The organism is Desulfurivibrio dismutans (assembly GCF_029210385.1).
GTDB classification, from domain to species: Bacteria; Desulfobacterota; Desulfobulbia; order Desulfobulbales; family Desulfurivibrionaceae; genus Desulfurivibrio; species Desulfurivibrio dismutans.
The window spans coordinates 230,687-343,280 of sequence record NZ_JARGDQ010000002.1; the positions used below are offsets into that span (position 1 = coordinate 230,687).

The window sequence follows — 112,594 nt, forward strand, 5'->3', positions numbered from 1 at the left end:
TGGCCTTGATCAACTGGTAGCGCCCCTGGGACTCCATGCCGCTGATCATCGAGCGGCGGCTCTGCAGGTCGCTCATCACGTCGCCCATCAGATCCTCCGGCACCATTACCTCCATGTCGTACAGGGGCTCCAGCACCAGCGGGTTGGCATTGCGGAAGGCCTCTTTGAAGGCCTGGGCGCCGGCGATCTTAAACGAAATGTCGTTGGAATCCACCTGGTGCATCTTGCCGTCGAACACCATCACCCGCACATCCCGCACGTACGAGCCGGTCATCGGCCCTTCCTGCATCTTTTCCATCACCCCTTTCAGGATCGACGGCAGAAACTTGGCATCAATCACCCCGCCGACAATACAGTTGTAAAAGACCAGCTTGCCGCCCCAGGGCAGATCAATCTCATCTTTGCCCCGCACCGTGAGATCGGTGGGGTCGTCCATTCCTTCCTCGTGGGGCTCGATGCGCAGGTGCACCTCGGCAAACTGGCCGGAGCCGCCGGACTGCTTCTTGTGCCGATAGGTGGCGGTGGCCGCCTTACGGATGGTCTCCCGGTAGGGAATTTTGGGCTCGATAAACTCAACCTTGATACCGTAAATATTTTCCAGCCGCCACTTGACCAGGTTGAGGTGCAGCTCGCCCTGGCCCCACAGAATCAACTGCCGCAACTCCGGTGAGAGCTCGGCCTTGATGGTGGGATCCTCGGCCTGGATCTCCCTTAGGGCCTCGCCCAGCTTGTCGTCGTCCTTCTTGTCGGCGGCCGCCACCGCAGTACGGATGCGGGGCTCGGGGAAGTCGATGGGCTTCAGGCTGATCGGGAAATCCTTGCCGTGCAGGGTGTGGTTGGTTTTGGTGCCCTTCATCTTCAGGGTGGCGCCCAGGTCGCCGGCCACCAGCTTGCTCACCGGCTGGCGGTTTTTGCCGGACATGATGAACAACTGGTTGAGTCGCTCGGTCTCGCCAGTGTCACCGTTAACGAGATCCATCCCCTCGCTGATTTCGCCGGAGCAGACCTTGAAAAAGGTGATCTTGCCGAGAAACTGCTCCATTAAAGTCTTGAAAACGAAAACCACTGGCGGCCCGGCCGGATCGCAGGGCAGTTCCCGGTCATCGGCGGTCTTTTCCGGGGCCATCTCGGTGGCCGAGGGGGCCACGTTGTCGATGAAACCCATCATCCGGCCGCTGCCCATATTGCGCTTGGCCGACAGGCAAAAGATGGGAAAAACCTCGCGGTTCAGCATGCCTATCTTGAGGCCCTGGCGCATCTCGTCCTCATCCAGGCTGCCCTTTTCAAAGTAGAGTTCCATCAACTCTTCGTCGTTTTCCGCCGCCTTCTCCACCAGCTGGTTGTGCCATTCGGCGGCCCGTTCTTTTTCCGCCTCGGGAATGGCCAGCTTTTCCGGCTTGCCGCCCTCGGGGGGGAATTTGTACATGGTCATCTTCAACAGATCGATGATGCAGTCAAAGCCGTCGCCCTCGTTCAAGGGGTACTGCATGAGGATGGCCGCCGGCCCGAAACTCTCCTGGATGGCCTCCACGGCACTGAAAAAGTCGGACTTGGGATGGTCCACCTGGTTGACCGCAAACATGGCCGGAATCCGGTGGCTTTCAGTATAGTTCCAGGTCAACTCGGTGCCCACCTCCACCCCGTACTGGGCGTTGATCAGCATCACCGCGGTGTCGGCCACCCGTAGGGCGGAGAAGGTTTCCCCGACAAAATCATCCAGCCCCGGGGTGTCGATGATGTTAATCTTGTAATCCCGCCAGTCGGTGTGCAGCAGGGTGGCGTAAACCGAGTTGCCCCGCTGATGCTCGATTTCATGAAAATCGGAAATGGTGTTCTTATCCTCCACCGTGCCTCGCCGCTGGGAGAGCCCGGCCTCGAAAACCATGGTTTCGGCCAGGGTGGTTTTGCCGGATTTGACGCTGCCGAGCAGCACAATGTTTTTAATGTACTTGTCGTCATAGAGCTTCATGGGGCACCTCTCTTGCGGTGAAGGTTGATGGCCTCGCAAAAACCCGCCAAGCATGTTGGTCGGTAATGCGCAAACAAGTAGCTGCAAAGTGTGCCCTGTCGGCGCGGCCGCTTTTGCGGCGCCGGCAAGGTTGGTGGACGAAAGCTTGACTTAGGATTGACCGGTACAAACATATCTTATACTCTTTACCCGCAACTACGCCGAGCTGGCAAGACAACTTTCCTTTTTTTGTCGGCTGGCTCAAAACCTCTGCTTTTGGGAGAAGCTGTGCCATGAACCAGAAAAAATTTCGGGCCCTGCTGGTAAGCGAAGAAAACGGCTCTTTCGAGCGCCGGATAGTGACCAGAGAGCTGACAGATCTGCCGGACCATGAGGTACTGGTCCGGGTTTTATATTCGTCCCTCAACTATAAGGATGCTTTGTCGGCCAGCGGCAACCGGGGAGTGACCAGGCGCTATCCCCACACCCCGGGGATTGATGCCGCCGGGGTGGTGGAGGAAAGCCGGAGTGCGGATTTTCAGCTCGGAGACGAGGTGGTGGTTTCCTGCTATGACTTGGGGATGAACACTCCCGGTGGGCTCGGCGAGTATATCCGGGTGCCGGCGGCTTGGGTGATGCCACGGCCGGCGGCATTGAGTCTGCGCCAGTGCATGATTTACGGCACCGCCGGTTTTACCGCCGCCCAGTGTGTGGCCCGGCTGGTTGATTTTCCAGTGCGTCCGGAAGACGGGAAAATCCTGGTGACCGGGGCCACCGGTGGGGTCGGTATTCTGGCTTTGGCCATGCTGGCCAAGCTTGGTTACCGGATTTGTGCGGTCAGTGGTAAAGCGGAGCAGGCGGCCAGGTTGACCAGGCTTGGTGCTGAGCAGGTGCTGGGCCGCGAAGAAGCGGTTGATGAAAGCGGCCGGATGCTGCTCAAGGGGCGTTGGGCTGGGGTGGTGGATACTGTAGGCGGGCCGATTCTGGCCACCGCCATTAAATCCTGCCGCTACAATGGCCTGGTGACTTGCTGCGGCAACGCTGCCTCGCCGGATTTGACCCTAAATGTCTATCCTTTCATTTTGCGTGGCGTTACTTTGGCCGGGATCGACAGTGCCCAATGCCCCATGCCTCGGCGCCGGCAATTATGGCGGCGGCTGGCCGACCAGTGGCAGGTTGATGCGGTGGAAGAGTTGGTTGAAGAGATTACTTTGGCGGAGGTGGATGGAAAAATTGCCGCCATGCTGAAGGGCCGCCACCATGGTCGAATTGTCGTTAATATAAATGGATAGCGGCAGATGAAAATTTTTTGTAAAATGCTTTCTGTTTTTTAGTAGCTGATGTTATAAATTGCACCAAGACCTTGCTTCTTGCCCAAGATTGACTTACTATGAACATAACAGTACCGATTACTATTTGCCTTGCTGCAAGTTAAAACCGGCTGTCGCGTTTTCGTAAAACGCTTTACACATAAATAAACAAAAAAACAGGGAGGAAACCATGTCCCTTGGAACAGCGTTAAGAGTAACCAAGCAACGGCAGGTTCTGCTGGATGAACTTTGCAAGGTCCGCACGCACCCCACGGCTGACGAGCTTTACCAGATGGCCAGAAAGCGCTTGCCGCGGATCAGCCTGGGAACAGTGTATCGCAACCTGGAGTTGATGGCTGAAAACGGCATGATTCAAAAACTGGCCGTCGGCGGCACCCAGAAACGCTTTGACGGCAATGCCGTCCCTCACTATCACGTCCGTTGTCTCAAATGTGATCGGGTGGATGATTTGGATCTGTCGCTGGAGTTGGATGTTGAGCAGCTGGCTCGCGGGCATACCGATTTTACGATACAGCGGTACAGTCTGGAGTTTTCCGGGCTTTGCCCCGAGTGTGCCGGAAAGTAAAAACTCCGGTTACATTCTACCCACCCCCCCCATCAGTCCATCTGCTTGTCGGTTGCGGGCCGCCGGCGGCCACGCGTAGTTGCATCTCGCTTTTGACTGGAATTTCCTGACAGGCTAAGCTAGACTACAACCATTATCAACCCCCCCCCCAAATTTCCGGAGATTGCAAGATGAAATCATTGAAAGGCACGCTAACGGAAAAGAATATTCTCACCGCTTTTGCCGGTGAATCCCAGGCCCGTAACCGTTATACTTATTTTGCCGCACAGGCCAAAAAGGAAGGTTATGTGCAGATTTCCGCCGCTTTTGAGGAAACCGCCAACCACGAAAAAGAACATGCCAAGCGGCTTTTTAAACTGTTGGAAGGCGGTGAGGTGGAGATCAGTGGGTCATTTCCCGCCGGGGTGATTGCCACCACGGTGGAAAATCTGGCTGCGGCGGCCGGCGGCGAAAATCATGAATATAAAGAGATGTACCCCAGCTTTGCCAAGGTCGCCCGGGAAGAGGGTTTTGATGAAATCGCCGATATCTTTTCCAGCATTGCCATGGCCGAGGTCTTCCACGAAAAACGTTTTTTGGCGTTTAAAGCCAATATCGAAGCGGGCCGGGTTTTCAAGCGGGAGCAGGAAACGGCCTGGAAATGTCGCAACTGCGGCTATAACCACCATGGCGCTGCCGCTCCGGACCGTTGCCCGGCCTGTGATCATGCCCAGGCCCACTTCGAACTGTTGAAAGAAAATTGGTAACGGAGGCTAAGGTGGCCAAGCAACTTGAAGTTTACAAATGTGATCTGTGCGGCAATATCGTGGAAGTGTTGCATGCCGGGCAGGGCCAGTTGGTATGTTGTGGCCAGCCCATGCGCTTGATGACTGAAAATACCGTGGATGCGGCCCAGGAAAAGCACGTGCCGGTGATTGAAAAGGTCGAGGCCGGATACCTGGTCAAGGTTGGTTCGGTGGCTCATCCCATGGAGGAAAAGCACTTCATTGAATGGATCGAGCTGTTGGCCGACGACAGGGTTTATCGTCAGTTCCTGCCGCCCGGTCAGGCCCCGGAGGCCTTTTTCCCGGTTGACGCGGCCCAGGTCAGCGCCCGGGAGTATTGCAACCTCCACGGTCTCTGGAAGGTTTAAGCGGCCATTAGCACCGCATCTTCGGGCGATCGGTCCGGCTTGCGTACCGGAGTACGCGGCGCCGGTCCGCTTGCCCGAATCTGCGGCACTACTCGCCGCTTAAACGGTTAGCAAGGAATCGTTCCCCGGGAGCTTGCTGGTAAATTGTCCTTAATTGTCCTTAAACGTTAAGGCAGTGCCGCACTGGCGGGGCCGGTTAGTTTTTTGACCGGGCTCCTGGGAAAACCTTATTGCAGAGGTGGCTTTTTATGAAAGCGGTCGAGATCAAGCCGGATATTTTCTGGGTGGGCGCGGTGGACTGGAACAACCGTGACTTTCATGGTTATTCCATCAAGAAGGGCACCACCTACAACGCCTACCTGGTGCGGGACGAGAAGACGGTTTTGTTTGATACCGTGCGCCAGGGTTTTAAAGGTGATCTGCTGCACCATCTGCGCCAGTTGATCGAACCGGAGAAGATCGACTATATTGTGGTCAACCACGTGGAGCTGGATCATTCCGGCTGTCTGCCGGAACTCATCGAGCTGATCAAGCCGGAGAAGATTTTTTGTTCTCCCATGGGGAAAAAGGTACTGCTGGAGCACTTTCACCGGCCCGACTGGCCCCTCGAAGTGGTCAAGACCGGCGACCAGATCGAGCTTGGCCGGCGCACCGTGCGTTTTATTGAAACCCGGATGCTGCACTGGCCGGACAGCATGTTTTCCTATATTCCGGAGGAAAAGCTGCTGATCTCCAGCGACGCCTTCGGCCAGCACTGGGCCACCTCCCAGCGTTTCGACGACGAGGTGGATCAGGCCGAACTGCTGGCCCATTCCGCCAAGTATTATGCCAATATCCTGCTGCTTTATTCGCCGTTGGTGGAAAAGTTGCTGGCCCAGGTGCAGGCCGATGGTTTGGAGATCGAGATGATCGCCCCGGACCACGGCCTGATCTGGCGGCGCAATCCGTCCGCCATCCTGGAGGCATACCAGCGCTGGAGCAGCCAGCAGGCTCGCTCCAAGGCGGTCATCATTTACGACAGCATGTGGCACAGCACGGAAAAGATGGCCAAGGCGGTGCTCAGCGGCCTGCAGGACGAGGGGATCAAGGAGATCAGCCTGCTGCACGCCCGCAAGAACCACCGCAGCGACATCATGACCGAGGTGCTGGAGGCCGGGGCGGTGATCTTGGGCTCGGCCACCCTCAACAACAACATCATGCCGGCCATGGCCGATGTGCTGACCTACATGAAAGGTCTGCGTCCCAAAAACAAAATTGGAGCCGCTTTTGGTTCTTTTGGCTGGAGCGGCGAGGCGGTCAAACATTTGAACGGCTACCTGGAGGAGATGGGGGTTGAGTTGGTGGGCGAAGGGGTGCGGATCAAAAACGTTCCCACCCACGAAACCCTGGCCGACTGTGTGGAGTTGGGGCACAGCATCGCCCGGGCGCTGAATGGGACTGCGGGCCGTTAAGCAACAGGTGCTGGCGCTGCTGGCTGAGGCTGGACCTCTGCCGGAAGTTGACTATTCCGGCCGGCCCGAGGCGCTGCTGGCGGTCCGGGATGCCGAGGCGGCGGCTGATGTGACCCTGCCGGTGGCGCCGGAGTTGGCCGACAAACTGGCGGCCTTACCTTGGCATCAGGTGTTGAAAGTCCTTCTTTCCTTGTTTTGCCACAATGAACCGGCCTTCCGCTGGCGGGCGGTGAGCCTGCTGGGGCCGTTGGTGGCTGAGCTGGCGGAGCAGGATATGGAAGCGGCTCGGGTGATGATGCGTCGCCTGATGTGGAGCCTTAACGACGAGTCCGGCGGGATCGGCTGGGGGGCCCCCGAGGCCATGGCCGAGTGCCTGGTTTGGCACGCGGGCCTGGCCGAGGAGTATGGCCATATTCTGGTTTCTTTTATGCGCGAAGACGGTTTTTTTCTTGAATATCCGCCCTTGCAGCGGGGACTGATGTGGGGCCTGGGGCGCCTGGCGGCGGTGCGGCCGCAACTGCTGCGGCAAAAAAAGGCGCCGGACTATCTCTTGCCTTATCTCTCCTCCCCCGATGCCGCCGTCCGCGGTTTGGCCGCCCGTGCCCTTGGGCTGCTGCAAACCGTTGCCGCCCGGCAACCTCTGCAGGCGCTGCTAGTTGATCGGGCGCCGGTAATTTATTATCATCGCGAACGTCTGCTGACTGTCACCGTGGCTGACTTGGCCGCTGTCGCTGTACGGCGACTGGCCTGAGGCTCGAATCTGGCCAGCGATAAGGCTGGAAACTCACGCCCTGCCTGTCTTTTGCCAAAATCCCTTGACATTCCGACGGTATCTCCAGTAAACGTCTCTGGTACCAATGGGGCCGCAATTATCGTGGCTCTATCCCGGCGCTTTGGCGTGCCGGTTAATTTTTACTTTCTGGCGGCTTATGAACTTTCAAGACATCATTTTTGCCCTGGGTAACTACTGGGCGGAAAAAGGTTGTGCGATTCAGCAACCCTACGACATGGAAGTGGGGGCCGGTACTTTTCATCCCGCCACCCTGTTGCGGGCCCTGGGGCCGGAGCCCTGGAGTACGGCTTACGTGCAGCCTTCCCGACGGCCCACCGACGGGCGCTACGGTGAGAACCCCAACCGGCTGCAGCATTACTATCAGTATCAGGTGATCATCAAACCCTCACCGCCCGATATTCAGGAGATGTATATCGAAAGCCTGACCCGCTTTGGGCTTGACCCGCTGGGGCATGATATCCGTTTCGTCGAGGATGATTGGGAGTCCCCCACCCTGGGCGCTTCCGGTCTGGGTTGGGAAGTTTGGCTGGATGGTATGGAGATCACCCAGTTTACTTATTTTCAGCAGGCCGGCAGCCTGGAGTTGCATCCGGTTACGGTGGAGGTGACTTATGGCCTTGAACGGATAGCCATGTACCTGCAGGGTGTGGAAAGCGTTTACGATATCTCCTGGAATGGTCGGCTCAGTTACGGCGATATCTTTCTCCAGGCTGAAAAGGAGTTTTCCGCCTTTAATTTTGAACACGCCAGCGTACCCAAGCTGTTGGATTTTTTTGCCGCCTACGAGTCCGAGGCCTTTCGCTTGCTGGATCTTGACTTGATCCTGCCTGCCTACGATTATTGCCTGAAGTGTTCCCACACCTTCAACCTGCTTGATGCCCGCAAAGCGATCAGTGTGGCCGAGCGGACCCGTTATATCGGCCGTATTCGCAATATTGCCCGGCGGGTGGCGGAGCAGTACGTGGCGCGGCGGGAAGCTCTGGGCTTTCCCCTGCTGTCCGGGCAAAAGCAGTGAAGGAGTGTAACTGTCCAGTAGCACCCCATCTTGCGGCGATCAGATCGGCTTGAGTACCTGATGTACGGTACGCCGACTTGGTTTACCGCAACCTGGGGCACTGCTGAACAGTTACATGCCGGAATGAGCTGGATAATTACAAAGGAATAAGGGAATTGAGATATTTTTGAAATGGCGGAAGTGCATGGGAATCGAACCCACCCACCAGGCTGTTAACCCGGTGCACCGGATTTGAAGTCCGGGAGGGCCACCAGTGCCCTTTCCACTTCCGCAATGCCTGACAGGATAGCTTGTTCCGTAACGGGCTACAATGTTTTTCCCGCCAGGTCGAAGAAAAATTACATTTTTGCGGTAACCGTCCAGCCTATTCTGTGGGATGTTGCTGGGAGTTACTTTTACCAAGTCATCAAGGTCAGTAAGGAGCACGTTCCGGTATGGAATGCCAGCGTTTACAGAAACTACTAAAAAACTGGTATCTGCAAGTGCAGAGCGAAGCCATGGCCCCGGGCCGGATGATGGCCTTTATGGACGATCACCTGCTGGAGTGCGAGGTTTGTCTGGGCGACCCCAAAGTGCGGGAGGAGGCTGACCGGATCAGGGCCATGATTATGCCGCCGGTCAAAACCGGCAAGTCGGCCGATGACGAAAGCGCCGATGGACAGGCTGAATCGGACGAACCGGAAGATGCCGACAATGAAGATGATGAGGACTTGGATGAAGATGATGAAGAGGATGAAATCTGAGCAGCACTAAGAAAAAAATCAGCAAAGGAAGGAACGAAATGTCAGTATTACTTTGTGGTTCTTACGCTTATGACACCATCATGGTTTTTCCCGATAAGTTTAAGAATCATATCATTCCGGACAAGGTTCATATCCTGAACGTATCTTTTCTGGTGCCTCAGATGCGCCGGGAGTTTGGCGGTTGCGCCGGCAATATTGCCTACAATCTGCAGTTGTTGGGGGGCAGTCCCCTGCCCATGGCCACTGTGGGGGCGGATTTCGGTCCCTATGCCGAGTGGATGGACCGGCATGGCATCAGCCGGCGGCATATCAAGGTGATTGACGGCACCTATACCGGTCAGGCTTTTATTACCACCGACATGGATGACAACCAGATCACCGCCTTTCACCCTGGAGCCATGGGCGAAGCCCATCAGCAGCTGGTCAGCGAGGCTGAAGGGGTGAGCATCGGTATCGTCTCCCCCGACGGCCGTGATGGGATGATCCAGCACGCCGAGCAGTTTGCCGCCGCTGGTATTCCTTTTATATTTGATCCCGGCCAGGGTATGCCGATGTTTGACGGCAATGATCTCAATCGCTTCATCGACCAGGCCACCTATGCCACCCTTAATGACTACGAAGCCCAGCTGCTTTGTGAACGCACCGGTAAATCCCTGGAAGAGTTGGCCAGCAATCTACAGGCCCTGATCGTTACCCTGGGCGGTGAGGGCTCAAGGATTTACACCGGCGGCAAGTGCATCGAAATTCCACCGGCCCGGATCAGTGAGGCCAATGATCCCACCGGCTGTGGTGACGCATACCGGGCCGGGCTGCTGTACGGGCTGGAAAAAGGGTTGGACTGGGAGACCACCGGACGTATCGCCGCCCTCTGCGGCGCGATTAAAATCGAGCAGTATGGCACCCAGAACCACCATTTCACCATGGACGAGTTCAAGGCCCGTTACCAGGAGAGCTTCGGTTCAGCATTTTAAGTAAGCCCGGTTTGGGGTGCCATAAAAAAGCAATCACAGGTTTTGGCCCTTGACTGCTTATAAAAAAAGCTCCCGCGTCTGGCAAGACGCGGGAGCTTTTTTTATGTCAGCAAGACGCCCAAACGGCGACTTGCAATAATTGATGGTGGCGATGCAGGGACTTGAACCCCGGACGCTGCGGATATGAGCCGCATGCTCTAACCAACTGAGCTACATCGCCGTAGGACTTGGGGAAAAGACGCCTCTATATGGTAAATTTTGCCGCCGTTGTCAACCAATTTATGCCGCTAGAGGAAAGCCACAAAAAAAAGGAAGAAGGAGTGACTCCTTCTTCCTTTTACCCGACAGCCTGAAAAGAGGGTCGGTTCAGCCGGTCTTATACACAGCCGGTGGGCTTGGGCAGGCCGGCCATTTTGCAGGCTCCCTTACCAGGTCCTGAGGGGAACAACTCGTAGATCCGCTTCAGCGGGAAGCCGGTGGTCTTGGACAGGATCCGGACCATCGGGGCGATGCCGTTCTTTTTGAAGTAGTCCTGAAGGATGTCGATGATTTTGCGGTGCTCGTCGGTCAGCTCTTCGATGCCTTCGATGCTCTTCACGTAATCAACCCACTCTTCACTCCACTCCTCCATCCCCTTGGTCAGGAAGCCGTCCTCGTCCACATTGAAGGTCTTTCCCTTATGCTCTACTGTTGCCATTGTGTTCCTCCTTGGCTAAAAATTTAATCTACTATTGAAAACATCTCGTTTGCCTACTATTGAGGGATGACGTTTCTTACTATATGCCATTTCCTTTGTCAAGCATGCCCCTGGTTTTTTTATGGCCTGCCGACCGGGGGGGTGTTGTCTTGCTTAACCCCTATAATAGTGTCTTTTTTCCAGTGTTGATCGTCGGCCTGGGGGTGGTCGCTGAGGTAATGCAGCCCCCTTGATTCTTTGCGGCTTAAGGCACAGCGGACGATCAGCTGGGCTATCAGGGCGATGTTGCGGAGTTCTACCAGATCAGGGGTCAGCAGGTAATCCTGGTAGTGGCTCTCCACTTCGGCCAGAATCGGTCCCAGTTGCTCCTGGATCAGGTGCAATCGTTTCTCGCTGCGGACGATGCCGACATAATTCCACATCAGCCGTCGGATCTGGTCCCAGTTGTGACTGATCAGCACGGCTTCTTCAATGGGTCTGGCCCGGTCGGCCCGCCAGGGCATGATGGCGGGAAAGGTCTGCTTGGCCAGCCAGGGCCAGTCTTTTCGGCACTGTTCCGCCGCCCGGTGGGCAAAAACCACCGCCTCCAGCAGGGAGTTGCTGGCCAGGCGGTTGGCGCCGTGCAGGCCGGTGCAGGCGGTTTCTCCCAGGGCGTAGAGATTTTCCAGATCGGTGCGGCCCATCAGGTCGGTTAGTACCCCACCGCACATGTAGTGGGCTGCCGGTACCACCGGAATCGGCTCCCGGGTGATATCGACTCCCAGACCCAGGCAAGTCTGATAGATGGTGGGGAAACGCTTTTTGAGAAAGTCCGCCGGCTGATGGCTGATATCTAGAAAAACGCAATCCTCACCGCTGGTCTTCATTTCCAGGTCGATGGCACGGGCCACGGCATCGCGGGTGGCCAGATCCCCGCGGGAATCATACTTGGTCATGAAGGCCAGGCCCCGGCGGTTGACCAGACGACCGCCCTCACCCCGCACGGCTTCGGAGATCAGGAAATTTTTTACCCGCGGATGATAGAGACAGGTGGGGTGGAACTGGACAAACTCCAGGTTGGCCACCCTGGCGCCGGCCCGGTAGGCCATGGCAATACCGTCACCGGTGGCGATGTCAGGGTTGGTGGTGTAGAGGTAGACCTTGCCGGTGCCGCCGGTGCAGAGCACCGTGACTCGGGCCAGCCGGGTTTCCACCTTGCCGTTTTGCCGGTTTAAGACGTAGGCGCCAAGGCAGCGGTCATGAAAAGTCGGCCCCGGTGGGTCGGTGACCTTCTTGGGCCGGGCTGGTTCTTTGTTTTCCGCTTTGGAGGCCAGCAATAAATCCACCGCCAGGTGGTTTTCCAGGATGGTGATGTTGGGCTCCTCGGCAGCTTTTTGCAGCAGACTCTCCTCGATGCTGCTGCCGGTGCGGTCCATGGTGTGGGCAATGCGCCGGGCGGAGTGGCCCCCTTCCCGACCCAGGTCGAGTTCTTCTCCGGGCTTGCTGCCCGCCTGAAAGGCCACCCCTATGGCCATCAGCTCCCGGACCCGGGCCGGGCCGGTTTCCACCACCATTTTTACCACCTCCTCATGGCAAAGTCCGGCCCCGGCGGTTAAGGTGTCGGCGATGTGGGCGGCAAAGGAGTCTTCAGGCGAGAACACGGCGGCGATGCCACCCTGAGCCAGGTTGGTGGCGGTGTCCAGCCGTTTTTTCTTGGTCACCAGGGTGACCCGGCCCAGGCGAGCGGCCTTCAGAGCGAAGGAAAGACCGGAGATGCCGCTGCCGATGATCAGAAAATCCGCTTGCTGTTCCACGCCGTTACTTTCCTTTATGGTGACTTTCTGGTAGGTTGAAGCCCCGCGGTGGGTCGGCACTGGGCGTCGTCGGGCGGGGGTCTGATGTTGCCATTTTGGATGTTAATGTTGCCGGCGTCGCAAAAATCCGCGTCGCCGGCTGGGTGCGCACTGTAGCTCATTGTTTTGGTGTTACCGTACAACACGCTTAGCGTTTTTTGCGAGTCTATCAACGTTAAGTTTATCAGTATCAGGGTCATTTTTATGAGTGAAATCAAGCTGGTGGTTTTTGACTGCGATGGGGTTATGTTTGATTCCCGCGGGGCCAATCGAGAGTATTACAACCGTATACGGGCCCATTTCGGGCATCCGCCCATGGACGAAGAGGAGTTGGAGTACGTCCATATGCACCGGGTGGAGGATTCCGTTCGCTATATCTTCCGTAATTTTCCGGATGATCTGCCCGCCGCCGCCAGCTTTCATCGTGAGCTGGATTATACCCCCTTTCTGCGCTACATGTACATGGAGCCTGACCTGATCCAGTTTCTTGATTATCTGCGGCCGCAACGCAAAACCGCAATCAGTACAAATCGTACCACCACCATGCCCATTGTGCTCGAAATGTTTCAGCTGGCCCCCTTTTTCGACCAGGTGGTGACGGCTCATGATGTGGCCAACCCCAAGCCCCACCCCGAGGCTTTGGAGTGGATCATGGAGAACCTGGGCGTTGGCCCGGACCACACGATTTACATCGGTGACTCCCAGGTGGACCGGGAGCATACCGCCGCCGCCGGGATTCCATTGATCGCCTTTAAAAATCCGGCGCTTAATGCCGAGTACCACGTGGCCAGTTTTATGGAGATCGTTAAGCTGCCGCCCTTTTGCGGTGGTCCCTGAGTGTTGGGCGAAAGGTTGAATTATGAAACTGGAAAATCATCATCAAATGCTGGCGCTGGCCCCCGATGCCCCCCGGGCGGAGGCGGCCGTGCGCCGTTTTTTTGCGCGAACCCAGTTGGTTCGTTACGATTTGGTGGAGGTGGCGGAAGCATCTGTGCTGCCCGCTGCCGACCCGGCTTTCTGGCCGGCCATTGACCAGGCGATCAGCCGTAACCGGCAGGTGCTGCAGGAGATCATCGAAGAGCTGAAGAAAGCGGGTATCCGTTCCGTTGATGACCTGGCCGTGCTGCCGCAGGGTTACCAGAGTAAACTGGCCCATACCGCCACCCACCTGCTCGACGGCTTCTTCGGCATCGACAGCGCCTTTTTCAGCCTGGTGGAGGATTCCCACTGGATCTCCGAAGCTTTAGGCCAGGAGATCCGGCGGCACCCCGATGAATATTATCTGCTGCCGGTGCGTGGTGAGTTGCAGATAAACCGGCAACAGCAGCTGGTCAGCACCTTCCGCCGTTTTGAGTCCTGAGCCGTGCTGCTCCAGGGGTGGCGTTCAGTCCTGATGGTGGTGGTGATGGTGCCCCCGGTGGGTCGGTCCTCCCGCCTTGACCAGGGCCTCTCCCAGCAGCCGGTCCGCGTCTTCCAGGAGCTCGGCAGCCCGATCGATGAGTTTGGCTACTTCGTTTAAGTTTTCGTTGCGGGCGGTCGAGCTCCACCGGCGGAACTCGGTGGCGTGCCCCTGGTTGTGCTCGATCCAGTGGGGCAGGAGAACCCGTAGTTTTTCCTCTGCTTGCTTTTCCGTCATGTCAACCGGTCCTTAAAGTTTGTTGGTGAGAATGACCTTGCCGGCCAGAAAGTCGATGCGGCTGATTACCGCCCCATCGATCAACTTGGGTTCCTCAAACAGGGTACTGATTCTGACTCCGTTGCTTTCCACTTCCAGCTGGGAGACGTTTTCCGCTATCAGTTCTTCCTTTTCCTGCTGTTGGTGGACGACGCTTATCTGGCACATGAATTATGGTTCCCCGTGGGTGGTGTGATGATTCTTCAGGCCGGGCTTTGCGGTTAGCCGCACGTTCTACGAAACCGACCATTATAAGCAATACAAAAAAGCGTTCACGAGCGCAACCGCTACCCGCATGAAATGGTGACAAAAAATGCAAAAAATATCTCAACCCTGGGGTGATTTAAGTAAGGCGCGCCGGATGCTGGCGGCGGCTGAAAATATCGCCGTCGTCGGGCTGTCGCCCAAAAAGCAGCGCCCCAGCAACCAGGTGGCTCGTTATCTGCTTACCCAAGGATTCCGGGTGGTGCCGATCAATCCCGGCCAGGAGCAGATTCTTGGCCTGCCATGTTTTCCTGATCTGACCACCGCCGTTAAGCAGTTGGGGATCCGGATGGATCTGGTGGATATTTTTCGTCGTGCCGATCAGGTCGGGCCGGTGGTGCGGGAAGCTATCGCAGTGGGTGCCGGCGGCATCTGGATGCAGGAAGGGGTGGTTAACCACGAAGCGGCTCGGGCGGCGGCGGCGGCGGGCCTGGAGGTGATTATGGACCAGTGCCTCAAAACCATTCACGAACAGCTGTGACCGACGTCTTGAGCTGAGCGTAACATTCTGCAGCGGCGACATTTCTTGACTTTTTCCCCGGCGTGCGCTACTAGTCCATGTTTTTCGTGTTGGTGCCGAATCGATTTTGATCAACCATAGGGACAGGAAAACCTTACTTATGCAGGCCCTGAAAGGATTTAAAGATATTCTGCCCGACGAGGCGCGGCTCTGGCAGCGGGTGGAGGGTACCGCCCGGGATATTTTCCGGCGTTTTGGTTTCGAGGAAATCAAGGTGCCGATTCTCGAGAAAACCGGGCTTTTTGCCCGCTCCATCGGTGAGGCCACCGATATCGTCGAAAAGGAGATGTACACCTTCAGCGACCGCAACGGCGAGTCCATCACCATGCGGCCCGAGGGTACGGCCCCGGTATTGCGGGCCTTCATCGAACACGCCCTGCACCTGCGCCGACCCATCAACCGCCTCTTTACCGTGGGGCCCATGTTTCGCCATGAACGGCCCCAGAAAGGGCGGCTGCGGCAGTTTCACCAGTTGAGCGTCGAGGCCCTGGGGGCCGATCATCCCCGGCTGGATGCCGAGGTGATCGCCATGGCCCGCCAGTTGCTGGTGGAACTGGGTTTAAAGGCCGAACTGCAGCTCAACTCCCTGGGTTGTCCCGACTGCCGGCCGGCCTACCGGGCCAAGCTGGTGGAGTTTCTGAGCGGCCACCGGGAGCAGTTGTGCGAAGACTGCCGCCGCCGGGTGGAGAGCAACCCCCTGCGGGTGCTGGACTGCAAAAGCGCCAACTGTCGACGGCTCAATGCCGAAGCTCCGGCCATCCTGGGCTCCCTGTGCGCCCCCTGCGACCAACACCTGGCCCGGGTGCGCCAAGATCTCGACGCCCTGCAGATCCCCTACACCATGAATCCCTTCATGGTCCGGGGGCTGGATTACTACACCCGCACCACCTTCGAGTTGCTCACCGACGCCCTGGGCGCCCAGAGTGCGGTGGGGGCCGGCGGCCGTTACGACGGCCTGGTCAAGCAGCTGGGCGGGCCGGACCTGCCCGGCATCGGCTTTGCCATGGGTCTGGAACGGCTGGTGCTGCTGCTCCAGGAGCAGGAACAGGCCGCCGCTGCCGGCCCCGATCTCTTCCTGGCCTGCCTGGGTGAGCCCGCCGCCGCCTACGGCTTCACTCTGCTGCAGAAATGCCGGCTGGCGGGCTTAAGCGCCCTGATGGATATTCAGGGCCGGGGCCTGAAGAGCCAGATGAAGCAGGCCGACCGCCTGCATGCCCGCCATGTGCTGATCATCGGCGAGGATGAACTGAACGCCGGCCAGGCGGTGCTGCGCAACCTGGACAGCAAGGAAGAGCGCCAGGTGGCCCTGGATGATGAATTAACGGCACTGCTGCCGCTGCTGCAGAGTTAGCAAGCCGGTGACTGTTCAGTAGCACCCCCGAAAGCGGCGATCAGGTCGGCTTGAGTACCTGGTGTGTGCTCCGCCGACTTGGCTTACCGCAGCCTGGGCACTGCTGAACAGTTGCAACATAACTGAAAACCATTAACACTCGATAACTAATTAACTTATTTCGGATTTTACTTAAATCTTAAGGAGCATCACCATGGAAGCCATGGGCAACCTGCGGCGCAGTCATCACTGTAATATCTTGAACGCCGAGCATATCGGCCGGGAAGTCACTCTCATGGGCTGGGTGCTGCGGCGCCGGGACCACGGCGGGGTGATTTTCATCGACCTGCGGGATCGCCGGGGTATTACCCAGGTGGTCTTCAACCCGGAGACCAACCCGGAGGTCCACGCCAAGGCCCATGCCCTGCGCAGTGAGTGGGTGCTGGCGGTGCAGGGGGTGGTCCGGTCCCGGCCCGAGGGGATGACCAACCCCAAGCTCAAGACCGGCGAGATCGAGGTGATGGTCTCCGAGTTGAAGATCCTCAATCAGAGCCAGACCCCGCCCTTCCCCCTGGATGAGGAGATCGATATTTCCGACAATCTGCGCCTGCAGTACCGTTACCTGGACCTGCGCCGGCCGGCCATGGCCGCCAACCTGATGTTGCGCCACCAGGCCTGCCAGGCCATTCGCCAATACCTCAACGGCGAGGATTTTCTGGAAATCGAAACCCCGGTGCTGACCCGCTCCACCCCCGAAGGTGCCCGCGATTACCTGGTGCCCAGCCGGGTCAACCCGGGCCGCTTTTTCGCCCTGCCCCAGTCGCCGCAGCTCTTCAAGCAGTTGCTGATGGTGGCGGGCATGGACCGCTACTACCAGATCGTCCGCTGCTTCCGCGACGAAGACCTGCGGGCCGACCGCCAGCCGGAGTTCACCCAGGTGGATATGGAGCTCTCCTTTGTCGGCGAGGAAGAGGTGATGGGAGTGGCCGAGGGGATGATGCGGGCCCTGTTCGCCGCCACCCTGGGCCGGGAGCTCTCTCCCCCCTTCCCCCGCATGACCTACGCCGAGGCCATGGCCCGTTACGGCACCGACCGGCCGGACACCCGCTTCGGCCTGGAACTGGTGGAATTGACCGCGGTGGTAAAAAACTGCGGCCTCAAGGTGTTCCGTGAAATCGCCGACAAGGGCGGGATGATCAAGAGCATCAACGCCAAGGGTTGCGCCGATTTTTCCCGCAAGGACCTCGATGACCTCACCGCTTACGCCGGCCAGTTCGGGGCCAAGGGACTGGCCTGGGTCAAGATCAAGGAGGGTGGCGAGTGGCAGTCGCCCATCGCCAAGTTCTTCACCGAGGAAGAACGGCAGGCCATGATGACCACCATGCAGGCGGAAAAGGACGACCTGCTCTTCTTTGTCGCCGACCAGCCGGCCATTGTCCATGGCGCTCTGGCGGAATTGCGGCTGGAGTTGGCCCGACGGCTTAACCTGGTGGCCAAAGACGACTTTTCCTTTGTCTGGGTCACCGATTTCCCCCTGCTGGAATACGACCACGAGGCCAAGCGCCACGTGGCGGTGCATCACCCCTTCACCGCTCCCCACGAGGAAGATCTGCCTCTGCTGGACAGTGATCCGGGCAAGGTGCGCAGCCGGGCCTACGACCTGGTGCTCAACGGCACCGAGATCGGCGGCGGCTCCATCCGTATCCACCACAAGGAGATGCAGGAGCGGGTCTTCACCGCCCTGGGGATCAGCCAGGAGGAGATCAACGACAAGTTCGACTTCCTGGTCCGCGCCCTGGAGCTGGGCGCCCCGCCCCACGGCGGCCTGGCCTTCGGCTTGGACCGGCTGATGATGATCATCGCCGGCCGCGACAGCATCCGCGACGTGATTGCCTTCCCCAAGACCCAGAAGGCCACCTGCCCGCTGACCAACGCCCCGGCCCCGGTGGCCCGGCGGCAACTCACCGAGCTAAGCCTTAAGCCCGACTGGCAGTAAACGTGCAGCAGCACCGCCAAAGGCGGCGATCGGGCCCGGCTTGCTTATTTGCAGGCACTCAGGGAGACCCAAGGATACGCTTTTGGTGGTGGCCAAGGGGTGGGGGCCGCGGCAACCGGTAGCGGCTCATTCTCGGCGGGCATCCATGCCCGCCTCCGAGGCGGCGGCGGCCTCCTGCGCGTCCATGCGCCCGGCCGCCGCCGAACCCGCCGCTACCGGTTGCCGCGGCCCCCGTCCAGGCTGCAAGCGAGTTGCACGTTGCGCTATGGTACCCACCTAGCACCACCAAAGGACGTTACCAGGTTTCAAGATCGCCTCTCTCTTGTTTGTCTGTTGCCGGTTGTGATAAGCTTGGGCCAAGTCTTCAATCATGTGGCCCGCTGCGTTACGCTGTAAACGATTCATGGGGCTGCGGGGTAAGTCGATCACGGCTTTGGGAGGTTATCATGACGGCTACCGCCGGGGAACTGCCGGCTGCGGTGCGTTTTTTGTTGGAACCGCAAGTTTATCCCCATCCGGTGGCGCGGGTGGAGTTGATACAGACCCATATCTCCTATGTGCTGCTGGCCGGTGATTTTGTCTATAAGATGAAAAAACCGGTGGATTTCGGTTTTCTGGATTTTTCCGACCTGGCCCGGCGACGCTACTACTGTGCCGAGGAACTGCGCCTCAACCGGCGTTTATGCCCGGAGATCTACCTGGCGGTGGTCAGCCTCAACCGGGCCGCAGACGGGGCTTTCAGCCTGGACGGGCCGGGGGAGCCGGTGGAGTACCTGGTGAAAATGGCGCGGATGCCGGAAAAGGGCATGATGCCGCGGCTGATTGAGCGGGATGAGCTGACCGCCGGGCATTTGCACCTCATTGTCCACAAGCTGGTTCCCTTCTACCGCCAGGCCGACGACTCGCCGGAGGTGCGTGAGCTGGGCGGGGTAGAGGCGGTGCGGTTCAATGTCGAGGAAAATTTCCAGCAGACCGCCGCTTTTGTCGACACCCCGGCCCTGAGTCGGGAACGCTTTAACCGTATCCGCCAGCGTTCCCGGGCCTTTCTGGCCCGCCCCGAGCTCTTTGCCGCCCGCCAGGCGGCGGGCTGGATCCGCGAGGGGCACGGCGATCTGCATGCCGCCAATATCTGCTTTGCCGATCACCGGGTGCATATTTTCGACTGCATCGAGTTCAACCGCCGCTTTCGCTGCGCCGACGTGGCCGAGGATATCGCCTTTCTCGCCATGGACCTGGATTTTCGCGGCTTAAACGAACTTTCCCGCCATTTCGTGGAGTATTACGCCGACCAGGCTGACGATCCGGAGGTGCTCACCATGCTCCCCTTTTACTGCTGTTACCGGGCCTACGTGCGGGGCAAGATCAGCCTTTTCACCGCCGCCGAACCGGAAGTGGACGCCGCCACCCGCCAACAGGCCCAACAGCAGGCCGGGCGCTATTTCGCCCTGGCCCAGTGCTATGCCGATGAACTCTGCTGATTCTCCTGTAAACGTCCAGCAGCACCGCATCTTTGGGCGATCAGCCAAGCTTGCGTACCTGGGGTACGCGGCACTTGGCTGCTTGCCCAAAACTGCGGCACTGCTGAACGTTTCCATCCCTTTGCAGCAGCAGGAGGGGGTTGATGAACAGTTTTATTCCTCTGACGGGCCGGTTTTGTATGTTTTCTTTGGGCTGATTGCCACCGGTAAGAGTACCCTGGCCCGGGCCTGGGCCCAGCGGCGGGGGCTGGCCCATTACAATTCCGATGTGGTGCGCAAGGAGCTGGCCGGCCTGGCGGTCACCGCCAAAAGCCGGGACGAGGAGGGTCGGGGCATTTACACCCCGGAGTTCACCCTTCGTACCTATGATGAACTGCGCCGCCGGGCCGCCAACGAATTGCGGCAGGGGCGGAGTGTGGTGCTGGATGCCTCCTATCACGACCGGGACCAACGGCAGCGGCTGGTGGAACTGGCCGTATCCCTGGAGGTCGGATTGCACTTTGTCCTCTGCCAATGTTCCGATGAGGTCAAAAAACAGCGCCTGGCGCGGCGGGCCCAAGACCCGGCGGCGGTGTCCGACGGACGCTGGGAGATTTACCTGCGCCAGCGGCAAAAATACCAGCCCCCCACCGAACAGCCCGCCTCCCGGTTGACCACCATCGATACCGACCGGCCAGTGCCGAAGCTGCTTGCGGAACTAAGTAGGCGGTTGCCGTAATCAGGAGGTTAATCATGGACACGACCAGCGTACATTTGTTGATTTCCGGCCGGGTGCAGGGCGTTTTTTACCGCGCTTTTACCGAGGAAACGGCCAAAAAGTTTGGCCTCAAAGGCTGGACCCGCAACTTGCCCGACGGCAGGGTGGAGGCGGTGCTGGAAGGCACCCGGACGGATATTGAGCAGGCCATCGCCCGGCTCCGGCAAGGACCGCCGGCCGCCAGGGTGGACGATATCGCCACCCAGTGGCAGGAAGCGGCCGGGCACCCCGATTTTACTATCCGCTATTCCTGATCCGGAAGCTCGACGGCTGACAACTTATTTACGGGGTCGGTGTCTGCCGCGCTCTGGCGGCCGGGGTCGCTCAACTGCCGCCCTGCAGACGCTTTTTCACCCCGGGGAACAGGTCCAGCTCGGTGTGGGGCAGGAACTGGGAGGCGGTGTACTGCTCCTGGAAGGCGGTGACCTCGGATAGTTCGAAACTGGTGAGCTTGCGGACCACCTCCACCACGTCCCGGCGGATATGGTTGCTCATGGCGCTCATCCAGGCCCCCATCAGGGAGCCGTTACCGACATAAAGGAATTTCTCCGGGGCGATCTCCGGCAGCAGCCCCACGGTCATGGCGGCGTCCAGGTCCAGGTAGCTGCCGAAAGCCCCGGCCAGGATTACCTGCTCCAGGTCGCCGATACTCAACCCCACCTCCTCCACCAGGGTCTTGACCCCGGCAAAGATGGCCGCCTTGGCCCGCATGAAGTTTTCGATATCCACCTCGTTGAGCACGATGTCATGGTCCACTCCGGCCTCGTGCCGCCAGGCCAGCACGTATTCCCAGCCGCTGCGGCCTTCCCGCAGCCGGTCAGTGGCCCGCTGCCGGTTAAAGCGGCCTCCGTGGTCCAGCACCCCGACGGTGAACAGGGATGCCACCAGGTTGAGCAGCCCCGAGCCGCAGATCCCCACCGGTGCTTTGCCGCCCACCGTGGTCAGGCGCGGCTCCAGGGTTTCCGGGTCGATGGCGGCATCCTCGATGGCCCCCTGGGCGGCCCGCATGCCGTGGGTGATGCCGCCGCCCTCGAAGGCCGGGCCCGCCGAACAGGCGGCGCAGACCAGCCACTCCCGGCTGCCGATGACGATTTCGGCGTTGGTGCCGATATCCACATAGAGGGTCAACTTGTCGGTGCGGTACATGCCCGAGCCCATCACCCCGGCCACGATATCGCCGCCCACGTAGCTGGAAACCGCCGGGTAACAGAGCGCCACCGCGTGCTGGTCCAGCTCAAGACCCAGGTCGGCGGCCCGTACCGGCGGCAGGAAGGTGCTGGCCGGTACGTAGGGCGCCCGGCGGATGTGGCTGGGGTCCAGCCCCAGCAGCAGATGGGTCATGGTGGTGTTGGCGGCCAGGGTAATCGAGCTGATCTCCTCCCGCCGCACCGGCCCCCGGGCCGCCTCCTGGGGCGGGTGGGCCTTGGTTAGCAGCTTATCCAGCACCTGGTTGATGGTGTTGACCGCCAATTCCTGCATCAACTCCAGCCCTTTTGGCTTTTCGGCGTAAATGATGCGAGAGATGACATCCTCGCCGTAGCTGAGCTGACCGTTGTAGGCGCCGTCGCGGGCCAGCACCTTGCCGCTTTCCAGGTCCACCAGGATGCCGTAGATGGAGGTGGTGCCCAGGTCGAAGGCCAGGGCGAAGTTGCGCCGGGTCCAGTCGCCCGGCTGGATGTCCATGATGAAGTTTTTGCCGGCATGCACCGGCCGGGCCACGGTGACGGTGACCAGGAAATCGTCGGCCCGCAGGGCGGCGGGGATTTTTTTCAGCACCGGCAGGGTGATCACCATCCGGTGCTCGTCATACTGACTGCTCAGGGCGTTGATGATCCGGCCGGCGTCGGCCATGTTGTCGGCCTGTCCGGGCCGGGGCAGTTCCAGGAAAAATTTCTCCACCGGCGGTAGAAAAAGCCCGTGTTCCCTCAATTCTTCGATGTCGTAGACATGCATCCGGGCCTGGTTGCGGCCCGCCACCTCCCTCCGGTCGCCGGTGATCAGCCCGCCTTTGCCCAGGCCGGATTCCACCGGGATCCGCACCACCGTGTCGCCGGTGATGACGGCGCCGCAGGCCAGGCGATGGCCCTGCTGAAAATCACCCGGCAGGATCTTTTCGCTCTCCCCGCCCTGCACGGTGCCCTGTTCCACGATCACCCGGCAGCGCCCGCAGGCCCCGTCGCCGCCGCAGGAGGCGTTGACATGCAGCCCCAGTCGCCGGGCGGCGCTGATCAGGGTTTCGCCGGTCGCGGCGTTCACTGTCCGGCTGCCCGGCTCAAAGGTGATGCGGTATGACGTTTGTGACTGTTCGCTCATTTGGCTTACCCCAGTTCCATGATTTCCAGTTGCTGCAACTGCGCCAGGGTGTAAACCGGTCCGTCGACGCAGACCAGGTGGTGGTCCAGGTGGCAGTGGCGGCAGAGGCCCAGGCCGCATTTCATCTGGCGCTCCAGGGTGGTGATAATCTGTTCCGGGGCGATGCCCGTCGCTGCGGTCTGGCGACATACGGCCCGGATCATCGGCGGCGGGCCGCAGATCAGGACGCTGGTTTGCTCCGGCGCCGGTTCCAGCTCGGCCAGCAGTTCGGTGACCAGCCCCACGGCGCCGGTCCAGCCCGGCGCGCCCTGGTCCACGGTGAGCCGGCAGTCCACCCGGCCGCTTTGCTGCCAGCGGGCCAGGTCTTCGCCAAAGGCCAGGTCGGCCGGGGTACGGCTGCCGTAGAGCAGGGTGAGGGGGCCGAATTTTTCCGGTTCGGCCAGGCAGCTTTCCAGCACCGAACGCAAAGGGGCCAGGCCGATACCGCCGGCGATGAACAGCAGCCGGCGGCCGTGCAGGTCGGCCAGGGGAAAAGGGCGGCCGTAGGGTCCCCGCAGGCCCACCTCCGCTCCCACCGGCAACCGGTGCAGGGCCTCGGTCAGTAAGCCCACCTTGAGCACGCTGAGCCGCAGCTCCGGCTCATGGGGCGAGGAGGCCAGTGAAATGGGCGCCTCGCCGCAGTGGGGTACGGAAACCATGACAAACTGCCCCGGCTGGTAAGCCGAGGACCGTCCGGCGGTCGATCGTGCCCCGTTGGCTGCCGGCAACTCCTCCAGCGGCTCCAGAACCAGGGTCCGGATCCGTGGGTTTTCTTCGATAATCCGGCTGATCCGCGCCCGCACGGGCAGGTAGGGATCAATCACCCCACCGGGCCGGATCTTATCAATCGTCATTGGCTAAATTCCCCTGATCTCTTTATGTAAGGGTTCAGTCGGAGCACCAATCGTCTGGGCCCGGAGCAAAGTGAAAGTCGCGTGGGGCCTGGACGGGGGCCGTGAAACCCGGTAGCGACGGGTTCGCCCGCTGCCGGGCGCATGGACGCGCAGGAGGCGGCGGGCACCTCGGAGGCCGACAGGATGTCGGCCGAGAATGAGTCGCTACCGGGTGTCACGGCCCCCACCCCGTGGCCAAGGCCAATGACTTTGACGCCACTTTGGGTCGAGTCGTTGCAAGTTTACCTCCCGGCCAGGTTGATAAAATGCAGGATATCGGCGCCGCCGAAGCAGGCCCCGACGCAGCGGCCGCAGCCCATGCAGCTGGGGCGGCCGTGTTTTTTCACATCCAGTTCAAGCTTGTGGCGGAAACGTTGGCGCAACTTGTCTTTGCCCGGCTGCACCGGGTTGTGGCCGCCGGCCATGGCGGTGAAGCCGGTGGCGGTGCAGGCGTCCCAGAGCCGCAGGCGTCGGCCGTGGTGCTGGTCCTGCGGTTGGTCGACGATGGTGAAGCAGGTGCAGGTGGGGCAGAGGTAGGCGCAGCCGTTGCAGTCCTGGCAGCGGGTCGCCAGCTCTTCCCAGACCCCCGACGGCAGGGTGTCGGCGGCCAGCCGCTTGATGGCCTGGTCGGCGTGGACCTGGCGGCTGAAGCCGCCCCGGGCCTCCAGGTAGAGCTGGAAGCGGCGGTTGCGTTCTTCCGCCGGGGCCGAGCGGAAAAAGTGGGGCCAGCGCCGGATGATCTCGGCCCCGCCGGCCCGGCCCACCTCCACCAGGAAATCGCGGCCCAGGTCGGTGAGTTGCAAATCACTGCCCTCTTCCAGGAAGGGGCCGGCATTGACTGCGGCGCAGAAGCAGTCGGCAAAGGGCTGGTTGCAGTTGAGGCCGATCAGCAGGCTGTTTTCCCGCCGTCGCCGGTAGCTCAGCTCCCGGCGGCCGGGCAGAAAGACCACGTCGAGATAAAGCACGGCGTTGAGATCACAGGGCCGGACCCCGAAGAAGAGGGTGGGTGGGGTAGTGGTGGCCGGCGGTTGGAAATGGTAGCCCCCGGCGTCGTCCAGCCGGTAGTCGTAGAGGTGTTCCTGCTGGGGAAAGAGAAAATCTTTCAGGGAGTTCTGTGGCTGGCTCTCAAGGTCCGGGACGGTGGCGACCGGGTTGGCGATCTCCTGGAACATGGTGTCGCCGTGGTCGTTGCGGACCGGGGCCACCAGCCGGTATTCCTTGGCCAGGCGCCGCAGCAGGGGGGCCAGATGGTCGCGGCTGAGCAGGTACTGGTCACTCATGGCCGCCTCCCCTCATCCCCCCCGGCTTTTTCCAGCCTGACGGCGCAGATCTTGTATTCCGGGCAGCGGGCCCGGCGGTCGCTAGCGGTGGTGGTCAGTTGGTTGATGGGGGCCTCGGCGAAGTGAAAATTGCCGTAAACCATGCCCGGCGGCACCTGCTGGCTCAGCTCGGCCTTAAACTCCACCTCTCCCCGGCGGGAGATCAGCCGTACCGCCTCACCGCCGGCGATCTGCCGCGCCCGGGCGTCCGCCGGGTTGATCTGCAACAGCGGGTGGCGGCATTCCCGGTTGAGGATGGCGCTGTGGCGGGTCATGCTGCCGGTGTGGTAGTGGTGGTAAACCCGACCGGTGTTGAGCAGCAGGGGGTAGTCGGCATCGGTGCTTTCCGCCGGCGGCTGGTGCTCGGCCACGGCAAAGCGGCCCCGACCGCGGGTGAAGTAGTACTTGTGCAGATAAGGGGTGCCGGGATGCTGCCGGTCCCAACAGGGCCATTGCAGGCCCCAGCCGCCGGCCAGGCGGTCGTGGTAGATGCCGCCGTAGATGGGGGTCAGCAGGGCGATTTCCTCCATGACCTCGGCCGCCGACTGGTAATCCATGGGGTAGCCCAGTTGTTGGCTTAAGGCGGCGATGATCTCAAGATCGCTTTTGGCCTGGCCGGGCGGCGCCACGGCGCGGCTGATCAGTTGCACCCGGCGTTCGGTGTTGGTGAAACAACCATCCTTTTCGGCAAAACAGGCGGCGGGGAAGACCACGTCGGCTTGGGCGGCGGTTTCGGTGAGGAAAATGTCGCTGACCGCCAGGAAGTCCAAGCGGCGGAAGTTCTCTGCCACCCCGTTGAGATCCGGGTCGCTGAGCAGTGGATTTTCCCCCATGATCAGCAGAGCGCGGATGCCGCTGGCCGGGTCCGGCTGGCCGGGTTGGTCGGCACCGCCTGCGCCGCCGGGTTTCGCGGCCGGGCTGTCGCTTTTACTAACCGGACCATCGCCACTGTCCGGCTCCCGGCCATGGGTCATGGCCAGCAGGGTGCGACCCGGCCAGGCCGGCGGTTCCACCCCCCAGGCGGCGGCAAAGCGTTGCCGCGCCTCGGGGTCGGTCACCGGCTGGTAGCCCGGCAGCATCCCCGGCAGGGCTCCCATGTCGCAGGCCCCCTGGACGTTGTTCTGGCCCCGCAGCGGGTCCACCCCGGCGTCTTCCTTTTCCACGTTGCCGGTGAGCATGGCCAGGTTGGCCAGGACCTCCACGTTGGCCGTGCCGCAGACATGCTGGGTGACCCCCAGGCAGTAGCAGATCACCGCCTTGCCGGCCCGGCCGTAGAGCAGGGCGGCCCGGCGCAGCTCTTCGGGGGCGACCCCGGTCTGCCGGTAAACCTCCGCCAGGTCCAGCCGGTAAAGATAGTCTCGCAGGGCAAAAAAGTTTTCCGTGCGCAGTTCGATGAACAGGTCGTCGGCCAGGTTTTCATCGAGGATAACTTTCATCAGGCCGTTGATCAGCGGGATGTCGCTGCCGGGCTTGAGGGCCAGGTGCAGGTCGGCCAGACGGGCGATGGCGGTGCGGCGGGGGTCGATGACGATCAGCTTGGCGCCGCGGTCCTTGGCGGCATAGATGCGGCGGGCCACCTGGGGATGGGCCTCGGTGGTGTTGGAGCCGGAAACCAGGATAACCTCGGCGGCCTCAATCTCGTTGATGGAGTTGGTCATCGCCCCGCTGCCGAAGGTGGTGGCCAGACCGGCCACCGTGGGGGCGTGTCAGAGGCGGGCGCAGTGGTCGATATTGTTGGTCTTCAGCACCGCCCGGGCGAATTTTTGCAGCAGGTAGTTCTCTTCGCAGGTACACTTGGCCGAGGCCAGCACTCCCAGCGCCTCAGGACCGTGTTCCGCCCCGATGCGGCCCAACTCGGCGGCGCAATAAGCCAGGGCCTCGTCCCAGCTCACCGGCTCCAGCCGGCCGTTTTTGCGGCGCAGGGGGGAGGTGAGGCGGGCCGGGTGCTGGATGACCTCCGGCAACTGCCACCCCTTAACGCACAGGTTGCCTCGGGAAACCGGATGGTGGCGGCTGGGGAGAACACCCACCACCTGGTCGCCCTCACAGCGCAGGTACAGCCCGCAGCCACAGCCGCAATAGGGGCAGATGGTGAAGACATTTTCACGTACACGATCACGGGGCACCGCGTTCACAGACCCGTCCTCCGCCGCCGTCGGCTCATTTTTTCGCCTTGCACCCGCCGCCGCATTTCTTGGCCGGGGCGGCGGCCGCCTCATCTTTCATCATGCAGCCGGTTTCCCCGCACCGCGGGCAAGTTTTGGGTTTGCAGCGTCCTTCCTTCGTAGTTCCGCATTTTTCGCATTTGAACGTTGCCATTTTGTATCGCCTCATGTTTTAGGGTTGTTAACAAAAACCATCGTTACATCCGACAATAATTGCCACTTTCCGTTCCATCATAGCCTTGTCCATGGGGTGTCAGCAAGTAACAAATATTCATGTTTGATCAATGTCTGGGCTTGCCGGCTTGGTTTGCTTTTCTTCCTTTGCGCCGGTTCAACTTCATTGTACTATTGGACGCAAATTTTTTGCTAATCTTTGTGCTTGCTTGGTTTCAAGCCATTGTTATGGTTGCTTAGCGCTGTGAAACCAGCAAAATAATTTACGACTTGTTTGTCGATGTGGCTTTAACTGCGCCGGCTTTTCTGCCGCTGGGGAGTAATTTCAATGCCTATACAACCGGAACGCCTGGCGAAAACTTTTGTGCGCCTTTGTGAAATAGACAGCCCTTCTCGTCGGGAGGGGCCGGTGGCCGCTTTTTTAAAAGGGCTCTTTGCCACCGAATTCAGAGCAGAGATCCTGGAAGATAACTCGGCCCCGTTTACTGGTTCCGATACTGGCAACCTGGTGGTCAGGATTCCTGGCCGCGGGGGAGGTTTGCCTCCTTTTTTCTGTAACTGTCATTTTGATGTTGTTGAGCCGTCCTGCGGGGTTAAGGTGCGGCGGCACGGTGAAACTTTTACCAGTGCCGGCGCCACGGTGCTAGGAGCCGATGATAAGGCCGGGATCGCCATGCTGGTGGAAATGGCCCGTTGCCTGAAAGAGGATGGCCGTTTGCAATCGCCTTTGGAGTTTATTTTTACCACTTGTGAGGAGGTTGGCCTGCTTGGCGCCAAGAATTTTGATTTTTCCCTGGTGCGAGCCGCTTCAGGTTATGCTCTGGACAGTGCCGGCTTGGATCTGGCCGTGGTTGCGGCACCAGCCGCCAACCATTTTACGGTTGATGTGTATGGCTTGGCGGCTCATGCCGGACTTCACCCGGAGACCGGCATAAATGCGATTCAACTGGCCGCCCGGGCGATGGCCGAGCTACCCCTGGGTCGACTTGATGCCGAGAGTACCGCCAACATTGGAGTGATTTCCGGTGGCAAGGCCACCAATATCATTCCTGACCTTGTTACGCTGGAGGGTGAGGTCCGCAGCCATGATCACGATAAGCTGGCTCGCTACACCCAGGCCATTAAAAACTCCTTTCAGCAAGCGGTTGCCGGGTTTGGCCCGCCGCCGCCATCGGCCGGGCCACCTCGTGGCGCGGCCCGGATACGGTTTGCGGCGCAAGAACAGTTTCCGGCCATGAAACTTAACCCTGGTGATCATGTTTTGCAGCTGCTCTCCAAGGCGGCCGAGCAATTACATCGACGGCTTGATTTTACTGTGGCGGGAGGCGGCAGTGACGCCAATATTTTTTCTGCCCATGGTTTGCCCACTGCCATTCTGGGAACTGGGATGACTGATGTTCACACCACTGACGAATCCATTACCCTCACTGCCTTGGTGCGCACGACAGAACTGCTGCTGACCATGTACCATGTTTCTCAAAACTGATTTTTTGCAGTTAATCCGCCTGCGTTCAGTTAACGCATTGAAGTTACGATAGTAATCGGTCTGTTTCACGTGAAACAGAGCAATCAGTCTTGTTGTGCTGGTCGCCAAACCGGGGTATAAAGGCCATATGTTGCGACGGCGAAACCAGGCGCCGTGTTGTTCTGCTTAACTTCATTAAAGGGGGTGCGGAATGGTGCAGGGTGAACAGCGAGCAAGGGTGGTGGCCCTGGCTAATCAGAAAGGCGGGGTTGGCAAAACCACCACCGCCATTAATCTCGCTGCCTCGGTGGCCGCGTTGGGCAAGCGGGTGTTGGTGGTGGACTCTGACCCCCAGGGAAATACTTCCAGCGGGTTGGGTTGGGATATCCAGGCAGCTCCGGGCGGGGAAGAGGAGGCTGTGCATCTTTACCACTGCCTGCTGGATGGAGTGCCGGCCCGGGAAGCGATCGTGCCCGTGGCGGATTTGAAAGGCAAGCTGGGGTTGCTGCCGAGTCGTATTGACCTGATCGGGGTCGAAGTGGAACTGATGGGCGCCAGTCGGCGGGAGCGCTACCTGGAAAATCTGCTGAGTCCGGTGCTGGGAGATTATGATTATGTTTTTGTCGATTGCCCGCCGTCGCTTGGGCTGCTGACCATCAATGCTCTCACCGCCGCCGATGCGGTGGTCATTCCCCTGCAGTGTGAATACTTTGCTTTGGAAGGGTTAAGCCAGCTGGTCAGGACCATTCGCCTGGTTAAAAACTCCTACAACGACCGGCTGGTTATCGAGGGGGTTTTGCTGACCATGTTTGACGGACGCAACCGGTTGACCCATCAGGTGGCATCGGAAGTTAACGAACACTTTAAAGGGCGGTTGTACAAAACGGTAATTCCGCGTAATGTCCGGCTCAGCGAGGCTCCCAGCTATGGCAAGCCCGCCCTGTTGTACGACCGGCGATCCAGCGGCGCTGTCAGTTACCTGCAGTTGGCCAGAGAGTTTTTGCGGCAGCAGAAGAAAATCTGAAAAAGCCGGGCAGGCGTTTCGGGGCTTGGGTGGTGACATGCGCCGGAGCGTGGGGGATTATGGGTTACACCAAGGAAACAAGAGGGTAGAGCAATGGTGAAAAGAAATCCTTTGGGCAAAGGGCTGGGCGCATTGCTGCCATCTCACGACGATGACAAAAAAAGGCCTTATCTGGTTTGTCCGTTGCAAGCCGTTGTGCCCAACCCGCACCAGCCGCGAAAAAAAGTTGATGACACAGCGCTGCAGCAGTTGGCGGAATCGATTCGCGAGAAGGGCGTTTTGCTGCCTTTGGTGGTGCGGCGCTTGGACGACGAGCGCTATGAAATCATCGCTGGCGAGCGCCGCTGGCGGGCAGCCGGTCTGGCCGGTCTGGCAGAAGTTCCGGTGCTGGTCAAAGATGTTTCCCCCCAGGATCAGCTGGAAATGGCTCTGGTGGAAAATATTCAGCGCCAGGATCTTAACCCCCTGGAAGAAGCTGAGGCCTACCTTCGTCTGGTGCAAGAATATGGGTTGACCCAGGAAGAGGTGGCCCGGCGGGTCGGCAAGGAACGTTCCACCGTGGCTAACGCTTTGCGGATCAACCAGCTGCCTGATTTTGCCAAGGATGATCTGGCGGCGGAGCGGCTCAGCATGGGGCATGCTCGGGTTCTGCTGGGGTTGCAGGACGAGCAACAGATGCGGCAGCTACGAGAAGAGATCATCGACAAAGGGTTGAGTGTCCGCCAGGCGGAAGAATTGGCCCGGCGGCGCAAGAACAGTCGCAGCGGAGGTAATGGGAAAGAAAGTGCCCGTAAACCGGCCCGGGGATTACCGGAATCATACTGTCGGGCCCTGGCTTCGGAGTTGGGCCGAAACTATGAAACCAAGGTGAGAATTGTGCAAAACGGTAAGCGGGGCAAGGTGGAAATAGAGTATTACTCCCCAGACGATCTGGAGCGTTTGATTGGGCTGCTGCAACCCGGCGGCAAGTAACTCACCACAACAGCCACATGTTGTGTTTGCCAGGCGTGGCACATGACAGTTATAGCAAAGCGAGGCTTAAGGCAAAAATATGCCCGGACAGTATTTAGCGACCATAGAGAGCAATGAAGATCTCGGTGCGGGAGTGTGCCGCTTGACCATTCTTGCTCCCGAGATAGCAGCGGCGGGGCGACCGGGACAGTTTGTCATGTTGCGCTCCGGGCGGGGGTTGGACCCGCTCCTGAGCCGGCCTTTTTCCTTGCACCAAACCATGGCCGACGGCCGTATGCAGGTACTTTTCAAGGTGCTGGGAGAAGGAACCCGGCGTTTGGCAGCGTTGGCCGCCGGTGCGTCGGTGGCAATAGTGGGCCCCCTGGGAAGAGGGTTTGCGCTGACCCCGCCACCGACCGGCACCCGCCTGGGGTTGATCGGCGGCGGCATCGGCGTGGCGCCGCTTTTGTTTCTGGCCCGGGAAATCCAGCGTCTGCTGCCGGATGGCACGGCCCTGGATGTGCTTCTGGGGGCGCGCAGTAAGGCGGAACTGGCCCCCCTCCTGGCCGATTTTCGTGCCCTGGGGCTGGAACCGGCCGTTGCCACCGACGACGGTTCGTTGGGGCATCATGGCTTGGTTCCTGAGCTTATCGATCAGCAATGGGGCCAGGAAGGAAGCCACTGCCGGGTTTTCTGCTGCGGCCCTTGGCCGATGATGGCTGCAGTAGCCAGCCGTTGCCGGGAGCGGGGCTGGGCCTGCCAGGTGTCGCTTGAAGCCATGATGGCCTGCGGTTTTTCCGCCTGCCTGGGTTGTGCGGTGGCCGGTAGCGGCAAAAGAGAGCGCTACTTTCACGTATGTAAAGATGGACCGGTGTTTCAAGCTGAGGATGTCAACTGGGGTTAAAGGGAAAGCGAGCAGCCGGATGGGTGGAGAACAGGAATGGACAAAGATGAAGGCTGATACGGAAATAGATCTGAAAGTAAAAATTGGCGGGTGTATTCTTCGTAATCCGGTAATGACGGCCTCGGGAACCTTTGGTTATGGCCGCGAATTCGAGGATTTTATTGATCTGACTCGTCTGGGGGCGGTGGTGGTAAAGGGAATATCGCTGTTGCCGCGGGCAGGTAATCCTCCCCCTCGGGTGGTGGAAACGCCTTGCGGTATGCTTAACGCCATCGGCCTGGAAAATGTCGGGGTCGAGGCATTTGTACAGGATAAACTGCCCTGGTTACAGAGAACGGGGGCCACGGTGGTGGTCAACATTCTCGGGAATACCGTGGATGAATATGCCGAACTGGCCCAACGCCTGGATAATGTTGAGGGGGTCGCGGCCGTGGAGGTCAATATCTCCTGCCCCAACGTTAAAGAGGGCGGGGTGGCCTTTGGCACCGATCCGGCGATGGCCGCCGCTGTCACCGGTGCGGTGCGGCGGGCCTGCAAGCTGCCGCTGATCATCAAACTTTCGCCCAATGTTACCGATATTCAGTTGATGGCCAGAAGTGTGGCCGAGGCCGGAGCTGACGCCGTTTCCCTGATTAATACCCTGTTGGGCATGGCCATCGACCTTCAAAGCCGGCGTCCCAAGCTGGCCAATGTGGTGGGTGGCCTTTCCGGTCCGGCCATCAAGCCGGTGGCGTTGCGCATGGTTTGGCAGGCGGCTCAGGCGGTGAAGATTCCAGTAATCGGCATTGGCGGCATCATGACCGCCGAAGATGCCCTGGAGTTTATTATCGCCGGAGCCACCGCAGTACAGGTGGGGACGGCCAATTTCATCAATCCCAGGGCCACTGATGAGATAATCAACGGGATTGTCGAATATCTGGCGCAACACAATATGCGCTCGATAAATGAACTGCGCAATACTTTGCGCACTTAGATTAACTCCCTCACCGCTGCGGGCGCGTAACCGCCGAACGGAGTTTTTATAGTATAAGAGAAGGACGAGCCGACGGCCCGAGGCAGGGAAGCAAAAGATGGAACAGGATGTTCAAATTAAACCACAAATTGACTGGCATCAAATCAGCACCGTGCTACTGGACCTGGACGGCACCCTGTTGGATCGTCATTTTGACGACTACTTTTGGCACTGCTTTGTGCCGGAAAACTACGCACTAATCCATAATCTGGAAATTGATGAGGCCCGCCGCCGGCTGATTGCCAAGTTTGATGAACGGCAGGGAACCCTGGCTTGGGCTGACCTGGATCACTGGTCGCAGGTGCTGGAAATGGATATCCCGGAGCTGAAACGGCAGGTTGATGCACTGATCGACATTCACCCTCATGTGGTTGAATTTTTGATGTTTTGTCGACGGAAAGGCAAGCGGGTTTACCTGGTAACCAATGCTCATCACAAGACTCTGGCCATCAAACTGAAAAAAGCTGCCTTAACTGATTACTGGGAGCAGGTGGTCTGTGCCGAAGAGATCGGTTTGGCCAAGGAAGAAGCAGAATTCTGGCCCAGGTTGGAGCGTTACCTGAGTTATGATAAAGACCGCACCATGTTGGTTGACGACACCGAAAGGGTTCTGGACGCGGCCTGTGCCCATGGCCTGGGCCAATTGGTGCATGTGGCGCGGCCAAGTAGCCGGGCCGCGCAAAGATTTTCAACCCAATATCCTTCCATCGTCTACTTCAGTGAATTGATGCCCCCCTACTAACCGTGTTGCCTGGCAGGACGTAAAAAAGGACGAAAAAATCAGAAGGTCATTCGGATGTGGCTGCCGATATGGAAGATAGAATCGGAGTTCTGGCCGGCGGACTGGGGAGTGGCGTCGCTACCGGTGTGCAGTACGGGAGTTTCGGCGGCAGATGGACTTTCATCAATACTGACGTACCCCAGGTGGGCCTGATAAACCAGATTGTCCAGCAGCCTGTAGGTGGCGGCAATATCAACCCCCCAGCGCCGGCTTTGCTCGTTCAGGAGGTGGTTGGGATCATCGCTGCTGATGCCGCCGGCGGTCTTGGCCAGGCCGACGGAGCCGCGGAGGTTGAGTTGGGGGGTATGGTTATAGCCCAGATAGAAAAAGACGGCATGCCCTTCGGGACCTCGTTGGTCGCGGTGTTGCTCGGATACTGGTCCCAAGGGGGTAAAAATATAGGACGGAAAGGACGGCGAACCGCTTATCGGACCACGTGAGGTGGGATAACCGCTCTGGTAGGCGTACAGCATCCCGGTGTTTAGTTGCTGATGCCTGAGGCCTGCCTCCAGACTCAGGGAAAGATTATCGTCACGGGGCAACTCGTTGGCAGAAAGCTGGTCATCTAGACCGACCATGCCAGGAAGCAGCGAAAGGTTGTTAGTATCCAGTCGGGAGACACCATAGTAAGAGCCATAACCGAAATTTGCCAGGGCCGTAATTTGAGTGGGAGGGGAATCATCCAGGTAAGAAGGGGCGTGAAACTCTTCCTCCGGTGCAGCAACTGGCGCAAGGGGAACACCAGCGGTAAAAAAGCCCAGACTGAAGCGTGAAGGCAACTCTTGGTGGTTCCAGGATTCACCTTGCGGCTCGGAGCTGGGTAAAAAACGACTCAGCATTGACCCGGCAAACTTCCGCTCACCGCTATCGGTATCATTGGCCGACGCCAAAACCGGTAAGGTCAGCAGCAAAGCCGTACTCCCCAGCAGAGCTATGCTGAATTTCAAGGTGTTCATGTCTATCTGCACCAACGTTTCGCCACCGCCGCTTGCCGGACCCGACTCAGTTATATTCGATCACTTTTCTTAATATTAATCTACCACCGATTATATCTGGTTCAGTAGCCTATATCAAGAAAATAGTCGCTCCACCACAGCCCAGGAAAACCTGCATAAATGCATGGGTTAGTTGTAATATGCCAGTATCGCCAGGGTGATCGTGACACAAATAAAAAAGATACCTGCCTTAAAGCAGACCGAGGGGTCTTCCGGTTCGTGATGTTGATGATCTGAGCCAGCCATGGGGGCCTCCTGGTTACTGTAGATAGGTCAAAGATTACCAGACCACCGGCAAAAAATCAAAAATTAGTCCGGCGAATTCAGACGCTCTGTTGTTCAGGGTACAAACGCAAAATATCGCTCTCATCGGCCTTCATGATGCCCCGCTCGCTGATCAGGCCGCTGATCAGCCGGGCCGGGGTGACATCAAAGCCGGGATTGACCGCCGGGCATAGAGGTGGGGCCAGCAACAGCTCCCGCTCAATTCCATCCGAATCGATGCCCGCTAGGAATTTTACCTCATCTCCGGAACGGTATTCAATGGGTATTTCGTTAACTCCGTCGGCAATCTGCCAGTCAAAAGTGGACGAGGGCAGGGCGACGTAAAACGGCACCGAATTATCACTGGCCGCCAGAGCCTTGAGGTAAGTGCCGATCTTGTTGGCCACGTCACCACGGCGAGTGGTGCGGTCGGTGCCCACCAGCACCAGGTCGACCTGGCCATGTTGCATCAGGTGGCCACCGGCATTGTCGGTTATCAGGGTATGGGGTACCGCTTCCCCCGCCAACTCCCAGGCCGTCAGCCGGGCGCCTTGCAACCAGGGGCGGGTTTCATCCACCCAGACATGGACCGGAATCCCGGCCTGATGCGCGGCGTAAATCGGAGCGGTGGCGGAACCATAATCGACAAATGCCAGCCAGCCGGCATTACAATGGGTCAGAATATTAACCGGCAACCCGCCTTTACGTCGGCTGATGGCGGCAATCAGGGGCAGTCCGTGCTCACCGATTTGGCGGCAGGCGGCGGCGTCTTCATCGGCGATGGTCTGGGCCGTAATTTTAGCCGCCTCCTGCTTGGCCGTCAGGCTGTCGAGGGGAAGCAGGGTTGCAAGCTGGCGGTTTACCGCCCAGGCCAGGTTGCTGGCGGTGGGCCGGGTGGCCTGTAGGGAGGTGGCGGCCTGCCGCAAAAAACGGTCACAATCAGCGGCGGGAGCAGCAAGCGCTGCGCTGTACATGGCAAAAGCGGCGGTGGCCCCGATCAAACCGGCGCCCCTCACGTGCATTTCCTTGATCGCCCGGCAACAGTCTTCAACGGTGCGCAACTCCTCAACCACCAAAGTATGGGGCAGGCGCCGTTGGTCAATAATTTTAACGATCCGGGGATCGTCGTTATCAAGCCAAATGGTACGGTAATGTTGGCCGTTAATTTTCATTTTGGTTTTCCTTGTCGGCGTCGCAAAAAACCGCGCCGCTACTGGGTGCGCTTTTTAACTCTTTGTTTATACGTTGACGTCCAGCACTTTTGGCGGGTTTTTGCGAGGCCATCTTCCTTGGTTATTCCCTAACCCGGGCCAGGGTGAAAACATCCACCCCAGCGGCGCCGGCCAGCCGCAGAATTCTGGCGCACTCATTGACCGTTGTCCCGGTGGTGAGCACATCGTCTACCAATAACAGTGACCTTCGGCGTATCTTTTCCGGCTTGAGGACTTCAAAGGCGCCTTTGAGGTTTAGTCGTCGCTGATGGCCGCTCATTCCAGCTTGCGGCCGGGTCATGCGCTGGCGGGCAAGCAGATCGAAGCGAATTTTCTTCTTTTGGCCGGGAAAAAAAGCTCGGGCCAGCAACAGGGCCTGATTAAACCCCCGTTGTCGTAAACGCTCAAGGTGCAGGGGAACCGGCAGAATATAATCATATTCGGCCGCCCGGATGGCAATGGACTGGGCGGCACCAAGATCGAGGGCTGGTGAGCACCGGGCCAGGGAGGCCAGGGAGGCCAATGCGGCAAGGTCGGCCTGATATTTACAGGTCTGAATCGCGGCGGCCACCGGATCCTGGTAGATAACCGCCGCCCGGGCTCGATTATAAAAAGGCGGCTTTTGCCGGCAGGGGCCGCACCAATGATCAACCCCGCTGCCCGCCGGCCAGGGACGGCCGCAACCGGGACACAGAGGCGCCTTCAGCCACTTAAGCTGTTCCCGGCAGGATACACAAAACAACGGTAGCCGGGAAGCGGGCAAAGGGTTCCGGCAGCCAAGGCAACTGGGCGGGAAGATGATATCCTGGCAGGCTTGGAAGATAGCTCCCGGTATGCTGGCCAGGTCCGGCGCCATCATGTAAATTCAAGCGGCTTTTTGCGCCAGTAGCTGTTTAACGAGGTTGCCGTCGGCTTTTTTACCGAAATGTTTCATAATCGGCCCCATGGCCTGCAAAGGGGTTTTAAACTGTGAAAAATCGATATTGGCGGCAATCCAGGCTTCAATTTCTTCAGCGCCGGCGGGTTGCGGCAGGTAAGTGTGCAGCACCTCCAGATAGGGAGAGCTTGCTTTGCCCTGCAGCTCCAAAGTTGTTTTCTCCGACTTAACCAAGCCACTGATGATTCCCAGAATATCATCGTTGGTGATTTCTTCGCCGGTCTTAAGACGAGTGCTTTTCTTTCCTGATTCCAGGGTAATGGGCACGGTGAGCTTGGGAAACTCGCTGATAATCTGGCGAATGGTGTTTTTGCGCAAATCATCGTGATCCCGCATGGCCTGCTTAAGGTCACTTTTCAGTTTGGCCAGCAGGGCAGTTTCCGACTCTTCGCTCCAGCCGTAGGCCTTGGCTTCGGTGTGCATAGGTTATAGTCCTTACGAGGTAAACAAAAAAACGCCGCCGGAAAATTGACGGGAATTGAAACGGCGTTTGGGGGCAACAGTGTTGCTAGTTGACTGTAAACAGAGACTTGCGTCAAGCAAAAAGGGCCTGGCCGGCAGTGACCGGTACCGGCAGCATTCAGGCGCTTAGCAGGATGCTGAGATTAAGCCGCTGGCCGGCAACAATCCGGTCCGGATCACGAAGGTTATTGGCGGCCGCCAGTTGCAAAACCTGCCGGTGCAGATCCTGGGGCGAAGAATCCTTCCCTTGACGGTGCATTTCCCGGGCGGCAATGGTGGACAGGGTATCGCCGGGCCGCACCGTGTACTCGCCGGTATGGGGATCAGGGTCGCCAGGGCGGGTGCCATCGGCCTGCAGCGGGCCCCGTTCAAGGTCAGGGCGGGTCAGCATGGTCAGAGGGTCGATGGGCTGTCGGTCCTGATGAATTTCGAGGTGAAGGTGGGGTCCGTTGGCCAACCCGGTGGCACCGGAACGGGCAATGGTCTGGCCGGCGGTGATCTGCTGACCCGGCTGCACCAGGATCCTTGACAGGTGAGCATAGCGTGAACTCAGGCCGTTACCATGGTCAATATCAACCGTCAGGCCGTAGTTGCCGTTGTCGCCGGCGGCGATCACCGTCCCCGCCGCCACCGGTTTGATGGGGGTGCCTTGGGGCAGCACGATATCAAGGCCGTCATGGTGCTGTTCATGGCCGGCGATGGGGTGCAGCCGGCGGCCGAATTCCGAACTGATCCGGCCCAGGGCCGGCGGTTGTAAAGTGTCGCCGAGGGGGGTGGCTTCGATAGCGGTGGTGCGGTGAGCAACCGGGGACGCAGCGCCGCCGCCGAACCGGGGAAGACCGGCCATGTTGAGTCGCTGTCCGGGGAAAATTCGGTCGGGGTTGGTCAAATTATTGTCGCCGGCCACGGTGTTGACCAGGCGGTAAAGCTCGCTGCGGGAATGGGATACCCCTTTCTGCTGCAGTTTACCGGCGACAATTCCGGACAGGGTGTCACCGGGGCTGACAGTATAGGTAAGTGTGACCGGCCTTTCTTCCCCACCGGAAGTCGTCTGATCAGGAGTGGACAGCCCGGAAACGGTCTTGGGGGGCAGGTGTGCGGCGTCTTTGTGCGCGGCTTTCGGATCGGAAGACGGCGACGATGGTCTGCGGCTGGCTTCCATGATCCGGGCAAAGTCGGAATCGGCGTTAAGGTTGGGGCGGTTTGTCGGGGACTGGGAAGAACCAGTTTTGGGGGCAGTAACGGAATAGATACCGGTGAGATCCATATCCAGGTTCCTTTGGTCATTTTTTTGACTGTTATGCCATGGTCGGCGGTTTTGGGGTATTGTAATGCAGATTGTGTGCCAGTTTTTAGCGATTTGGCGGCGCCCCAGGGTCGACAAAGCATGGTCGAGGATGGAACTGGTGTGAGAAAAACTTGAATTACCACGGCGTTTGGGCATACTGAAAAGCAGTAGCCGATAAATGGCGGCAAGTAGTGATTACGAACCTGATATTGATGGTGGCTGGCGATGCAAAAAAGGGGATTAGGGCTCTGCGCGCTGTGGTTGGCAGCTTTCTGGCTGACGCTGCTCAGCTTTGGGGGGACTCTTGGCGCTGAAAGTAATGCGCCGTCGCTGGTGTATCGGGGCTACGGCGGCCAGGGAACGGTTAGCGGATCTTTGCATGTCCTGGAAGTCGACGACGATTTTTACCTGGTGGACGTGGGATCTTTTTTCGGCCGTGATGGCGCCAATTATCCCTGGCCGGAAGAAGTGGCGGTGACAGCGATCCGGGCCGTATTCATCACCCATGCCCATGCCGATCACCTGGGGCGGCTGCCGCTGTTGCTGCATGAGGGTTACCGCGGCCCCATCTATATGACCAGAATAACCTATGAACTGGCTCTCCTCACCCTGACGGACAACCTCGGTTTGGTGGATTTCGGTCCGGAGCGTTTTTATTATTCCCGCCACCAAGCCGGTCGCCGCCGCATCCCCGTTTACCTGGAAAGTTATGATTTCGGCGATCGCACGGTGCGACCGGACAACCGGATACACTTTACGGCCAGGCGTGGTGAGCTCTCCGCCCAGGGCTATTATCTTGCCCGGCCCCAGCGGGAAAAACTGGCAGCGGAACTGGAGCAACGCTTGGCGCAGCAGGTGGTTATCGTTGAGCCCGGCCGGCCGGTGCCGGTGGATAGTTCCGTACGGCAGGCCGAGTTCCTGCTCACCCCTCATATCCCCGGTTCCGCCATGATCCGGCTGACCCTTGACCACCACCGCCTGCTTTTTGCCGGTGACACCGGGGCTGGTTCCTCCCCTCTGCTGCCCCCTAATCCGCGCCTGCAAACAGCCGTGGACTTCCTGTTTTTGGAGGGCACCATGCGTTATGATCGGAATGATGCCGATCTGTTGCCGTTGCGGCGTCAATTTCGGCGGGAAGTGGCCCAATTGGCCCGCGACGGCAAGCGGGTGGTGATTCCGGCCGTGGTGCTGGACCGCAGCCAGCAGGTGATGTTTGAACTGGGCCGGGCCATCGACCGGGGCAAGTTGCCGGCTGACCAGGTTATCAGGGTTTGCAGTCCTGCCGCCAACCGCTTGCTGCGTCTGTACGATGATTTTGCCCGGCATTACCGTCTCGAGACCAGCAACCTCGAGGCTGACGAGCATATCTATGCCCGCTATTTCACGCCAGCCATGGCCGAGGCCAATTTTTTTCCGGCGGGCTATATCGGCGAGTGCCGCGGCGAGGCACCGGACAACCCCCTGGGCCTGAAACACGGTGAAATCGGGATTATGGCCTCGGGCATGGCCGATTATTCGGCGGCCCGCCAGGCACTGCTCGATTACCTGGAAGATCCGGAGACGGTTTTTTATTTCGTCGGCTATCAGGCCCCCGGCAGCCTCGGCGGGCGCCTGATCGCCGGCAAGACCCCGCCCACCAGTCTAACCATTGGCGGCCAGCAGCGCCGGGTCAGGGCCACCATTCGCCAGACCGGGGCCTTTGCCGGCCATGCCGATCCGGCGACCATGCTGAACATTTTCACCGGCACCGACCCGCACAAAATTTTTCTGGTGCATCTGGCAGGGGAAAATGGTCAAAATCTGGCCCAACGCTATCGCCGGGAAGTGCAAACCGAGGTGGTGGTGCCGGAACCCAACCGGCTTTACCGGCTGGTCCTGCCGGCCGATCAGCAACCGCCGCTGGTCGGCCCGACAGGCAAAGAGGAGTGAAGATGCGACACGGCTTAACCAACTACGGCGGCTGGCTGTTTGACCGGTTGGAAGAAGGCTGGGAGAGTGCCGCCGGGCGGCGGCGCAGCGCCTTTTTTCTAGTGGTCTTTTTTGTCGGCTCGTTACTGCTGATTGAAGCCAATCGCCAGGGCTGGCTGCCGGTCCACATGGCCGCGGTGGTTCCCACCAATCATCTGGTGGCCATTGAGTGGGCTTTTACTCTGCTGCTGATCCTGGAAGTGGTGGGGCTGACCCTGGCCCTCTCCAAGTCGGTCTCCATATCGGTGGGCAAGCAGTTGGAAATTCTTTCCTTGATTCTCTTGCGTAACACCTTCAAGGAAATCAGTCATCTGGATGAACCTCTGCTCTGGGAACAGGTGGAACCGGCCCTGGTTCCCATGGTTTCATCGGCCATGGGCGCGCTGGTGATTTTTGCGGTGCTGGGTTTTTACTATCGGGTGCGCAGCACCTACCCCGCCGGTGGTGACCGCATTGTGGATAAAACCGGGTTTATTCTGACCAAGAAAAATATCGCTTTGGTGCTGCTGGCCGGTTTTGTGGTGATCGTACTGCATGATATCGGGGAATACTTCCTTCACGGCCATCCGGAAAGTATTTTTGAGAAATTCTATACCCTGTTGGTGTTCAGTGATGTGCTGCTGGTGCTGATTTCCCTGCGCTACAGTAGCGGTTACCTGGTGGCCTTCCGGAATTCCGGCTTTGCGGTGGTGACGGTGATGTTGCGGCTGGCCCTGATTGCCCCGCCGCTGATCGGCGCTTTACTGGGGGGCGGCACGGCTCTGTTCGCCCTGGCCATCATTTATGCGTACACGGTCTTCAGTTCCCGGACGCCGGGACCGGAACAGCCCATGATCAAGGTGCCGTGAGGGTGGCCAGCAGGTCGGCCAGGGAGTTGATTTCGTCCCCGGGTTGCCCCAGAAAGCGGGCCGCCTGACGATAAATGTCTCCCGGGGTGGTGCCGGCCCGGCGCATGGCGGCCAGGGAAAGGGCCTGGTCGGACTTGGCCAGTTTTTGGCCCTGGTCGTTGGTCAGCAAGGGGTGGTGGAGAAAGTCGGCGGCCAGAAACGCGCCCCCGGCCCGGCCCAGTTGTTCGGCCAGGAAAGACTGGGCGGCGGTGGAAGGAAGCAGATCCCGGCCACGGACGATGAAATTGATGCCGTCGTCAAGATCATCCACCAGGCTGGCCAGTTGATAGGCCGGCAAATTGTCCCGGCGCCAGAGGATAAAGTCCCCCATTTCGGTTGCCAGCGACACCGGGCACAGGGTGGAACCGGCGAGCGGCCTTCCCGCCCCCGATGTCGCTGCCAGCACCATCTCCCGGGGGGCGGGGTCATGGGTCCACTGATCGGGGACCATGATCCGAGCGGTGTGCGGCCTCCCCGGTGGTTGGCCACAACTCCGGCAGGTGCCGGGATAGAGATGAGAATCGCTGATTTTTTTGATCTGCCGCCGGCTGCAGGTGCAGAAGAAGAGGCCCCCCCGCGCCTGCAGCGTGCTCAGCACTTCCCGGTACCGTTCCAAGCGCCGCCGCTGGGAGTAACGGGAGGTGAACTCATCGGGGCCGCCGGGGCCCAGATCCCAGTCCAGGCCCAGCCAGTCCAGTTGGCGGAAAATATCCTCGATGAACTCAGGCCGGCAGCGGTGGGCGTCGGCATCGTCGATGCGCAGTTTGATCAGGCCCCCGGCGCGGCGAACCAGCAGCCAGGCAAGGATAAGGTTGACGGCATTGCCCAGGTGGAGATAGCCGCTGGGGGTTGGCGCAAAACGGGAACGGATCATGGGCATGGGATGCTGTGGAACATTAACAGATCGCTAAGTCAAAATGTTATTGGCCCTGGTGAACGGTTTATTTTTACAGTAATATGCAAAACATGAACGACGAACTTACCATTCCACCGGAGTTGGCGGCCAGGATCAAAGATCTTTACCACCGCATGGAGGCGGCCTATGACGTGGTGGCTCGCCAGTTGGATTTTTCCTGTACCGGCTGCCCGGACAACTGCTGCAACTCATACTTCCTGCACCATACCCGGTTTGAATGGGCCTGGTTGTGGGTCGGTCTGCGGGAGCTGCCGGCAGCCAGCCTGGCGGTGGTGCGCCAGCGGGCGGTGAATTACAGGCAACAGGCGCAAGAAGAACTGGCCGCCGACCGGCGGCCGGAGATCATGTGCCCCCTCAACGAAGAAGGCCGGTGCCTGCTCTATGAGCATCGCCTGATGATCTGCCGCCTGCACGGGGTGCCTTCCAGCCTGACTTTTCCCGATGGCCGGGTGCAGAAGTTCCCCGGCTGTTTCCGCTGCCAGGAACTGGTGGCCGACCGGGACAAGGTGCCCACCGTGGAGCGGGCCTCACTTTTCAGGGAGCTGGCCCAACTGGAGCAGGAACTTCTGGCCGCCCACGGGTTGTCCGCCCTGGCCCGAGCCAGGGTGAAAAAAAGCATTGCCGAGATGATTGACGAAGGCCCGCCCCGGCGCCCCTGAAGCGCGCAGCGGGTTTGGGGTTAAAGTTTACCGGTATTTTGCCTATTTTTCCCGCAACAGTTCGGCGATCTGGAAGGCCAGTTCCAGACTCTGCTCGGCGTTGAGCCGAGGATCGCACATGGTCTGGTAGTTGCGGCTCAACTGCTGATCCATGATATCCCGGCCGCCGCCTACGCATTCGGTGACATCGGCCCCGGTCATTTCAAAGTGCACCCCGCCGGGGACCGTGCCCTCCTGCCAGTGAATCTCGAAAAAGGCCCGGATCTCTTCCAGAATATTGACGAAGTTACGGGTCTTCAGGCCGGTGGAGGAGGTGTAGGTGTTGCCATGCATGGGGTCGCAACTCCACACCAGGTTGAACCCTTCCTCTTTCAGGGACCGGACCAGCGGGGTTAGGCCTTCGGCGATTTTCTTGATGCCGAAACGGGTGATCAGGGTCAGTTTGCCCGGCTCGTTGTCCGGGTTCAGGGTGCTCACCAGGCGTTTAACGTCGTCGATGTCGTGGTTGGGGCCGATCTTGACGCCGATGGGGTTGTGCACCCCGCGGAAAAATTCCACGTGGGCGCCGTCCACCTGGCGGGTGCGTTCGCCGATCCACAGCATGTGGGCGGAACAGTCGTACCAGTCGCCGGTGGTGGAATCCTGGCGGGTCAGGGACTCTTCGTAGCCCAGCAGCAGGGCTTCATGGGAGGTGAAAAAACTGGCCTGGGTCAGCTGGGGCATGCTGGTGTCCAACCCCACCACCCGCATGAAGTTGATGGCCCGTTCTATCTGGGAGGCCAGCCGTTCGTACATCTGCCCCTGGGGGGAGTTTTTGACAAACTCGTTGTTCCAGGCATGGACCCGGTCCAGGGCGGCGTAGCCCCCCCGGGTGAAGGCCCGCAGGATGTTCATGGTGGCGCAGGCCAGGAAATAGCCTTTGACCATCCGTTGAGGATCGGGGCGCCGGGCCTCGGCCTCGGGTTCGCTGCTGTTGACCATGTCGCCGCGATAGCTGGGCAGCTCCACGCCGTCGACCATTTCGGTATCGGCGGAGCGGGGCTTGGCGTACTGGCCGGCCATCCGGCCGACTTTGACCACCGGCTTGCCGCCCGCATAACCCAGGATCACCGTCATCTGCAGGATCACCTTGAGCAGCTCCCGTACCGTCGGGGCGTTGCAATAGGAAAAGCTTTCAGCACAATCTCCCCCCTGAAGCAAAAAGGCCTCGCCGCGGGCGACCTTGGCCAGTTGCTGCTTGAGATCCCGGATCTCACCGGCAAAAACCAGCGGCGGCAGCCCGGAAATGGTGGCCAGGGCGGTTTCCAGCTCTCGGGCATCGGGCCAGTTGGGCTGCTGCAGTGCCTTGAAATTCCGCCAGCTCTCTTTGCTCCAGTTGGTACGTTCACTCATCGCTAAAACTCCAAATGCTGAATTGATAAATCACTTTGTAGCTGTCCAGCTCATTCTGGCACGTAACTGTTCAGCAGTGCCCCAGGTTGCGGTAAGCCAAGTCGGCGTAGCGTACATCAGGTACTCAAGTCGACCTGATCGCCGCAAGATGGGGTGCTGCTGAACAGTTACAATCACTTTTATCTTGTGTGCCGGCCTAAAGTCAGCCGTAACTTGATCAACGGTTGAACCGCCGTGAACGTGCACGCTCAGCCTTCAGGGGCGCGAGGCAGGGCACAGGGATCCCCGGCACAGCAGGCCTCATAATCAAAGGCGTTTAAAATGCGCAATTCCGGCTCCCGTTGCCCGGCCGGCAGGGGACGGTTTTCCAGTGCTGCCTCCTGTTGTCGCAGCTCCCATCGTGCTGGGATGGCGCCCAGTCCTTGGGCCACCACTTTGCCGCTGTAGCTGTCCATCACTTCCGCGTCTTGGCCGTTACTGACCACGGTCAAGGGAATGACCCCCTGGGGGTCAAGCACCCGGGCGGCGGCCAAGGCCGGCCGCTGACGGGTAACCAGGGAGCCGGGACCGTAACGCAACAGTAATAGCGGCCGGCCAGCCAGCCTGATCAGAAAATCGATTCTGGAAAGCACGAACCGGCCGGCAAAGAGGGTTTCAATTTTCAGCCGGGATTCGATTTCTTCCTTGGCGAACCCCTTCTCTTCCACCAGCAACCGGGCCAGGTGCTGGCGGTAACGCTCATCATCAGTATCCACCAGGGTTTCCCCGGTAAGAAAGTCCTGGAGATAACCGTAAGTCATATGATGGGAGTCGACTTCCGTCATAGCTGAACCAACAGTTGCAAGGGGGCGGCCCTGGTTTAGCGCCAACAAGGAAAGGGGAAGAGCCTGATAGTTGTCTCTTCCCCTTTCCTTGTTGCTGCGGTTATCCCGTCCGGCGACGCTTATTTACAATTCCAGCCAGGACTCGGAGAAGACGTTCTGGCCGGAGAGCACCTTATAGGTTTTGTAGTGCTCCAGCGCGGTCCCGGAAAGACCGTCTGGGCCCGGGTCATTGCCGTCCATCATGCCGTGGACCAGGTCCACCAGATCCTGGCGCTCGCCTTTACAGATGGCCATCAACTCTTCATCGTAAGAGTTAACGATGGCTGTAGTCAGGCCGTATTTCATCAGCATGATCAGGTAGGTGCGGTCCAGGTACTTGCGCAGGTGTTCGGCCACCCCGTTGGAGACGTTGGACAGCCCCACGGTGGAGCCGGAACCAGGTGCAATCTCCTGCAGCATGCTCATGAACTCCAGACCGGAGTTGATCTGGTCGGCCCCAAGGGTGATTGGGGTGCCAATGGGATCAAAAAGGATTTTTTCATTGGGGATCCCAGCTTCGCTGAGGGCCATCATCAGATCGACGGCCATGGCGGCCCGTTCGTTGGAGTCCCGGGGCATGCCGTCGGGGCCCCAGAGCAGGGCGATTACGTTACAGCCGGCTTCGGCGGCCACCGGAATCAGCTTTTCCATCCGCTCGGGCTGGGCGGAAATAGAGTTCATGATAGCTGCTTCCTTGTTCTTCAATGCCTTAAAACCGGCGGCCATGGCATCGGCGTTGGTGGTGTCCAGGCACAGTGGCACGTCGGTGACCGCTTCCATGGTTTCCACCACCCAGGGCATCAACTCGGTACCGTCCTTGCGGGCTGGCCCGATATTGAGATCCAGGTATGAGGCACCGGCGGCGGCTTCCTCTTTAGCCATTTCCTGGATCGGTCCGGGATTGCGTTCTTTCATGGCTGTTCCGCTGCGCTTGCCCATGATGTTGATGCTTTCGGCGATGGCCTGTACCTTCATTGATTCCCTCCTTAGGTAAAACGTTCAAAAAATTAAAATAAATAAAAAATTGCGGTAAACCGTCTGTCTGCGGGGCATTGGCAATCGTTTTCGATACACTTCAGCCCCCACCGGAACCACGGGTTTTTCTACTTAACAATAGGCAGTGACGGCCTGGCAATACCAGCCATACGTGTTGGCCGACGATGGGATCTGGTCTCCCAGGAAAGCCGACAATCGTGCAAAATTAGCCTTAAATGGTGCGGATGTCAATCGAATGTGCCAAAAAGTGTGAGGGCGGCAGCGGGGGCTCAGGCCGAAAAACAACCGCCACCGGCCTTTTGGGCCTCCTCCAGGTGCTTGATGCCGGTGGTGCGCTCCACCGGCAGGACAAAGGCGATTCCCATACCGGGCTCATCCAGGCCGGTTTCCTGGCGGATGGCCTGCAGTACCGCCTCCGTTTTATCGTTGGCGATCAACGTAAGAATCACTTCTTTTTCAGGCTCGATGGGAATTGAAAAAAGGGTCTCTTTTTCGTGAATGCCGGTGCCCCGGCCGTAAAGGATGGTGCCGCCTTCGGCGCCGGCCCGTTTACTGGCGCTGACCACCTTTTCGGAGTTGCCTTTGTTGATCACCGTGACGATCAACTCAAAGCCGCTTGCCTGTTGCATATCGTGCCTCTTTTTAGACTCCAGATCACAGAAATGGGCAATCCCGGCCAGGTTCACGACATCAACGACCATGGCGATGCCCTGGCCGGTTTCCTGCAGCTTACCCGCTTCCATGACCGTGTTGAACAGCATGTCGCTGATTTTCTCCGGGAAAAGGGTCAGAATTATCTCTTTATCCTGGTTGACCGGAATCCCGAAACATTTTTTTTCGTATATTCCGGTGCCTTTGCCCAGGAAGATGGTTCCCCCTTCGGCCCCGGCCTGTTTGGAGGCCTTGACGACCACCTTGGCCCGGCCCTTTTTGACCACGGTAATCAGCAGCTTAAAACATGAAATCGAACTCATGCTCGTTCCTTTTGGCGACGGTTGAACAGCAGGCCCAGGATCAGGACCGCCAGAATAGGGGCCAAGGCCACCAGGGTGATCATGCCGAAGCCGTCCAGCAGCGGGTCACGGCCTTCCATAACCCCGGCAGCGCCGACGGAAACGGCCATGATAAATGTAACGGTCATGGGGCCGGTGGCCACCCCGCCGGAATCAAAGGCGATGGAGGTGAAGGTTTTGCTGGAATGGCGCATCAGCAGCATAGCCAGCAGGTAGCCGGGAATAATGAAATACCATAGGGGGATACCCAGTAGCATCCGGGCCATGGACAGGGCGATGGACAGCCCCACCCCTAGAGACAGGGTATAAAGCATAATGCTTTGCGGTATGGAGCCACTGGAGGTTTTTTCCACCTCCAGGTTTAGTATCCTTACCGCTGGTTCGGCAAAAGTAGCGACAAAGCCCAGCACAAAACCGATGGGGATCAGCAGCCAGTTGTGATGCAGACCCGCTAAAATGGCGCCCATTTGGGTTCCAATCGGGAAAAAACCGACCTTGACCCCTTGCAGGAAAAGGGCCAGACCAAAAAAGGTCGGCACCAGTCCTTTTAAGATGTTAAGCAGTTGCGGCCATGGCAGGCGGAGGATAAAAATCTGGAAAAAGAGGAAAAAAAACAGCAGGGGAACCAGGGCGAACCCCACTTCCAGCATGATATGGCCAAAACCGTCAAAAACTTTAATTTCCATAAATCACGCGGTGCAACCAAGCACATGGTTTGTCCGGTAAGCGGTCACGGAGTGTCGCAAGAGGAGGTGCCCCGTGGTCGCTTACTTCGCGGTTACCCATAAAAAATACCCAACAGCATAACAGCCAGAATGGGCCCGATGGAGGCCAGGGCCACCAGGCCGAAGCCGTCGGAGGAAGCCGTTTTACCCCCCAGCACCGAGGCCACCCCCACGCCCAGGGCGAGGATAAAAGGTACCGTCATGGGGCCGGTGGTCACGCCGCCGGCGTCGAAGGAAACCGGAATGAAATGAGCGGGAGTGAAGGCGGCCAGCAGAAACACCAACGCGTAGCCGACGACCAGCAGGTAAGTGATGGGGATACTGAGAATGATGCGCAGCATGGCCAGCCCGACAAAAAACGCCACCCCGGCGGCCACGGTGTAAATCAGGATATTCTGTGAAATATCACCGCCGGACACCTGATCCACCTGCATGGCCAGGACCCGGACATCGGGTTCCGCCACGGTGGCGGCAAAACCCAGCAGCAGACCGAAAAAAACCACCAGCCAGCTTTTTCCCAACCGGGGCAGGGAAGAGCCGATCATCTCGCCGATGGGCAGCATTGCCACCTGGACCCCCCACAAAAACATGGTCAATCCGGCGCTGACCATAATCAGACCAACCATAAACTGCAGAAAATCGGCCAGCGGAAGCCAGATCAGCGTGAACTGCAGGATTATCACCACCGCCGTGATCGGCAGTACGGCGTAAAAAACTTCCTGCACGGTTTCTTTTATATCCTGCATTGGTCCCCGGGGCCGTTTGGTCTGTTTATGTCAGCCAGGTTAAAAGATATTTGCTAAAACGCGACGTGCCGCAAATGTTGTCGGCACCGACCGGGCACGATCTGTAGCTCTTTGTTTCTGCGTTGCCGATCAACACGGTGGGCCAGTTATTGCTAGTCCACCAATGTTAACGAAAAAAAGAGGTCATAGCCAGATAAAAAATCGACCCGGTCAAGGCCGGTCATTGTCGGCAGGGTACTGCCGATCTAGGCTGTTAGTGGCTGCCGGGTGGGTTGACAATCCGGCGCAGGTAATCTGGCAGAATTTTGTAGGCCGCCAGGGGGGACAAAGGTGGTCGTCGGCGATCGATTTTAAGATCCGGTTCGGCTGTCCCCTTGACCATTTTGATGGGATCCTGCTTCCGGCTTAAGGTTTTGCCCTGAAAGTCGGTGATCGGCAGCAGTACCGGGCCCTTGCTGTCCATGACGTAGCACTGGCGGCCGTCGGTGAGGGCGACCACGCTGCCCGGCGGGTAGATGCCCACCGAGTTAACAAAAGAATGCAGAATGTACTGCAGCAGCGGATCTTTTTTGGCATAGCGGTTGAAGATCTCGGTGACCACGCCCACCGGATTGAGCGCTTCCTTGTAGGCTCTTTTGGAAGTCATGGCGTCGTAGATGTCGGCCAGCTTGCAAACCTTCACATAGGGAGGAATGGCGGTGTGGTTTAGCTCGGGATAGCAGCGTGGCTCATCGCGATAAAGAGGGGCATGATGATAGAGGCAGACGTTGGTGATATAGGGGTTGCCAAGACAGTTTTTTTCCAGCACCGTCATCGCCTTTTCAGCCGTATGGGTTTTTATTTCCTTAAATTCGCTTTCGCTAAGCTTGCCGTTTTTGTTCAGTATTTTGGGATCGATCAAGACCTTGCCGAGATCGTGCATGAAAAAACCGATGGAAATATCCCGCAGTTCTTCGGGCTGGAAGTAGCTAAAAGCATGTTCGTGGTGCGGGCCCTCTTCGAAAGCGTTGGCTGGGGTATTGTTGAGAAAGGCATTGACGGCGCCACTGAAATTTTCGTTGAATTTTTTCATCACCACCGTCCCGATGGTGCAAACGTTGATGGAGTGGTTGTACAGATAGTCGTCGTAGGAAAAAATCTCCCGAGTCATGTAGGAAAAGGAGTTTTCGTTGCGAGAGACGAAGTCCACCAGATCCCCCACCGTATCCGCCACCGGGGAGGCGTCGAACTCGCCGTTGTTTTGTTGAATGGAGTCCAAAACAAGTTTGATGCAGTCTTTGGCCTTTTCGTATTTGGCGGTGGCCACTTCTTTGATTTCCGTGATCTGCTGGAGTTGTTGATCAATTTCGCTCATGGGCCGGCCCCCGCCGACGTCAGTCGGTGCCGGTGCCGACGGCAGCTCCAGCGGCTCTCCTTTGGCATCCCAGATGCCGCCCTGGGCGGCCGGTACAATGGGGACCGAGTCGATGCCCAGACGTTTGACCCGTTCCAGGGTTTCAATATCAGAGACCGGTACATCTTTCTCCAGCAGCAGCTTGCCCTGTTTGCTGACGATATCTATCCCGGTGCGTACCGTGCCTCCCTGCCGGACCACGGCCATCAACCGCTCAATGGAAACTTTGGGCGGGCCGCTATTGGCGGTGGCTGAGGGTTGCTCGAGAGCAATCCGGGAGGCGATATTTTGTGTCATGGCAGGTGCCCTGGTGCCTGTTGGCACCTGTTGAGGTAATTATTTAATTGTCAGTCCGGGCGGTCGAACTCCCGCAGCTTGGCGAGAAACCTATTTTCTCGCTCTTGAAAGCCGAAGAGATTGATCAGCTGGCAGATGGTGTCCAGAATTTCGGTTGATGGCTCCGTCAGCGTGAAGCCGGCCTGAAATTTCCCGCCGCCGCCCGGCTGGCTCCAGCGGGTGACGGCGGTGCAATGCAGTTCCGGGGCGGCAAAATGGTCCTGCGGCAGCTTGATGCGCATCCGAAACCGCCGGGCCGTGATCATGGCCCGCTGGCAGTTGAGTTTTAATCCCCGGTGGCTGATTTGCACCAGGTGGCCGAGCAACTCCCCGCTGTCGTAATCGTAAACCTCAAGGCCGGCAAGCAGCCGGTTACGGTCCGGTCGTGGGAGATGATTCAGGTTTTTTTTAGCCGGTGTTGTGTTAACCTGCATGGCGCCCTCCGTTTTGTTAATTTTCCCATGGGGAAAATATAGCAGAGACCGAGGGGTGCGGAATCACCCAAAAAGGTGATTTTGTCGGGCATAACAAGACCGGCTGCCGCCGAACCTTGTTAATTACCATGGACCTAATGATAACCAATCCTGGACAACAATTAAAGCAATATCATGCTAAGTTGATTTTTAAAAAGCACCCCTGTTGCGTGGGTGTAAGCTGTCAATTTCCTGGAGGAGTTCCTTTGTCGGTAAAAAACAATCCCTACGCGTTGTACAAGCTGTTGCCGGGCGACAACTGCGGCCGTTGTTATCTGCCTTCCTGCATGGCCTTTGCCGCCGCCGTTATCCGGGGTGACAAGCGCCCAGCCGAGTGCCCGGCCCTGGAGCCGGCAACCCTGGCCCGTCTGGACGCGGAGTTGCAGCCCCGGCAGGGGCTGAAGGATGAACAGGAAGCCGCGGCCGCCGAGCTGCAGGCGCAGGTAGCGGCCCTTGACTACGTTGCGGCGGCCGCCAAAGTGGGCGGCTGGCGGCAGGGTGAGCGGCTGGCGATTCCCTGCCTGGGCAAGGATTTTTACCTGGAGCCCGACGGCCGGATGGCTTCCCAGTGTCACGTAAACCCCTGGATTCAACTGCCGTTGCTGCGCTATGTGCTGATTTGCCGGGGGGCGACGGCCACCGACGAGTGGTTGCCGTTTGCCGGCCTACCGGGAGGGCAGGCCGGGGCGGCCCTGTTCGCCAAGCGTTGCGAAGAGCCCCTGCGGCGTTTGGCCGATGACTACGGGGAAGATTTTTTTGCCCTGCTGAACATGTTCGGGGCGGTGGAAGGCAAGGAAAGCAAGGCCGACAGCCGGGTGCTGACTTTTCATCCCCTGCCGTTGGTCCCTTTCCGGCTGGCCTACCAAGCTCCGGAAGAGGGGTTGGACTCGGCGTTGCGGATATCCTTTGACCGTTGTGCCGAACAGAACGCCAACCCCGAGATGCTGCATTTTTTGGGGACCGGAATTGCAGCCATGTTGGAAAAAATTCTCAAGCGGCAGGCCGCCTGCTGATGCCGTCCCGTGTAGCCGTTCATAGAAGGTCACAACCGGCAGGTTTAGCGGTTGCAGTTCAGTCCAGTAGTTTGCCCCGATTGCCCTGTTGCTGTTTTAGCCCTTTATGGATTATCAGTTGCCTGCCCTCGCTTTGTCCGGCCTCATAGCTGGCGGAGTAAAGTCGACGGCCGCGGCCGCGGACGGTGCGCAGATGCGGATAGCGCTCCTGGAGAAAGTACTGGAGTTCCGGATCGCTGTTGCAAACCAGGCTGCTGCAGGTGACCGCCGGGGTCCAGGCATCGGCCGGCAATTCGTCGTCGGCTCTTCGCTGTGGGGGGGCGTCGCTCTCCTGGCGCTGCAGCTTTTCCCTCAGACCGTTTAATACTCCGATACAGTAAGAGTTTTTCTCTTGCCCCGCAGCTCCGGTGTGTTTGCGGTGCTGTTGCCAGAGCCGGGCCAGCCGGTCTTCCAGAAAGTGAAAGACATACTCGGCCACCGCCAGGTTTTCCCGGCGGCCCAGCAGTTCCAGCACCCGGTGCCGTTGGTCGTGGGCCGCACTGTAAAGAGAATAACTGATGGTTTTGACATAAAAAAAATCCTGCAGCAGGGCGGTAAGATGAAGATGATGGGGGGGGCTGCGGCGGCGGCCGGTGCTGATGACCAGGCAGTCGTAACCTTCTTGGGCTTCGGGTCCTGTGGAATCGGGGCGACCCCGCCGCCGGTCCAGGTTGTGCCGGCGCATCAGCTCCCCGGCCTTGGCCATGGCCAGGGCGGCTTCGTGTTCATTGACGCTGCCGGCCAGCGCCAGCAGTTTTTCTATTTTATTTAGCACCGGCCAAGCGCCGGTCGGCCGGCCGGCGGCGGCCAACTGCCCGGGGATGGTACTGGCGGCCCGGCGAAAGAGGGGGTGTACTCCCAAGCGTCGGCAGGCCTCCTGAAAGGCCGGGCCATGGGGGGGCTCGCTGCCGCCCGGCAAGAGCCGGTCCACGTACTGGTGGGCCATCTCATGTTTGAGCACCTCCAGAACCACCTCCCAGCCATGCTCCTGGATCAGCCAGGCGGCAATCTGCAGCACTCCCGGCGAGGGCTGCGGGCGCCAGGTACCGGCCCGGGATCTCCCTTCCCCGATAACCAGCAGCGGTGTCGGCAGGGGCAGCCGATAATATCGGCAAATCCATGTATGCTCCAGCAGCAGTTGCCGCTGCCATTTCAGTTGATCTGCAGCCATTTTTTTAACAGTATGCGGGTGGCGTCGGCCAGGTGGCCCGAAGGGCTGGTGCGCCGGATGAAGTCGGGATAGAAAAATTCCGGTGCCAGCTCGCGGGCCGGCGCGCCGGCCAGGTAATGACAGTGCCAGCCAGCCCTGATGGCACGGCGGCAGTAATCGGCATCATGGTAAAAATGCTTAAAACCCTCGTCAAAAGTGCCGATTTCCTCCAGGGTCTCCCGGCGCAGCAGCATGGCCCGGGCGCTTAAAAAAGCGGCGGCGGCCAATTTGAAAACCGGCGGCTCACCGGCGTGGTAGTGGCGTTTGAGCAGCGGCCCGCCCAGGCCACTGCCGCCCATCCTGGTATGCAGCAGTAAAATGGTCGCCAGCCCAGGCTGGCGGCGGCGGGAAGGAACTAAGCGGTTGGCACCGTCGAGTAGCCGGGGGGCCGCCAGCCCGCTTTCGGGATTTTCATCCATAAAATTCACCAGGTTGAACAGGCAGCCCGCCAGGGGGTAAACCCGGGGCGACCAGGGGGCCAGATAGCGACCGGCGGCCAACCCCATGGCATGGTTCAGGCGCCGGCCGGGGGAGGCCGGTGGATTTTCGTATATGGTCAGTTGGGGGAAGTCGGCCCGCAGACTCCGACCTTCCGGGCTTTGTGGGGTGCAGTCCAGGCCGGCGACAATTACTTCGTAAGCCGCCGGGTCGGCATGCTCTTCCACCGCCACCAGAAACTGCCGCAGCGCAGCCACCGTGACCGGTTCCGTCAGGCAAAAGGAGATATCGACATCAATGGCCAAGGACGTTGTCCCCCTGCGGGATGTTAACCCGTGCCGTATCGGTGGGCGTTAAGCGTTAACCTGCCGGTTGGCTGCTTTTGGTCACCGAAGGGAACAGACTCATGTTGGTATGAGGTAGGAACAGGGCGGCCATGTAATGGTCCATGAACTGGGGGTTTTCCGCCAGCTCCAGGTTGGTGACCAACTCGGATACCACCATTCGCTCTCGGAACCGCTGATTATCGCACAAGCTGACCCGGCAGCCCAGCAGCGAGCCGTTGCCCAGGTAAAAAAAACGTTCCCGGGGGATATCAGGCAGCAGGCCGATGGTGATAGCCCGTTCCAGGTCGATATAGGCCCCGAAATTGCCGGCCAGAATCACCCGGTCCAGGGCGTCGAAATCCATTCCCACCGACTCCAGCAGGGTCTGATAACCCGCGTACATGGCCCCCTTGGCCCGGATCAGATTGTCGAGGTCGACCTCGCTGATCACCACATCCTGGCCCAGCAGGGCGTCCTTGCCCCAGGCCAGGACATACTCCCAGCCGTCTTCCCCATGGCGGATCCGGGGGTGTTCCAGGTTGCGGCTGAACTTGCCCTGGGGGTCGATGACCCCGGCGTTGAGCAGTTCGGCGACGATGGCGATCAGCCCCGAGCCGCAGATCCCGCAGGGCTTGATGCGGTCGATGGTGATGATCATCGGCTCCAGCGTTTCCGGATGGATATGAAAATTTTCGATGGCCCCGGAGTTGGCCCGCATGCCGTGGCGAATGCCGCCGCCTTCAAAAGCAGGTCCGGCCGAACAGGCGGCGCAGACCATCCATTCTTCATTGCCCACCACGATTTCCCCGTTGGTGCCGATGTCGATAAACAGGGTCAGCTCCGGGTTCTTGTACATCCGGCAGGCATGCACCCCGGCGATGATATCGCCGCCGACATAACTGGCCACCGCCGGGTAGAGAAAGAGCCGCACCGAGGGATGGGCCAGCACCCCCAGTTCGGCCGCCGGGGTCAGAGGAAAATGGCTGCAGGTGGGGACATAGGGTGACTCCCGGATATATTTGGGATTCAGCCCCAGCAGCAGGTGGCTCATGATGGTGTTGCCCGCCGCCATGATGTAACTGATGTCGCTGGGGCTGATGATTACCGTTTTACAGACCGTTTCGATAATACCGTTGATGGTCCGTACCACTTTACCCTGCAGGGTGCGCAGGCCGTCTCCCCGCTGGGAATAAACGATGCGGGAAATGACGTCTTCACCGCAGGAGATCTGGTCGTTGTAGGCCGAGGCCTCGGCGATGACTTCCCCGCTGTTGAGATCGATCAGCATGCCGCACACCGTGGTGGTGCCGATATCCACCGCCAGGCCGTACAGGCTGGCGGTGGTGTCGCCCGGTTCCACGGCGATGATCCGGGCCGGTTCTTCGGCCCGGCGCCCCTTTAGCAAAATCACCGTTATCTGCCAGTCGGCTTCCCGCAGAGTAAAGGGCAGGTCCTTGAGCATCTCGGGATGATCGTAGGTGGGCTCCTTGCAGTCGTGGCAATCCTGGCGGATGGCCCGCATCAGCCGCTGGAGATCGGGAATGTTGTTCTCCATGGTGGGCGGGTCGAGCTTGAGAAAACGCTTTTCCACCGGCGGGTCAAGCCGCCAGTCGCCGATGAGCTGCTCCAGGGAGCGGGCTGAAATGGTGCGGGTGGCGGCGGGTTTGTGTTTCAGGGCCTTGCCGTCCTTGCCCATGGCTTCGGGAATCCGCACCACCAGGTCGCTCTTGACCCGGCTCTGGCAGGCCAGCCGCAGGCCGGCGGCGTAATCATCGTTATTCAAACGAGCCTTGCCGGACTCCACCTCGCCGGCTTCCACCGCCACCTTGCACTTGCCGCACACCCCGTCGCCGCCGCAGTAGGCGTTGACATAGACCCCGGCCTGGGCGGCGGCGGCCAGCAGATTTTCCCCTTCCTCCACCTCGATGGAGACATTATCCGGCAGAAATTGTATAGTTTTCATGGTGGTGGCAAAATATCAGGATTGGGCCAACTGTCAAGCACCATTACCGCCGCCGGCCCGACAGGGTTAAACGTAAAGACATACTGGTGAAGTCATGACTGCTGTTGCGCATAATGCCAAATCGGCTGAAAATTTTGCGGTTCCGGCCGATTCTGCCAAAGTAAGTGATCACAGGGGCCACAAGGCCTGGCCGCCACGGGCCGGTTTTCTTCAATTCAGGGTGCGGTTTGGCGATCCGGCCGCCAATCTGGCGGTGGTGCGGGAACAACTGGCCCGGCTGGCGCCCCCGCCGGCCACCCTGGTGGTGCTGCCGGAACTGTGGTCCGGCGGTTTCGCCTATCACGCCATGGCCCGGATGGCGGCTGAAACCCCTGCCCTGCTGACCGCTCTGGCCGCCGAGGCCAGTCGGTACGACATTTTTCTGGCCGGCAGCCTCCCTGAAGCCCCGGTGCCCCCCGCTCAGGCAGCCTCTTCAGCATCCACGGACAGTGATCACGAAGGCCATCAGGTAAGCGAGCCCGGGGCTCGCTTGCACAACACTTTGTATCTGGTGGGGCCGCAGGGGGTGATGGGCCGGTATCACAAGCAGCAGATGTTTGCCCCCATGGGGGAACCGGATTATTTCCAGCCCGGCCGGTTGGCTGGGCCCTTGGCCGGCCCTGCCGGGCCGGTGGGTGGCCTGGTTTGTTTTGACCTGCGCTTTCCCGAACTGGCGGCCGCCCAGGTGCGGCAGGGCGCGACGGTTTTGCTGGTGGCCGCGCAGTGGCCGAAAGCCCGGCGGGAACACTGGCGAATCTTGCTTCGCGCCCGCGCCATTGAAAACCAGATTTTTGTGGTGGCCTGCAACACCTGCGGCCTGGTAGGCGATGCCGACTTTGCCGGCTGTTCGGCCATTATCGCTCCCGATGGCGATATACTGGCGGAGGCCGCCGACCGGGCAGCCGGCTTAATGGCGCCGCTGGACTTTGCCCACCAGTCCGAGGTCCGGCGCCTCTTTCAGACCGCCGGCGGCGCTGCCGCAGCCTGAACGCAATCGGCCGGCGACTTTTTTTTCAAGGAAACCAGGCTGTCGGCCGATGATTGAAGACAGAACAGGTATTGGCCGGCAAGTACAACATAAGGATGGAGATTATGAGTAAAAACCAAACATACGGCATCCAGCGGCGGCCGGGCCGGGTTGTCGGGATACGGCCGGCGGTTGGCTTGCTGTTGATTTTACTGGCCGGCCTTTGGCTGGTGCCGGCTCAAGCTTTGGCGGAATGGCCGGTTCAACCGGCGTCGGCTGTCGCACCGGCGGAGCCAAAAACGGCAGCCCCGGCGGTGTCCGGCCAAGTGGTGGCGGCGCTGCAGATTGATGAGACGAGCCGGCTTTATCATCACGTTGCCAGCCTCAGTGAGCAGCTTTTTGCCAGCCTCGCGGAACCGGATATTGAATTCGGGGAACTGCGGGGAGGGGTCATTGTGTTGTCCTTTGTCGATCAACGAAAGCTGACTCGTACCACCTCTTTTGGCCGTTACCTGGCGGAACAGTTGATGAACAACCTGCAGCAGCGCCGGGTGCCGGTGGTGGAGTTGCGCCAGAGCCGGGAGGTGCGCATCCAGGAACAGCGCGGAGAATACGGTCTTTCCCGTAATCCCGGCGAGATTCGGGAAACGGTACAGGCGGCGGCGATGCTTACCGGCACTTACACCGCCACCGCCGAGCAGGTCATCGTCAATGCCAGGATCATTAATAATCGTAACGGCGTGCTGCTGGCCTCCGCCACCGCCATCATTCGGCGCACCCCGGTGGTGGATGCGATGTTGTCCGATCCGGTCAGTGACGTGGTCATTGACCCCGAGCCCATGTATATGAAACGCCTGGAATTTTGATGGCTTTGCAAAAAACTGCCAAGCAGGTTGGTCGGTAACGTGAAAACAAGTAGCTACAAAGCGTGCCCAGTCGGCGGCGCGGCTTTTGGCGGCGCCGACAATTTTGATGGCGTTATTAAAATTATGGAGACCATGGTAATGACCGAGAAAGTGTCGTCAGTGGCGGGCCGTTGGCTTTGCATTCACGTTCTGGCCCTGCTGCTGTTGCTGCCAGGTCAGGCTGCCTGTGCCGGTCAGCAGCCGGTGGCGGTTGCTGAAAAATCGGCGTTGCACACAGAACAACAGCCCTCCTATTTTGTGCCGCAACTGGAGGCCCGGCCGATTGTTGCGGGAACCGTGGAGAACAGAGAACCGCGGGCTTTGTTTCCTTATCGCCCGACAGGCCCGGGAGGACCGGGACTGGCGACCCTGCTGGGCGAAATAACCCGGGAGGCGGCAGGGAAGGTCTTTTATCAGTTGCGGGAAGATAGCGTGGATCCGTCTGATGTCCGAGTGGCGGTGGTGGGCGCTGTTCCCCTGGCCGATCTGAAAAGGGAGAGTGAATTTGGTCGGGTGCTGGCCGAATTTATGCTCACCGACCTGGCCGACCGGGGCGTTAGCGTCACGGAACTTCGCCTGGGCAAAGACATTCACATTGTGCCCCAGACCGGCGAGTTTGTGCTGTCCCGCAACATTGGTGAACTGGCCAGCCGGCAGCAGGACTTGGACTACGTGGTGCTGAGCACTTACTCAAATACCCGCAGCACGCTGATGTTGCATGGCCGGCTGGTGGGTCTGCAGGATGGCCTGGTACGGACCAGTTGGCGGCATAATTTACCGCTTGATCGCGAGCTGCGATGGTTTTTCGGGGAAAGCGAGCAACCGGTTACGGTTTCGATCCGGGGCATGCTGTAATCGGCCGATGGACTTGATTGCCGGCAGGCGAATGGCGGGAGAAAGATGGTGATGAAAGCAAGATTGGCAATGGTTGGCCATCGGGGATGGTGGAGGGTTCCGGGACTGTTGCTGGTGCTGTTTTTTGTAGTGCTGCCGCCCTCGGTAATGGCCGAAGAAGAGCAGCAAGCGGCGTCGCCGGCCGGTTATGGCTCTCTTGCTGAACTGATCCACCTCATCGGCGAGGATGCGGCCGGTGAATTTGTCGATTTTTTTACCGCCGGACCGGTTCAGGTTACCCCTTTTGCTGTGCTGAGCGAGGGGATGCCCCGGCGTCTTTCGTTTTTGGGAGTAACCCTGGCCGACCAAATGCGGGCGGTGATCAACCGAGTGCCGGAGTCAGCCGCCGCCGGTCAAAGGCCCCCGGCAAGCCAGCAAATGTTATGGGGGTGGCTGCAGGAAATCGACGGTTGCCTGCGGGTTCACATAAGTGGTCGTAACAGTCACGGCCAGTGGCGTTCTTACGTGGCCAACGTGGAGATGTCGGCCGCGGTTTACCGGGCGATGCATACCTACGTGGCATACGGGCAGTGATTAACACAGACGGATGGATGGATCATGGCCAATGACAAGGATGTAAATGATTTTGGCGATATCGACGACTGGCTGGCCGATCTGGATGACGATGAACAGGGCCAGACCGCTTCGGTAGCCACCGCCGAATTGGATAGCGACGAACTGGATCAGTCGGATATCGATCAGCTTTTGAGCGGTGGCGGGACCGAAGATGGCGGCGCCCAGGCGGATTCGGTGGAACTGGACCAGAATGATATCGATTCGCTGTTTGGTGATGCCCCCCAGGAGGTGCCCGAACCGACGCCCGTAGCCGAGCAGGAAGCGGGGGCCGGAGAGGGCGGCGATGATTTTGAGGATCTGTTTGCCGGGGACTCCGGGGAGGATTCGGCCGAGCAACCGGAGGCCGGTTCACCCGAACTCGCCGAGTCTCCCGAAGCCTCCGAATCGTTGGAAGCCCCGCCGGCCACCGAGGAAGAAGCCAGTGTCGAGGTGGGCACCGAAGAGGTGGCGGGTGACGATGAGTTGCCGGTGGCGGAGGAGCAACCTGCCGTTGCCGAGCGTGAAGCGTCGACCGGTGGAGGCGGGGAGGAGGAAAAGGATCCCTTTGCCTTCGATGACGGCGAATTTGATATCGAGGGTTTTGACTTCGATGATGACATCCCCGATATCCCCGACGAAAATATGCTGGAGTCATCCCGGGAAGGCAAGCAGGAGACGGCGGATGAAGATATTTTCGCCGATACTCCCAGTGCCGCCGAACCGGCGAGTGAAGACGAAGAAGAGGCAACGGTTGGAGAGAACTGGAAAAAAGGTTTTGTCGCCTGGTTGCCTGCCTCTTTCGATAAAAGCGCCATCAACAAAAGCACCATCGGCGCCTCGCTGTTCTCTCTTTTGGTGTTGATTGGTGCCGCCTACTTCCTGCTGGGACGGGACGGTGAACCGGAGTTGGCGATTCCGCCTCAGGTGCGGGAAGAACTGGTGGAGGCCTTGGAGCCGGAGCCCACGGACTTGGCGGAACCCCCGGCGCCGATAATGCCGCCGGTGGCCAGGGATGAGCGCTTTCGGATGGATCAACCCGGCGCCGCCGTTTCCATGCAACTGCGGGCGGAGGCCCCCGATGGCGGTCCGCTGGCCTACGAGATTGTCACGCCTCCCCGCTATGGCCGTCTTTCCGGGGAGCCGCCCCGGGTGACCTATCTGCCCAACCCGGACTTCCCCGGGGAAGACCGTTTTGTATTCCGGGCCACCGATGGCCGCCAGGCCAGTGAGCCGGCTCGGGTGGCCATTGTCGGCCCCAGCCTGCGGGCGGCCGACAAGGAGGCGCCGCTGGAGGAAGTGGAGGAGGTCTTGACCATGACGCCGGAGCAACCTCTGATCAGAGTGCGGGATCTGGTGATGACCTCGCGCAGTACCGAGCCGCTGAAGATCGACTGGGCCGCTGTCTGGCGCCGGGATAATACGACCCCCTTTACCGGCGTGCGGGTGGAGATTATGCAACAGGATCTCCAGGAGGGGCGTCTGCGCCGGCTGGATCCGGCCACCCATATTTATGAGCCCGACCCCTACTTCCAGGGGGAAGAAAGTCTGGTCTACCGCTTCCACTACGCCGGTCAGCGCTCCAAGCCCCGCCGCCTGACTCTACGGGTAGAGTCGGGCCATCCGCCGCCCAGTGTCAGGCTCGGCCCGTTGGCAGCAACTTATCCGCCGGGGGAGACAGTGCTCCTCGATGCCAGGGAAACCCTGGCCGTGCGGCCGCAGGAGTTGCGTTTTGAGTGGCGTCAGTTGAGCGGTTCGGCGGTACACCTGGAGTCATTGGCGGATAACGACGCGTTGGTGCGCTTTGTGGCGCCCTCGCCTTTTGCCCACGTCGCCTCACCCAAGGTCGTTCTGCAGGTGACGGCCATGGACCCCGCCGGGCGGCGGGACACGAAAACGGTGGAGATCAACACCCCGTCGCGGCGGCAGAGCGCCCTGTGGCGGGGGGAAGAGGATGCCGGTCAGCAGCGCAACAGCCCATTGTGGGGTTTTTAAGCCAACAGGCGGGGTGGTGGCCTACGGAATGGTCTGATTCCCCCGTCAATACTCGCGGAGACTGAAGCCGGTGGTCGGTTCCCTGGCAACAGCCGGTGGGCACCGGCTCTGGGCGCTTGGTTCAGCGGGTGATGATTCCTTTCATTTCCCCGATGACGGCGGCATAGTCCGGCTGGCCGAAGATCGCCGAGCCGGCGACGAAGATGTTGGCGCCGGCCTCGCGGATGGCGCCGATGCTCTTGGGGCTGACACCGCCGTCGATCTCAATCCCGGTTTGCAATCCCCGTTGGTCGATCATCTTTTTCAGGGCCCGGGTTTTCTCCAGGGCCGAAGGGATGAAGCTTTGGCCGCCAAATCCCGGGTTGACGCTCATCAGCATCACCAGGTCCACTTCCGCCAGCAGATAATCCAGAGCACTAAGCGGCGTGGCCGGATTCAGTACCACTCCGGCCTTTTTCCCCAGGTCCTTGATCTGGTGCACGGTGCGGTGCAGGTGATAACCGGTTTCCACGTGCACCGTGATCCAGTCGGCGCCGGCGGCGGCAAAAGCCTCCACGTGGCGTTCCGGTTCCTCAATCATCAGATGAACATCCAGCGGCAGATCGGTGATCCGGCGCACCGCCGCCACCACCAGCGGCCCGATGGTGATATTGGGCACAAAACGGCCGTCCATCACATCCACATGGATGACATCGGCCCCGGCCGCCGCCGCCGCCGTCACCTCGTCGCCCAGGCGGGCGAAATCGGCGGAAAGGATGGAGGGAGCTATCAGGGGGGAGGCAAGATCGACGTTGCGCATAGTTTTGGTTCCTCTGTTTTTTTGCAAACGTCCTGCTTAATTGATCACGGGGCTCCGGCGTAATCGTTCACGGGGTGACGCTATTCGCCGCCGATGGTCACCATGATGTAACGCTCAGGCAGCAGGTAGCGGCGGGCCGCCGCCAGCACCTCCTCGGCACTGGTGGCTTCCAGCCGCCGGGGATAGTGGGTGGCAAAGTCCAGCCCCAGTTCGTAGGTTTCGTTCAGGGCCATCTCCATGGCCTGGGCGCCGTTGGTTTGCAGCCCCAGGCGGTAGTTGCCAATCAGCACGTTGCGGGCCCGCTCCAGCTCGATATCACTGATGGGTTCACTGAGCACCCGGTAAAGTTGGGCCCAGAGTTCTTTGATCGCCTCTTCCCGGTGCTCGGGACTGGTGCCGATATAAACCCCGAAGGAGCCGGTGTCGGTTCCCAGCAAAGAGAACGAAGAGAGGCTGTAGGCCAGGCTCCGGCGGTCCCGCAGCTCGGTGAACAGCCGGCCGCTCTGGCCGGACAGCACCTGATCCAGAATTTCCAGGGCATAGCGGTCCCGGTCGGTGATAGTGGTGCCCAGGAAACCGATAATGATATGCACTTGTTCCCGGTCCCGGGTCAGATTGACGATTTCCGGCCGAACCGGCGGTTCCGGTGGCAGTAAGGTTTCCACCACGGCTGCGGCGCCCTGGTCTGCCGCAGCCGTGGCCGCCCAGTCGCCGAAAAGTTCCTCCACCTGGTTTTTAACTCCGTCCGCGTCGACATCGCCCACCACCGACAGCACAAGCTGGTTCGGACGGGCATGCTGCCGGTAAATCTTGCGCAGGTCATCTGCGGTCAGGGATTGGATGGTACCGGTGGAACCCAGCGTGTTGAGAGCGTAAGGGTGGCCGTGAAAGAGAGAGCGGTTGAACTCCCGGAAGGCCACCGAAGAAAGTGAGTCTTCCTGGCGACGCAGGTTGGCCAGCAGTTCGGCTCGGACCTTTTCCGCCTCATCCGGGGCAAAGGCCGGTGTCAGCAGGATGTCGCGCATGATGATCAGGCCCTGATCAAAAAAGCGGGCCAGGAAATCACCCTTGAGGCCGAATGTGTTGCGACCGCTGAAACCGTCGATCTCCGCCGCCATGTCGGCCACCGTCCGGGCCAGCCGGCGAAAATCGAGGTCGCCGGCGCCCCGGGGCAGCAGTTCGCTGATAAAGGTGAACGCCCCGTTGGTCAGCGGGGTTTCGCCGCGCAGGCCGCCGGGAAACACGGCCCGTACCGCCACCGTGGGCACATCCCGCTGCTCCCGGATCAGCAGGGTAATACCGTTGTCCAGCCGGAAACGATGGGTGTGCGGCGGCAGGGTCGAGTCTCCGGCCGTTGCCGGGTGGCGATCTTTGGCCAGGGTGCCGGCCTGACCCAGCATGGCCGCCAGTTCCCGGGGCTCCAGATTGATATCCGAACCTTCCGGGGCCAGGATGCCGGCGGTGAGCCGGGGGGGCTTAAAATAGGTGGCGGCCACCCGCATGATGTCTTCGGCCTCCACCCCCCGCAGGCGTTCCAGGTACTCGTGTTCGCGCGGATCACCGGTGAGCAGTTCAAAAGAGCCCAGCACCCGGGCCATCCCCTCGGCCCGTTCCAGGTTGAAAACAAAATCCGCTTCCAAGTTGCGGCGGGCCCGGTCCAACTCTTCGTCGCTGACCGGAGAGTGCTGCAGAGCCAGAATTTCGGCCATTGCTTCCTTGATCACCTCGCGGCTGTTATCGGCATCCAGCACCGCCCCGATCCGGAAGATGCCGGGATCGCGGGAGCTGAACATGGAGGTGTCGATCTGGTAAACCAGGCCCAGTTCATGGCGTAACCGTTCGTTGAGGCGCGAGGCCTCGCCCGGGCCCAAAATCTGGCTCAGCACGTTCAGGGCGGCGGTGTCCGGATGCTTGAAGGCGGGAATGGGAAAGGCCAGGGCCAGGTGGGTCTGGTTGATACTCTGCTCTTCCTGGAAAAAACGGAATTCCGTCGGCGGCGGTTCCTGGGGCAGATCCCGTTCGTCGGTTGCTTCCCGGCGGGGCAGATTACCGAACAGTCGGCGGCTTTTCTCCAGTACCTGGGCGGCCCGCACATCCCCCACCACGACAACAGTGAAATTATCCGGGTGATAATGGCGTTCCAGGTAGGCCAGAATATCATCCCGGCTGATGGCGGCCACGCTTTCTTCGGTGCCGCTGATGGGCAGCCGGTAGGGGTGTACCTGGTAGGCGTGGGCCATCATTTCCTGGAAGAGGTGGAGCTCCGGGCGATCCCGGCGCATCCGGATCTCCTCGTGGATCACCGGTTTTTCCCGTTCCAGTTCTTCAGGATCAAAGAGCGAGTTCAAGACCGCGTCGGCCAGCACCTCCATGGCGGCACCCCAGTGGCGGGCGTCCAGAGTGGCATGGTAGACCGTGTGTTCAAAACTGGTATAGGCGTTAATCCGGCCGCCCACAGCCTCAATGGCGCCGGCTACTTCACCAGGGCCGCGGCTGGGGGTGCCTTTGAAAATCATGTGCTCGATGAAGTGGGTGATTCCGGCTTCATGGGACCGTTCGTAAACGCTGCCGGCTTCAACCCAGATCTGCACGGTGGCCACACCGGTGCCCGGGGTTTCCCGGGTGATCACGGTGAGGCCGTTGTCGAGCTGGCTTTTGTACAACCGGGGGGAAATTTGTTCGGCGTGGATATCGGTGGATGTAGTCATGAGAGCCAAAATACCAGTTAGCAGAAAAAGGGCAAGGTGCATACCCCGGGAAAAACTTGTCATGTCTCACCTCGCTGGGGTGCAGATTGCCGGCAGTGAGAGGTACGGCCGGGTAAGGCTGAAGCTGTAAGCGGTTACCTGAAGCTTACCGAGCGACCGGCCGCCGGTAGAAGAGCAGCAGGGCGGCGATGATCATCAGCCCACTCAGCAGCTGGCCCCGGCTGAAAAGGCCCCAGGTCAGTCCCAGGTGCGCGTCGGGCTCCCGAAAAAATTCAACCATAAAACGAAAAATGCCGTAACCCCCCAGGAAAATGGCCACCAGCCGGCCGGCGGGCCATTTTCTTTGCCAGTAGAGGCGCAGGGCATACCACATGATGATGAACAGAACCAGTCCTTCGAGAAAACTTTCGTACAGTTGCGAAGGATGCCGGGGCAAGGGCCCGCCGTTGGGGAAAACCATGCCCCAAGGCATCTCGGTAACCCGGCCGTAAAGCTCACCGTTGATGAAGTTACCCAGTCGTCCCAGCCCCAGGCCGATGGGTACCGCCACGGCATAGGCGTCGGCGGTGCGAAAAAAATCCAGGCCGGTGCGGCGACAGAACAGCCAGCCACCGATTAACAGCCCCAGCATCCCCCCGTGGAAAGACATACCTCCTTGCCAGGTGGCGAAAATTTCCAGAGGGTGCTGCAAGTAATAGGAAAAATTATAAAAAACCACATAACCCAGCCGGCTACCGACGATCAGGCTGATGATCAGCACCAGGTTGAGGTTGTCGAAATGTTCGGCCAGCCCGGGATGGGGATAGCGCCGGATCTGGTAACGAACCAGAAAATAGGCGGCGATAAAGGCCAGGACGTACATCAGGCCGTACCAGCGCACGGCCAGGGGGCCCAATTGAAAAATTACCGGATCTATTTGGGGGTAAGGCAGCATTAAAATTTTCCAGAGAGAGATGTCCGCACCGGACGGGAAAACACGGAAACGTGGGCCCGGCGGCGGGCGAATCCGTCGCGGCTGGGGTTAACGGCCCCCGTCCAGGCGCGATACGACTTTGATGTTGCCTTGGACGGCAAAGATAGGTGCTTGCCAAGTGCCGGCGGGGTCGCTATCTTTGACAAGTACCCTGCAAGCCACATAATTTAACCGGTTCCTTTCATTATCACAATGCTAATTCGTCTGGTTGCCCTCAACGCCCGTTTTGTTCATTCCGCCCCGGCCCTGTTTTACCTGCGCCAGCAACTGGCTGCCCATCTGCCGGCCGCCCGGCTGGAGAGCAGGCAGCTGACCATCAACGACCCTTACTATGAAACCCTGCTGGGGTTGCTGGAGCAAGAGCCGGCGGTGCTGTGCTTTTCCGTTTATGTCTGGAATGCCGCCTATACCCGCCGTCTGCTGCACGACCTGGGGCAGGTGAGACCTGAGTTGCCGGTGGTCATCGGTGGTCCCCAGGCGCCGCACCTGGAGTTGCCCCGGACGGCGGTCGGGCCCAGGGTAACTGTGGTGCGGGGACCGGTGGAGGGGCTGGGACCGGAGTTCTACGCCGATCTGGCCGCCGGCCGTCTGCAGCCAGTCTACTGGGCTGATCCCGCCGCCCCTTTCCAGATGCCCTACCGGCCGGAAGATTTGGCCGGGGAACTGCGGAACCGTCATGTCTATTATGAATCTTCGCGGGGGTGTCCTTTTGCCTGCTCCTATTGTCTCTCTTCCGCCCGGCGGGGGATGGTGTACCGGGATCTGGAGGCGGTTCTGGCCGAACTGGAGAGCCTGCTGGCCGCCGGGCCGGCGACCATCCGCTTCGTTGACCGAACTTTCAATGCGCCGCCGGAACGGGCCTTGGCTATTTGGCGCTTTTTGGCCGATCGCAGCGGGGAAATTGATCCGCGGCCGGTTTTTCACTTTGAGATCGCCCCGGACCTTTTTACCGACGAGGTTCTGGAGTTCCTGGCTACTGTGCCGCCGGGGCTGTTTCGCTTTGAGATCGGCCTGCAGTCATTTAACCGGGCCAGTTTGGCGGCGGTCAACCGTGACCCCGACCTGGAAAAGGCCCAGGTGGCGGTCCGCCGCCTGCTGGCCGGCGGCAATATCCATCTCCATCTCGATCTGATTCTGGGGCTGCCCTTTGAGACCCGCGCCAGTTATCTGGACTCGTTGAACCGTGTGATGGCTCTCCGGCCCCATCAACTGCAGCTGGGGTTGCTGAAAGTGTTGCCGGAAACACCCCTGGCCGCCCGGCGCCGGGAGTTCGCCTTGTGTTGTTGCCAGGAGCCCCCCTACCCGGTGCTGGCTACCCGCTGGCTGGCCCAGGAGGAACTGGCAGAGTTGTACTGTTTGGGGGAGCTGATCGAATCCTATTACAATCCGCGCTTTTTTCTCGCCACGATGGATTATTTGTTGCGCCGGGAACCTGATCCGGCTGTTTTTTTTCAAGACCTGGCCGCTACCTGCGCTGAATTGGATTTTTTCGGCCGGGCCCGGACCCAGGAGTTGCTCAGCGGCGCTCTGGCCGCCCATTTCCGTAAACGGGCCGATGGCTCCCTGGGCCTTGAACTGTTACGTTTCGACTGGCTGGCCTGCGGTCACCGCCGGCTGCCGGAGCACCTGCAGTGCGCCGCCGGAGTCGGCCGGGACCAGTTGAAAGAGGCAAGGGATCGGCTCTGGCACCAGCTGCCAAACAACTTACCACCCTATTTCACCGCCACCGGACGCAGCGTTTTTTTCAAGCGCAGTGTTTTTGCCCCGTTCAGTGCCGCTGCTATTGAAGAGTTGGGTCTGGGCGACGGTTGCCGGAATGGGGTAGTTGTCTTTTTGCCCGAACAAAACAGCGGGTTACAGGCGCGGCAGGCAACGACGGTTTTGTCGTGATAAGCCGAGGGCATGGTTGTGTCGCGGCTTCGGGTAAAAAAATATGGACAAAACGAGAAAGCATACTAGGATGGTGTGGCAAGGCCCTTTTGTGAGCTAGGTGCGTGGCCGGTTAACTGGCGAATGGTTGGTAAATAACCGTATGACAAAAAAAGGTAAATTACGGGTGGCACTGCTGGCTGGCGGCAAGTCAGGTGAGCGCGAGGTTTCCCTGGCCGGCGCCCGAGAGGTTGAAAAGGCCATGGATCTCGAGCGTTACGAAGTGATTCGCTATGATCCGGCCATTGATCTTGCCCGGTTGGCGGCTGATGCCCCACGACTTGATGTCGCTTTCATTCTCCTGCACGGTCCTCTGGGTGAAGATGGCAGTATTCAGGGGTTGCTGGATTTACTGGGACTCCCCTATCAAGGAAGCGGTGTGCTTGGCAGCGCGCTGGCCATGGATAAGGATCTGGCCAAACAACTCTATCGTCAGGCCGGCTTGTTGGTTCCGGCTTGGAAGATGGCCCGGGCGGCCGATCTTGATGATCCCTCCCGCCTGCTGCAAAGTTTGAACCTGCCGCTGGTGGTCAAACCGGTGCGCCAGGGTTCCAGCCTGGGAATGAGTCTGGTTGAGCAGCCGGTCGAACTGGTGCCGGCCCTTCAGCAGGCCTTTGCTTTTGACGATCAGGTCATGGTGGAGGAATTCATCGCTGGCCGGGAACTGACCGGCGGGGTGCTGGGCAATGACGAACTGACCCCCCTGCCGGTGGTGGAGATTATTCCCGGCGAGGAATATCGTTTCTTCGACTATCAGGCCAAATATCAGGTCGGGGCCACCCGGGAGATCTGCCCCGCCGAACTTTCCCCCACCGTAACCGCCGAGGTCCAGCGCTGCGCCTGTCTGGCCCATCAGATCCTGCGACTGCGCGGCTACAGTCGGACCGATATGATTCTGGCTGATCAGGGGCTTTATGTCCTTGAAACCAATACCATTCCGGGGATGACGCCGACCAGCCTGCTGCCCCAGGCCGCGGCGGCCCATGGCCTGAGTTTCGGAGCGTTGCTGGACCGCTTGCTTGCACTGGCACTGGAAGACAGGGGGAGATAAATGGCGCAACCGGCAAAGGAACCATTGCTGATCGTGGAGGACGATGCGGTTACCCGGCGGTTGTTCGAAACAGTGGCTGCGGGTGAGGGCTACCAGGTTCACGCTTGTGAGGGCGCGGAGAACGGCTGGGAGGTCTTCCAGCAACACAACCCCCGGATTGTGGTCCTGGACTGGCTGCTGCGCGGCCTGGACGGCCTGGCTTTGGCCCGCCGGATCAGGCAGCACCCCGACGGCCCTTATGTCACCATCCTGATGGTCACCACCCAGGAGAGGCCGGAGGAGATGGAGGAGGCCCTCAAGGCCGGGGTAACCTATTACCTGACCAAACCGGTAAAACGAGATTTTTTTCAGGCCTGGCTGGCGGCGGCCCGCAAGAACAGCGAAGATATGCGCCTGCTTCAGCAGCACCAGGAGGCCCGGGAGAAACACCGCCGAGAACTGGAGTCGCTCAACGCCCAATTGGAGAACGCCATCACCCGGGCCAACGAAATGGCCGCCGAGGCCTCCCGCTCCTATATCGAGGTCAACCAGATCTTCAAGACCGTGGCCGGCGGCATCCTGCTCGTCGATACCCAGTACCGGATTCTGCGTTTTAACGAAGCCTTTTTGCGTATGGCCGGGGTTTCTTCGATCAAAGCCAAGGCCGCCAAATGTTACGAAGTCTTCCCCTCCTCCATGTGCAACACTCCGGGTTGCCCGATCCGGAGAATCAAAGCCGGGGAAGAGGCGGTGGAGAACGATATCGAACGCCCCGCTCCCGATGGAGGCACGGCCCATTATCATGTGCTGGCCACCCCTTTCCGTGGCCCGGCTGGCGATCTGGTGGGTATTGTTGAGCATATCTCCGATGTCACCAGCCGGGTGCAGGCGGAAAAGGCCCTGCAGGAAAGCGAGCAGCGCTATAAGGAGCTGAGTATCCTCGATGAACTCACTGGGCTGTACAATAAGCGTTATTTCAATAAACACCTGACCCCGGAGGTGGAGCGGGCCCGGCGCTATGGTAACCCCTTAAGCCTGCTGGTGGTGGATATCGATAACTTCAAGCACTTCAACGACACTTATGGTCATCCGCCCGGTGACCGGGTGCTGGCGGCCATGGGTAAGCTGCTGCGGGAGACGGTGCGCTTGAATGATCTGGCCTGCCGGATCGGCGGTGAGGAGTTTGCCGTCATTCTGCCGGAAACCAGCGGTGAAAACGCCTTGAAGCTGGCTGAGCGGTTGCGGCGGAAATTTGCCGCCCTGGAATTTCAACCCCAGGAAGGGGTGACGGTGCAGAAAACCATGAGTGTCGGGGTAGCGGAGCTTGAAACCGATGAAAGCACCGAAGAGCTGCTGGCTCGGGCCGACGGCAATCTCTACGCGGCCAAGGAGGCGGGCCGCAACCGCAGTATCCTCCGTTAAAAGCGCGTCAGTGCCGCACCTTACGGCGATCGGCCCGACTTGCGTACTGATGTACGCGGCGCCGGGCCGCTTGCCGCAAGGTGCGGCACTGACGCGCTTTTAACTATCCACCTATGCCATCCTTGTCCACCAATCCACTTACCTACCCATCTACCTACCTGCCTGCCTGGCAAGCAGACACCTGCCGGGGTGATCTTTCTTGCTTAACCATCATATTCTGGGGTTGAAATAAGGTTTGATGGCCTCGGGCAGGCGGATGGTGCCGTCGGGTTGCTGGTGGTTTTCGTAGATGGCCGCCAAGGTGCGGCCCACGGCCAGGCCGCTGCCGTTTAAGGTGTGGACCAGCGCGCTTTTGTTGCGGTCTTTGGGGCGGTAGCGGATGCCGCCGCGGCGGGCCTGGAAATCGCCGAAGTTGCTGCAGGAAGAAATTTCCCGGTAGCAGTTCTGGGCTGGCATCCAGACCTCGATGTCGTAAGTTTTACGGGCGGAAAATCCCAGGTCGCCGCGGCACAGGGTGACCACCCGGTAGGGCAGCTCCAGCATTTGCAGCACCGTTTCGGCGTTGTTCAGCAGCATCTCCAGCTCATCGTCAGATGTTTCGGGAGTGGTGAACTTGACCAACTCCACCTTGTCGAACTGATGTTGGCGGATCAGGCCCTTGGTGTCGCGCCCGTAAGAACCGGCTTCGGAGCGGAAGCACGGGGTGTAGGCGCAGTAGCGGATGGGCAGCTCCTGTTCGGCCAGGGTTTCCTCCCGGTGGATGTTGGTAACCGGCACCTCAGCGGTGGGGATCAGCCAGAGATCGGTGTCGGCGATTTTGAACAGATCCTCGGCGAACTTGGGCAACTGGCCGGTGGCGGTCATGCTGGCGGTGTTGACCAGAAAGGGGGGCAGCACTTCGGTATAGCCGTGGCGCTCGGTGTGCAGATCCAGCATGAAGCTGACCAGGGCCCGTTCCAGGCGGGCGGCAAAACCCCTCAGCAGGACAAAGCGGGCGCCGGACAGTTTGGCGGCCCGGGCGAAATCCAGGCTTCCGTCCAACTCCCCCAGCTCCCAGTGGGCCTTGGGGGTGAAGTCAAATTCGGAGGGGGTGCCCCAGCGGCGGTATTCAACGTTGTCGGCCTCGTCGGTGCCCAAGGGGACCGAATCGTCGCAGAGGTTGGGTACCCCCATGACAATATCTTCCAGCCGGCGGTCGATGCCGGCCAGCTGCTCCTCGAGTTCCTTGAGCCGCTGCCCCAACTCCTTGGTGGCCGCCATTTTGGCCGCTGCCTCCTCTTCCCGGCCCGCCTTTTTTAGAGCCCCGATCTCCTGGGACACCCGTTTGCGGCGGTTGCGGCCACTTTCCAGTTCCTGCAGGATGTCGCGGCGCTGCTGGTCCAGTGCGTTGAAGTTTTGTAAAGGGGCGGTATCCAAACCGCGGGTGGCGGTTTTCTCCTTGACCAGTTCCAGGTTTTCCCGGATGAAACGTAGTTCCAGCATTATTTTTCCTTATCAAATTCAGCAGTGTTGGCCGGCGCCAGTCAGCGGCAGCACCCGCACCAGTTCGTCCTTTTTTAACTCCCGGCGGTTGGCTGGGGCCAGAATAATGGCGTTCATGGTGGCGCCGGGGGGCAGCGGGCGGACCAGCAGCCGGCCTTTATCAGCCTGTAGATGGGCGTCTTTAAGTTGAATGACACCGCCCCGGCGAATTTTTACCGCTTGCTGCAGATGAGCTTTGACCACCTGCGGCCGGGGGCGGTGGTACCCCTGGGCCCGGCGCAGGGCCGGGGCTACCAGCAGGTAGAACAGCAAATGTACCGCCGGCGGCGGCCCCGGCAGGCCGAAAAAGAGGGTGCGACCCAGCATGGCGGCCATGGTGGCCTTGCCCGGCCGCAGATGCAACTCCCGATAAAGCAGCCCGGCCTGCAGGCGGGCCAGCACGCCGTCCACCAGATCGTACTTGCCCGGCCCCATGCCGCCGGTGGAAATGATCATTTCCAGACCGCTTTCCGCCTGGCACGTGAGAATGGCGGCAATGGCCCCGGGGTCATCCTTGACCGTGCCCAGGTCCACCGGCACGCCGCCACAGTGCCGGATCAGCCCGGCCAGTAGAAAGCGGTTGCCGCTGATCAGGTGGCCGGCCACCGGGGTTTCCCCGGTGTCGTCCAGCAGTTCGCTGCCGGTGCAGAGCAGGCCCACCCGGGGGCGGGGGTAAGCCGCCAGTTCTCCCACCCCGGCGGTGGCCAGCCGTGGCAAGTGCTCCGGCATCACCGGCCGACCGGCGGGGACAATGATCTGCCGGCGGCGCAGGTCGGCCCCCACCGGCCTGATATAATCACCAGCCCGGCAGGCCCTTTGCAGGCTGATACAGCCTTCATCTTCCCGGTGTACCCCTTCAAAAGGGATCACACAGTCGGCGCCGGGAGGCAGCAGGCCGCCGGTCATAATCCGGTAAGCCTGGCCGGACTGCAGCCGTTTGGCGGGCCTGGTCCGGCCGGCGGCAATTTCACCGACCACCGTCAGGCGGAGACTGCCCGGATCGCCGCCGATCTCTTCGCTGTCGTTGGCCCGCAGGGCATAGCCGTCCCGGGTGGACTGGGGAAAAGAGGGCACCGCCAGCCGGGCCCGGATCGCCGCCGCCGGAATCCGGCCCAGGGCCCGGTCCAATGGGATCATTTCCGGCAGGCCCGGCCGGCTGTGGGCCAGGATTTCCCGCTGCGCCTGTTGCAGAGTGAGGATGGTCATGAAGGCTGTCGATCCAGGTCTTCCCGGAAATTGATATTGGTAAAGGCCGGGTCGGCGGCGGTGGTCAGGCCCAGTTCCGCCGCGTTCATCTCGCGCACCCGCAGTTCCTGCAACAGTTGGCCGAGCTTGCCCTCGCCCCGGGCCAGTGCCTCCTGCACCGCCGGCAGGATCCGACGATGGTAGACGGCATGCAGCGGCTCGGGACCGGTGGCGGTGGCCGGCAGGACCACATCCCAGTCGCCGGGGCAACGGCACAGCCGGCGGATGATTTCGCCGTTCAGCCGTGGCATGTCGCAGGCAACTACAAAGGCCCGGGGGGCGGCGATATGGTGCAGCGCCGCCTGGATGCCCGCCAGTGGCCCGGCGTTAAGCACTATATCGCCGGTCATGGGCCAGCCGAGAAAGGCGTATTCTGCCGGAGTATTGGTTACCAGCAGCCGTTCGGAAAAAAGTTCTTCCAGCACCATTGCCACGTGGGCCACCAGGGGGCGGCCACGGTGGCGGGCCAGGGCCTTGTTGCTGCCGAAACGGCTGCTTTTACCCCCGGCCAGAATCACTCCCGCCGTGGCGAGGGCGAAGTCGCGGGCCGCCGGCTCAGTCGGCATGGCCGAAATCGTCGCCGTTTTGGGACGAGTTGCCGTCGCCTTCGGTGATACTCAAGGCAATTTTGCGGGGACGGCCACAGCCCCGCAGGCTGGCGATCATCCCCTTGATGCCGCGCCGCAGCAGGGAAGCGGCGAAGCGGTTTAAAGGCACCGGCTGGCCGTCCACCTCCAAATGGATGTAAGATCGGCCGGTGGGACTGGTTTGGGCCAGCATTTTTTGCTGGTGTTGTACCAGGAAATCGGCCAATTCCCTGGTCTGGTCCGGGGCAAAGCAGGGAATCTCCAGGTTATCCGGCGGTTCGGCGCTGACCATGGCCAGCCAGGTGGTGTTGCGGCCGGGCAGGGGGGTGGGGTGCAACTCCCGGCGGTATACCTCGATTTTTGGCAGGCGAGTATGTTTGTAGCCTTCGGTAATCACCAGGTCGGCGTCATTAAGATAACGGGTGACCAGCTCGTCCACCCCCAGATCGCGATCGGTGTCACGGACCAAACCGATACCGGTTGGCGAGGCCAGCACCACGGCATCGGCGCCGGCCTGCTTGTGCCGCCAGGTATCCTTGCCCGGGGTGTCCATGGCAAACTCATGGACATGGTGCTTGATGGTGCCGATCCTCAGCCCCCGCCCTTTCAGTTCGGGCAGCAGTTGTTCCAGCAGGGTGGTCTTGCCGCAGTCGGGCAAGCCCACCACCGCCACCACGGGAATCCGAGCCATGCGTTTAGCCTGCATCAGCCCGGGGGCCAGGTAAGAGTTCGTCCGCCAAGCACATGCATGTGCAGGTGGAAAACGGTTTGGCCCGCCGCCGCACCGTTGTTCATCACCAGACGGCAGTCGGTAATCCCCTGTTCAGCCCCCAGTTCGGCCCCTCTGCGTACCAGGGCGCCGATGATCCCGTCATCGGCGGCGCTGAGATCGCCTGGCCCGTTGACATGCTTTTTGGGGATTACCAGGAAATGCTTAGGAGCCTGAGGAGAGATGTCCCAAAAGGCCAGCAGCTGGTCATCTTCGTAAATTTTCTGGGCGGTAATCTCACCCTTGATGATTTTGCAGAACAGGCAATCTTCCGACATGGCTTGGTCCTCCTTAACAGTCCGTTGAAAAAGCCATCCCTGGCTTTTTTAACTAACGGTTGGCCAAAGATGGATTTGGTCAACCTTACGAATTAATTGCCACTTTCAGTGCGAATGAATTCGGCGGCCCATCCATGGGCCGCTAACAGCCCGTTTTTCAACGGGCTGTTAAGGGGGCATCCCGTGAATGTGTAGCCCCATAATCAGTTGGCTTCAAGTTCGCAGTTCAGGGAACTTAACGGTACATGGCGATAAATGTCAAGCCGTAAACCGAAGTTGCGGGCCGGTTATCGGCCCGGAAAAGATATCGTTTTTTTGCTGGTTTTCGAGTAATGTCAGCATAACTATGCTGATTCATGGAGTTTTGGATGTTTTTAAAGGGAGTTTGTTATGCGTCAACTGGTAATCGATCAGCTGAGCCGGGAAGAGCGGCAGAACATTGAAAGTTACCTGAAACGTCACCTGCGGCCCGGCCCGATGAGTGATCTGTACTGGCTGGAGTTGCCCCGGGAGTTATGGGGGGTGGGCCAGCAGGGGCACGAAGAATGCGCCCCCTTTTTCTTCGCCGTTGAGCTGACGGAAAATCAGGTGGTTTTTGAGCTGCTGGTACGCAGTTCCAGTAACTTGCACTGTACCTGCATCGGTTATCCGGAAACACCCCAGCGCGCTTTCTTGCTCGACTTTTTTGATGGCCTGCTGGCCAGCGAAAAGATTCGCTCCTGAGTGTTTTGTAGCGCCGGGGTTGATTCCCCCCCGCGTTGCCTGGCGCGAAGGGCTTGACTTTTGGCCATCCGGCCCCCTAGCATGATTTAACTTGCCCGGACTTGGTGCGGCGATCTTGCGCGGCCACCGGGGCGTTGCCGATTTACTTACTGGTGTTTTGTTATGGCGGGTTCGACTTTAGCCGGAGTTCCACAACATATCTCCCTGGCCCCGGAACAGTTGCTCCAAGGCGGGGAGGTGGTGGTCATTGTCGACGACGATGCCGCCATCCGGGAACCCCTTCGACGCTACTTCTCCAACCAGGGGCTGGCGGTGGAGGAAAGCGCCACCGGTGCCGGACTGCTCGACCTGCTGAAGCACCGGAAAGTGGCCCTGGTCCTGCTGGACATCGGCCTGCCCGATATCGACGGGGTTACCCTGCTGCCCCAGGTGGTGGAAAAAGACCACGATATAGCGGTGGTGATGCTAACCGGGGTGGCTGATCTGCAGGTAGCTATGGAGTGCATACGCCAGGGAGCTACCGACTACATCTCCAAGCCGGCCAATTTCGATCAGATTTTCCATGTTTCCCGCAAGGCCCTGGAAAAGCGGCGGCTGGTGTTGGAAAACCGCAAATACCAGGAAGAGCTGGAAGAGGCCCACTTCCGGCTGCGGCTGCTCCATCAGCTTTCCCTGAAGATGAACAACGTATATCTCAGCACCGTGGAACTCGATGAGATCCTGCAGGCGGTGCTGGTGGGGATTACCGCCCAGGAAGGGCTGGGCTTCAATCGTGCTTTCCTGGCCATGTTCACCGAGGATGAAAAAGAGCTGCGCGGGCATATGGCCATCGGCCCGGGGTGCCGCGAGGAGGCCGGCCGAATATGGGGGGAGATGCGGGAAAAGGGCATGGACTTTGGTCAGATCGTGCAGGATATCCGGCAACGCTGCAACGATGACGACTCGCAAGTTAACCGTATTGTCCGGCATCTTACCGTGTCGGCCGAAGAAAAGGACAACCTGCTGATCAGGGCGGTGAACAGTCGCCGCAGTGTCCTGGTTTCCCGGGACTACGGCGGGATATCCCTGCTGCTGAATCGTGATTGGGGTAACGGTGAGGAGGATGGCGATGGGGGACACCTGCCCGCCGGCGAGTCGGTGCCGATACCCCACGATCTTATCGGTACTCTGGGTGAAGGCAGCTTCGTGGTGGTCCCTCTCTATTCGCCCGGACGGGCCTTTGGGGTGATCATTGCCGACAACTACGTCACCGGCCGGAGCATCACCGGTGTCCATGTCAGCGCCCTGGAGCTTTTTGCCAGCCAGGCCAGCTTGGCCATCGAGCAGAGTCATCTGTACCAGGAGATGCAGCAGCGGTTGGCGGAACTTGAAGCCCTGTACGACGAACTCAACCGCAGCAAGGATCTGCTGGTGGAAGCCGAGCGTTATTCGGCCATCGGCCAGATGGCGGCTCAGCTGGTGCATACCATCCGTAATCCCATTACCTCCATCGGCGGGGTTTCCCGGATTCTGCAGAAAAAAACCGACGATGAAAGCTGGGGCAAGTATATCAAGGTGATTACCCGGGAAACCGCCCGTCTGGAGTCCACCTTAAATGAGCTGTTTGACTTTGTCAGTCAGGTCAAGCTGGAAAAACATCCCCTGCAGCTTTGTGATCTGGTGAACAAGACCTTGTTGCTGCTCCAACAGGAGATTAAACGTCAACAGATCAAGTGGCATATCCAGTGTCCGCCCGATGGAATGACCGCCCGGGCCGATGAACGCCAGATGCGGCAGGTCTTTTTGCAACTGCTGAAAAACAGTGTGGAGGCCATGCCCGACGGCGGTGTTTTGACCATAACCATCAACGAGGAAGAGGGGCAGGCGGTAATCCGGATCTGCGACACCGGTACCGGGCTGCTCAGTTCCCAGGTGGAACGGGCCCGGGATCCGTTCTTCACCACCAAAACCTATGGCACCGGCATGGGTCTGACCTTGGTGGAAAAAGCCGTGGAGGCCCACGGGGGCACTTTTACCCTGAAGACGGCCAAAACCGGCGGAATGGAGGCAACCGTCCGGATTCCCCTATGAAGATCGGTGAACAGACTTTTCCCGCCCGGCCGCCTGAAGGTCGAGGTGATGCCCAGCCGGCCAGCCGCAGTGCCGGTCCGGCTGCAGCCTGGGAGCCTGGGCGTCTGGTCCAGGGCCGGGTGGTCAGTGCCGGTGCCGATGGCCGGGTGGTGTTGGAACTGGGCGGGGAGCGGGTCAGTGCCCGCAGTTCGGTTCCTTTGACCCCGGGCCGGGAATTCTGGTTTGAGGTTCGCCAGGGGGGCAGTGAGCCCCGGCTGGCTTTGGCGGATAATAAAGGGGCCATGTACCGCTTTCTGCAGCAAGCCGCCGGTGGCCTTGGCGACTTGAGCCGGCTGGGGCAACTTGCCCCCCTGGTCAAGACCGCCGGCTTGTCGGCTGAACCGGCGGATCTGCTGGCTCGGCTTGCCCTGGGGGCGCAACCGGCTCCGGAAAAGCTTATTCAACTGGCTTCCTGGCTGCGACCGGGAGGAGGGGTAGGGGCCGGCGGCGGCTGGTCCTGGCCCACCAACGTTACCGGTAGCGCACACTCCCCCGCCACCCTCTCCGGGCAACTGCAAGCGATGCTGGCGCTGTTGCGGCAACAGCCGCCGGCCGGAGTCGACCGGGAGATGATGGCCGCTTTAGGCAGGGTCAGCGGTATGCTGGAGGCCATGGCCGGGATGAATGAGCAGCCGCCGTCTCTCCAGCAGTCGCCCCTGTGGCTGTTGCCCTGTTTTTTTGCCCTTGATGCCGGGGCCGGCAGCTGGCTGTTAAGCCAGGAAGAAACAGGCCAAGAGGAGGGGGAAGAGACCACGATCCTGGCCTTTTTTCTGGAGATGAGCCGGCTGGGTGAACTGCAGTTGCAGGCCCGGCTGCAGGGTGAGCGGCTGGAGGGGGATTTTTTTCTGGCCCGGCCCGAGGCTGTCGCCTTTATGCGGGGACGGCTGGGGGATTTGCGAGAGCGCCTGGCAGCACTGGGTTATCAGGCCGATTTCCGCTGTCGGCTAAGCGCGGGACCACTACTGCCGGCCCTGAAAGAGACCCTGGAAAAAGCTGCCGGCGGCGGTGAGCAGCGGTTGATTGATCTTAAAGCTTAAAGCGTTGGCGTTGTGGCCCCGGTCGGCGACCTGATGCCGGTTAAGGGCAACGCAAAAGTGAAGGTGCTGCCCCGGCCCGGGCCCTCGGAACCGGCCCGGATCCAGCCGCCGTGGTGGGCCACTATTTTCCGGCACAAAGCCAACCCCACCCCGCTGCCCGGATATTGCTCCCGGCTTTGCAGGCGGGAGAATACCTGAAACAGGCGGTCCTTTTGCGCCGGGTCGATGCCGATACCCCGATCGCTGACCGCTACCTGCCAGTACCCGTCGCGGATCAGGCTGTTTACCTCAACCTTGGGCTGCTCTTCCGGTCGGTGGTACTTAAGGGCGTTATCAAGCAGGTTCTGAAGCAGCCGGGTGAGTTCGTCGCGGCTGGCGAAAACCTCCGGCCAGTGACCGCTGATTTTAATCTCCGCCTGTTTTTCTTTGATCACCGGATCTAAAAAGAGGACTGCTTCGTCCAAGGCCCGGCGGCTGGCTACAGGCTGCATGGGTTCGGTTTTGCGGCCCACCCGGGAGTAGTCCAGGAGGGCCACAATCATGTTGTCCAGCCGTTGGGCGCCGGCCACCGCGTAATGCAGTGATTCGGCTTCGGCGGCACTTAAGCGCGGACCCAGCTGTTTGGCCAGCAGTTGCAGGTGACCGGTGATCATCCGCAGCGGCTGGCGCATGTCGTGGGAGATGGCGTAAGCGAACTGGAACAGTTCGGCGTTGGAGCGCTTGATTTCACCTTCCGCAGCTTTACGGGCGCTGATGTCCACCAGGATGCCTTCGGCGAACAGCGGCTTACCCGGTTTTTCGCTTACCAGGCGCGCGCTTATGGCTACCCAGATGGCCGTTCCGTCCCGGCGGCGCATGGCAACCTCGAAATCCTGCACCTCCCCCCGTTCTTGCAGGGTCTGCCACAGTTGCTGCCGGTCTTTGCCGTGCAGATACAGCTGTTTTGCCACGTTGGCAATGTCCTGCAGCATCTCACCAGGCGAATCATAGCCAAAAATTTTAGCCATGGCGGAATTAATCAGGTAAAAACGCCCTTCCGGGCTGCTCTGGAAAATACCTTGCAGAGATTGCTCAAAAATATTGCGGTAACCTTCCTCGGCCTCTTTGAGGCGTCGGGTCTGCTCCTCCAGGCTGGCGGCCATGCGGTCGAAAGCCTGGGCCAGTTGACCCAACTCGTCGGGGCTGTGGGGCAAGTCGCTGCGAGCGGCCAGGTCGCCTTCATTGAGACGCCGGGTGGCGGTGACCAGCTTGCCCAGCGGAGTCAGCAACAGGTGACCGCTGAACATCCAGATCAGTATCAGGGCGGCCAGAATGGCGCCGCCCAAAAGTCCAAGATTGCGCCACAAAGCCCAGCGGCTGGCCTGCAGGGCTTCTTCTTTCAAGATGGCAATATGGATGACCATGTAGGGCTCGGTGGTATGGGGGAGAAAAAATTGCCGGTAGGCGAACAGGCGCGGGCGTTTATCTCCACCGGGATAAACCACGGCGCCCTGTGGTTCGGGGCCGCTGAAAAAAGACCAGGCATGGTCCGGCACCTCTTCGCCGCTGGGGAAATGGTCGGCGGGTGGAAAGCGAAACAGCCGCCGGCCCTGGTGGTCCAGAATCCCCAGCACTGTTTGCGGGGGCAGTTCGGCTTTCAGGAAAGTGTCGACGAACAGTTCAAAGCTGTAGCCGGCCTGGATTACCCCTGCCAAGTGTTGTCGGTCATCGTAAATCGGTAAGGCGAAGCGGAAGCTTGGGGTGCCGGTGATTCTGCCCATACTGTATTCTCCGGCCGCCAGCCGGCCGGTGGCCACCGCTTGGCGAAACTGTCGGCTGGCGGCGATATTGAACGGCTCCACCGGCCTCCCGGCGGCCACCAGGTCCCCACGGGAATCGAAAAGCCCGATATTGATCAGGTGAGGCAGAGGTTCCAGCAGTTCGGCAAAAAAGTAACCGCAGGCCTCAGCGTCCAGATCTTCCACCATGGGTAACCGGGAGATGGTTGCGAGCATGGTGCCGATGGATTCCGTCAGCAGTTTTTGCTGCTCGGCCAGAGTGTCCACCAGCAGGATCGCTTCCCGGTGGCCTTCTGCAATGGCCTCCTGGTGGCGCTCATGGCCGGTGTAGTAAATGATTGCCAGGGCTGGGGTCAGGGCGGCTGCCAGTAACAGCAGCAGCTTGTTGCGAATGGAGGGGCGAAAAAGTAGCTTCACGTTTTCTCCAGATTAAAGCGGCAGGACAGCCCTGAAAACGAAAAAATTTTTCACAGGTAAAAAGTGCAAGATACTTTCTTGTAATGGAAAAAGGCCAAGCAAACAAGCGGGAAAACAGGGAAAAGAGATAATGGGCGGTCAGGGAGAGGCCCCGGAATAAATAACGGCATAAAAAAAGGGGCTAACCTTCGCAGATTAACCCCTTGCTTTACCTGGCGTCCCCAACCGGATTTGAACCGGTGTTGCCGGCGTGAAAGGCCGGTGTCCTGGACCTGACTAGACGATGGGGACCAAGATGTAATACCTGGTCGGCGCAAGGGTTGGCGGAAAAGTTTCAACCGGCCGGCTGCCTTCCGCCTTGTCGATGGTGGGTCGTGTTGGACTCGAACCAACGACTCTCTGCTTAAAAGGCAGGTACTCTACCAACTGAGTTAACGACCCCCCTTGCTGAGACGCACTTTTTTACAACAGCCCGCAGCCGATGTCAAGTGAAAGCTGGAGTATTCCCAAAGGTCCGCCAAGGTGGCGCCCATCCCGGTGCCAAGACCAATGACTTTGGTGGATCTCCGGGGGTATTCCGGTCGCCCTGGTGAAAGTGCTTGTCGGCGGCTCCGGCGTCTGCTATTTTGCACTTTTTTTGTATATAGAGTCCCAGTTTATCAACCTGTACGCGGAGAAACATATGGGAATCATGTCCCGGGCGGGCGGTTTTGTCCGTTACGCGGTGGAAGGCGAGATGCCGGAGAACTTCTGGGATTTTGCCGCCGAGCGGATCGCCGCCCACGCCTTTCGCGATATCGACGACGCCTTCGACGAACAGTCGGTGGGCTGGGTTTCCCTGGCCAGCATGTTTGACCACGATTTCAGCCAGGGGCCCTTTGCCGTGGGTGATTACCTGGCCATGAGCATGCGGGTGGACGAGCGCAAGGTGGCGGCCCGGATCTTGAAAAAATTCTGCCTCAAGGAAGAGGATCGGCTGAAAAAAATGCACCAGGTGCCCAAACTCAGCCGGGCCCAGAAGATCGAGATCAAGGACAACATGCACCTGATGCTGCTGAAAAAGTCCTTTCCGGCTCCGGCGGTCTACGACCTGTGCTGGAACCTGGCGGCGGGCACCATCCTCTTTTTCTCCGGCAACCAAAAGGCCCAGGAAACCTTCGAGGAGCTGTTTCGCAACACCTTCGAGCTGGGCATTATTTTGCAGCCGCCCTATCTGGCCGCCGAACACCTGCTGCCGCCGGAACGGCATGACCGCCTGGCGGACCTGAGCCCGGCGGTTTTTGTCTAAATTATCTAAAAGCGCCGGCCTGCCGGTTGACACATAGGAGTAAAAGCGTGGATCTGGTCGACCTGATCGAAGAAAAGCATTTCCTGGGCCAGGAGTTTCTGCTCTGGCTCTGGTACAAGAGCGAAGAGCGGGGCGGGGCGGTGATGGTGCCGGAGCTGGGCCGGGAGATCCTGGTGGTGTTTGAAAAACACATGCTGCTGGAGTACGGCGAGGGCGAGGCCCACGAAAAGCTGGTCTGCCGCGGCCTGATGACCGAGCTCAAGGAGGCCCGGGCCGGCCTGGCCCTGGGCAAGAAGCCGGAGCAGGCCCGGATTCGTTTTGAAATCGACAACCATGAGTGGAGCCTGACCTTGAAGGCCCGCCTGTTTGAATTCCAGAACGTCCGCCTGCCCAAGACCGAAACCGGCAGCGGCGACAGCGACGACCCCATGGAAGTGGAAGGTCGGCTGCTGGACCAGATCGGTCTTTATGAAACGGCCCAGCGCACCATCGACCAGCTTTTCCGCGCCTTTCTGGAGCTGCGCTGCGGCGAACAGTGGCCGGCGGAATTGGAGCGGGTGCAGCAATGGGTGCGCAAAGGAGTTAACTAAAACCATGGAACTGGAAACCGTCATCGGGCTGGAGGTGCATGCCCAGCTGAAAACCAAGAGCAAAATTTTCTGCGGCTGCAGTACCGAGTTCGGCCGCCCGCCCAACAGCAACACCTGCCCGGTCTGCTTAGGGATGCCCGGCGTGCTGCCGGTACTCAACCGCCGGGTGGTGGAGTTTGCCATCAAGCTGGCCCTGGCCACCGACTGCACCGTCAACCGGCGCAACATCTTCGCCCGCAAGAACTATTTTTACCCGGACCTGCCCAAGGGCTACCAGATCTCCCAGTTCGACCTGCCCATCGCCGAGCACGGAAGGCTGACCATCGAGCCGGAAGGGGCTCCCAGCCGCCGCATCGGCATTACCCGCATCCACATGGAAGAGGATGCCGGCAAGCTGATCCACGACGAGCGCGAACCCCAAAGCTATGTCGATCTCAACCGCACCGGGGTGCCGCTGCTGGAGATCGTCAGCGAACCGGATCTGCGCACGCCGGCCGAGGCCGCCGCCTATCTGCGCAAGCTGCACGCCATCGTGCGCTATCTCGATATCTGTGACGGCAACATGCAGGAGGGCAGCTTCCGCTGCGACGCCAACATCTCTCTGCGCCCCAAGGGGCAGCAGGAGTTCGGCACCCGCACCGAACTCAAGAACATGAACTCCTTCCGCAACGTGCAAAAGGCCCTGGAATACGAGGAGCGCCGCCAGCGCGACCTGCTGCTGGACGGCCGGGAGGTGGTCCAGGTCACCCTGCTCTGGGATGCCGACAAGGGGGTCAGCCAGGCCATGCGCTCGAAGGAAGAGGCTCACGATTACCGCTACTTTCCCGACCCCGACCTGGTGCCGGTGGAGATCAGCGAGGCCTGGCTGGAAGAGGTCCGCGCCGGCCTGCCGGAGCTGCCTTTGGCCCGCAAGACCCGCTTTATTGAGCAGTTGGGGCTGCCGGACTATGACGCCGAGGTGCTGACCTCCAGCCGCGAACTGGCCGACTATTTTGAACAGGCCCTGGCCGCCTATCCGGCGGCCAAGAAGCTCAGCAACTGGATCATGACCGAGCTGATGCGGGTGCTGAAGGGCGATGAGGGTATCGACATCGCCGCCTGCCCGGTCAGCCCGCCGCACCTGGCCCGCCTGCTGACCATGGTGGACGAGGGGATGATCAGCGGCAAGATCGCCAAGACGGTGTTTGAAGAGATGATGAACACCGGGGCTGCCCCCGATGCCGTGGTCAAGGAAAAGAACCTGGTGCAGGTCAGCGACGAGGGCGAGCTGCTGACCGTGGTCCGTGAGATCATCGCCGCCAACCCGGCGCAGGTGGAGCAGTTCCGGGGCGGCAAGAGCAAGGTCATGGGCTTTTTCGTCGGCCAGTTGATGAAGCAGACCAAGGGCAAGGCCAACCCGCAACTGGCCAACGAGCTTTTCAGCCGGGAACTCCAGGGAGAATAACCCCAGCCAAAAGTCATCCTATGACCAGTAAGAGCAAGGGCAAGAGCAAGGCTCATCTTGTCGGCGATAACGGTGGGTTGCAGGCGGCGGCGCCGGTCGATCCTGCACCCGGCGTCGGCCGGCAGCACAAGGGAGAAGGGCACCGCCAGCGGCTGCGGGACCGCTTTCTGGCCCATGGCGCCGACGGCCTGACCGACAGCGACATGCTGGAGCTGCTGCTCACCATGGGCACCCCGCGCCGGGACTGCAAGGAGCCGGCCCGGCAGTTGCTGGCCCGCTTCGACAACTCGCTCAGTCGGGTGCTGGACGCCTCCCAGGCGGAACTGGAGCAGGTCAAGGGGGTGGGGGCCAAGAACGCCTTTGCCGTCCACTTCGTGCAGGCGGTGGCCCGGCGCTATTTGCGGGAGCGCCTCATCGGCAAGGAGTACCTGCGCTCCAGCCGGGAAGTGGGGGATTACCTGCTGCACGCCATGCGCGGCCTGAGCCGGGAGACCCTGGTGGCCATCCTGCTGGACGCCTCCTACGGCATCCTGGCGCTGGAAGAGATCGCCACCGGCACCCTCACCGCCGCCTCGGTACACCCCCGGGAACTGGTCAAGGCCGCCATCAAGCACAACGCCGCAGCGGTGATCCTGGCCCACAACCACCCCTCCGGCAACACCAGCCCCTCCGAACAGGACCGCCGCCTGACCCGGCACCTCTTCCTGGCCCTGGCCCTGTGTGAAATTCAACTGCTGGATCACTGCATCGTCGGCGCCGACCAGCGCCCCTACAGCTTTGCCGACCACGGCCTGATGGAGGAAATCCGTCGCAACTGCCAGCCAATAATCCAGGAAACCCCCGGCGGGTAAACGTTTACCTTTTGCGCTCCCTTTTAATTGGCGATGTTATACTACCGCCGTGAAGCCGCCCATGGAACAAAATATCGGGCCCGTTGCCGGCCCGGCCGGGCTGTATGTGCATATCCCGTTCTGCCTTGGCAAGTGCTCCTATTGCGCCTTTGTCTCCTGGCCCTGCCGGCGGCCCCCCGCCGGCTATCCGGCGGCGCTGCTGAGCCAGGCCCGGCAGTTGGCGGCCCTGCCCTGGAGCCGGCAGCGGTGCTTTACCACCATCTTTATTGGCGGCGGCACCCCCACCATGTACCCGGCCGCAGTGCTCAACGAGTTGCTGGCCGAACTGCGGCAACTCTTTGCCATCAGCCCGGCGGCGGAAATCAGCCTCGAGGCCAACCCCGACACCCTGCGCCCGGAACTGCTGGCCGAGCTGCGACGAGGTGGCTTCAACCGAATCAGCCTCGGGGTGCAGAGCTTTACTGACGAGTTACTGCAAAAAATCGGCCGCCGCCATGATGCCGTCGGTGCCCGCCAGGCGGTGGCCTGGGCCCGGCAAGCCGGCTTTGCCAACCTCAATCTGGATCTGATCTACGGCCTGCCGGGGCAAAGCCGGCGTCAGTGGGCCGCCGACCTGGCTGTTGCCCTGGAACTGGCCCCGGAACACCTGGCCATCTACCAGTTGACCCCGGAAGAGGAGACCCCCTTGGGCCGGGCCGTGGCCGCCGGCGAGCTTGTACTGCCGGATCAGGATCTCTGCGCCGAGTTTGAGCAGGATGCCCGCCGGTCCCTGCTGACGGCTGGTTACGAGCATTACGAGGTGGCCAATTATTGCCGTCCGGGTTACGCCTGCCGTCACAACCTCAATTACTGGCACAACGGCTCCTACCTGGGTTTGGGGGCGGCGGCAGTCTCTTGTCTCGCCGGGCTGCGACTGATGAATGTGGCCTCGCCGGGCCGGTACCGGCGCCTGCTGGCCGCCGGCCGGGCGCCCTATGCCGAGGCCGAGGCTTTAGGGCTAGCGGCCAGCTTTCGGGAAACGGTGATCATGGGCCTGCGTCTGCGTCGGGGGCTGCGCCTGGCCGAACTTGAACAACGCTTTGCTTTGACGCCGCGGCACTATTATGGAACTATCCTCGATGAACTGATAGCCCAGGGTCTGCTGGTGATGGACCACGAAAGAATAGCCCTGAGCGAACGGGGCTTTGCCCTGGCCAACCAGGTTCTCCATCGCCTGGTGTAACTGTCCAGCTCATTCTGGCACGTAATTGAACAGCCGTGCCCCAGGTTGCGGTAAGCCAAGTCGGCGTAGCGTACATCAGGTACTCAAGCCGACCTGATCGCCGCAAGATGGGGTGCTGCTGGACAGTTACCGCCTGGTTTAGATTAACACTCAGCCGTGTCGCAACAATATGGCCAAAAATAAAACCGTATACGTCTGCAGCGCCTGTGATGCCGAGGTGGGCAAGTGGGCCGGCCAGTGCGCCGACTGCGGCCAGTGGAACACCCTGGAGGAGCGCCGGCCCGAGCCGGCCCTGCTGCCAGGTCGTCGGGACGGCTACAGCGGGGTGGTGACCCCGGTGCAGGCCATCGACGAGGTGGAGCTGGCGGAAACCCCCCGCATCAGTACCGGCTTGGCGGAATTCGACCGGGTACTGGGCGGCGGCCTGGTGCCGGGGTCGGTGGTGCTGGTGGGTGGTGATCCCGGGGTGGGCAAAAGCACCGGTTTGCTGCAGGTAAGTTGCGCCCTGGGCGGCGGCCGCCGGGTGTTGTATGTCTCCGGCGAGGAATCTCCCCGCCAGATCGCCATGCGCGCCCGCCGCTTGGGGCTGCCCCAGGAAGGGGTAATGCTGCAGGCGGAAACGGTGGTGGAAAACATTCTGGCCACCGCCGCCGAGCTTAAACCAGGGGTGCTGGTCATCGACTCGATCCAGACCATGCAGGTGGGGGCCCTGAACTCGGCTCCGGGCAGTGTCACCCAGGTGCGGGAGGCCGCCGCCCTGCTCACCCGTTTCGCCAAGCAGAGCGGCACCGCCGTCTTCCTGGTGGGCCATGTCACCAAGTCCGGTGATCTGGCCGGGCCCCGGGTGCTGGAGCACATTATCGACGTGGTCTGCTATTTCGAAGGCAACCTGGACAGTCGTTACCGCCTGCTGCGGGCGGCCAAGAACCGCTACGGGGCGGTCAACGAACTGGGGGTCTTTGCCATGACCGACAAGGGGTTGCGGGAGATCAGCAACCCTTCGGCCATCTTCCTCTCCCGCCAGGAGGAGATCACCCCCGGCAGCCTGGTGACCGCCCTGTGGGAGGGCAGCCGGCCGCTGCTGGTGGAGCTGCAGGCCCTGGTGGACCAGTCCCGGGCCGAGATCCCCCGCCGCCTGGCCGTAGGCCTGGAACACAACCGGCTGGCCATGCTGCTGGCCGTACTCCATCGCCACGGCCGGCTGGCCACCTACGACCAGGACGTCTTTATCAACGTGGTGGGCGGGGTGCGGGTCAGCGAAACCAGTGCCGATCTGCCCCTGCTGCTGGCGGTGGCCTCCAGCCTGCGCAACCGGACCCTGCCGGCGGACCTGGTGGTCTTTGGTGAGGTGGGCCTGGCCGGCGAGATCCGGCCGGTGCTCAACGGCCAGGAACGCCTGCGGGAGGCGGCCAAGCACGGCTTCAAGCAGGCGCTGATTCCCAAGGCCAACCAGCCGCCGGAGAAAATCCCCGGCATGGAGGTAATCGCCGTCGGCAAACTGGCCCAGGCGCTGGAAATCCTGCCCGCAACCCCTCCCGTCGGCTGAAGCGGCGAGAGTGGCATTGACATCGGGCCGGGGTAATGGTAAATATCTCCCTTCTGCCCGAGCTTCTGCCAGGAGGAGTGGCCGAGTGGTTTAAGGCGGCGGTCTTGAAAACCGTTGTACGAAAGTACCGTGGGTTCGAATCCTACCTCCTCCGCCACCCCACCGCTGTAGCCGGTAAGCCAGCGGGCATAAAAAAGATCATGATTGCTGCGGAGAGATGACCGAGCTGGCCGATGGTGCTCGCCTGCTAAGCGAGTGTAGGGTTTAAACCCCTACCGAGGGTTCGAATCCCTCTCTCTCCGCCACCCCACATAATCCGGCAAGCTCCGGACCCTTCCTATTTTGTGTTTTGATCCAATGGGTTTCCGCTTTGGTAGCTTACCAAAGCTTTTTGTGAAAGTCTGTTGGGGCGCAAGTAAAAAGCTCCCAAGATGGGAGCCTTTTACTTGCGGTGTCATTCATTACCGGTATTTTTTACAGATTACGCAATTCGCCTTCGCTAACGGTGATCTTGGCTTCCTGGAGCAGGTGTTGGATCCAGGTGTCGATCATGGCTTCCTGTTTGGCCATCAACAGGTCGTTTTCAACAGGCTCGGCCCAGCGCTGGAAGAGGTCTTCGTCGGCCGGTCGGCGCTGTTGCAGTTTGAGGACGTAGAAGCTGTCGTTGGCCGATTGAACCGAGGCCGGGACCGGGTTTTCCGCCGTCAGGGTCAGGCTGGTACGGGCCACCCGGGCGGGCAGGTCGGTGGCGGCGGCGGTGGCCTGGGAAAACCAGGCGGACTCCCTTACCCGGTAGCCTTTTGCCGTGGCCAGGTTTTGTAAATCTTTCCCTTCCCGCAATTCGGCCAGCAACTCTTCCGCCGCCCGGCGGGCGGCTTGGGCCGACTGTTCCTCAATGAGATCTGCCCGGACCCGGTCGACGACGTCTGATAGCGGCGGCGTCTGCGGCTCTTCCCGCTCCTGGACGTAGATGATGGCGTAGCCGTCCCGGGTGGTGATGATGGAACTTAGCTCGCCCCGGTTCAAATCAAAGGCGGCGGTCACCGCCTCCGGGTGGCGGCGCAGATCGGCCGGGGGCTGTCCCTCGGTGAACATCCCGGTGCTTTGCAGGCTGACTCCGCCTTCTTCCGCACCCCGCGCCAGACTGCCGGTGGTCAGGATGCTTTCATAGACTTCGTTGGCTCGGTTGAAGGCCATCTGCCGGCCACGGCTGCGCAAAATTTCCCGGCGGATTTCCGCTTCCGCCTCGGCCAGGCTGATGTTCTGCGGGGCTTGAATTTCCTCCAGCCTGATGATATGGAAACCCAGCGAGGTTTCCACGATGCCGCTGATCTCGCCGGGTTCCATGGCAAAAACCGCCTCTTCCAGGGGCTCGAGCATTTCGCCTCGGCGGAAAAAACCCAGGTCGCCGCCGCCCTCGGCGCTGCGGTCCTCGGAGTAAAGCAGGGCCAGCTCACGGAAGTCCTGGCCGTCCCGGGCCAGTTCCAGCACCGTTGCCGCCTGCTGCCGCTGGCGGGTCCGGGTTTCTTCGGGGGCGTCGTCGCGGCTGCGGATCAGGATATGACTGGCCCGCCGCTGCTCGGGGGTGTCGAAGCGGTCGCGGTTTTGCTCGTAGTAGGCGATCAGATCTTCTTCATCAAGGCTCATCTCCACGTCGTCGGCGGGGAACAGCAGGTAATCGAGGCGCACCCGGGGCGAAGTGAGATAGCGGCCGGTGTTCTCTTCAAAATAGGCTTCAATTTCTTCCCTGGTGGGGTCCTGGGCGGTGCGGAAATCGTCGGCCTGCAGGCGCAGGTAGCTTATGCGCACCTGGTCGTGATCGCGGTGGAAACGCTCTCGCACCTCCTCTTCGCTGACCCGGGCAAAGCCCATCAGGTGCTCCAGGATTTTGCGGCGCAGCAGGTCGGTGCGCAGCCCGGCTTCAAACTCATGGACGCTGAGCCGGCTGGCGGCCAGAATATCGCGGTAAAGCTGCATGCTGAAACGGCCGTTTTCGGTGAACTCGCCCATGCTCTGAACCGCCTGCTGCAACTCCTCACTGCTCACCGGCAGGCCGGTGTCGCGGGCGCTCTGCAACAGTAAAGTTTCCTGCACCAGTTGCGTGAGAACCTGCTCCCGGAGGCCCAAAGCCTCGATCAGCTCGCTGGGGATGGCCCCTTCAAACTGATCCCGGTACTGGCTCAGGGTATCATCGTAACGGCGCTGGAATTCACGGGAGGAGATGGGCTGGTCGTTGACCGTGGCCACCGTGCCCGGCTCGCCGTTGCCCCCCATCTGGGGGACCCAGAGGATGAAGACCAGAATGATGATGACCACGGCGGCCTGGATGATGGGCGAACGGGCTTTACGGCGCAGTAAGGAAAGCATGGGTGATCCTTGCAATGTTTTTTGGAAATAGTGAGCATTCAGGCCTTTTACAGCTTGTGCCGGCTTCTGCTAAGCAGCCGGATAATCTAATTTTTTTCCGTCGATGTGTCAAGGTTATTGGTCTTGCCAAAGGGTGAGTGCCGCCAAGCCCGGCAGTGGCACACGCTCGGCGGTTTTTCTGCGCCCCTGGGTTGCCCGCTGCTACCGGGCTTGGCGGCACCCGTCCAGCGGCAAGACGCTTGACGTTGCCTACTCGGTGGAGGCCAGGTTGGAACCGGTTTTCAGGTTGACCCGCAGGGGTACCGCCAGTTCCATGACGTTTTCCATGGCCTGCTTGACCAGTTGGCCCACCGGCACAAGTTCCTCTTCCGGCACCTCGAAGATCAGTTCGTCGTGGATCTGCAGCAGGGCCTCGGCCTTGAAGCCGCCCCGGCGCAGTTCCCGGTCGCAGACGATGGCCGCCAGTTTGATAATGTCGGCGGCAGTACCCTGGATGGGGGTGTTGATGGCGGTGCGTTCGGCAAATTCCCGGCGCATCTTGTTGCTGCTGGCGATCTCCGGCAACTGCCGGCGCCGTTTGAGCAGGGTGCGGACAAAGCCGTCGCGCCGGGCCTGTTCGACGATTTCGCCCATGAAGCGGCGCACTCCCTGGTAGAGCTCGAAATAGCGGTCGATGAAGACCTGGGCCTCCTTGCGGCTGCAGTGCAACTGTTCGGCCAGGCCGAAGGCGCTCATGCCGTAGATGATGCCGAAGTTGATGGTCTTGGCCACCCGGCGCATGTCGGCGGTGACCATGGCCGGGTTGACCCGAAAGATCTCGGCGGCGGTGCGGTTGTGGATATCCTGGTCCTTTTGAAAGGCCGCAAGCAGCATGGGGTCAGCGGAGTAATGGGCCAGCACCCGCAGGTCGATCTGGGAGTAGTCGGCGGCCAGGAAACGGTGCCCGGCGGCGGCGATGAAGGCCCCTCGCAGGCGGCGACCCTCCGGGGTACGGACGGGGATGTTTTGCAGATTGGGGTTGCTGCTGCTCAGTCGGCCGGTGGCGGTGACCGTCTGGTTGAAAGAGGTATGAATGCGGCCGTCGGCCGGGTTGATCAGGGTGCTCAGCTTATCGACGTAGGTGGACTTGAGCTTGCTCAGGTTGCGTTGGGCGATGATCGCCGCCGGCAGGTCGTGGTAGGCGGCCAGCCGCTCCAGCTCCCGGATGTCGGTGGAGTAGCCGGTCTTGCCCTTGGTTTTGCGGCCGTGGGGCAGCTTGAGGCGCTCAAAGAGCACCTCGCCCAGTTGGCGGGGGGAGTTGATGTTGAACTCGGTGCCGGCCAACTGGTGGATTTTCTCGCTCAGTCGTTCCAGCTCCCGGCTGAACTCGGCGGCCAGCTCATTGAGCAAGCCGGCGTCCACCATGATACCCACCCGTTCCATGCACGCCAGGATGGGCAGCAGGGTCATCTCCACTTCATAGAAGAGTTCTTCCAGTTCCAGTTCGGCCAGCCGAGGTTGAAAAATATCCCAGAGCAGGCGGGTGGCGGCGACGTCCTCGCAGGAGTATGCGGCGGCGGCCTCGGGGGCCACGTGGGCGAAGGCCTCCGGTCGGCGGTCGCGGTCGGTGACCTCGGCAAAGGAGGTCAGTCGCCGCTGCAGCAGCTCTTCGCTGAGCACATCCAGGCCGTGGGAGCGGCGGGAGGGGTCGATGAGGTAGGAGGCCAGCATGGTGTCCGCTAAAGGCGCGGCCAGGGGCATGCCGTGGCGGTGCAGCACCTGCAGGTCGTACTTGAGATTGTGGCCCAGTTTGAGGCGCTTGGTATCGGCCAGCAGGGGAGCCAGGGCCCGGCGTACCTCGGCCAGGGGCAACTGGTCGGGGGCCGGGGTGCCGTCCGCCCGGCGGTGGGCGATGGGCAGGTACCAGCATAATAAATTGCTGTCCGACCCCGATTTTTCCCACGATTTTGCTTGTTCGTCGGCGGCAGGGGTGGTTCCGTTTACCCGGCCGGCGGCCAGGGTTAGGGAAATGCCCACCAATTCGGCCTGCATGGGGTCCAGGGAGGTGGTTTCGGTATCGATCACCAGTACCGCGGGGTCGGCGGCCAGTTGCTCAATAAGTTCCTTGAGCCGGGCCGGATCGTTGATCAGCTGAAAATCATCGCTGGCGAGTTTTTCCGCCGGCAGTTCGCTTTTGAGCAGGCGGGTGAATTCCAGTTCGGTGAAGAGCTGCCGCAGCTTTTCCTGGTTTGGCGGCGGCAGGGTGTAGTCGTCGAGGTTGGTGGGTAGTTCAAGGTCGTCCTTAAGCCGGATCAGCTCCCTCGCCAGCCGGGCGTCGTCCCGGTGGGCAACCATTTTTTCCCGCAGCTTGGCGGCGCTGATCTGGTCCAGGTTGGCAAACAGGTTATCCAGGCTGCCGAACTGGCCGATCAGCTTGGCCGCCGTTTTCGGGCCCACCCCGGGCACTCCCGGTACGTTGTCGGAGGTGTCGCCGATCAGGGCGAAGTAATCCAGCAGGTGCTCCGGTGGCACCTGGTATTTTTTGGCCACCGCCGCCGGGTCCATGAGCGTGTCCTGCATGGGGTCCCACAGGGTCACCCAGTCGTTGACCAGTTGCAGCAGGTCCTTGTCGCCGGAGACGATGATCAGCGGCTGGTCGGGGCCGGCCAGCCGGCGGGCGGCGGCGGCGATCAGGTCGTCGGCCTCCACCCCGCGCTGTTCAAGGGTGGTGATGTGATAGGCGCTGACTACTTCCTTAATATAGGGAATCTGGCAGGCCAGGTCGGCCGGCATCTCCGGTCGGTTGGCTTTATATTGCGGGTAAATTTGGTGGCGGAAGTTGGGCCCCTTGGCGTCGTAGGCGATGGCCAGATAGCGGGGGTTTTTTTCGCGGATCACCCGCAGCAGGGTGGTGGTGAAGCCGTAAACGGCGTGGGTGGGCTGGCCGGCGGCGTTGCTCAGCGGCCGGATGGCGTGATAGGCCCGGTAGATGTAGGCACTGCCGTCGATAAGATAAAGGGGCTCCCGGCTGCTCATGGCTGGCGATCATACCAGGGCCGGGCGGTCTTGTAAACTTTACGCTGACTCGTTAAAATAGTTTAAAGTTTGCCCCAGCCGATCCGATATGTTAGTACACGGACTTAATAAGGGTATGGTGTTGCGCCTTGGGAACGCTTTCAGCGTTGGGGCGAAAACGACGGACAATTTAAGTGTAGACAGTCGGCGGCGCCGACTGAAAAGATGGCGGCACGGAGGCTGCCATATTGCGCGGAAATTCACGAGGCGGCGGATGTCGTCGCGGCGGGGTGACCGGGAGCAGGGACCATGAAGCTGACAAATATCTTTCCCCAGTTAAAGACCGACAAGGTGGATCAGGTCAAGCGCCAAGAGCCGGCTTCGGCCGCTAAAGAGCCCGCCGGAACCGCGCAAGGGGTCGACAAGGTCAACCTGTCCGCCGGGACCCAGGATATTCAGCGGGTCAAGGAGGTACTGGCCCAGACGCCGGAGGTCCGTGTGGAAAAGATTCAGGAACTGAAAGGCCAGATCGAGCGTGGCGAGTATCAGGTGGACGCTGATGCCGTGGCCGAGCGCATGCTGCAGACCCTGATTTCCGACCAGTCACTGTCGTAACATAACGATAATAACTTCACGCCCGGCGACCTCGCCGGGCCCGGGATTTTTTCTTTTGCTGCCGGGCCCGAGTCGGTTTTTCGGGTTTGCCGGAACCGCCTTCGTCGGCGGTTCTTTTGATTAAGCGCTTGCCGGGCACCGCATTTTGCGCCGCCTGGTAAGCGCTTATTTTTTTGCTGGCCTCAGACGGTTGTGACCGAGCCAGCAACCGGCGCGCGCCGGCATACAGCAGGGCGTAAAAGAGCAGGGCCAGGGCAGTCCAGAGGGCGGCGATGGCGGCAAAGATTTGGGGGGCCTTCATGGTGGTGGTCATCAGTGAGTCCTGGTAGTAAAAAAACCAGGGATAATCGGGCGGAAAAACCCACTCGTGCAACCGGTCGAAAATCTCCTGGGGCCCCTGCCACCACAAAAGCAGCCCGCCGGCGCCCAGCAAGAGCAGCCAGGCCAGAGCAACACCGCCCGGCGGAGGCAAAGACAACCGCCGCCACCACAGCAGCAGGCCCAGCAGCAGGGCCGCTGCGGTAAACCACCAGCCGGCGGCGGTCAGCGCCGCCACCAGCCTTTCCACGTCTTTGAGATGGCCGACCTCCTCGGCCCGCAGGAATTTTCCCAACTCCTGGCCCGTAGCGTCATGGTACACCGCTTCGGCCAGCGGCTCATCCTGGCCCTGAATGGCCCGGGCAATCAGGCCGAAAAGCCGGCGGTGTTCCGCCGGCGTGGTAACCGCGAAATCCGCCCGCCCCTGCCGGTTTTGCGGGGCATAATGGGCGATATGGTCCTCAATGGCCAGTATCCGGTACCAGACGGGATAAAGAAAATCCACCCGCGCCAGCAAAAGCCAGCCCAGCAGCAAAGCCACCGGCAGCAGACACCCGGCCAGCAGCCAGCCGGGCAGGGTCCGCCATCGCTCAAAGTTAAGGGTAAAGAAAGCCATAATCCTTGAATAACCTACACAAACCAAAAATTAACAAAAGCGCCCGCAAAAGGTAAAACTTGCCGCAGTGCCGCAGATTGCGGCAAGCGGGACGGCGCCGCGTACCCCAGGTACGCAAGTCGTCCCGATCGCCGCAAGCTGCGGTGCTGCGGCAAGTTTTCAGGTGCGGAGCGTGGCGGAGCGGGCGTGCCCCGTCAGTCCTTCCAGCCGAGCCAGGCGGTCGATGGCCTTCTGGTCGGCCAGCAGGGCCTGCTTGCTGTAGCTGATCAGGCTGGATTTCTTGACAAAGGTCTCCACCCCCAGGGCCGAGGAGAACCGGGCCGTGCCCATGGTGGGCAGCACGTGGTTGGGGCCGGCCAGGTAGTCGCCGACCGACTCCGGGGTGTATTTGCCCAGGAAAATGGCCCCGGCATGGCGTACCTTGGGCAGCCAGGCAAAGGGGTCGGCGATCATCAGTTCCAGGTGCTCGGGGGCCAGCCGGTTGGCCAGTTCCATGGCCTCGTCGAGATCGGCCGCCACCAGCAGGGCACCCCGCTCGGCCAGGGAGCGGGCGGCGATTTCCCGGCGTTCCAGTTGCGGCAGCTGTTCGGCCACGGCGGCGGCAATTTGGCCCGCCATCGCCTGGTCGGTGCAGATGCACAGGGCCAGGGCCTGGGGGTCGTGTTCGGCCTGGGCCAGCAGGTCGGCGGCCACGTAAGCGGGTTCGGCGGTGTGGTCGGCCACCACCAGCACCTCGCTGGGGCCGGCGATCATGTCGATGCGCACCCGGCCGGAAACCTGGCGCTTGGCCTCGGTGACATACTGGTTGCCCGGGCCCACAATCACATCCACCGGGGCGATGCTCTCGGTGCCGTAGGCCAGGGCGGCGATGGCCCAGGCGCTGCCCGCCTTGTAAATCTCGGTGATGCCGATTTCCCGGGCGGCGGCCAGCAGGGCGGGGTTGACCTTGCCTTCGGCATTCGGTGGGGTCAGCATCACCCGGCGCTTGACCCCGGCAATCCCGGCGGGAATGCCGTTCATCAGCACCGAGGAGACCAACGGCGTGCTGCCGCCCTGGCCGCCGGGCACATAGAGGCCGGCGCTATCCACCGGGATCACCAGGCGGCCGGTAATCACCCCGTCTTCCCGGGTTTCGATCCAGGACTGCTCCCGTTCCCGTTCGTGAAACTGGCGGATGCGTTTTTCCGCCCGCCGCAGATGCCCCAGCAGTTCCCGGTCTACCTGGCGGCAGGCCTCATCAATCTCCGCCTCGCTGACCCGCAGTTGGCCAAGTTCGAAAGCGGGCGAGTCGAAGCGGCGGGTGTATTCCACTAGGGCGGCATCGCCCTGGTCCCGGATTTGTTGGATAATTTCGTTAACCTGGCCGCGGCATTTATCATCGGCCAGCTGAAAGCGGTCGTAAAGGGCGGCCAGGCGGGCCTGCCCGGCCTTGGAAGCGGTGCTTACGGGGGTTAAGGCCATGGTATTGTCCTCTTAAAAAGTTTGTGTTTCCAGCTCATTCAAAATTATTGGTTACGGCCCCCGTCCAGTCTCCATGCGATTTTGACGTTGCCCGGTGTTTCATTAACGGTTGCGGGCCAGATGGTCATAGCGGGCGGTCAGGGGGTAGCGACGGCCGGTCCCGAAGGCCTTGGCGCTTACCTTTAGGCCAGGTGGCGCCTGGTGCCGCTTGTGTTCGTTGCGGTGGATGCGCTGGATCACATCGCTGACCACCGGTTCGGGAAAGCCCAGGGCGATGATCTGGGCCGCGCTGCGCTGCTCCTCCAGGTAGGCCTGGAGGATGGGGTCCAGCACTTCGTAGGGCGGCAGGTCGTCGTCGTCCCGCTGGTCGGGGGCCAGTTCGGCGCTGGGGGGGCGCTCGATGGTGCGTCGGGGGATGATTTCCTGTTCCCGGTTGACCAGGGCCGCCAGGCGGTAGACCATGGTCTTGGGCACGTCGGCCAGCACCGCCAGGGCGCCGCACATGTCGCCATACAGGGTGCAGTAGCCCACCGCCAGCTCCGACTTATTGCCGGTGCTCAGCAGCAGTCGGCCGCTGCGGTTGCTCTCCGCCATCAGCAGGTTGCCCCGGATGCGGGCCTGCAGGTTTTGCTCCACCAGGCCGGGTAGCGGCTCGTTGCCGGTCAGCGGGGCCAGGGCCGGACGGTAGGCGGCCAGCACCTGGTCGATGGGCAGCACCGCATACCCCAGGCCCAGGTTGGCGGCCAGGGCCCGGGCATCTTCCTGGCTGGCGGCCGCCGAGTAAGCTGACGGCAGGGCCAGCCCCAGCACCTTGGCCCCCCCCAGGGCCCGGGCGGCGATCACCGCCGTCAGGGCCGAGTCCAGCCCCCCGGAAAGGCCGAGAATTACCTTGGAAAAGCCGCACTTGCGGACAAAATCGCCGGTGCCCAGGACCAGGGCGGCCATGATTTCGGCGGCTTCCGGGTCATGGTCGGCGCCGGGCAGCGCGGCGCCGGCATCTCCCGGCTCGATGATGGTTGTCGTTTGTCCGCCGGCAATGTTTTCCCGCCGGTCACCGCTGTCAGTTGCTGCCGTTTCTTGGCAAGCGCCATGGTTAGGCGCCATGGTGTTTGCGGTTGCCGGAGCGGCGACCGGGGTGGTGGCACCATCACCGTTTTCGCCCCCCGGGCCCGTTTGGGGCAGCGAAAAAATCTGCAAATCTTCTCGGAACCGGGTCGCCCGGCAGGCCACTTGGCCGTCGGCGCCCACTACCAGGCTGTCACCGGCAAAGATCAGGGAATCCTGCCCCCCCACCTGGTTGACAAAAACCAGCGGGATTCGGTAGCGGCGGCAGATAGCCTGGAAAATTTGTTCCCGCCGGGCCGTTTTACCGCTTTCAAAAGGAGAGGCGGCAATATTGAGCAGCAGGTCCGCCGGGGGGCTGGTGGTGCCGGTGGCCTCTTCCGACGGCCCCAGCAATTCGGCCACCGGGTCATGGTGATAGGGCCGGCGTGATTGTTCAGCCGGCCCGGCCGTCTGCCGGGTTAACGGGTCATCAACGGCAACGGGCCGGCTGGGGGGGAGGGCAAGGTGGTTCCAGACATCCTCGCAGATGGTAATGGCCAGGCGCCGCCCCCGGAAGGTATGGATTTCCCCCGGTGGCCCGGGCTCGAAATAGCGGCTTTCATCGAAGACGTCGTAGTTGGGCAGCAACCGCTTGCCGGCGGTGGCCAGGATCTCGCCGTCGGCAAAGAGCAACGCCGCGTTGTGCAGCGGCTTGCCGGCGGCGGGATTGGGCAGCAGGGTGCCACAAAGCACCCCGATGCCCCTGATTTCCGCCAGCAGCCGCGCCATGGCCCGCTCATGGGCGGCCAGGAAGGGCGGTCTTTCCAGCAGGTCTTCCGGGGGGTAGCCGCAGGCCGCCAGCTCCGGCAGTACGGCCAGCTCGCAGCCCAGTTCGGCGGCCTGGCGGCAGCGCTTGATGATGAGGTCGGTGTTGTGCCGGAAGTCACCGATCCGCGGGTTGATTTGTATCAGGGCCAGCTTCATGTCCGGCAACATAGCATAATTTGTTGCCCCAGACCAGTATCTTGCCGGGTCTTGTTGGCATCTCGCGCTCTGTTGCCACAACCATTAGCATTGGCAACCCTTATCAAAATTGTCATTTTTCGTAACTGTCCAACAGCACCCCATTTTGCGGCGATCAGGTCGGCTTTAGTGCCTGATGTACGCCACGTCGACTTGGCTTACCGTAACCCGGGGCATTGCTGAACAGTTACGTGCCAGAATGATCTGGATAGTTACCATTTTTCTTGCAAAATCCTGGTGAACGGCTAAATTTGCAGTCTTGCGGTCACCTGTGTCTGATCAAAGAATTTTGAACCAAGGAACACCATGGAATTCACACCCAAATGGTTGGCCTGGGAAATCACCCGGCGTTGCAACCTGAAATGCGTTCACTGTCGCTCCTCCTCCGAGCTTGAGGCCAAGGAGCATCCCGACTTCAGCTTTAACGAAGCCAAGCGCATCCTGGATGATATCGCCTCCTATGCCTCCCCGGTGGTGGTGCTTTCCGGCGGCGAGCCGCTGCTGCGCGACGACGTCTTCGAGATAGCCGCCTACGGCACCGGCAAGGGGCTGCGGATGTGCCTGGCCACCAACGGCACCCTGGTTACCGACGAGGTCTGCCGTCGTCTGAAAGAGGCGGGCATCCGCATGGTCTCCCTGAGCCTGGACGGGGCCGACGCCAAGGTGCATGACAACTTTCGCAACCAGCCCGGGGCCTTCGACGGCACCATTAACGCCGCCCGGCTTTTCAGGGAGTACGATATTCCTTTTCTGATCAACTCCTCTTTCACCAAGCGCAACCAGACCGAGATTCCCAAGGTTTACCGGCTGGCCAAGGAGATGGGGGCCAAGGCCTGGTACATGTTCATGATCGTACCCACCGGTCGGGGCGAGGATATCATGGCCGAGCTGATCAGCCCGGAGGAGTACGAGGAACTGCTGGAATGGCACTACCAGATGGAGAAGCAGGAAGACGAACTGCTGGTCCGCCCCACCTGCGCCCCCCACTATTACCGGGTGGTGCGGCAGAAGGCCAAGGAAGAGGGCGAGAAGTTCCAACAGCGCACCCTGCAGTTTTCCACCGGCGGCTCCAAGGGCTGCCTGGCCGGTCAGCTTATCGCCCTGATCGACGTGGATGGCAATGTTTTGCCCTGCAGTTATTTTCCCCTGGCCGCCGGCAACCTACGGCAGCAGTCGTTTCAGGATGTCTGGGAGAACTCGAAGCTGTTCAAGGATATGCGTGATTTTAAAGGCTACAAGGGGCGCTGCGGCAGTTGCGAGTACGTCAACGTCTGCGGCGGCTGCCGGGCTCGGGCCTATGCGGTCAGCGGCGACTACCTGGCCGAGGAGCCCTTTTGCAGTCATCAGCCCCTGAAGATGGCGTAAACGCCGTAAATGAACAGCCGCACCCCACCTTGTCGGCGGCTATCGCCGACTGGCCAAGCGCTGGTACTCTTTGCTGCCAAATACCGTCGCGAAAGCAAGTGGTGCTGGCAAGCTTTATCCCGCGCGGGCGATCAGCCAAGCCTACGTATACAGGTACGCGGCGCTTGGCTGCAAGACCTCATCTGGGGCACTGCTGAACGTTTACAGCCCGTTAAATCAACACCTTGTTGGCCCTGGTGAACAGTTACAAACGCTCCGCAGAACGATCAATCGCCAACCCAAAAAACAGGAACCACTTATGAACACTACTTTCTTGAAGGCCTGCCGCGGTGAACCCGTTGATTACACCCCGGTGTGGATGATGCGCCAGGCCGGCCGTTATCTGCCGGAATACCATACGGTACGCCGCCAATACACCTTCCTGGAGATGTGCAAAACCCCCGAGGCCGCCGCCGAGGTGACCATTCAGCCGGTGGACCTGATCGGGGTGGATGCCGCCATTTTATTTTCCGACATCCTGGTGATCCCCGAGGCCATGGGGGCGCCCCTGGAGTTCCAGGAACAGCGCGGCCCGGTTTTCCCCGAGCCGGTGCGGGACCAGGCGGCGGTGGATCGCCTGATTGTCCCCGACCCCGAGGACAAGCTGGGCTATGTCATGGCCACCATCCGCCTGCTGCGCCGGGAACTGGCCACCAAGGTGCCGCTGATCGGCTTTGCCGGCGCGCCCTTCACCAACGCCACCTACATGATCGAAGGCGGTTCCAGCAAGAATTTCTTTCTCACCAAAAAGATGATGTACACGGCGCCTGAGCTGTACGGCCAGCTGCTGGACAAGATCACCGAAAGTACCATCCTTTACCTTAAGGCCCAGGCGGCGGCCGGGGCCCAGGCCCTGCAGATCTTCGATTCCTGGGCCGGGGTGCTGGCGCCCCGGGATTTTGCCGAGTTCGCCCTGCCGTACGTCAAGCGAATCATCACCGCTCTCAAGGAAGGGGGGGTTGAGGTGCCGTTGATCTACTTTGCCAACAACGGCGCCACCCTGCTCGAACAGAGCAAGACCGTGGGGGCCGACGTGCTGGGGCTGGACTGGCGGATCAACCTGGATGAGGCGGCTAAAATCGTCGGCCCCGGCATTGCCCTCCAGGGCAACCTGGACCCCTGCGCCCTGCTGTTGCCCCACGACAAGCTGGAAGAGCGAGTGGCCCGGATTCTGGAGCAGGGTAAGGCGGCCCACGGCCATATCTTCAACCTGGGCCATGGCATTCTCCCCGAGATTCCGCCGGCCCAGGCCAAGTTCATGGTGGACGCGGTTCACCGCTTGAGCCGCAGGGCCTGAGACCCGGAAGGTTATGATTCCCGATCAGGCCGCCTGTTTACGGCTGATGGATCAGTACCGGATGCCACCCCATATCCGTGCCCATTCGCTGTTGGTGGCCCGGGTGGCTGAATGCCTCGCCCGGGCTCTGGTGGCGCGTGGTGAGCCGATCCGGGTGGAGTTGGTGGTGGCCGGAGCTTTACTGCACGACCTTGCCAAGGTTTTGTGCCTGGATGGCGACTGTTCCCACGCCGAACTGGGCGCCGAGCTTTGCCGGGAGCATGGTTACGAGGAACTGGTGCCCCTGGTAATGGAACATGTGCATCTGCGGGACGGGTTTACCGGGAGGTGCGGGGAGCGGGAAATCGTTTTTTACGCCGATAAGCGGGTCAACCATGATCGGCTGGTGAGCCTGGAAGAACGGCGTAACGACGTGATTCGCCGTTACGCTCCCCGGGATAAGGAACGGCAGGCACAGATCTGGCAGAACTTTGACCTTTGCCGCCGGCTGGAAGAGCATCTCTTTGCCCGGTTGGCGATGGCGCCGGATGAACTGGGTGATTGCCTGGCCGTTGACGGGGTTTTGGAAATTGCGGCTGTTCAGGCTTGAGGGGACCGGTCGGCTGAAAGTTATCGCCCGTTAATCGTGGTCGCATTGCGCCCTAGGATGACGGCGGTGGCAATTAAACCAGGCCTTGGTGAGGGGAGTGGCGTGCAATGATCAGTAACCGGGAAAACACCCAAGCTCCGTCAGGGAGCGGTGAGTCGCCTCAGGCTGCGGCGGGGACGGGGACGTTGGGGGTGGTGCTGCTCAATATGGGCGGGCCGGAGGCCCTGGATGAGGTCGAGCCATTTTTGCTCAACCTCTTTGCCGATCGGGAGATCATCCGGCTGGGACCCTGGGCCTGGCTGCAAAAAATAATTGCCCGCCGGATCGTCCACAAAAGGGCCCCCAAAAGCCGTGAGGCCTACCGTCTGATCGGCGGCAGCTCCCCGTTGGCGCGTATCTCCGCCGATCAAGGGCGGGCCCTCGCCTCTCGACTGGCCGGCGAGGGCGACTATATGGTACGCTGCGCCATGCGCTACTGGCATCCGCTGGCCGCCGAAACCCTGGCGGAATTTGCCCGGGCCGGGGTTTCCCGGCTGCTGGCCCTGCCCCTTTACCCCCATTTTTCCCGGGCCACCACCGGCTCTTCCTTTAACGACCTTAAACGCAGTGCCGCCGAATTTGATTTCCCCTTCACCATCCAACTGGTTGAGTCCTGGCCCGACCAGCCCGACTACCTCCGGGCCTTGGCCGCCACCATAGCCGAGGGGGCGGACGGCTTCAACGGGGAGGCGTTCACCGTCCTCTACAGCGCCCACAGTCTGCCGGTGAGCTTCATCGAAGCGGGCGACCCTTACCTGGGACACGTCAAACGGACCATTGCCGCCCTCAGGCAGCTCACCGGCCACGGCGGTCGACTCAGTTTCCAGAGCCGCAGCGGTCCGGTGCGCTGGCTGGAGCCCTCCACTCCGGACATGCTCAAGCAACTGGCGGCCGAGAAGGTCAAAAACGTCCTCATGGTTCCCATCAGCTTCATCTCCGATCACGTGGAAACCCTCTATGAAATCGACATCCAGTACCGGGAATTGGCCCGGAGTCTGGGCATCCGCCTGGTTCGCCCCCCGGCCCTGAACACCCACCCCGACCTTATCGAAGCCCTCGCCCAACTTGTTCTGAGCGCCCAACCAAAGCAAGCACCCAAGGCGTAGGCGCCTACGGGACAAACCCGGTGGTTGGTTCCCGCTGAGAAGTTGATTGGCATATATGCGCCAGCGAAAAAGCTGAAAGGGCAGCAGTGCCGCAAAATGCGGCACTGCTGCCCCTTCAGCCGCTGGTCATAAACCTTCGCATTCTGATATTCATTAAAATGCCGATGGCAGCCAAAGTGGTGAGCAGCGATGAGCCGCCATAGCTGAACAGCGGCAGCGGCATCCCCACCACCGGCAGCAGTCCCAGTACCATCCCCAAATTGACAAAGGCCTGCCAGAAAAGCAGTGAGACGATGCCGAAGGCCAGCAATACCCCGAACTTGTCCCGGGCGGTGAGGGCGATGTTCAGCCCCCAGAGAATGATGAAAAAGTAGCAGGCCAGAAAAAAGAGCGAACCGACAAAGCCCCACTCTTCGGCCCAGACCGAAAAGGCGAAATCGGTATGGCGTTCAGGCAGAAAGTCCAACTGGGCCTGGGTGCCCTGCATGTAGCCTTTGCCGAAAGTGGCGCCGCTGCCCACGGCGATTTTCGACTGGGCGATATGGTAGCCGCTGCCCAGGGGGTCGCTTTCCGGGTTGATAAAAGTAAGAATGCGCTGCCGCTGGTAGGGTTTAAGATAAAAGAGCCAGACCAGGGGAACGAAGGAGAGAGCAACGCCGGCCAGGGTAACCAGGGTGGACCACTTGAGCTTCACAAAAAGGGTCATGGAAACAAAAACGATGATCATCATCATGGCGGTGCCCAGGTCGGGCTGCTTGACGATCAGGGCAAAGGGCAGGATGGTCAGCCCCATGGGAATAATAAGCTCCTTGAAGGCGAAGCCGGCGCCGGTATCTTTGCGGTAGTAGTAACTGGCCAGGGTGATCACCAGCATTAGCTTGGCCGGCTCCGAGGGCTGCAGGCGAAAAAAACCGAGGTTGATCCAGCGCTGGGTGCCGGCCACTTCGGTGCCGAAAAAGAGGGCCGCCAGCAGCAAAAAAATGGTCATGATATAAAAGGGATAGCTCCATTTGGTGAGTACCTTGTAATCCACCATCAGGATCGTCAAAATGACGCAGAAACCCAGCAGATAATAGTAAATCTGTTTGACAAAAACCGAGGTGCCGAACCCTTTGTGCAGGGAAGCTGCACTGTACAGGTTCAGCAGGCCCAGCAGGGCGATGATGATTACTGCGACCAGCATTACCCAGTCGAAGCTTTGCAGCAGACGTCGGTCAAAACGAAACATGTTTTATTACTCCTCGCCCTGGCTTAGCTGGTCGGGCGGCTCCGGAAGATCCAGCTTTTTCTGCTGGCGGAAGTAAGCTTCCAGCACTGCTTTGGCCAGAGGGGCGGCCACCGCGCCACCGCTTCCACCGTGCTCCACCAGCACCGTAACCGCCACCTCCGGCTTTTCCGCCGGGGCATAAGCCGTAAACCAGGCATGATCTCTCAAATGGTAGGGGATTTCATCCTCTTCGTAATGCTCAATCTGGGACAGTCGTACCACCTGGGAGGTCCCGGTTTTGCCGGCCACGGTGATATCTTGGATCCGAGCGGAACGGCCGGTGGCCCGCTGGTCCATGACCGCAGCCACCATGGTTTCCCGCAGCAGCCCCCAGGAGCTGTCTGGGATTTCCGTTATTTCTTTTTCCGGTTCCGGCTGGAATTCTCGTACCACTTCGCCTTCGGGGTCGATGATGGCAGCCACCAACTTGGGCTGGTAAAACCGACCGCCATTGGCGATGGCGGCAGTCATGCGGGTTATCTGCAGAGGGGTGGCCAAATTAAAACCCTGGCCGATGGCCACCGACAGGGTTTCGCCGTCCTGCCATGGCTCCCGGTGTCGCTGTCGTTTCCATTCGGCGGTTGGCACCAGCCCTTCCTTCTCATGTTCCAGCACGATCCCGGTTTTGCGGCCCAGGCCCAACAGCCTGGCGTACTTGGCCAGGGTGTCGATCCCCAGGCGCTGTCCCAGCTGGTAAAAATAAACATCGCAGGATTCGGCCATGGCCTGGCGCAGTTTGACTTGCCCATGGCCGCGTCGTTGCCAGCAATGATAGCGCCGGCCCTGGAAAATAATGCTGCCATTGCATTGAAAAGAAGTGTCCGGGGTGATTACTCCCTCTTCCAGGGCGGCCAGGGCAGTGATGGCCTTGTAGGTTGAGCCCGGCGCGTACTGTCCCTGCACCGGCTTGTTGAGCAGTGGTGCCCGGCGGTCGTCCAGCAAATCCTGCCAGACCGTGCGCGGGATTCCGCCAACAAAGTTTTCCAGCGGCAGATGTGGGGCGCTGGCCATTACCAGTAATCGGCCGGTGTTTACCTCCATGGCCACCACTCCGCCGGACTGATCCCGCAGACCCTCTTCCGCCGCCTGTTGCATCTGCAGATCCAGTGTCAACTGCAGGTCGTTGCCGGGCAGCGGTTCCTGGATCTGCAGTTGTTTCTGGGTAAAGCCGCGGACATCAACTTCAACGTAGCTGCGTCCCTTCTCGCCACGCAGGAAGGGTTCAAAGAGCTTTTCCAGTCCCATTTTGCCGATGGGGTCACCGGCGCGGTAATCCTCGGCCCGGTGCAGTTCCAGTTCGCGGCGGTTGATTTCCCCCAGATATCCCACCAGGTGTGAGGCCATGTTGCCGTACAGATAGTTCCGGCTGGGCTGTACCTCGATCTGCACCCCGGGCAAGTTGAAACTGTTGTTTTCAATCTGTACCAGGGTGCGCCAGTCGATGTCCTCCTTCAGGCGGGTAGGGATAAACCGCGGCTGGTCGGCCCCGGCCCGGATGCGGTCCAGCAGTTCGCTGATATCCAGTTCCAGAATCCTGGCCAGTTGCCTGATAACCTCATCGGGATGGGGGGCGTCCTCACGAATCCAGATGACGTTGAAACGGGGACGGTTGGTAACCAGGGTTACGCCGTGGCGATCCAGCAAGTTGCCGCGGGGGGCGGCCAACTGCTGCACCCGGATGCGGTTGCTTTCCGAACGCTGCAGGTATTCACTACCCTGCTGGATCTGCAGATGCCATAGCCGCAGAACGAGAATAGCCACCACCAAAAAGATAATGGCGGTGGCGGCATCGGTCCGTTTCTTGAGCATCTTGAGCTCGGCCGGATCCATTTTAGTGATGTTGCCAACGGGTCTAAGCATGAGAGTTGGTTAGACCTTGAAACGATTGGGTGGGTGGCGGCGGAAGGGCATCCAGATCATGGGAGGTCGCTTGTCCAGCAGGGTCATCAGACCCTGGCAAAGTTGAAAAAAAGGCAGACAGACAATGCCCAGAATAATGATATTCTGCAGCAATAGAGGCCAGTTCCAAAGAACCGGGTTTTCCGGAGCAAGCAGGGTGGCCAGCAGGTGCACAAAGCTGGTGGTGGCCAAAAAGCCGGCAATTACCAGGGGGATCTGGTGCAGGCTGCCCTGGATCGCCAGATTGCGGACCATGGTGCGCAGAACCAAAAAGAGCAGCAGGTAGGCCAGCGAGTGCAGTCCCAGGTGAACGCCGGAAAAAACATCCACCAGCATGCCAAGCAGAAGGGTGAGAATCAGGCCGGGACCGGTTTCAAAATAAATGATGATGAAGCAGAGCAGCAAAAAGAGCAGGTCGGGGCGCCCCAGCCACGATGGCAACAGATGAAAAGTCGTGGTCTGCAAAACCAGCAGCAGTATGCCGAAGCCGAAAAAAACGGGGCCCATTAAAAAAAATTATTCCGCCAGTGATGATTTTTTCATGATGATAATAAGGTGTTCCAGCCGGGAAAAGTTGGCGGCCGGTTCCACCTGGATGCTCTGAAACATGCCCCGCCGGGCCCTTACCACCTCCGATACCTGTCCCACCGGCAGTCCCTTGGGGAAAACTCCGCCCAGGCCGGAGGTGATGACATGGTCGCCCTCGGCCACGTCGGAAGTGCGCAGAACGTAATGCAGGGTGAAGCCGTCGCTGTCGCCCCTGACTATACCCTGAACCCGGTTTTTTTGCACGATCACATCGATGGCGCTGTTGGGGTCGTTGGCCAGCAGGACCTTGGCGTAGTTGGGTGAGGTGTTGATTACCTGGCCCACCACACCCTCGACAGTGACCACCGGCATGCCGCGTTCAACGCCGTCGCTGCTGCCCCGGTCTATGGTGATGGTTTTGAACCATAAGGACGAGTCCCGGCCGATGACCCGGGCGGTGATGGTGGGGTCCGGCAGGGACTCCCGCAGTTCCAGCAGCTTCTTGAGGCGGACATTGGTGGCCACCGCCTCGCGGTACTGGCTGGTGGCGGCCTTGTGCTGGCGCAGTTCTTCCCGCAGGCGCCGGTTTTCTTCCCGGACATTGATCAGCTCACGGTAGTCGGTCCAGATGCCGCCGAAGTAGCCGCCGATGCCGGTGCTGACTGCCTGGGCCACCCCTACCACTTCCAGGCCGAGCTTGTGGAAGACGTTGAACTCTTTGCGCCCCAGCGAGGTAAAAATGATAATCACCAGCAGGGCGGCGACAAAACCAAAAACCAGCAGGTTACGTGCCTGACGGGCGCGTTTGCCTCTTTTTTTCATAATAAATCGTTCACCAGGCTCAGCGTGCGCCGGGGTGGCGACCGTCCGGACTCAACTGGTCAGGACCTCCTTGAGAACATCAAGATTTTCCAGCGCCTTGCCGGACCCCAGAACCACCGAGGAAAGGGGGTCTTCGGCGATGATCACGGGAACCCCCGTTTCATCCCGTAACCGCTTATCGAGGTTGCGCAACAGTGCCCCGCCACCGGTCAGAACCACGCCCTGGTCAACGATGTCGGCGGCCAGTTCGGGGGGGGTCAGTTCCAGGGCCATCTTCACCGCCTCGATGATGGCGTCCACCTGTTCGGTAATGGCCTGGCGAATCTCCTCCGATGAAATAACCAGAGTTTTGGGCACCCCGGAAACCAGATCCCGGCCTTTGATTTCCATGGTTTGAAACGGCTCTTCCGGCAGAACATCGGCCACCGTGGTTTTGATTACCTCCGAGGTATGCTCACCGATGGCCAGATTGTGCCGCCGCTTGATGTAGTGCATGATGGATTCGTCCATCTTGTCGCCGGCCACCCGCACCGAACTGGCGTAGACCACCCCGGCCAGGGAGATAACCGCCACCTCGGTGGTGCCGCCGCCGATGTCCACCACCATGTTGGCCGTGGGCTCGGTGATCGGCAGGCCGGCCCCGATGGCCGCCGCCATTGGTTCTTCGATGAGGTAAACTTCGCGGGCGCCGGCGGATTCCGCCGACTCCTTGACCGCCCGTTTTTCCACCTGGGTAATCCCGGAGGGTACGCTTATGATAATGCGGGGATGGACCAAAGTGCGTCGGTTGTGCACCTTGTTGATGAAATACCGCAACATGGCTTCGGTTACTTCAAAGTCAGCGATAACCCCGTCCTTGATGGGCCGGATGGCGGTAATGTTGCCGGGGGTTCGGCCAAGCATCATTTTGGCTTCCTTGCCCACGGCCAGTACCTTGTTGGCGCGGGCGTCCTTGCGTACCGCTACCACTGAGGGTTCGCGCAGAACAATACCCTTGCCCTTGACAAAAACCAAGGTGTTGGCGGTGCCCAGGTCGATTGCCAGGTCGTTGGAAAGGAAGCCGAAGACAGAATCAAGGAACATTGTGATCCTCACGTTGTGCGGTGAAATATTATCGGGAGATGCAGTCAAGCAAATTAAGACGGTTATGTAAAACACTAAAACATGGGAACTGTAGCAGAGTCTTGCCCCCCTGGCAACAATTAATACGGGGGAATTAAAGATATTTTCCCCTTCTCCGGGTTGTGTGTTTGGAAGAAGTTGAGGAGGGAGCTGGTCCGGGAAAAAACTTGACAGTCGCCGGCGGTGCATGGTAAACGAGGAGCCGCCCCTGACGGAGGAAACTCACCGGGGCCCATATCTCTGCTGTATCCGATTTTGACGTGGGGCTATAGCTCAGCTGGGAGAGCGCTTGAATGGCATTCAAGAGGTCAGCGGTTCGATCCCGCTTAGCTCCACCACTTCTTTTTTTGGCTTACTTTTTTTTAAAAGTTGAATAACATGTTGCCGCTGGTTAAAGCGGGGAGGGCCTGGCCGGTTTTTCTCGAAACCAGGGGCCTCTGCCGTTGCCTGTTGAATTGGCCTTCTTCTCAACGGCAGGGGCTTTCTTTTCTGTAAAAACGTCTGCAAACGCTTGTCGGCGATATTTACATCAGCGAGGTGTCTGGTTATGGGTACTGGTTCCGGGGAAAATACTGGTCAGGCGGTAGGGCGGCCGGTAAGCGATGAAGCCGTGCTTAAGGTGGCCAAGGAGATTGTGGTGAAATTTATTGAAGTCGGTCGGCTCTCTCCGACCAATTTTAGTGAGACCTTTCGCGAGATCCACGGAACCGTTCGCGACACCGTGCGCTCCTGAGGCCGGCTGCCTGCTTATGTCGTCCGTCGCCCATGCCGCTGCCGGCCCGTCGCTGGACCCGGCCCTCAATTGTCCCCCGCCCGGGGTAAGGCATGTCCACCTGATGGGCATCGGCGGTACCGGCATGGCGGCACTGGCCGGGATGCTGCAGGAGGCGGGCTGGCAGGTCAGCGGTTCCGACCGGAAAGTCTATCCCCCCATGAGCGACTACCTGGTCCGGCTGGGGATTCCGGTCATGGAGGGTTACGGGCCGCAGAATCTGGCCGCCGGCCCTGATCTGGTGATCGTCGGCAATGTTATCCGGGCGGATAATCCCGAGGCCCGGGAGTTGGCCCGCCGGCGCCTGCCCTATCTTTCCTTTCCCCAGGCCCTGCGCCATTATTTTCTGGCCAACCGGCGATCCCTGGTGGTGGCCGGTACCCACGGCAAAACCACCACATCTTCTTTGCTGGCCACTCTGCTCGATCATGCCGGGTTGGATCCCGGCTTCATGGTCGGCGGTATTGTCCAGGCCTTCGGGCGCAGTTCCCGTGCCGGCAGCGGCCATTTTTTCGTCAGTGAAGGCGATGAGTACGATACCGCCTTTTTCGACAAGGGCCCCAAGTTCCTCCACTACTGCCCTGAGGTCTGTATTCTCACCGGGGTGGAGTTTGATCATGCTGACATCTATCCCGATCTGGCGGCGGTCAAGGCCTCCTTTGCTCGGCTGGTGGCCCTGATGCCGCCGGCCGGCCGGCTGGTGGCCTGGGTCGATGACCCGGTGGTGCGCGAGCTGGTGGCTGCCGCGCCCTGTCCGGTGCTGGGTTACGGGGAAAGCCAGACCGCCGGCTGGCGGATGCGCGACCTGGCGATAAGCCCCGAGGGCACCCGGTTCACGGTGGAGCGGGACGGGGCGCATTTTGGCGACTTTTTCAGCCGGATGCCGGGACGACATAATGCTTTGAATGCGCTGGCGGTAATCGCCGTCCTGGACCACCTCGGGGTGGCGTCGGCGACCATGGCCGCCGGGTTGGCGGCTTTCGTCGGGGTGCGGCGGCGGCAGGAGGTGCGCGGGGTTGCGGCCGGAGTCACGGTGATTGATGATTTTGCCCATCATCCCACGGCGGTGCGGGAAACATTAAGCGCCCTCAAGGCCGCTTATCCCGGCCGCCGACTGGTGGCGGTGTTTGAGCCCCGGACCAACTCCAGCCGTCGGTCGGTGTTCCAGGAAGCCTATGTGCCGGTGTTTGCTGCCGCCGACCGGGTCTTGCTCCGTGAGCCCGAAGGGTTGGAAGCTATTCCCGTCGGCGAGCGTTTTTCGGTGACCCGTCTGGCGGCCGATCTTGCCGCCACCGGCCGCCAGGCTCAGGCCTTTGGCGATGTTCAGGCGATCATCGACGAACTGGCAACCAGTGTCCGACCCGGTGATGTGGTGGCGATTCTGTCCAACGGCGGCTTTGATAATATTCACCAGCGCTTGCTGGATCAATTGCGTCAACTTCCGGGCTCGGCGGTTTTTTCTGAATAACTATTCATTTTTTTCTTGACCTTGCGGTTTAGCCCGGCTAAAAGCAGGGGCAGATTCTGTTTTCCGGAGGGGTTCGGGGGAAAGTTTCTGGGGAAAGGAGAGGAAGAGTGGAACAGGAATACCTGATTGATCTCTTGTACGTGGTCGCGTTCTTCCTCGGAGGTGTGGGCTTTGCCCTGGGGCCCATCATCATCTCGCTGCTGCTGGCCCCCCGTACCCGTCAGCCGCAAACCGACACCCTCTACGAGTGCGGCATGCAGCCCATCGGCGAAGCCTGGGTTCGCTTCGGTATCGTCTACTATCTTTACGCCCTGGTTTTTCTCGCCTTCGCCGTCGACGTCCTGTTTCTTTTCCCAGTCGCCCTGATCTACGCCCAAGAAGTCATCCTCGGTTCCGCCCTGCTCGACTTTATCGTCATTTTTCTTTTCATTGATACCCTGGCGCTGGCCGTGGTCTACGCCTGGAAAAAGGGAGTTTTTCAGTGGGAACGGAGAGTATGATCAAAATGCCCAACAACCCTCTTGCGCGGCAATCGGATGAGCATCCGCCGGTGGTGCAGTTTGCCGCGCTGGACAAGCTGCTGAACCTGGGGCGGGCCAATTCGCTGTGGCCCCTGACCTTCGGCCTGGCCTGCTGCGCCATCGAAATGATGGCCACCGGCGCCTCCCGGTTTGACCTCGATCGTTTCGGAGCCGGAGTCTTCCGGCCCGCCCCCAAGCAGTCCGACGTGATGATCGTGGCCGGCACCATCAGCAAAAAGATGGCCCCGGCCATCGTTACCCTTTACGAACAGATGCCTCATCCCAAATGGGTGATCGCCATGGGTAACTGTGCCATTTCCGGCGGCCCTTTCGTTTTTGAAGGCCAGTATGGAATTGTCGAAGGGGCGGACAAGATCCTGCCGGTGGACGTCTATATCCCCGGTTGCCCGCCGCGGCCCGAAGCCCTGATCGAGGGTCTGCTGCAACTGGAAGAAAAACTCACCGGCCACCGCCGTTTTCCCAGGGTTGAGCCGGAGGTGGCGTCATGAAGGCCGCCGACGTGCAAAAGAGCCTGGCGGCCGTAGCTGGGGTCCAGGTTGGCGCCGTCGATTATGCCGCCCGGGGTTTTCATGTTGACGTGACCCTGCCTTCCCAAGAGATCACGGCGGTGGTGCAGGTGCTCGACCAGGAAGGATTTTTCATCGAGTCCATCACCGGGGTCGACTGGCTGGGCGAACAGGAGGCCCTGGCCAAGGAAGCAGCCAAACAGGCCGCCGCCGCGAAAAAAGCCGCGGAAAAAGCCGCCGCCGAGGCCGCTGAACAGGCAGCAGGGGAGGCGCCCGGTGATGCCGGGGCTGTCGCAGCCCCGGCGGCCGAGCCTCCGCCCGCGCCGGCCCCGGAAGAATCACCCGAACCCGAGGAAGACAGTTTCGAGGTGGTTTACGATTTTAATCATTTCCGGGAGCTTTGCCGGGTCACCATCCGCGTTCGGGTGCCCCGCAGCCTGCCGGAATTGCCCTCCATCTCCGACATATACCCCGGCGCCAATTGGCACGAGAGGGAAGCCCACGATTTTTTCGGGCTGGTGTTTACCGGGCATCCCGATCTTTCGCCGCTGCTGCTGCCGGAAGACGCCGATTTTCACCCCTTGCGCAAGGATTATAAGCCATGAGCGTATTGGCCGCTGATCCAACCTACGAGACTTTCGTCCTCAACATGGGGCCACAGCATCCGGCCACCCACGGCGCCCTGCGGGTCAAGCTGGTGATGGACGGCGAATATATCGTCGAGGCCGAGCCGGTGCTGGGATACATCCATCGCATGCACGAAAAGATGGGGGAAAACCGCACCTATCACCAGTATCTTCCCAATCCCAGCCGGCTGGATTACCTGTCGGCCATGGCCTGCACCCATGGTCATGTGGCGACGGTGGAGCGGGCCGCCGGCATTGCGGTGCCGGAGCGGGCCGAATATCTGCGGGTAATTACTGTTGAGCTGAATCGGGTTTCCAGCCATCTGTTGTGGTTGGGGGCCTTTGTCCTCGACCTGGGTGGCTTTACCCCGTTGCTGTACGCCATGGATGATCGTGAGCAAATTCTCGATCTGCTGGAGAGGGTCACCGGTTCTCGCCTCACTTACTGTTATTTCCGCTTCGGCGGCCTCTATAACGATGTCGATGATGATTTCGTGGAC

101 protein-coding genes and 7 tRNA genes (2 of these 108 cut by a window edge) are annotated in these 112,594 nt (G+C 60.3%); 58 read left to right on the top strand and 50 right to left on the bottom strand.

From position 1 onward, the window contains the following. Positions 1–1,969, bottom strand: the 5' portion of a protein-coding gene (locus tag P0N66_RS03000) for an elongation factor G (protein WP_275802513.1). It extends 140 nt beyond the left edge of the window; 1,969 of the gene's 2,109 nt are visible here — the first part of the coding sequence; it begins with the start codon at positions 1,967–1,969; the stop codon falls past the left edge of the window. 272 nt (positions 1,970–2,241) lie between these two features. Between P0N66_RS03000 and P0N66_RS03005 the strand changes: the two genes are divergently transcribed. The 7 genes from P0N66_RS03005 (at position 2,242) to glyQ (ending at position 8,235) form a co-directional block, all read left to right on the top strand. Continuing rightward, a complete protein-coding gene (locus P0N66_RS03005) occupies positions 2,242–3,240 on the top strand; it encodes a YhdH/YhfP family quinone oxidoreductase (RefSeq protein WP_275802514.1) in 999 nt (332 codons plus the stop codon). A gap of 208 nt (positions 3,241–3,448) precedes the next feature. Next, the gene (locus tag P0N66_RS03010; RefSeq protein WP_275802515.1) at positions 3,449–3,844 is read left to right on the top strand and encodes a Fur family transcriptional regulator; all 396 of its coding nucleotides are present in this window, start codon (positions 3,449–3,451) and stop codon (positions 3,842–3,844) included. A 170-nt stretch (positions 3,845–4,014) separates the two neighbouring features. After that, positions 4,015–4,590, top strand: a complete 576-nt coding sequence (gene rbr, locus P0N66_RS03015; protein ID WP_275802516.1) for a rubrerythrin — start codon at positions 4,015–4,017, stop codon at positions 4,588–4,590. An 11-nt stretch (positions 4,591–4,601) separates the two neighbouring features. Next, positions 4,602–4,976, top strand: coding sequence for a desulfoferrodoxin (locus P0N66_RS03020; RefSeq protein ID WP_275802517.1), 375 nt, complete (start codon positions 4,602–4,604; stop codon positions 4,974–4,976). A 248-nt stretch (positions 4,977–5,224) separates the two neighbouring features. After that, complete coding sequence (locus tag P0N66_RS03025) at positions 5,225–6,427, top strand: FprA family A-type flavoprotein (protein WP_275802518.1); 1,203 nt, start codon at positions 5,225–5,227, stop codon at positions 6,425–6,427. After that, positions 6,408–7,178 (top strand): DVU0298 family protein, encoded by a 771-nt coding sequence (locus tag P0N66_RS03030; RefSeq protein WP_275802519.1) that lies wholly within the window; start codon positions 6,408–6,410, stop codon positions 7,176–7,178. The genes P0N66_RS03025 and P0N66_RS03030 overlap by 20 nt, the downstream gene beginning before the upstream one ends. Positions 7,179–7,356: 178 nt before the next feature. Next, on the top strand, positions 7,357–8,235 hold the full coding sequence (gene glyQ, locus P0N66_RS03035; RefSeq protein ID WP_275802520.1) for a glycine--tRNA ligase subunit alpha: 879 nt from the start codon (positions 7,357–7,359) through the stop codon (positions 8,233–8,235). A gap of 172 nt (positions 8,236–8,407) precedes the next feature. Here glyQ and P0N66_RS03040 read toward each other — a convergent pair. After that, positions 8,408–8,505: transfer RNA gene (locus P0N66_RS03040), tRNA-Sec, on the bottom strand. A gap of 164 nt (positions 8,506–8,669) precedes the next feature. Here P0N66_RS03040 and P0N66_RS03045 point away from each other — a divergent pair. Together P0N66_RS03045 and P0N66_RS03050 are read left to right on the top strand one after the other, a co-directional pair. Continuing rightward, positions 8,670–8,978, top strand: coding sequence for a hypothetical protein (locus P0N66_RS03045; protein WP_275802521.1), 309 nt, complete (start codon positions 8,670–8,672; stop codon positions 8,976–8,978). 38 nt (positions 8,979–9,016) lie between these two features. Next, positions 9,017–9,949, top strand: a complete 933-nt coding sequence (locus P0N66_RS03050) for a carbohydrate kinase family protein (protein ID WP_275802522.1) — start codon at positions 9,017–9,019, stop codon at positions 9,947–9,949. A gap of 143 nt (positions 9,950–10,092) precedes the next feature. On the opposite strand, the gene P0N66_RS03055 is transcribed toward P0N66_RS03050, so the two are convergent. The 3 genes from P0N66_RS03055 to nadB all read right to left on the bottom strand — a co-directional run bounded on the left by P0N66_RS03055 (position 10,093) and on the right by nadB (position 12,439). Next, a tRNA-Met gene (locus P0N66_RS03055) sits at positions 10,093–10,169 on the bottom strand. A gap of 156 nt (positions 10,170–10,325) precedes the next feature. After that, entirely contained in the window at positions 10,326–10,646 is a 321-nt protein-coding gene (locus P0N66_RS03060) for a TusE/DsrC/DsvC family sulfur relay protein (RefSeq protein ID WP_013164234.1), read from the bottom strand. A gap of 119 nt (positions 10,647–10,765) precedes the next feature. Beyond that, positions 10,766–12,439 carry an L-aspartate oxidase gene (gene nadB, locus P0N66_RS03065; protein ID WP_275802523.1) on the bottom strand — a complete coding sequence of 558 codons (1,674 nt, stop codon included), beginning with the start codon at positions 12,437–12,439 and terminating at the stop codon, positions 10,766–10,768. Between the two features lie 243 nt (positions 12,440–12,682). On the opposite strand from nadB, the gene P0N66_RS03070 reads away from it, so the two are divergent. Further along, positions 12,683–13,315, top strand: coding sequence for an HAD family hydrolase (locus tag P0N66_RS03070; protein WP_275802524.1), 633 nt, complete (start codon positions 12,683–12,685; stop codon positions 13,313–13,315). Positions 13,316–13,337: 22 nt separating this feature from the next. After that, complete coding sequence (locus P0N66_RS03075; RefSeq protein WP_275802525.1) at positions 13,338–13,838, top strand: hypothetical protein; 501 nt, start codon at positions 13,338–13,340, stop codon at positions 13,836–13,838. A gap of 24 nt (positions 13,839–13,862) precedes the next feature. Here P0N66_RS03075 and P0N66_RS03080 read toward each other — a convergent pair whose 3' ends face one another. Together P0N66_RS03080 and P0N66_RS03085 are read right to left on the bottom strand one after the other, a co-directional pair. Beyond that, positions 13,863–14,114, bottom strand: a complete 252-nt coding sequence (locus tag P0N66_RS03080) for a DUF8180 domain-containing protein (protein ID WP_275802526.1) — start codon at positions 14,112–14,114, stop codon at positions 13,863–13,865. Between the two features lie 12 nt (positions 14,115–14,126). Then, positions 14,127–14,321, bottom strand: coding sequence for a CooT family nickel-binding protein (locus tag P0N66_RS03085; protein WP_275802527.1), 195 nt, complete (start codon positions 14,319–14,321; stop codon positions 14,127–14,129). A gap of 145 nt (positions 14,322–14,466) precedes the next feature. On the opposite strand from P0N66_RS03085, the gene P0N66_RS03090 reads away from it, so the two are divergent. The 6 genes from P0N66_RS03090 (at position 14,467) to P0N66_RS03115 (ending at position 20,752) form a co-directional block, all read left to right on the top strand. Continuing rightward, complete coding sequence (locus P0N66_RS03090; RefSeq protein ID WP_275802528.1) at positions 14,467–14,898, top strand: CoA-binding protein; 432 nt, start codon at positions 14,467–14,469, stop codon at positions 14,896–14,898. Positions 14,899–15,037: 139 nt separating this feature from the next. Then, positions 15,038–16,288 carry a histidine--tRNA ligase gene (hisS, locus tag P0N66_RS03095; protein ID WP_275802529.1) on the top strand — a complete coding sequence of 417 codons (1,251 nt, stop codon included), beginning with the start codon at positions 15,038–15,040 and terminating at the stop codon, positions 16,286–16,288. Between the two features lie 193 nt (positions 16,289–16,481). Further along, complete coding sequence (gene aspS, locus P0N66_RS03100; RefSeq protein ID WP_275802530.1) at positions 16,482–18,263, top strand: aspartate--tRNA ligase; 1,782 nt, start codon at positions 16,482–16,484, stop codon at positions 18,261–18,263. A 446-nt stretch (positions 18,264–18,709) separates the two neighbouring features. Then, entirely contained in the window at positions 18,710–19,741 is a 1,032-nt protein-coding gene (locus P0N66_RS03105; protein ID WP_275802531.1) for a hypothetical protein, read from the top strand. A gap of 82 nt (positions 19,742–19,823) precedes the next feature. After that, positions 19,824–20,459, top strand: a complete 636-nt coding sequence (locus tag P0N66_RS03110) for a P-loop nucleotide/nucleoside kinase family protein (RefSeq protein ID WP_275802532.1) — start codon at positions 19,824–19,826, stop codon at positions 20,457–20,459. A gap of 14 nt (positions 20,460–20,473) precedes the next feature. Then, the gene (locus P0N66_RS03115) at positions 20,474–20,752 is read left to right on the top strand and encodes an acylphosphatase (protein ID WP_275802533.1); all 279 of its coding nucleotides are present in this window, start codon (positions 20,474–20,476) and stop codon (positions 20,750–20,752) included. Positions 20,753–20,822: 70 nt separating this feature from the next. Here P0N66_RS03115 and P0N66_RS03120 read toward each other — a convergent pair whose 3' ends face one another. From P0N66_RS03120 to P0N66_RS12850, 5 genes are all read right to left on the bottom strand, one after another. Further along, positions 20,823–22,811 (bottom strand): ASKHA domain-containing protein, encoded by a 1,989-nt coding sequence (locus P0N66_RS03120; RefSeq protein ID WP_275802534.1) that lies wholly within the window; start codon positions 22,809–22,811, stop codon positions 20,823–20,825. A 5-nt stretch (positions 22,812–22,816) separates the two neighbouring features. Continuing rightward, positions 22,817–23,704 (bottom strand): FAD/NAD(P)-binding protein, encoded by an 888-nt coding sequence (locus P0N66_RS03125; RefSeq protein WP_275802535.1) that lies wholly within the window; start codon positions 23,702–23,704, stop codon positions 22,817–22,819. A 281-nt stretch (positions 23,705–23,985) separates the two neighbouring features. After that, positions 23,986–25,023 (bottom strand): 4Fe-4S dicluster domain-containing protein, encoded by a 1,038-nt coding sequence (locus P0N66_RS03130; RefSeq protein WP_275802536.1) that lies wholly within the window; start codon positions 25,021–25,023, stop codon positions 23,986–23,988. Continuing rightward, the gene (locus P0N66_RS03135) at positions 25,020–27,281 is read right to left on the bottom strand and encodes a molybdopterin oxidoreductase family protein (protein WP_275802537.1); all 2,262 of its coding nucleotides are present in this window, start codon (positions 27,279–27,281) and stop codon (positions 25,020–25,022) included. Before P0N66_RS03135 ends, P0N66_RS03130 begins: the two co-directional genes overlap by 4 nt. Beyond that, positions 27,223–27,396, bottom strand: a complete 174-nt coding sequence (locus tag P0N66_RS12850) for an RCKP-type rubredoxin-like domain-containing protein (protein WP_431189995.1) — start codon at positions 27,394–27,396, stop codon at positions 27,223–27,225. Before P0N66_RS12850 ends, P0N66_RS03135 begins: the two co-directional genes overlap by 59 nt. Before the next feature lie 333 nt (positions 27,397–27,729). On the opposite strand from P0N66_RS12850, the gene P0N66_RS03140 reads away from it, so the two are divergent. From P0N66_RS03140 to P0N66_RS03165, 6 genes are all read left to right on the top strand, one after another. Continuing rightward, positions 27,730–28,887, top strand: a complete 1,158-nt coding sequence (locus P0N66_RS03140; RefSeq protein ID WP_275802538.1) for a M20/M25/M40 family metallo-hydrolase — start codon at positions 27,730–27,732, stop codon at positions 28,885–28,887. A gap of 190 nt (positions 28,888–29,077) precedes the next feature. Then, complete coding sequence (locus P0N66_RS03145) at positions 29,078–29,890, top strand: ParA family protein (RefSeq protein WP_275802539.1); 813 nt, start codon at positions 29,078–29,080, stop codon at positions 29,888–29,890. A gap of 93 nt (positions 29,891–29,983) precedes the next feature. Beyond that, positions 29,984–30,862 (top strand): ParB/RepB/Spo0J family partition protein, encoded by an 879-nt coding sequence (locus P0N66_RS03150; RefSeq protein ID WP_275802540.1) that lies wholly within the window; start codon positions 29,984–29,986, stop codon positions 30,860–30,862. Between the two features lie 133 nt (positions 30,863–30,995). Beyond that, complete coding sequence (locus P0N66_RS03155) at positions 30,996–31,745, top strand: dihydroorotate dehydrogenase electron transfer subunit (protein ID WP_275802632.1); 750 nt, start codon at positions 30,996–30,998, stop codon at positions 31,743–31,745. A 46-nt stretch (positions 31,746–31,791) separates the two neighbouring features. Continuing rightward, positions 31,792–32,718 carry a dihydroorotate dehydrogenase gene (locus tag P0N66_RS03160; protein ID WP_275802541.1) on the top strand — a complete coding sequence of 309 codons (927 nt, stop codon included), beginning with the start codon at positions 31,792–31,794 and terminating at the stop codon, positions 32,716–32,718. A gap of 97 nt (positions 32,719–32,815) precedes the next feature. Beyond that, on the top strand, positions 32,816–33,499 hold the full coding sequence (locus P0N66_RS03165) for an HAD family hydrolase (RefSeq protein WP_275802542.1): 684 nt from the start codon (positions 32,816–32,818) through the stop codon (positions 33,497–33,499). Between the two features lie 38 nt (positions 33,500–33,537). On the opposite strand, the gene P0N66_RS03170 is transcribed toward P0N66_RS03165, so the two are convergent. The 5 genes from P0N66_RS03170 to P0N66_RS03190 form a co-directional block, all read right to left on the bottom strand. Then, positions 33,538–34,494, bottom strand: a complete 957-nt coding sequence (locus tag P0N66_RS03170) for a hypothetical protein (RefSeq protein ID WP_275802543.1) — start codon at positions 34,492–34,494, stop codon at positions 33,538–33,540. Between the two features lie 362 nt (positions 34,495–34,856). Beyond that, positions 34,857–35,969, bottom strand: a complete 1,113-nt coding sequence (gene mtnA, locus P0N66_RS03175) for an S-methyl-5-thioribose-1-phosphate isomerase (protein WP_275802544.1) — start codon at positions 35,967–35,969, stop codon at positions 34,857–34,859. 121 nt (positions 35,970–36,090) lie between these two features. Continuing rightward, positions 36,091–36,867: a ComFC family protein gene (locus tag P0N66_RS03180; protein ID WP_275802545.1), complete on the bottom strand. Its 777-nt coding sequence runs from the start codon at positions 36,865–36,867 to the stop codon at positions 36,091–36,093. Between the two features lie 6 nt (positions 36,868–36,873). Further along, positions 36,874–37,368, bottom strand: a complete 495-nt coding sequence (locus tag P0N66_RS03185) for a GatB/YqeY domain-containing protein (protein ID WP_275802546.1) — start codon at positions 37,366–37,368, stop codon at positions 36,874–36,876. Between the two features lie 157 nt (positions 37,369–37,525). Then, entirely contained in the window at positions 37,526–38,674 is a 1,149-nt protein-coding gene (locus P0N66_RS03190; protein ID WP_275802547.1) for a peptidoglycan DD-metalloendopeptidase family protein, read from the bottom strand. Positions 38,675–38,920: 246 nt separating this feature from the next. Between P0N66_RS03190 and P0N66_RS03195 the strand changes: the two genes are divergently transcribed. Continuing rightward, the gene (locus tag P0N66_RS03195) at positions 38,921–40,624 is read left to right on the top strand and encodes an MBL fold metallo-hydrolase (RefSeq protein ID WP_275802548.1); all 1,704 of its coding nucleotides are present in this window, start codon (positions 38,921–38,923) and stop codon (positions 40,622–40,624) included. Positions 40,625–40,626: 2 nt separating this feature from the next. Continuing rightward, positions 40,627–41,511: a hypothetical protein gene (locus P0N66_RS03200; RefSeq protein ID WP_275802549.1), complete on the top strand. Its 885-nt coding sequence runs from the start codon at positions 40,627–40,629 to the stop codon at positions 41,509–41,511. On the opposite strand, the gene P0N66_RS03205 is transcribed toward P0N66_RS03200, so the two are convergent. After that, positions 41,498–42,424, bottom strand: a complete 927-nt coding sequence (locus P0N66_RS03205) for a glutamate--tRNA ligase family protein (protein ID WP_275802550.1) — start codon at positions 42,422–42,424, stop codon at positions 41,498–41,500. The genes P0N66_RS03200 and P0N66_RS03205 overlap by 14 nt on opposite strands. A 92-nt stretch (positions 42,425–42,516) precedes the next feature. On the opposite strand from P0N66_RS03205, the gene P0N66_RS03210 reads away from it, so the two are divergent. Next, positions 42,517–43,125, top strand: a complete 609-nt coding sequence (locus tag P0N66_RS03210; RefSeq protein WP_275802551.1) for a hypothetical protein — start codon at positions 42,517–42,519, stop codon at positions 43,123–43,125. A gap of 42 nt (positions 43,126–43,167) precedes the next feature. Here P0N66_RS03210 and P0N66_RS03215 read toward each other — a convergent pair whose 3' ends face one another. From P0N66_RS03215 to P0N66_RS03250, 8 genes are all read right to left on the bottom strand, one after another. Next, complete coding sequence (locus P0N66_RS03215; RefSeq protein ID WP_275802552.1) at positions 43,168–44,517, bottom strand: class II 3-deoxy-7-phosphoheptulonate synthase; 1,350 nt, start codon at positions 44,515–44,517, stop codon at positions 43,168–43,170. A gap of 248 nt (positions 44,518–44,765) precedes the next feature. Beyond that, on the bottom strand, positions 44,766–45,341 hold the full coding sequence (locus tag P0N66_RS03220) for a type I restriction enzyme HsdR N-terminal domain-containing protein (RefSeq protein ID WP_275802553.1): 576 nt from the start codon (positions 45,339–45,341) through the stop codon (positions 44,766–44,768). 123 nt (positions 45,342–45,464) lie between these two features. Further along, a complete protein-coding gene (locus P0N66_RS03225) occupies positions 45,465–46,355 on the bottom strand; it encodes a dihydropteroate synthase (protein ID WP_275802554.1) in 891 nt (296 codons plus the stop codon). 290 nt (positions 46,356–46,645) lie between these two features. Beyond that, the gene (locus tag P0N66_RS03230) at positions 46,646–47,350 is read right to left on the bottom strand and encodes a P-II family nitrogen regulator (RefSeq protein WP_275802555.1); all 705 of its coding nucleotides are present in this window, start codon (positions 47,348–47,350) and stop codon (positions 46,646–46,648) included. Then, positions 47,347–48,075: a DUF1538 domain-containing protein gene (locus tag P0N66_RS03235; RefSeq protein ID WP_275802556.1), complete on the bottom strand. Its 729-nt coding sequence runs from the start codon at positions 48,073–48,075 to the stop codon at positions 47,347–47,349. Before P0N66_RS03235 ends, P0N66_RS03230 begins: the two co-directional genes overlap by 4 nt. Before the next feature lie 92 nt (positions 48,076–48,167). After that, complete coding sequence (locus P0N66_RS03240; RefSeq protein WP_275802557.1) at positions 48,168–48,860, bottom strand: DUF1538 domain-containing protein; 693 nt, start codon at positions 48,858–48,860, stop codon at positions 48,168–48,170. A gap of 253 nt (positions 48,861–49,113) precedes the next feature. Then, complete coding sequence (locus tag P0N66_RS03245) at positions 49,114–50,550, bottom strand: HD-GYP domain-containing protein (protein WP_275802558.1); 1,437 nt, start codon at positions 50,548–50,550, stop codon at positions 49,114–49,116. Between the two features lie 50 nt (positions 50,551–50,600). Then, complete coding sequence (locus tag P0N66_RS03250) at positions 50,601–51,023, bottom strand: hypothetical protein (RefSeq protein WP_275802559.1); 423 nt, start codon at positions 51,021–51,023, stop codon at positions 50,601–50,603. A 245-nt stretch (positions 51,024–51,268) separates the two neighbouring features. Here P0N66_RS03250 and P0N66_RS03255 point away from each other — a divergent pair, with 245 nt between their 5' ends. Beyond that, complete coding sequence (locus tag P0N66_RS03255) at positions 51,269–52,075, top strand: DUF3786 domain-containing protein (RefSeq protein ID WP_275802560.1); 807 nt, start codon at positions 51,269–51,271, stop codon at positions 52,073–52,075. Between the two features lie 58 nt (positions 52,076–52,133). Here P0N66_RS03255 and P0N66_RS03260 read toward each other — a convergent pair whose 3' ends face one another. From P0N66_RS03260 to P0N66_RS03270, 3 genes are read right to left on the bottom strand one after another with little or no spacing between them, the layout of a single operon-like run. After that, the gene (locus P0N66_RS03260) at positions 52,134–53,285 is read right to left on the bottom strand and encodes a DUF2786 domain-containing protein (RefSeq protein WP_275802561.1); all 1,152 of its coding nucleotides are present in this window, start codon (positions 53,283–53,285) and stop codon (positions 52,134–52,136) included. Beyond that, complete coding sequence (locus P0N66_RS03265; RefSeq protein WP_275802562.1) at positions 53,267–54,067, bottom strand: glycosyltransferase; 801 nt, start codon at positions 54,065–54,067, stop codon at positions 53,267–53,269. The genes P0N66_RS03260 and P0N66_RS03265 overlap by 19 nt, the downstream gene beginning before the upstream one ends. A gap of 55 nt (positions 54,068–54,122) precedes the next feature. Continuing rightward, the gene (locus P0N66_RS03270) at positions 54,123–56,051 is read right to left on the bottom strand and encodes an ASKHA domain-containing protein (protein ID WP_275802563.1); all 1,929 of its coding nucleotides are present in this window, start codon (positions 56,049–56,051) and stop codon (positions 54,123–54,125) included. 94 nt (positions 56,052–56,145) lie between these two features. On the opposite strand from P0N66_RS03270, the gene P0N66_RS03275 reads away from it, so the two are divergent. The 5 genes from P0N66_RS03275 to P0N66_RS03295 all read left to right on the top strand — a co-directional run bounded on the left by P0N66_RS03275 (position 56,146) and on the right by P0N66_RS03295 (position 61,403). Then, positions 56,146–57,078 (top strand): nitrilase-related carbon-nitrogen hydrolase, encoded by a 933-nt coding sequence (locus P0N66_RS03275; protein WP_275802564.1) that lies wholly within the window; start codon positions 56,146–56,148, stop codon positions 57,076–57,078. A 104-nt stretch (positions 57,079–57,182) separates the two neighbouring features. Continuing rightward, complete coding sequence (locus P0N66_RS03280; RefSeq protein ID WP_275802565.1) at positions 57,183–57,923, top strand: FlgO family outer membrane protein; 741 nt, start codon at positions 57,183–57,185, stop codon at positions 57,921–57,923. A gap of 138 nt (positions 57,924–58,061) precedes the next feature. After that, on the top strand, positions 58,062–58,817 hold the full coding sequence (locus P0N66_RS03285) for a FlgO family outer membrane protein (protein WP_275802566.1): 756 nt from the start codon (positions 58,062–58,064) through the stop codon (positions 58,815–58,817). 51 nt (positions 58,818–58,868) lie between these two features. Further along, positions 58,869–59,390, top strand: coding sequence for a hypothetical protein (locus P0N66_RS03290; RefSeq protein ID WP_275802567.1), 522 nt, complete (start codon positions 58,869–58,871; stop codon positions 59,388–59,390). Positions 59,391–59,414: 24 nt separating this feature from the next. Next, positions 59,415–61,403, top strand: coding sequence for an Ig-like domain-containing protein (locus P0N66_RS03295; RefSeq protein ID WP_275802568.1), 1,989 nt, complete (start codon positions 59,415–59,417; stop codon positions 61,401–61,403). Positions 61,404–61,524: 121 nt separating this feature from the next. Here P0N66_RS03295 and rpe read toward each other — a convergent pair whose 3' ends face one another. From rpe to lgt, 3 genes are all read right to left on the bottom strand, one after another. Beyond that, the gene (gene rpe, locus P0N66_RS03300) at positions 61,525–62,202 is read right to left on the bottom strand and encodes a ribulose-phosphate 3-epimerase (protein WP_275802569.1); all 678 of its coding nucleotides are present in this window, start codon (positions 62,200–62,202) and stop codon (positions 61,525–61,527) included. A gap of 80 nt (positions 62,203–62,282) precedes the next feature. Then, positions 62,283–64,910 (bottom strand): M16 family metallopeptidase, encoded by a 2,628-nt coding sequence (locus tag P0N66_RS03305; RefSeq protein WP_275802570.1) that lies wholly within the window; start codon positions 64,908–64,910, stop codon positions 62,283–62,285. 145 nt (positions 64,911–65,055) lie between these two features. Further along, positions 65,056–65,844: a prolipoprotein diacylglyceryl transferase gene (gene lgt / locus P0N66_RS03310; RefSeq protein WP_275802571.1), complete on the bottom strand. Its 789-nt coding sequence runs from the start codon at positions 65,842–65,844 to the stop codon at positions 65,056–65,058. A gap of 231 nt (positions 65,845–66,075) precedes the next feature. Between lgt and P0N66_RS03315 the strand changes: the two genes are divergently transcribed. From P0N66_RS03315 to P0N66_RS03325, 3 genes are all read left to right on the top strand, one after another. Then, positions 66,076–67,773 carry a B12-binding domain-containing radical SAM protein gene (locus P0N66_RS03315; protein WP_275802572.1) on the top strand — a complete coding sequence of 566 codons (1,698 nt, stop codon included), beginning with the start codon at positions 66,076–66,078 and terminating at the stop codon, positions 67,771–67,773. A 142-nt stretch (positions 67,774–67,915) separates the two neighbouring features. Continuing rightward, positions 67,916–68,863: a D-alanine--D-alanine ligase family protein gene (locus P0N66_RS03320; protein ID WP_275802573.1), complete on the top strand. Its 948-nt coding sequence runs from the start codon at positions 67,916–67,918 to the stop codon at positions 68,861–68,863. Then, entirely contained in the window at positions 68,864–70,264 is a 1,401-nt protein-coding gene (locus tag P0N66_RS03325) for a GGDEF domain-containing response regulator (RefSeq protein ID WP_275802574.1), read from the top strand. A gap of 210 nt (positions 70,265–70,474) precedes the next feature. Here the strand turns inward: P0N66_RS03325 and serS are convergent, their stop codons facing one another. Genes serS through P0N66_RS03350 form a run of 5 tightly spaced genes read right to left on the bottom strand, consistent with a single transcriptional unit; the run spans position 70,475 to position 74,664 of the window. After that, positions 70,475–71,746: a serine--tRNA ligase gene (gene serS, locus P0N66_RS03330; RefSeq protein ID WP_275802575.1), complete on the bottom strand. Its 1,272-nt coding sequence runs from the start codon at positions 71,744–71,746 to the stop codon at positions 70,475–70,477. Between the two features lie 18 nt (positions 71,747–71,764). Next, positions 71,765–72,991: a molybdopterin molybdotransferase MoeA gene (locus P0N66_RS03335; protein WP_275802576.1), complete on the bottom strand. Its 1,227-nt coding sequence runs from the start codon at positions 72,989–72,991 to the stop codon at positions 71,765–71,767. Next, a complete protein-coding gene (gene mobA / locus P0N66_RS03340) occupies positions 72,988–73,596 on the bottom strand; it encodes a molybdenum cofactor guanylyltransferase (protein ID WP_275802577.1) in 609 nt (202 codons plus the stop codon). Before mobA ends, P0N66_RS03335 begins: the two co-directional genes overlap by 4 nt. Then, complete coding sequence (mobB, locus tag P0N66_RS03345) at positions 73,586–74,308, bottom strand: molybdopterin-guanine dinucleotide biosynthesis protein B (RefSeq protein WP_275802578.1); 723 nt, start codon at positions 74,306–74,308, stop codon at positions 73,586–73,588. Before mobB ends, mobA begins: the two co-directional genes overlap by 11 nt. Before the next feature lie 14 nt (positions 74,309–74,322). Then, the gene (locus tag P0N66_RS03350) at positions 74,323–74,664 is read right to left on the bottom strand and encodes a histidine triad nucleotide-binding protein (protein ID WP_275802579.1); all 342 of its coding nucleotides are present in this window, start codon (positions 74,662–74,664) and stop codon (positions 74,323–74,325) included. 390 nt (positions 74,665–75,054) lie between these two features. Between P0N66_RS03350 and P0N66_RS03355 the strand changes: the two genes are divergently transcribed. The 3 genes from P0N66_RS03355 to fliK all read left to right on the top strand — a co-directional run bounded on the left by P0N66_RS03355 (position 75,055) and on the right by fliK (position 78,533). Continuing rightward, on the top strand, positions 75,055–75,387 hold the full coding sequence (locus P0N66_RS03355; protein WP_275802580.1) for a hypothetical protein: 333 nt from the start codon (positions 75,055–75,057) through the stop codon (positions 75,385–75,387). Positions 75,388–75,549: 162 nt separating this feature from the next. Beyond that, positions 75,550–77,457, top strand: a complete 1,908-nt coding sequence (locus P0N66_RS03360) for a response regulator (RefSeq protein WP_275802581.1) — start codon at positions 75,550–75,552, stop codon at positions 77,455–77,457. Next, the gene (gene fliK / locus P0N66_RS03365) at positions 77,454–78,533 is read left to right on the top strand and encodes a flagellar hook-length control protein FliK (protein WP_275802582.1); all 1,080 of its coding nucleotides are present in this window, start codon (positions 77,454–77,456) and stop codon (positions 78,531–78,533) included. Before P0N66_RS03360 ends, fliK begins: the two co-directional genes overlap by 4 nt. On the opposite strand, the gene P0N66_RS03370 is transcribed toward fliK, so the two are convergent. From P0N66_RS03370 to P0N66_RS03380, 3 genes are all read right to left on the bottom strand, one after another. Beyond that, positions 78,530–80,728, bottom strand: a complete 2,199-nt coding sequence (locus P0N66_RS03370) for an ATP-binding protein (protein WP_275802583.1) — start codon at positions 80,726–80,728, stop codon at positions 78,530–78,532. The genes fliK and P0N66_RS03370 overlap by 4 nt on opposite strands. Positions 80,729–80,941: 213 nt before the next feature. Beyond that, positions 80,942–81,019: transfer RNA gene (locus tag P0N66_RS03375), tRNA-Glu, on the bottom strand. Positions 81,020–81,093: 74 nt separating this feature from the next. Then, positions 81,094–81,169 (bottom strand) — tRNA-Lys (locus P0N66_RS03380). A gap of 241 nt (positions 81,170–81,410) precedes the next feature. On the opposite strand from P0N66_RS03380, the gene rdgC reads away from it, so the two are divergent. From rdgC to P0N66_RS03420, 8 genes are all read left to right on the top strand, one after another. After that, positions 81,411–82,016, top strand: a complete 606-nt coding sequence (rdgC, locus tag P0N66_RS03385; RefSeq protein WP_275802584.1) for a recombination-associated protein RdgC — start codon at positions 81,411–81,413, stop codon at positions 82,014–82,016. Positions 82,017–82,063: 47 nt separating this feature from the next. Next, positions 82,064–82,606: a hypothetical protein gene (locus tag P0N66_RS03390; RefSeq protein WP_275802585.1), complete on the top strand. Its 543-nt coding sequence runs from the start codon at positions 82,064–82,066 to the stop codon at positions 82,604–82,606. Positions 82,607–82,610: 4 nt separating this feature from the next. Further along, complete coding sequence (gene gatB / locus P0N66_RS03395) at positions 82,611–84,050, top strand: Asp-tRNA(Asn)/Glu-tRNA(Gln) amidotransferase subunit GatB (RefSeq protein WP_275802586.1); 1,440 nt, start codon at positions 82,611–82,613, stop codon at positions 84,048–84,050. A 20-nt stretch (positions 84,051–84,070) separates the two neighbouring features. Beyond that, on the top strand, positions 84,071–84,901 hold the full coding sequence (gene radC / locus P0N66_RS03400) for a RadC family protein (RefSeq protein ID WP_275802587.1): 831 nt from the start codon (positions 84,071–84,073) through the stop codon (positions 84,899–84,901). A 61-nt stretch (positions 84,902–84,962) separates the two neighbouring features. Further along, positions 84,963–86,123 (top strand): radical SAM family heme chaperone HemW, encoded by a 1,161-nt coding sequence (hemW, locus tag P0N66_RS03405; protein ID WP_275802588.1) that lies wholly within the window; start codon positions 84,963–84,965, stop codon positions 86,121–86,123. Between the two features lie 169 nt (positions 86,124–86,292). Continuing rightward, complete coding sequence (radA, locus tag P0N66_RS03410) at positions 86,293–87,669, top strand: DNA repair protein RadA (RefSeq protein ID WP_275802589.1); 1,377 nt, start codon at positions 86,293–86,295, stop codon at positions 87,667–87,669. 71 nt (positions 87,670–87,740) lie between these two features. Next, positions 87,741–87,826 (top strand) — tRNA-Ser (locus P0N66_RS03415). A 54-nt stretch (positions 87,827–87,880) separates the two neighbouring features. Next, a tRNA-Ser gene (locus tag P0N66_RS03420) sits at positions 87,881–87,974 on the top strand. Positions 87,975–88,143: 169 nt separating this feature from the next. On the opposite strand, the gene P0N66_RS03425 is transcribed toward P0N66_RS03420, so the two are convergent. Further along, positions 88,144–90,036: a SurA N-terminal domain-containing protein gene (locus tag P0N66_RS03425; RefSeq protein ID WP_275802590.1), complete on the bottom strand. Its 1,893-nt coding sequence runs from the start codon at positions 90,034–90,036 to the stop codon at positions 88,144–88,146. 249 nt (positions 90,037–90,285) lie between these two features. Further along, positions 90,286–93,051, bottom strand: a complete 2,766-nt coding sequence (polA, locus tag P0N66_RS03430; RefSeq protein WP_275802591.1) for a DNA polymerase I — start codon at positions 93,049–93,051, stop codon at positions 90,286–90,288. A 288-nt stretch (positions 93,052–93,339) separates the two neighbouring features. Here polA and flgM point away from each other — a divergent pair, with 288 nt between their 5' ends. Next, positions 93,340–93,645 (top strand): flagellar biosynthesis anti-sigma factor FlgM, encoded by a 306-nt coding sequence (gene flgM / locus P0N66_RS03435; protein WP_275802592.1) that lies wholly within the window; start codon positions 93,340–93,342, stop codon positions 93,643–93,645. Positions 93,646–93,661: 16 nt separating this feature from the next. Here the strand turns inward: flgM and P0N66_RS03440 are convergent, their stop codons facing one another. The 3 genes from P0N66_RS03440 to P0N66_RS03450 all read right to left on the bottom strand — a co-directional run bounded on the left by P0N66_RS03440 (position 93,662) and on the right by P0N66_RS03450 (position 98,068). After that, a complete protein-coding gene (locus tag P0N66_RS03440) occupies positions 93,662–94,579 on the bottom strand; it encodes a hypothetical protein (RefSeq protein WP_275802593.1) in 918 nt (305 codons plus the stop codon). Between the two features lie 159 nt (positions 94,580–94,738). Further along, the gene (gene hisD, locus P0N66_RS03445) at positions 94,739–96,040 is read right to left on the bottom strand and encodes a histidinol dehydrogenase (RefSeq protein WP_275802594.1); all 1,302 of its coding nucleotides are present in this window, start codon (positions 96,038–96,040) and stop codon (positions 94,739–94,741) included. A gap of 102 nt (positions 96,041–96,142) precedes the next feature. After that, the gene (locus P0N66_RS03450; protein WP_275802595.1) at positions 96,143–98,068 is read right to left on the bottom strand and encodes an NAD+ synthase; all 1,926 of its coding nucleotides are present in this window, start codon (positions 98,066–98,068) and stop codon (positions 96,143–96,145) included. Between the two features lie 345 nt (positions 98,069–98,413). Between P0N66_RS03450 and P0N66_RS03455 the strand changes: the two genes are divergently transcribed. The 4 genes from P0N66_RS03455 to hemH all read left to right on the top strand — a co-directional run bounded on the left by P0N66_RS03455 (position 98,414) and on the right by hemH (position 102,542). Then, entirely contained in the window at positions 98,414–99,472 is a 1,059-nt protein-coding gene (locus P0N66_RS03455) for a radical SAM/SPASM domain-containing protein (protein ID WP_275802596.1), read from the top strand. Between the two features lie 298 nt (positions 99,473–99,770). Further along, the gene (hemE, locus tag P0N66_RS03460) at positions 99,771–100,808 is read left to right on the top strand and encodes a uroporphyrinogen decarboxylase (RefSeq protein ID WP_275802597.1); all 1,038 of its coding nucleotides are present in this window, start codon (positions 99,771–99,773) and stop codon (positions 100,806–100,808) included. A 13-nt stretch (positions 100,809–100,821) separates the two neighbouring features. Further along, on the top strand, positions 100,822–101,397 hold the full coding sequence (locus tag P0N66_RS03465) for an HD domain-containing protein (RefSeq protein ID WP_275802598.1): 576 nt from the start codon (positions 100,822–100,824) through the stop codon (positions 101,395–101,397). 107 nt (positions 101,398–101,504) lie between these two features. After that, positions 101,505–102,542, top strand: coding sequence for a ferrochelatase (gene hemH, locus P0N66_RS03470; protein ID WP_275802599.1), 1,038 nt, complete (start codon positions 101,505–101,507; stop codon positions 102,540–102,542). 115 nt (positions 102,543–102,657) lie between these two features. On the opposite strand, the gene rodA is transcribed toward hemH, so the two are convergent. From rodA to P0N66_RS03495, 5 genes are read right to left on the bottom strand one after another with little or no spacing between them, the layout of a single operon-like run. After that, positions 102,658–103,770 carry a rod shape-determining protein RodA gene (gene rodA, locus P0N66_RS03475; protein ID WP_275802600.1) on the bottom strand — a complete coding sequence of 371 codons (1,113 nt, stop codon included), beginning with the start codon at positions 103,768–103,770 and terminating at the stop codon, positions 102,658–102,660. 6 nt (positions 103,771–103,776) lie between these two features. Then, positions 103,777–105,639 carry a penicillin-binding protein 2 gene (gene mrdA, locus P0N66_RS03480; RefSeq protein ID WP_275802601.1) on the bottom strand — a complete coding sequence of 621 codons (1,863 nt, stop codon included), beginning with the start codon at positions 105,637–105,639 and terminating at the stop codon, positions 103,777–103,779. 39 nt (positions 105,640–105,678) lie between these two features. Beyond that, positions 105,679–106,215, bottom strand: a complete 537-nt coding sequence (mreD, locus tag P0N66_RS03485) for a rod shape-determining protein MreD (protein WP_275802602.1) — start codon at positions 106,213–106,215, stop codon at positions 105,679–105,681. Between the two features lie 9 nt (positions 106,216–106,224). Continuing rightward, the gene (gene mreC, locus P0N66_RS03490; RefSeq protein WP_275802603.1) at positions 106,225–107,058 is read right to left on the bottom strand and encodes a rod shape-determining protein MreC; all 834 of its coding nucleotides are present in this window, start codon (positions 107,056–107,058) and stop codon (positions 106,225–106,227) included. A gap of 51 nt (positions 107,059–107,109) precedes the next feature. Next, positions 107,110–108,141, bottom strand: a complete 1,032-nt coding sequence (locus P0N66_RS03495) for a rod shape-determining protein (RefSeq protein ID WP_275802604.1) — start codon at positions 108,139–108,141, stop codon at positions 107,110–107,112. Between the two features lie 301 nt (positions 108,142–108,442). On the opposite strand from P0N66_RS03495, the gene P0N66_RS03500 reads away from it, so the two are divergent. From P0N66_RS03500 to P0N66_RS03530, 7 genes are all read left to right on the top strand, one after another. Beyond that, positions 108,443–108,518: transfer RNA gene (locus P0N66_RS03500), tRNA-Ala, on the top strand. Between the two features lie 209 nt (positions 108,519–108,727). Beyond that, positions 108,728–108,913, top strand: a complete 186-nt coding sequence (locus tag P0N66_RS03505; RefSeq protein WP_275802605.1) for a P-loop NTPase family protein — start codon at positions 108,728–108,730, stop codon at positions 108,911–108,913. A gap of 16 nt (positions 108,914–108,929) precedes the next feature. Further along, positions 108,930–110,420 (top strand): UDP-N-acetylmuramate:L-alanyl-gamma-D-glutamyl-meso-diaminopimelate ligase, encoded by a 1,491-nt coding sequence (gene mpl / locus P0N66_RS03510; RefSeq protein WP_275802606.1) that lies wholly within the window; start codon positions 108,930–108,932, stop codon positions 110,418–110,420. 107 nt (positions 110,421–110,527) lie between these two features. Beyond that, on the top strand, positions 110,528–110,920 hold the full coding sequence (locus P0N66_RS03515) for an NADH-quinone oxidoreductase subunit A (RefSeq protein WP_275802607.1): 393 nt from the start codon (positions 110,528–110,530) through the stop codon (positions 110,918–110,920). Between the two features lie 5 nt (positions 110,921–110,925). Beyond that, positions 110,926–111,450, top strand: a complete 525-nt coding sequence (locus P0N66_RS03520; protein ID WP_431190002.1) for an NADH-quinone oxidoreductase subunit B — start codon at positions 110,926–110,928, stop codon at positions 111,448–111,450. After that, a complete protein-coding gene (locus tag P0N66_RS03525; RefSeq protein ID WP_275802609.1) occupies positions 111,447–112,073 on the top strand; it encodes an NADH-quinone oxidoreductase subunit C in 627 nt (208 codons plus the stop codon). The genes P0N66_RS03520 and P0N66_RS03525 overlap by 4 nt, the downstream gene beginning before the upstream one ends. Next, on the top strand, positions 112,070–112,594 hold the 5' portion of the coding sequence (locus P0N66_RS03530; RefSeq protein WP_275802610.1) for an NADH-quinone oxidoreductase subunit D. 594 nt of this gene lie beyond the right edge of the window; the window shows 525 of its 1,119 coding nt (coding positions 1–525); its start codon is at positions 112,070–112,072; the stop codon falls past the right edge of the window. The genes P0N66_RS03525 and P0N66_RS03530 overlap by 4 nt, the downstream gene beginning before the upstream one ends.

What these genes read in the sequence shown, in the direction of transcription:
- P0N66_RS03225 (WP_275802554.1), bottom strand. Translation starts at nt 46,355, where the DNA reads ATGAAGGTACAGGCCATCGCCGAAAGCATCAACATCATGGGCAAGCGC.
- hemH (WP_275802599.1), top strand. Translation starts at nt 101,505, where the DNA reads ATGATCAGTAACCGGGAAAACACCCAAGCTCCGTCAGGGAGCGGTGAG.
- fliK (WP_275802582.1), top strand. Translation starts at nt 77,454, where the DNA reads ATGAAGATCGGTGAACAGACTTTTCCCGCCCGGCCGCCTGAAGGTCGA.
- P0N66_RS03220 (WP_275802553.1), bottom strand. Translation starts at nt 45,341, where the DNA reads ATGACGGAAGTCGACTCCCATCATATGACTTACGGTTATCTCCAGGAC.
- mpl (WP_275802606.1), top strand. Translation starts at nt 108,930, where the DNA reads ATGTCGTCCGTCGCCCATGCCGCTGCCGGCCCGTCGCTGGACCCGGCC.
- P0N66_RS03285 (WP_275802566.1), top strand. Translation starts at nt 58,062, where the DNA reads ATGACCGAGAAAGTGTCGTCAGTGGCGGGCCGTTGGCTTTGCATTCAC.
- P0N66_RS03505 (WP_275802605.1), top strand. Translation starts at nt 108,728, where the DNA reads ATGGGTACTGGTTCCGGGGAAAATACTGGTCAGGCGGTAGGGCGGCCG.
- radA (WP_275802589.1), top strand. Translation starts at nt 86,293, where the DNA reads ATGGCCAAAAATAAAACCGTATACGTCTGCAGCGCCTGTGATGCCGAG.
- P0N66_RS03080 (WP_275802526.1), bottom strand. Translation starts at nt 14,114, where the DNA reads ATGACGGAAAAGCAAGCAGAGGAAAAACTACGGGTTCTCCTGCCCCAC.
- hisD (WP_275802594.1), bottom strand. Translation starts at nt 96,040, where the DNA reads ATGGCCTTAACCCCCGTAAGCACCGCTTCCAAGGCCGGGCAGGCCCGC.
- P0N66_RS03520 (WP_431190002.1), top strand. Translation starts at nt 110,926, where the DNA reads ATGCCCAACAACCCTCTTGCGCGGCAATCGGATGAGCATCCGCCGGTG.
- P0N66_RS03350 (WP_275802579.1), bottom strand. Translation starts at nt 74,664, where the DNA reads ATGTCGGAAGATTGCCTGTTCTGCAAAATCATCAAGGGTGAGATTACC.
- P0N66_RS03275 (WP_275802564.1), top strand. Translation starts at nt 56,146, where the DNA reads ATGACTGCTGTTGCGCATAATGCCAAATCGGCTGAAAATTTTGCGGTT.
- P0N66_RS03295 (WP_275802568.1), top strand. Translation starts at nt 59,415, where the DNA reads ATGGCCAATGACAAGGATGTAAATGATTTTGGCGATATCGACGACTGG.
- P0N66_RS03145 (WP_275802539.1), top strand. Translation starts at nt 29,078, where the DNA reads ATGGTGCAGGGTGAACAGCGAGCAAGGGTGGTGGCCCTGGCTAATCAG.
- P0N66_RS03150 (WP_275802540.1), top strand. Translation starts at nt 29,984, where the DNA reads ATGGTGAAAAGAAATCCTTTGGGCAAAGGGCTGGGCGCATTGCTGCCA.
- flgM (WP_275802592.1), top strand. Translation starts at nt 93,340, where the DNA reads ATGAAGCTGACAAATATCTTTCCCCAGTTAAAGACCGACAAGGTGGAT.
- P0N66_RS03160 (WP_275802541.1), top strand. Translation starts at nt 31,792, where the DNA reads ATGAAGGCTGATACGGAAATAGATCTGAAAGTAAAAATTGGCGGGTGT.
- P0N66_RS03210 (WP_275802551.1), top strand. Translation starts at nt 42,517, where the DNA reads ATGAACGACGAACTTACCATTCCACCGGAGTTGGCGGCCAGGATCAAA.
- P0N66_RS03165 (WP_275802542.1), top strand. Translation starts at nt 32,816, where the DNA reads ATGGAACAGGATGTTCAAATTAAACCACAAATTGACTGGCATCAAATC.
- P0N66_RS03305 (WP_275802570.1), bottom strand. Translation starts at nt 64,910, where the DNA reads ATGACTACATCCACCGATATCCACGCCGAACAAATTTCCCCCCGGTTG.
- P0N66_RS03140 (WP_275802538.1), top strand. Translation starts at nt 27,730, where the DNA reads ATGCCTATACAACCGGAACGCCTGGCGAAAACTTTTGTGCGCCTTTGT.
- P0N66_RS03315 (WP_275802572.1), top strand. Translation starts at nt 66,076, where the DNA reads ATGCTAATTCGTCTGGTTGCCCTCAACGCCCGTTTTGTTCATTCCGCC.
- P0N66_RS03195 (WP_275802548.1), top strand. Translation starts at nt 38,921, where the DNA reads ATGCAAAAAAGGGGATTAGGGCTCTGCGCGCTGTGGTTGGCAGCTTTC.
- P0N66_RS03235 (WP_275802556.1), bottom strand. Translation starts at nt 48,075, where the DNA reads ATGGAAATTAAAGTTTTTGACGGTTTTGGCCATATCATGCTGGAAGTG.
- hemE (WP_275802597.1), top strand. Translation starts at nt 99,771, where the DNA reads ATGAACACTACTTTCTTGAAGGCCTGCCGCGGTGAACCCGTTGATTAC.
- P0N66_RS03290 (WP_275802567.1), top strand. Translation starts at nt 58,869, where the DNA reads ATGAAAGCAAGATTGGCAATGGTTGGCCATCGGGGATGGTGGAGGGTT.
- P0N66_RS03455 (WP_275802596.1), top strand. Translation starts at nt 98,414, where the DNA reads ATGGAATTCACACCCAAATGGTTGGCCTGGGAAATCACCCGGCGTTGC.
- glyQ (WP_275802520.1), top strand. Translation starts at nt 7,357, where the DNA reads ATGAACTTTCAAGACATCATTTTTGCCCTGGGTAACTACTGGGCGGAA.
- gatB (WP_275802586.1), top strand. Translation starts at nt 82,611, where the DNA reads ATGGAACTGGAAACCGTCATCGGGCTGGAGGTGCATGCCCAGCTGAAA.
- P0N66_RS12850 (WP_431189995.1), bottom strand. Translation starts at nt 27,396, where the DNA reads ATGAGGCGATACAAAATGGCAACGTTCAAATGCGAAAAATGCGGAACT.
- P0N66_RS03270 (WP_275802563.1), bottom strand. Translation starts at nt 56,051, where the DNA reads ATGAAAACTATACAATTTCTGCCGGATAATGTCTCCATCGAGGTGGAG.
- P0N66_RS03075 (WP_275802525.1), top strand. Translation starts at nt 13,338, where the DNA reads ATGAAACTGGAAAATCATCATCAAATGCTGGCGCTGGCCCCCGATGCC.
- P0N66_RS03025 (WP_275802518.1), top strand. Translation starts at nt 5,225, where the DNA reads ATGAAAGCGGTCGAGATCAAGCCGGATATTTTCTGGGTGGGCGCGGTG.
- rbr (WP_275802516.1), top strand. Translation starts at nt 4,015, where the DNA reads ATGAAATCATTGAAAGGCACGCTAACGGAAAAGAATATTCTCACCGCT.
- P0N66_RS03170 (WP_275802543.1), bottom strand. Translation starts at nt 34,494, where the DNA reads ATGAACACCTTGAAATTCAGCATAGCTCTGCTGGGGAGTACGGCTTTG.
- P0N66_RS03060 (WP_013164234.1), bottom strand. Translation starts at nt 10,646, where the DNA reads ATGGCAACAGTAGAGCATAAGGGAAAGACCTTCAATGTGGACGAGGAC.
- mreC (WP_275802603.1), bottom strand. Translation starts at nt 107,058, where the DNA reads ATGAAAAAAAGAGGCAAACGCGCCCGTCAGGCACGTAACCTGCTGGTT.
- P0N66_RS03335 (WP_275802576.1), bottom strand. Translation starts at nt 72,991, where the DNA reads ATGACCATCCTCACTCTGCAACAGGCGCAGCGGGAAATCCTGGCCCAC.
- P0N66_RS03325 (WP_275802574.1), top strand. Translation starts at nt 68,864, where the DNA reads ATGGCGCAACCGGCAAAGGAACCATTGCTGATCGTGGAGGACGATGCG.
- P0N66_RS03200 (WP_275802549.1), top strand. Translation starts at nt 40,627, where the DNA reads ATGCGACACGGCTTAACCAACTACGGCGGCTGGCTGTTTGACCGGTTG.
- P0N66_RS03525 (WP_275802609.1), top strand. Translation starts at nt 111,447, where the DNA reads ATGAAGGCCGCCGACGTGCAAAAGAGCCTGGCGGCCGTAGCTGGGGTC.
- mobA (WP_275802577.1), bottom strand. Translation starts at nt 73,596, where the DNA reads ATGCCGACTGAGCCGGCGGCCCGCGACTTCGCCCTCGCCACGGCGGGA.
- P0N66_RS03320 (WP_275802573.1), top strand. Translation starts at nt 67,916, where the DNA reads ATGACAAAAAAAGGTAAATTACGGGTGGCACTGCTGGCTGGCGGCAAG.
- P0N66_RS03425 (WP_275802590.1), bottom strand. Translation starts at nt 90,036, where the DNA reads ATGCTTTCCTTACTGCGCCGTAAAGCCCGTTCGCCCATCATCCAGGCC.
- aspS (WP_275802530.1), top strand. Translation starts at nt 16,482, where the DNA reads ATGGAAGCCATGGGCAACCTGCGGCGCAGTCATCACTGTAATATCTTG.
- P0N66_RS03250 (WP_275802559.1), bottom strand. Translation starts at nt 51,023, where the DNA reads ATGCAGGTTAACACAACACCGGCTAAAAAAAACCTGAATCATCTCCCA.
- P0N66_RS03180 (WP_275802545.1), bottom strand. Translation starts at nt 36,867, where the DNA reads ATGATGGCGCCGGACCTGGCCAGCATACCGGGAGCTATCTTCCAAGCC.
- P0N66_RS03010 (WP_275802515.1), top strand. Translation starts at nt 3,449, where the DNA reads ATGTCCCTTGGAACAGCGTTAAGAGTAACCAAGCAACGGCAGGTTCTG.
- P0N66_RS03030 (WP_275802519.1), top strand. Translation starts at nt 6,408, where the DNA reads ATGGGACTGCGGGCCGTTAAGCAACAGGTGCTGGCGCTGCTGGCTGAG.
- P0N66_RS03465 (WP_275802598.1), top strand. Translation starts at nt 100,822, where the DNA reads ATGATTCCCGATCAGGCCGCCTGTTTACGGCTGATGGATCAGTACCGG.
- P0N66_RS03185 (WP_275802546.1), bottom strand. Translation starts at nt 37,368, where the DNA reads ATGCACACCGAAGCCAAGGCCTACGGCTGGAGCGAAGAGTCGGAAACT.
- P0N66_RS03050 (WP_275802522.1), top strand. Translation starts at nt 9,017, where the DNA reads ATGTCAGTATTACTTTGTGGTTCTTACGCTTATGACACCATCATGGTT.
- P0N66_RS03005 (WP_275802514.1), top strand. Translation starts at nt 2,242, where the DNA reads ATGAACCAGAAAAAATTTCGGGCCCTGCTGGTAAGCGAAGAAAACGGC.
- hemW (WP_275802588.1), top strand. Translation starts at nt 84,963, where the DNA reads ATGGAACAAAATATCGGGCCCGTTGCCGGCCCGGCCGGGCTGTATGTG.
- P0N66_RS03280 (WP_275802565.1), top strand. Translation starts at nt 57,183, where the DNA reads ATGAGTAAAAACCAAACATACGGCATCCAGCGGCGGCCGGGCCGGGTT.
- P0N66_RS03230 (WP_275802555.1), bottom strand. Translation starts at nt 47,350, where the DNA reads ATGAGTTCGATTTCATGTTTTAAGCTGCTGATTACCGTGGTCAAAAAG.
- P0N66_RS03090 (WP_275802528.1), top strand. Translation starts at nt 14,467, where the DNA reads ATGCAAAAAATATCTCAACCCTGGGGTGATTTAAGTAAGGCGCGCCGG.
- lgt (WP_275802571.1), bottom strand. Translation starts at nt 65,844, where the DNA reads ATGCTGCCTTACCCCCAAATAGATCCGGTAATTTTTCAATTGGGCCCC.
- P0N66_RS03495 (WP_275802604.1), bottom strand. Translation starts at nt 108,141, where the DNA reads ATGTTCCTTGATTCTGTCTTCGGCTTCCTTTCCAACGACCTGGCAATC.
- rpe (WP_275802569.1), bottom strand. Translation starts at nt 62,202, where the DNA reads ATGCGCAACGTCGATCTTGCCTCCCCCCTGATAGCTCCCTCCATCCTT.
- P0N66_RS03360 (WP_275802581.1), top strand. Translation starts at nt 75,550, where the DNA reads ATGGCGGGTTCGACTTTAGCCGGAGTTCCACAACATATCTCCCTGGCC.
- P0N66_RS03240 (WP_275802557.1), bottom strand. Translation starts at nt 48,860, where the DNA reads ATGCAGGATATAAAAGAAACCGTGCAGGAAGTTTTTTACGCCGTACTG.
- P0N66_RS03045 (WP_275802521.1), top strand. Translation starts at nt 8,670, where the DNA reads ATGGAATGCCAGCGTTTACAGAAACTACTAAAAAACTGGTATCTGCAA.
- P0N66_RS03260 (WP_275802561.1), bottom strand. Translation starts at nt 53,285, where the DNA reads ATGGCTGCAGATCAACTGAAATGGCAGCGGCAACTGCTGCTGGAGCAT.
- hisS (WP_275802529.1), top strand. Translation starts at nt 15,038, where the DNA reads ATGCAGGCCCTGAAAGGATTTAAAGATATTCTGCCCGACGAGGCGCGG.
- polA (WP_275802591.1), bottom strand. Translation starts at nt 93,051, where the DNA reads ATGAGCAGCCGGGAGCCCCTTTATCTTATCGACGGCAGTGCCTACATC.
- mreD (WP_275802602.1), bottom strand. Translation starts at nt 106,215, where the DNA reads ATGGGCCCCGTTTTTTTCGGCTTCGGCATACTGCTGCTGGTTTTGCAG.
- mtnA (WP_275802544.1), bottom strand. Translation starts at nt 35,969, where the DNA reads ATGAAAATTAACGGCCAACATTACCGTACCATTTGGCTTGATAACGAC.
- P0N66_RS03085 (WP_275802527.1), bottom strand. Translation starts at nt 14,321, where the DNA reads ATGTGCCAGATAAGCGTCGTCCACCAACAGCAGGAAAAGGAAGAACTG.
- serS (WP_275802575.1), bottom strand. Translation starts at nt 71,746, where the DNA reads ATGCTGGAACTACGTTTCATCCGGGAAAACCTGGAACTGGTCAAGGAG.
- P0N66_RS03115 (WP_275802533.1), top strand. Translation starts at nt 20,474, where the DNA reads ATGGACACGACCAGCGTACATTTGTTGATTTCCGGCCGGGTGCAGGGC.
- P0N66_RS03125 (WP_275802535.1), bottom strand. Translation starts at nt 23,704, where the DNA reads ATGACGATTGATAAGATCCGGCCCGGTGGGGTGATTGATCCCTACCTG.
- P0N66_RS03215 (WP_275802552.1), bottom strand. Translation starts at nt 44,517, where the DNA reads ATGAGTGAACGTACCAACTGGAGCAAAGAGAGCTGGCGGAATTTCAAG.
- rdgC (WP_275802584.1), top strand. Translation starts at nt 81,411, where the DNA reads ATGGGAATCATGTCCCGGGCGGGCGGTTTTGTCCGTTACGCGGTGGAA.
- P0N66_RS03070 (WP_275802524.1), top strand. Translation starts at nt 12,683, where the DNA reads ATGAGTGAAATCAAGCTGGTGGTTTTTGACTGCGATGGGGTTATGTTT.
- P0N66_RS03245 (WP_275802558.1), bottom strand. Translation starts at nt 50,550, where the DNA reads ATGACACAAAATATCGCCTCCCGGATTGCTCTCGAGCAACCCTCAGCC.
- mobB (WP_275802578.1), bottom strand. Translation starts at nt 74,308, where the DNA reads ATGGCTCGGATTCCCGTGGTGGCGGTGGTGGGCTTGCCCGACTGCGGC.
- P0N66_RS03130 (WP_275802536.1), bottom strand. Translation starts at nt 25,023, where the DNA reads ATGAGTGACCAGTACCTGCTCAGCCGCGACCATCTGGCCCCCCTGCTG.
- mrdA (WP_275802601.1), bottom strand. Translation starts at nt 105,639, where the DNA reads ATGGATCCGGCCGAGCTCAAGATGCTCAAGAAACGGACCGATGCCGCC.
- P0N66_RS03105 (WP_275802531.1), top strand. Translation starts at nt 18,710, where the DNA reads ATGACGGCTACCGCCGGGGAACTGCCGGCTGCGGTGCGTTTTTTGTTG.
- P0N66_RS03205 (WP_275802550.1), bottom strand. Translation starts at nt 42,424, where the DNA reads ATGATCCGTTCCCGTTTTGCGCCAACCCCCAGCGGCTATCTCCACCTG.
- rodA (WP_275802600.1), bottom strand. Translation starts at nt 103,770, where the DNA reads ATGTTTCGTTTTGACCGACGTCTGCTGCAAAGCTTCGACTGGGTAATG.
- P0N66_RS03190 (WP_275802547.1), bottom strand. Translation starts at nt 38,674, where the DNA reads ATGGATCTCACCGGTATCTATTCCGTTACTGCCCCCAAAACTGGTTCT.
- P0N66_RS03120 (WP_275802534.1), bottom strand. Translation starts at nt 22,811, where the DNA reads ATGAGCGAACAGTCACAAACGTCATACCGCATCACCTTTGAGCCGGGC.
- P0N66_RS03440 (WP_275802593.1), bottom strand. Translation starts at nt 94,579, where the DNA reads ATGGCTTTCTTTACCCTTAACTTTGAGCGATGGCGGACCCTGCCCGGC.
- P0N66_RS03450 (WP_275802595.1), bottom strand. Translation starts at nt 98,068, where the DNA reads ATGAAGCTGGCCCTGATACAAATCAACCCGCGGATCGGTGACTTCCGG.
- radC (WP_275802587.1), top strand. Translation starts at nt 84,071, where the DNA reads ATGACCAGTAAGAGCAAGGGCAAGAGCAAGGCTCATCTTGTCGGCGAT.
- P0N66_RS03355 (WP_275802580.1), top strand. Translation starts at nt 75,055, where the DNA reads ATGCGTCAACTGGTAATCGATCAGCTGAGCCGGGAAGAGCGGCAGAAC.